This is a genomic window from Leucobacter insecticola, from assembly GCF_011382965.1.
GTDB classification, from domain to species: Bacteria; Actinomycetota; Actinomycetes; order Actinomycetales; family Microbacteriaceae; genus Leucobacter; species Leucobacter insecticola.
In genome coordinates this window covers 288,356-401,709 of the sequence record NZ_CP049934.1, presented here as the reverse complement: position 1 = coordinate 401,709, position 113,354 = coordinate 288,356, and the positions used below count along the sequence as shown (strand labels likewise).

Genomic DNA, 113,354 nt, shown 5'->3' with positions numbered 1-113,354 from the left:
TCGCCACGCTGCCCTTTGAGCTGGTGGCGGATCGTCGCGGCCTCCTCACCGGCACCTGGCGTCTTGCTCCCGGTGGCGATGCGCCACAAGGCCTCATTGAGCACGTTCAAGCTTGGGTGCTGCGCCATCTTGTGCTCGCGATCGTGCTGCTGGTTGTCACCGTGACGCTGGTGTTTGTGGTGCTGTTGCTCCTGGGGCCGCCCGTTCCGCATTCCGCGTGAGCGACGGGCGGGCTCGATCGGCCCGCCCGTATGTTCTTTTAGGCGGTGACGCGTTCCCGCCGTGTCGCGGCTCGATTGCGTAGGTGCTGAACGACGCTGACTGTTACAAACACGAAGAGAATCGCGTAGAGCACGATAGGCACTGGCGTCGACACGAGCGCGGCAGGGTCACCTTCGGAGATAGCAAGGGTACGCCTCAGCTGGGTTTCGGCGAGCGGGCCGAGAATGGCTGCGATGAGCACGGGGGCGACTGGAATCGCGTACCGCCGCATCACAAAGCCGAGCACGCCGATGCCAAGCGCGATCCACATGTCGACAACACGTGACGCGACCGCGTAGACACCCAGCATCGCGATTAGCGTGATCGAGGCGTACAAATAGTGGCGAGGAATCAGCAGAAGCTTTGCCCAGACCGCCGCAAACGGCAGGTTGATGATGAGCAGGATCACGAGCCCGATGAAGAAGCTCGCCATCAGCGGCCACACGAGGTCCCCACTGCGCTCGAAGAGCAACGGCCCTGGCTGCATGCCGTACTGCTGGAATGCAGCGAGCATCATTGCCGCGGTCGCAGAGGTCGGGATACCAAGCGCGAGGAGCGCGCCCATGGCGGTGCCTGCGGTGGAATTGCCGGCAGCCTCTGGGGCTGCTACACCTTGAATCGCGCCTCGCGTGCCAAAGTCGGGATCGTTGCGTCGCCGGGCAAGCCGCTTTTCTGTGCCGTAGGCCAGGAACGTGGGAACTTCGGAGCCGCCGACGGGAATTGCCCCAAATGGAATACCGAATGCGGTGCCACGAAGAAACGCGGGCAGGGCCTTGCGCCAGTCTTTACGGCGGAGGAACGGGGAACCATCTGAATGCATCGGCACTTCAACACCGCCGCCACGCTTGATGTAAGAGGCGACGTGGAGCACCTCTCCGAGTGCCAAGAGCCCGACCGTGATGATAATGATCGAGATTCCGTCGAAGAGCACGGGCGATCCGAAGGTGAAGCGTTCAGCGCCGCTAATACCGTCAATGCCTACGAGTGCCAGAGCGAAGCCGATCCCGAGCGCCACGATGCCGCGCACGATCGAGTCAGCAACCACCGCGGAGATAGCAACAAACGCAAACGCCGCGAGCGCGAAGTACTCTGCCGGACCAAACACCTTCGCGAGTTCCACGATGTAGGGCGAGAAGAACACAACCAGGGTGCAGGCGATCAGTCCACCGATGAAGGCACCGATAGCGGCGGTGCCGAGTGCCTTCGCCGCTCGTCCGGATTTTGCCATGCGGTGGCCTTCGAATGTGGTCGCAATGGCCGAAGAGTTGCCGGGGGTGTTCAGCAGAATGCCCGCCGTCGAGTCGCCGAAGAGGCCACCGAAGTAGATGCTCGCAAACATGATGAACGCGCCCGTCGGATCCAGGCTGAATGTGACGGGGAGGAGCAAGGCGACAGCCATCGCTGACCCGAGGCCGGGCAGCACGCCAACTGCGGTACCGAGCACGGCACCGATGACAAGAAACAGCAGGTTCGCGGGGGTGAAAACAACCGTGAACCCTTCGAGCAAGCTTGCTAGTTGATCCATGAGAAGACTCCCTCCAAGATGCCCGCAGGCAGGTTTAGGCCAAGACCCGCAGAGAATGCAAGCTGTATGGCACCAGCGATCAGCGCCGCCAACGCCACGTCAAAGAGCCCGCGCTTGCTCCCAAAAGCCCACGCGAGACCCCAAAACAGTGCCGCCGACGACACCAGCCAACCGGCGAACGGCATGACGACGATGAACCCAGCGAGCATGCCGAGGACAACCAATACGGTTGTGGTGTCGCTGCGCTGCTCTGCGCTCGGTTCGGTATTGCCTGGCTGCGCTATGCCGACCGAGGTGGTACCGGGCTGACCGTCGCCCGTCTCTCGCTGCACGGTCATCTCTGGCGAGATTACACGCAACTCACTGGTGGCATCGATCTGCCCAAGATCGTGGAGCATCGCGTCAGAGAGTTCGGTCGCGTCGGCGGCGGAGTGGAGCCGACGAGACGAACGCAGCACCTCTACTGCGAGCGCTATCGCGGTCACCGCCAGGAACGCTGTCACAATCGTCGGAAAGAACTGTGGCCCGGGCCAAGAAGTGCCCTCGGGCACCTCCATCGTTGCCGTGCCGTAGCCGAGTAGGCCAGCCAATGCGAACACTCCCGCAGCGACGATGAGCTCGCTGCGGCCGGTGTACCAGCGAGGGGTGCGCTGCACCCGTATGGCCTCGGTGTTGAGCTGTGTTGACGTGGTCACAGTCCGATCTCCTTTACTACCTCAGCGGTGCGGCGGGTCTCTTCCACAATGAATGCGCCAAAATCGTCGCCCGTCAAATAGCTGTCGACCCAGTTGTTTCGTTTGAGGGTGTCTTGCCAGGAGTCGCTCTCACGCAGTTCAGAGACGATCGCGATGAGTTCGGCGCGAACCTCGTCGGAGATGCCTGCCGGGGCAACGTAGCCGCGCCAGTTTGACATGGCAACGTCGACACCCTGTTCGGTGAATGTCGGGACGGGAATGTCGTCGACGGGTTTTGCGGCTGACAACGCCAAGGCGCGGATGTTGCCTGCCTCGATTTGGTCGCGAAACTCGTTGTACCCAGAGAGGCCCGCTTTTGCAGTGTGGGAGAGCATGGAAGAAACGACCTCGCCGCCGCCAGGGTAGGCAATGTAGTTCATGTCACGCGGCGAGACGCCCGCCTCAGCGGTGAGCATACCGGCCATGATGTGATCGATGGCGCCGAGCGAACCGCCAGCGATCGCAGTTCCACCAGGATTTTCTTTGAGTGCCGCCATAAAATCATCGAGAGTTTTGAACGGCGAATCAGCTGGCACAACAAGAACGTTGTAGTCGTCCGCAAGGCGCGCGATCGGAACCATGTCTTCGAGCGTGACCGCTGAATCGTTGATGATGATCCCGCCAACCATCACACCGCCGGTGACCAACAAAATGTCTTCACGTCCGTCCATACCGGCCACCTGGCTCAGCCCGATGGTGCCCGCCGCACCCGGTATGTTGACCACTTGCACGCTGCCGACGATGCCGGTCGCACGCAGTCCTTGTTGCCCCTCGCGTGCAAAGCCGTCCCAGCCGCCTCCGGGCGCGGCAGGAGCAACGATCGTGAGTTTGGATCGTGGGCCGTCCGAGCCGCCAGCCGCGCTTGAATTGACTGCCGCAGTCAAGAAGACAGCGGCTGAGACGAGGCCGAGACCGGCATAGAAGATCTTCCGGCGCATAGTTTCTCCTTCGCGCAAACGACGTTGTTGATGCACAATCTCCACTAGTGTGGCAGTGGTTGCGGCAGCGACAGACCTGACATTGAATTGAGTTCTTAAATGCTCACGTTCGTGGAGAGTGGGATCGTCGGTGGCGATGCCGTTGGCGCCGTAAACTGCAGAGGAGAAGATCAACCCGGATGTTCTTGCAGAAGTCTGGCGCGTTGATGCGCATCTTGATAGTTATGCTGCCGACGGTGATCGTCTCGCTCTGTGTGGGCGGCACGTTGAGCGTCGCCGTGGCGGTGCAGGAGCGGAGCATTCGTGACCGTGCGGCCGAGCAGGTTTATGATGTCGCCTCGAGCGTCGCTCGTCTGGAGCAAGTTCGGGCGGTCTTGCAAGGCTCAGGGCTTGTGGGGGTGGCGGCGAGCGGAGATGTGAGCGATCCTGGCCGGATCGCGTCCGAGGTGCTTATCGCGGAGTTGCAGGAGGTCGCCGATTTGACCGAACGCGCCGCGGGAGTTGACTACGTGGTGGTGGCCGACATTGAGGGTGTGCGTCTCACCCACCCGGATGAAGCGAGACGCGGCGAACACGTATCGACCGACCATTCTGCTGTCCTGCAGGGTCGCGAGTTCGTTGGTACCGAAGTCGGAACGCTCGGGCCAACGCTTCGTGCAAAGGTGCCTGTGCGCGGTGAAGATGGGGTCGTCGGCGTTGTCTCAGTGGGGGTACTGGAGGCAAAAATCGCCGAGGATCTTAACGAGGCACTCGTGCAGATGGTGCCCTGGGCGGCGGTAGCGCTTGTCGTGGGCACTGTCTTAAGTTCGCTGTTAGGAGCGGCACTCAATCGACGTCTGCGGCGGCTCGAAGCCGTGGCCGCCGAGTCCGAGCAGCAGCAGCGCACGGCTGCCATCTTGCGGGAGCAAACCCACGAGTTTCACACCCGTATGCACGTGGTGCACGGTTTAGTGAGTCAGGGGGAATTCACCCAGGCTCTGGACTACATTGCCCAAGTTGTGCCGCTACACACAGCGTTCCCTGGCGATTCGGGGGCAATCACTGATGCATCAAAGCCCGTGTCGGTTCTGCCTGCCGTGCACCCCCTGCTGCGCGCTGTGGTTGAGAGCCTGACTGCGGAGCTGCGCGCGAGGCGAGTGACGCTCCATGCGGATGTGGGCGCTGGTATTGTGCCTGACGACCAACTTGTCGTGGTTGTATCTAACCTGTGCATCAATGCCAGTGAGTCAGGCGCACGAAGCGTGTGGTTGACACTGGAATCGCGCGATGGCATGGTTCGTGGTGTGGTTGAAGATGATGGGCCGGGTATCCCTCAGAAGCTCGCCCGCAAGGTCTTTTCGCGCGGATACTCATCAAAGCCCGATGTAGGGGGTCTGGGGCGAGGTGTTGGCCTGGACCTGGTGCTGCAAGCGGTCACGTCTCGACGCGGCAGCATCGAGATTGGTGCGAGCCGCGCGTCGGGTGCGCGGTTTTCGTTTGAATGGCCGGAGGAAGCGCTGTGCTGAGTGATTCACCGATCAGGGTTATGGTTGTTGACGATGAGCGGGCGGTGCGCACTCTGCACGGGCGTTACCTGGCTGAGACTCCCGGTTTTGTGGTTGCTGCTTCAGTTGATACAGGGGAGGCCGCAGTGGCTCGGGCAGCTCAGGGAGACATCGACCTGATGCTTCTTGATATGCAATTGCCTGGTATCAGCGGTGTTGAGGTGCTCCAGCAGCTTTATCGGCTCATGCCACACCCGCCAAGTGTGATTGTGCTCAGTTCGGCTCGTGATGCGGTCACGGTGCGGCAGGCCCTGTCTGCGCGTGTGGTGGGTTACCTGGTGAAGCCATTCACGGCGGAGGTCCTGCGCGAACGTCTGCGTGAGTTCCGCAGCAGCTTTGCTCCCATGATCCCGGCGGAACGCCCGCGTCCGCTCGCACAGAGCGAGATCGATCGTATGCTGAACCGGGGTGATGCTCACACCGGTCCCGCCGTGAATGCTGGGTCCGTCGCGCGATCGTGGCAGCTCGAATCCGATGCTGGTGGCCTGCCGAAGGGCCTTGCGCCGCAGACGCTTGCGCGCGTGTTGGACCAGCTGGACTCGGTTACCCCGGTGTCGGTGTTGCAGCTCGCAGAGGCCTGCGAGATATCCCGTCCGACTGCGAGGCGGTATCTCGAATATTTGGTTGATCGTGGGCGGGCTGACGTATCTCACAGGTATGGGCGGCGCGGCCGCCCCGAGGTGCTCTATCGGCTTGCGGCCGGGTAGGGGCTGCTCCTGGGGCCGCCCCTTCTGCATTCCGCGTGAGGCCGTCTCGCCTCGTTGAAGTGGCGATCCCCGGTACCCTCGAACTATGCACATGAACGAGACGCGCGCCTGGAACCGCTTTTACGCGCCCGGCACCCCTGTGGATATCGAGCCCGTTACCGGTTCACTGATGGATCTGCTTGACGAGCGTTGCACGCAGTGGGCGGACCGCGACGCGATCGCGTTCTTTGGCGCGACAACCACCTACCGCGATCTCGGCGACAAGGTAGCGCGCGTTGCGAACGCCCTGAGACGGCTCGGGGTGAAGGGTGGAGATCGCGTCGCGCTCATCATGCCCAACGCCCCGCAGCACGTCATCGCCTTTTACGCGGTGCTCAGGCTCGGCGCTGTCGTTGTTGAGCACAATCCGCTGTACACCCGCGATGAACTCGAAACGCAGTTTCGGGATCACGGCGCTACCGTAGTGATCGCGTGGAGCAAGGTGGTGGACACGATCCAAAGCCTGCCCACTGATCTGCGCATTGACACGATTATCTCCGTCGACGTCACCCGCGCGATGCCGTTCGCGACGCGGCTCGCCCTGAGCCTACCGATCAAGAAAGCGCGCGAGTTACGCGAGAAGCTGACGATACCGACCACGGGCACCATCGCCTTCGACAAGCTCGAGCGTGAGGCGCCGATCCCGAACGCCCACCCGCGCCCCACCAAAGACGACATCGCCTGCTTGCAATACACCTCGGGCACGACGGGCGTCCCCAAGGGTGCGATTATCACTCACGGTAACCTCTGGGCCAACGCCCGCCAGGGCGCGGCGTGGATGCCGGAGTTCACGCGCGGCGAGGGCAGCATCTATGGCCTGCTGCCAATGTTTCACGCCTTCGGGTTGCTGCTCTCAGTGATTTACTCGGTCGAGACGGGATCGCGCGCGGTGCTGTTTCCGACCTTCGATCCCGCGCTCGTCTCGCAGGCCGCAAAGAAGTTTCCGCCGACCTTTGTGCCCGCGGTGCCGCCCATGTTTGACCGGCTCGCTCGTGTCGCGCGCGACGGCCAGCTGGATCTCGATCAGGTTGTGTACGCGATCTCGGGCGCGATGACGCTGACCCCCGCCGTGGTGAAGCGCTGGGAAGACCTCGCCGGGAGCATGCTGAACGAGGGCTACGGGCTCACCGAGACCAGCCCGGTTGCGCTCGCAAATCCGTTCAGCGACGCGCGTAAGATCGGCGCGATTGGGCTGCCTTTCCCGTCGACCGACATTCGTGTCGTCGATCCGGATGAACCGACGCGCGAGGTCGAACTCGGCGAGGTGGGTGAGCTGTTGATCCACGGCCCCCAGGTGTTTAAGGGATATTGGAAACGGCCGGAAGACACCGCGGCGACGCTGCTCGACGGCGGTTGGCTGCGCACGGGTGACCTGGTGGTGCAGGATGAGGACGGATTTGTGACCGTCGTCGACCGCAAGAAGGAACTCATCATCACCGGCGGGTTCAACGTTTCGCCGAGCGAGGTTGAGCGGGTGGTGAACGGTGTGCCCGGTGTTGCCGAGTCGGCGGTGGTGGGGATCCCGCGCGGCGGCGGCGCGGAGGTTGTGACGGTGGCCTTGATCCTGGAACCCGGTGCGAGCTTTGATGAAGAGGCCGCTCGTGAGGCCGCGCGCGAACACCTGGCCGAGTACAAGCGACCGAGCACGTACCTGGTCTGGGAAGAACTGCCGAAGTCGCTGATTGGCAAGGTGCTGCGTCGCCGTGTGCGGGACACGCTGCTCGCGAACCGCCATGCCGTTCGCGCCGAGGTCGAAGACGAGTAAGGTACCCAGGTGAAACCATCAGCGGTGACTTCAAAGCGCGCTCGCCTCGACCAACGAATGATCGTCGATGCACTCCTTGAGCTTGCGCGGGATGAGCCGAAGCTGCGCCCCACCTTCAAACGGCTCGGCGAAGCTTTGGGGGTTGATGCGACAGCGATGTATCGACACTTTCGCAATCGCGACGAGCTGATCCGGGCGGCTCTGGATCGTCTGCAGTCGACCGCCGTGGAGTGTGCGCTCGCCGCAGAAGGATCCTGGCGCGAGCGGCTCGAAGCCTACCTGGAGCGGGCCGCGGAGCTCAGCCTCGAGTTTCCCTCGGTCGCTATTGAGGGCGCGGTGCTTGATCCTGTTGGGCCCGGTGACGTCTCCGCCGACGAGCTGATCCTCGGCCTTCTGAGTGAGGGCGGGCTTGCGGGGGAGGCGCTGATTCGCGGGTACGCTGCGGTGTCTGGTTTTGCGGTGTCGCAGGGGGCTGCTCTCGCACACGAGGTGATGCGCTTGGGGCTGCGGCCCGCGACGGATCGACGCCGTGGATCAGTACTTTTGGCGCTGTGGACCTTTCCCCCTACCCGCTGGTGCGCGAGCACCGGGAGGCGCTGCTTACGATCGACGGCCTCACGGTGTATCGGGCTGGTGTGGCCGCGATCCTCGATTCGCTTGAGCGTTCCGCCGCGGTGCGAGACGGCGGTGAGCGGCGGTGACCGGGCTGGGTGTGGAGAGCGCGGCCGTCGCTTTGTTGCGCGAGCTGATTCGCGAGGCGTGTGTCAATGACGGCACACCCGAGTCGGGTCAGGAGATCCGCAACGTGCGTGTGCTGCAGCGTTTCCTCGCCGAAGCCGTTGCGGCCGGTGCGCTTGAGACACACGTGCTCGAATCGGCTCCCGGGCGGGCTTCACTGGTCGCGCGGGTGAAGGGGACTGATCCAAGCGCGCCCGCGCTCGGATTGCTGGGGCATCTCGACGTGGTGCCGGTCGATCCTGACGGCTGGACGCACAATCCCTTCGGTGGAGAGCTCATTGACGGCGAGGTCTGGGGACGTGGTGCCGTGGACATGCTCTATCTGACGGCGGCGTTTGCGTGTGTGTTGCGAGAGGTTGCGCTCGCGCCCGAGAAGCCCCGCGGCGACCTGGTGTTGTTGGCTGTTGCCGACGAGGAGGCCGGGGGCGAGTATGGCATCCACTGGCTGATGCGTGAGCACGCTGCAATCGCTCGTGTTGACGAGGCGCTGTCGGAATCGGGCGGCATGCGCATGGGGCGACACGTGGCGATTGAGGTCGCGGAGAAGGGATCGGCCGGGCGGCGGCTGACGGTCACCGGACGACCCGGGCACGCCTCGGTCCCCTACGGCGCCGAAAATGCTGCGCTGCGGCTCGGAGAGATTCTGCAGCGCCTCGGTGAAGCGGTGCCGGCGGCAGAGATCGGGGAACTGTGGGACGGCTTCGTTGCGGCCCGCATCGAAGATCCGGATCTTGCCGAGCGTCTGCGCGATCCTGTTCGTCTCGACGCTGCGCTGCCGAAGCTGGGCGGGATCGCGGGGTACGCGCATGCCGTATCGCGGATCACAATCTCACCGACGGTGGTGCGGGCGGGATCGCTGCACAATGTGATCCCGGGCTCGGCGAGTGTTGACCTCGACATTCGAACGCTGCCGGGTGTTGGTGATGACGAGGTGGATCAGCTACTTGCAGCGGTGCTGGGGCCGCTCGCGGAGGGCGCGCGGATCGAGCACTTGCGCGGCTGGGCAGCGACAGCCTCAAGCGCGCAGACGCCGCTGTTCGCCGCGATCGCGAGCGCCGTTGAGACGATTGCGGGAGCGCCGGTGGTGCCGATCATGGCCGCCGGCGGATCCGACGCGCGCGTCTTGCGTGAGCTCGGGATCCCCGCCTACGGCTTCGGTCTGCTCGGGCCGGAGTGGACGTACGAGCGTTACCGTGAGGGGATGCACGGCAACGACGAGCGCATTGACCTCGAGTCGATTGAGCTGACGGTGGCTGCACTGCGCCGGATTGTCGCCGAGCGTGTGGGGTCGTTGGGCTAGGCGCCGCGGTCGTTTGCGGAGAGCAGCGCGGCGATGATCCGCGCGCCGGCCTCGGGCGCGGTGGCGGGCTCCGCCGCAAACATGTGGAGTAGGCCGGTTTGGTTAGCTACCGACATCACGGCGACAGCAGTGTCGGTGTCGCCCTGATCGGGGGCGCAGTCGGGCAGGGTGGGGGTCCCCGCGGGCGCGGCGGTGCGCGGTGGTGTTCCGGATCGCTGCGCTCGGGTGCGGCGGAGGTTCGCGACCTGCTGGGTGAGGGAGGTCAGGCCGTCGCCCAGATAGTCGGCGAATTCATCTCGCAGCTCGGGGTGGCGGATGCCGTACGCAATGAGTTCGAGTGCGAGGAGCATTCGGGTGTTTTGCAGTGACGCGCGGAGCCACTCGGTCAGGGTATGCGTATCGATGTCACCCTCGGGAGTGCCGAGCACGGAGTGGCCGGAGTCGCTGCCGGTGTCTGCGGCGGAATCCGCGCCGCACGGACTGGCCTCCGCTGCGGCGGCGTCGTTTGCCGTCGCATTGGTTGACCGCGCAACCGCGAGAATGAGATCCTGCTTCGACGCGAAGTTGGCATAGATGGCACCCTTCGTGAAACCTGCCGCCTTTGCGATATCCACCATCGAGGCGCGCTCGATACCCTGCGTCGCGAACACCTCGCGCGCAGCGTGGATGATCTCTGCTCGGGTGCGCGCGGCTTTAGAGCTCTGAGCTGATGTTTCGTTCGGCTGCGATTGCGCGCGCTCGGCGGCACGGCTGAGGGTCTCCGACGCTTCCTTTAAGCTGCTGGCTATGCCCGACTTGATCTCAGGGACGAGGTCCGCGGCCTGTTCGCTCATCGCCTTCGCGAGTTGGGAGGTAGCTTTCGCGAGCGCCTTCGCTGCGACAGAGAGCGATTCGGGGTTGCCGGTGTTTTCGCTGCGTTGACCGTCGGTGCTCATGCGCTGAGTCTAGCAAATACCGATCGGTATTTCATGCCATTTGGAATGTGATACCGTTGGGTATATTCACTCGGGAATGAGATCGCGATCGAAAGGGCACACGAAGATGATCAAGAACGACACGCGGGGCGCAGCGCGCGGCGCGTCAGCCGCGGATGCAGCGGGGCACCCCGCCGATCCCGTGCTCAGGATCGAAGACCTGCACAAGCGGTACCGCGGCAGAAACGGTGCGGTCGCCAGCGCCGGCGTTAACCTGAGTGTGAACGCGGGTGAAATCGTCGGCCTGCTCGGTCACAACGGTGCCGGCAAAACCTCGCTTGTGAACCAGATCGTTGGACTGGTGCGCCCCGATTCTGGCCGCGTCACCCTCGCGGGGATTGACGCGATTGCGCACCCGAGCAAGGCGCGGGCGCTGAGCTGCGTGCAGGCTCAGGCGAACGTGCCGATCACCGGGTTGACTCCTCGCAGCGCCATCGCGCAGGTCGGTCAGATCCGCGGGCTGAGCCGCGCAGAGGCCAGCGCCAACACCGACGCCCTCATCGAAGGCCTCGACCTCGGCCCCTGGGCCAACGTTCCCGCGCAGAAGATCTCGGGCGGTATCGCCCGACTCACCGCGTTTGCAATGGCCGTCGTCGCGCCGGGCGCGCTCGTGGTGCTGGACGAGCCGACGAACGACGTTGATCCGGTGCGGCGGCAACTGCTGTGGACGCAGATCCGCGCGATCGCTGACGCGGGATCGGCCGTGCTGCTCGTCACCCACAACGTCCGCGAGGCGGAGCACGTGATCGATCGTGCGGTGATCCTGGACCACGGACACGTCGTGCGCGAGGGGAGTCGTGCCGAGGTGCTCGGCGACCTCAACGGACACCTCGTCGTGGAGGTCGACCTCGCGGGCGAGGATGTTGCCTGGCCCGACGCCGTGACGCCGCTGCGGAACAGCGCGTACCGCAAGGTCGCCGCGCTCCCGCAGGCCAGTGCGGACGCCGTGATTCGCTGGGCAGAAGACCGGGTCAGGGCGGGATCGCTGCTGCGATACGCGATCGCACCGATCTCGCTTGAGGATGTGTACATCGACGTGGTGGGTCCTGCGGCCGACACTGAGCACGCAACGGAGGAGAAGTAACCATGAACGCACTGACACAGACCGGACTGATGCTGCGGTGGCAGCTGCGCCGGAGCCTCGAGTCGATCCCACTGTTGATCGTCGTGCAGGCGTTTCTTGCGGTGACGACCGTGCTCGGCTACAAGTTGCTCATCGGTGACGTCAGCCCCGAAATGGGACTGTACCTCGCAACCGGTGCCCCAACCGTCACCCTCATCATGGTGGGGTTGGTAATGACCCCGCAGCAGGTGGTGCAGGCCAAAACGGAGGGCACCTTCGACTGGATGCGTACGCTGCCCGTTCCCCGCATGGTGTTTCTGATCGCCGACATGGTGATGTGGACGCTCATCGCGCTGCCCGGCATGGTGCTCGGGGTGTTCATCGGTGCGTGGCGGTTTGATGTGGAGCTGACGGTGTCGCCGTGGGTGGTGCCGGCGGCGCTGCTCGTCTCCCTGACCGCGGCCGCCGTCGGTTACGCCATCGCGGTGCTCGTGAAACCAGCGGTCGCGCACCTGATCTCGCAGGCGCTGGTGTTTGTGGTGCTGCTGTTTGCACCCGTCAGTTACCCGGCTGACCGCATGCCCGAGTGGCTGCAGCGCGCCCACGAGTGGCTCCCGATCGCGCCGATGGCGGAACTGTTACGGGCGACGCTCGACACCTCCGCGTTCAGCATGTCCGGCCGGAGTCTTGTTGTGCTCCTGGTGTGGGCCGCTGCCGCGCTGGTCGCCGTGGGCGTTGCGCTGAAGCGGCGGGCGTAGGGTCGCGAACGCGCGACGCTATCCCTCGAAGATGTCGCCCAAGAACTCGAACGGGCTCTTCTTCTTGCGGTAGCTGCCCTGCTGCGAACCGTAGCCGCGGCCGTCGTAGCGGGGCTCATCGTAGCGCGGCTGAGGACGCTGCTGCTGGCGCGGCGGTTCGGGGGTGGATCGCGGCATTCCCTCAGACTCGGCCTGGGCGCGCTCAAGCATTTTGTCGAGTTCGCCACGGTCGAGCCAGACGCCGCGGCACTCCGGGCAGTAGTCGATCTCAATTCCCTGACGTTCACTCATCAACAGGGTGGTTCCATCTGTGGGGCAGTTCATGTTGCTCAGCGTAGGGACGCAGGCTTGGATCCTGCTCCCAGAGCAGCATACTCGCGGCGAATTCGAAGCTGGCGTGATGCGGGATCAGCCCCAGCCAAATACCTCGACCGGGTGAGTGACACGCCACCAGAAGTCTGGTGCCGTGAGCGTTTCCGCGGTGACGACGGGGATGTCATCTCGCCCGGTCGGGCTCTCGATCGGGATCGTGCCCACCCGAGTCCCTGCGGTTGCGGTGACGGGGAGCGTGGTGGCCTGGAGAGTGACGGAGCGCTCTGCGGATTCTCCAGGGAGCAACACGGAACTGGATCCGCGTTCTGCGAGCAGCGGGATCCGGTCCCCCTGCACGGTGGTGACCGTGCCGACAGCCTCGTTCTCCGCGACCACCTCAGTCTCCTGCGGGAGCAACGCGATCGCGCGGAGCGCGTCCCGCCCGGACTGCGCACGATCCTCTTTTGATGCGCGCCCCAGCGTGACCGCGAGCTGAGTGACGTTCCGCCCCAAGACGTCAATCTGTTGCGCGACCGCGAGGTTGTAGCCGGCGGAACTTGATGCCCCGGTCTTCACGCCGATCACGCCTGGGAGGGTGGCGACGAGCGGATTCGTGTTCTCGACGACTCCGATTCCCCACGGCAGCTCCGCGGTAGACATTTGGGTGAATTCCGCGGCGGCCGGGTTGTTGAGTACGAGGCGGGCGATCCGCAGAACGTCTGCCGCGCTCGCCGTATTGGCTTCATCCATGCCGGTCGGCTCCGCCATGGTGAGCGAGTCGAGGTCGTGTCGTACCTTCCAATCCTCGACCGCAGAAAGGTACGACGCGTTGTCGCCAAAAATCGAGTCCGCATAGGCGGCGGCGAAATCGTTGGCGGACGGCAAGAAGATGAGCGTCAGCATCTGACGCTGCGTTACTTCCGTGCCGACCGGGATCGGAAACGCGACGCCATCCATCGCGAGATACTCTTCCTGTTGCCTGGCGTCCTCCGCGGTCCAGACATGCGTGAACCCGTCGCTACCGGCCTCGAGTGGACGCTGCTCAAGGCCCACCAACACGGTCACCATTTTTGACAGACTCGCAAGCGGTTGCGGTTCGGGATCGTTTGTCCAGACCTCCTCACCTTCGAGCCACCCGATCGCGGTCGGTAGGTCCTGTGCGTCGACGGTCGCCTGGGCGGCCGCGGGGTCTAGCGTCTGTGTCGCTGCTGCTGCGTCGATGCTAATGATCGCTTCGGGCAGCGGTGTCAGCGCCACGGCGGCGGTGTAGCCCCCGAGGAGAAGCGCCACGATCCCGGACGCGGCGAGGGCAGTGGTGGCAACTTTTCGCCCGGTGTTCCGCGCAGCCGCGATCTTGCGTGCCGATGACCCGGAGTTGTCGGGCCGGGACGTGGGAGCGCTGGCCGGTTGAGTCACCCGCACAGTTTACCGGCTCCTCGCGGGCCTGATCCTGGCCGGCCAATGGACCGCCCATTCGCCGGGAGACCGCTCCGTTGCGTTGCATCGCGTGTGAATCATGGGTCCTTCCGCGAAAAGGCGGTCCATTGACGAAGGAGCGGTGAACAACGGGAGACGGTCGGCGCTAGCTAGCGCTGCGCGAGGCGTTGCGTCAGCCGATGCGCGTGCTCAAGCAGCAGGCGACCAAGCTCGGGGCGCCGGCCCGGCGAGAAGCGGGTCTCCACGCCGGTCAGGCTGAGCGCCCACGCGGGGTTCCCGGCCGGATCGAAGACGGCCGCGCCCATGCCCCAACTGCCCTCGACAATGAGTCCGGGGTTCTCCGCGTATCCCGTGCGTCGCGTCGCAGCAATACGCTCCTGCAGCGCGGTCGGGCTGTGGGCGTCGCCGTACTGCTGCGCGAGAGATGCCGTTGACAGGTACCGCCGGATCGTGTCATCGGGAAGAAACGACAGGATCGCGATCCCGGCGGATGCCACGCCCAGCGGGAACCGTTTGCCCTCGGTCAGCACAAACGAGCGGATGGGAAAGCTGCCATCTTGGCGCAGGAGGCAGATCGTTTCACCGCCGCGTCGCGCGGAGAGGAAGGCGCTTTCACCCGTCGCCTCCGCGAGCGCCAGGACGTGCTCGCGGGCGAGCTCCGTGATGTCGTATCGCTCCGCCGCGACCGTGCCCATGAGATACAGTTCCGGGCCGAGGAGCCAGCGACCGGACGCTGGATCGCGGTCGACAAAGCCGTGTTCGCCGAGGGCGCTCAGAAGTCGGTGGGTTGTGGGCCGCGAGAGCCCGGTTGATCGTGCGATGTCGCTGGTGCTCGCACCCCCCGGCATTGTGGTGCTGAGTGAGCGCAGAACAGCAGCGACCCGGCCCACCACCTGCGTACCCGGAGTGCTGGCTCCAGCGGGATCAATGCTCGACGCGACATTGTTCATATTGTGGACGCTATCACGTGAATTGCCCACTCGTCGAGCATTCTATTCGGTGCGATTGATCGCGAGACACCTGACAGCATACGATCAGCTCAGGACCGGCGTTGGTCGCAGTGTGGACGCAGGAGGACGAGCATGGCATCGAAATACTGGGGCAGTGCCGCGGAGGCGCTCGCGGACGTGGTGCACGACGGCATGACTATTGCGGTCGGCGGGTTTGGGTTGTGCGGGATCCCGCGTAACCTCATCGCTGCACTCCGGGACACCGGTGTGCGGGATCTGACCATCGTGTCCAACAACATGGGCGTCGACGGGAAAGGCCTCGGCCTGCTGCTCGAAAACCGGCAGGTATCGAAGGTGCTCGCGTCATACGTTGGCGAAAACCGACTCTTCGCCGAGCAGTATTTGAGCGGCGAACTGCACGTCGAGTTTGTGCCCCAGGGCACGCTCGCCGAACGGATGCGCGCGGGAGGGGCCGGGATCCCAGCCTTTTACACCCCCACCGGTGTCGGCACCCCGATCGCGGCGGGAAAACCCGAGGCCGAATTCGACAGTCAACGCGCGATCCTCGAGCGCGGCATCGTTGCTGATCTCGCGCTGGTGCGTGCGCACACCGCCGACGCGGCCGGCAACCTCAGATACCGACTGACGGCCCAAAACTTTAACCCGCTCGTCGCCAGTTGCGGGCGCGTCACCCTCGCTGAGACCGAGCATTTGAGCGAGACGTTCCTCGATCCGGAGCGGATCGACACCCCGGGCGTATTTGTGCAGCGGCTCGTCGAAGCCACAGACACCACTAAAGATATTGAGCAGCGCACGGTGCGCGAGCCGCAGGAGGCATGACATGTGGACACGTGATGAAATGGCTGCGATCGCCGCGAGCGAATTGACCGATGGGCAATATGTGAACCTCGGGATCGGAATCCCCACGCTCGTCGCGAACCATCTGCCCGAAGGGGTCAGCGTGATGCTGCAGAGCGAAAACGGGATCCTCGGAATGGGTCCCTTCCCGATGGCCGGTGAAGAGGACGCCGATCTGATCAACGCGGGGAAACAGACGGTGGCGCTCGTGCCCGGAGCATCAATCTTCGATTCGGCCACCTCGTTTGGCATGATCCGTGGCGGTCACGTGCAGACCGCGATTCTTGGCGCGTTGCAGGTGGCGGGAAACGGCGATTTGGCGAACTGGACGATCCCGGGCAAGCTCGTGAAGGGTATGGGCGGGGCCATGGATCTGGTGGCTGGAACTCCCCGCGTCATCGTCATCACGGACCACGTTGCGAAGGACGGCGCGCCGAAGGTGGTGGCGGAGTGTGACCTCCCACTGACGGGGGCCGGAGTGGTTGACCGGATCATTACGGACCGCGCAGTGTTCGATGTGCGAGAGAATGGGCTTGTACTCACACGCATTGCTCCGGGTTTGAGTGTCGACGACATTCGGGTTTGCACCGGAGCCACGTTCACAGTCGAATTGGAAGGCGCTATCTCATGAGTGAATCTGCCGTTATCGCAGGATATGCCCGCACGCCGTTCACGAAGTTCACCGGCCAACTTGCTGCCCAGCCAGCAACAGTGCTCGGCGGGCACGCGGTACGGGCCGCGCTGCAGCGAGCCGGGATCGCACCCGAGCAGGTGGATGCGGTCGTTGCGGGGCAGGTGCTGCAGGGCGGCGCGGGCCAAAACCCGGCGCGACAGACTGCAGTGGCGGCGGGGATCCCGCTGGGCGTTCCCGCGATCACGCTCAATGCGGTGTGTCTGTCGGGCACCGAGGCGGTTGCCCAGGCCGCCCGTTTGATCCGGGCCGGAGAAGCAGAGATCGTTGTGGCTGTGGGGCAGGAGTCAATGTCGCTCGCCCCCCACGTGATCCCGATGCGTGCCGGCACAAAATACGGCACCGCGCAGCTCGTTGACACCGTGGATCACGACGGCTTGACCGATGCGTTCGAGCGCACAGCGATGGGCAAGCTCACGGAAGAGGGCAACACTCCGCTCGGGCTGACCCGAGAAGAGCAGGACGCGTTCGCCGCAGAATCGCACCGACGCGCTGCGGCATCATCGGCGTTCTTTGCTGAGGAGATATCGCCGTTCGTTGTTGCTTCGCGCCGCGGCGAGACGGAGGTGAGCGCCGATGACGGGATTCGCGCGGACACGACCGCCGCGTCACTGGCCGGATTGCGTCCCGCGTTTGCGAAGGACGGCACCATCACCGCGGGCAACGCTTCCCAGATCACCGATGGTGCCGCGGCACTGGTGCTGGTGAGTGAGAGCGCGGCGGCGCGTCTGGGGTTGCGTGCGATCGCGCGGGTTGAAGCGACGGCTCTGGTGGCCGGACCTGACGTGCACCTGCACTCACAGCCGGCGCGCGCGATCGCTGCCGCCCTCGATAAGGTCGCGGGCGGTGCGGGCGTGGCGGATCTTCGGGCCGTCGAGATCAACGAGGCGTTTGCGGCCGTTGGCGTGCAGTCCACCCGGGAGCTGGGCCTCGATCCCGAGATCGTCAACGTGCACGGCGGAGCGATCGCTCTTGGGCACCCCATCGGCGCATCCGGCGCGCGGATCGTCGGAACCCTCGCCAGGCAGCTCGCTGAACTCGGCGCAGGATCCCTCGGCGCCGTGGGCATCTGCGGCGGCGGCGGGCAGGGCAGCGCGGTGGTGCTGCGGGCGCTGTAGGTCCTAGGGGTCGGCTACTGCAGGACCTCAATGAGTTCTGCGATCTCGATGTGGCGACCCGTGAAGAACGGTGCCTCTGCCCGCACGTGGGTGTGAGCAGATATTGCCCGAAGCGCTCGCGTCGTGTCGACAAGTTCGGTGAGGCCATCGGACTCGAGGGCCAAGAGCCACTCGTGATCGCCGAGTGAAAACATCTCTACGGTGTGCGCCGTAACCCCCGGAAACTCTGCGTGAATTCGGCGGTACTCGGCAGCCTCCTGGCTGCGCTCGGCTGGCTCGAGCAGGAACCACTCGCGAGAACGCTCGAAGGGGTACACCGAAAGCCATTGTTTTGCCGGGGTTCCCGAGACGAATCCGGGAGTATGGGTTGGCGCAACCTCGGCTTCTTCATGCGAAGCTGCTTCGCGGTGCATGCCGACGGCACTCCAGACACGCACGAGTGGTCGAAGTAATTCGGTGCGTCGGAGCTCACGCAATGCCCACTGCAGGTCTTCGGCAGCAGTGCCGTGGAGCCACACCATCACATCAGCATCGGAGCGCAACCCACTGACGTCGTAGCAGCCACGGAGAACAACCCGCTCGTTTGCAATGAGCTCTACGACGTCCTCGAATTCCCGCACCACGCCCTCAACGTCGCGCCCATCGAAGACGTGGGGATGACTCGAACTCACGCGAAATACGGCGAAGAGGGTGAAAACCACGGGACTCGTCGCCTCGCTTATGGCAGAAGCTGGGGCAGGAATTGTGGGCACTTCTGAGCGGCTCATGCCTCCATCCTCGCGGTACTCGCTGCGCGACGCAATAGCGGGCAGCTCGGGTGTGCCCCAAACTGAACGTGAAGCGTCAACCCTCCGCAGATGCGGGCGAGACTGTTGTCGCACACGACGCTTTGGGTTCGCCGGGTGGCACCGGGTCAACGTTGGCTGCGGATCGACCAAAGCCTCCAAACCTCATCGCTGCGAAGTCGAGCAGGGCAGCGGCGCGCTTGCTGAGCACCAGGTCCTCGGGCCAGATACCGACCACGTGTGTCACAGTAATAGGGGGATCGAGCGGCCGGATAATGACCGGACGGCCCTCGACACTTGAATGCGAGGCATTGGGGCGTGACATGAGCAGGCCGTATCCCAGGCCGCGCCCGACGAGCGCCTCGACGAGGCTGATCTGGGTGACTCGTGCCTTAATCTGCGGCTCGAGGCTGCGTGCGGTGAACGCGTCAATGACATTGAGGGTGCCTGGAGTGGCCGCGAACTGAATATAGGGATCTCCCGCGAGGTCGGATATGTCCACGGTTTCCGCGCTCGCGAGTGGATGATCCTGGTGCAGATGTGCCTCAAGCTCGGTGGCGTAGATTTCTTGACGGTGGTACCCGAGGGGCAATGACACATCGTAGACCAGGGCGACATCGAGGTGGCCTGCTTGGAGGGCTGCGATCAGTTCTTCGTTGGTGCCGACGGTGATCTCGATCTGAACTTCGGGGTGTTCCCGGGGGAATCCCTCGAGAAGTTCTGGAAGCACGTGCGTAGCGAAGCTCGAATAGCACCCGAGCTTCACGGGTCCTCGAAGCGCTGGGCCCTGACGCGAACCCAGAACGAGTTCCTGGGTATCGACAACGATCTGGCGTGCGTGTTTGGCGAATTGCTGACCCGTCGGCGTCAGGGTGAGACCCCGCGCCTTGCGGCGCACGCACAGTTGCTCGCCAACCGTCCGTTCGAGGGAGGTGATGGCTTGGGACAACGCGGATTCAGAGATGTGAAGGTGCGCTGCGGCAGCACTGAGGGTGGCGAAGTTCGGGAGTGCCGCGAACAGTTCGAGCTGGCGCAGAGTTACGTCGGCCACGGCCACCTCTTCCTCGAGCAAATTCTTAAGTTAGATCGAACTATATCTTCAATTTACTGCGATTTACATGCAGAGTTGGTCCCGCCACACTGGAAAGGCACACTCCCACATTCTTCCTCACGGGGGGAGAAACAACGACGTTAGGGACACGATGAGCACCACCCTTGCCGCTGGCACCGCCAGCTCCCAGCGCCGAATCGCCTTCGCGACGATCATCGGCACCACCATCGAATGGTACGATTTCTTCATTTACGCGACGAGCGCGAGCCTCGTGTTTGCGCAGCTCTTCTTCGAGCCGGCGGGCAAGAGCATTGCACTCCTGCTCTCCTTCGCGACAGTGGGCATATCTTTTCTCTTCCGACCGCTGGGGGCGTTCCTCGCCGGCCACTTCGGGGATGCCCTGGGGCGGCGGGTGATGCTCGTCATCACGCTCATTCTCATGGGCGCGGCGACAACACTCATCGGAATCTTGCCCACCTACTCGCAGATCGGAATCGCGGCGCCGATTCTGCTGTTGCTGCTGCGCATTCTGCAGGGTCTCTCCGCCGGCGGCGAGTGGGGCGGCGCTGCCCTGATGGCCGTCGAGCACGCCCCGGCAGGGCGTCGTGGACGTGCCGGATCCTGGCCCCAGTTGGGGGTTCCGCTTGGCTTTCTGCTCGCCTCAGGCATGACTGCGCTGATGACCGGCGTGATCTCTCCCGGCGACGCTTTTCTGCAGTGGGGCTGGCGCGTGCCGTTCCTCGTGAGTGTGGTTTTGATCGTTGTTGGCTTCTTGATCCGCCGTTCGGTCTCGGAGAGCCCGGTGTTCGCTGAAATTGCGAAACGGGGTAAGCAAACCCGGGCGCCGATTGTGGCCCTATTCAAAAACCACTGGCGCCTCGTCATTCTGGCTGCACTCGTGTTCGTGGGTAACAGCACCCTGGGCTACATGACCACGGGCGGCTTCCTGAATAACTACGCCATCACCGAACAGGGGCTTGACCGCACGGTGGTCCTTGTGGCGGCGGCTGTTGCGGCAGGGGTGTGGTTTTTCTCGACCCTCATCGCGGGGTATCTCGCGGACATCATCGGCAGGAAAAACACGTTCCTTGTCGGCTTCGCTGTCCAGGCGGCGGTGGTGTTCCCCATCTTCTGGCTCGTCGATCATGGCGGAGTACCGGGGCTCTATGCCGCCCTCATCCTGATCTCGATCGGGCTCGGTCTGACGTACGGACCGTTGGCCACCTGGTACGCGGAGCTGTTCCCCGCGTCGATCCGCTTCTCGGGGGTGTCGATTACCTATGCACTGGGGGCAGTGTTCGGCGGGGCCTTTGCGCCGATGATCGCACAGATGCTTCTCGGGGCGACGGGATCAACGGTGGCCATCTCCTCGTATCTGCTGCTCGCGACGCTGCTCGGGGCTATCGGGGCGCTGTGCCTGCGGGATCGCCCGGGTATTCCGCTCGGGCCCGACCACGAGGTCGAGCAGACCGCCGGCGGAAGCGTATTCGCGCCGCGTCATGCCGCCCCTGAACTCGCGGCGACCCGGTAGCAAGCGGCCTGTCCTGTCAATTGAGCGAAAGAAGAACAATGGTAAGTCAGACCACCAGAATTGCGGTCATCGGCGGGGGCATGGGAGGCCTGACCGCGGCGATTGCGTTGACGAGGATCGCGGAAGTTCAAGTGACCGTGTTCGAGCGAGCGAGCAAGCTGGGGGAGGTGGGCGCAGGTGTCACGGTCGCCCCGAACGCTCAGCGGGTGCTCGACACGCTCGGTGTACTCGAACAGGTGAAGCGCGCGGGTGCCGTCCCCGAGGGGCACGGGGTGTATCAGGACGCGATGGGCAGATTGGTGACCGACGCCGCATGGGAGGACTCGGCGAAGCAGTACCGGAACATCGGGATGTATCGGCCGGACCTCATCGACGTGCTGGCGCGCGAGGTGAACCCGGAGACCATCCGCCTTGGGCACAAGCTGGTGTCTGTCAGCGCGCAGGACTCCGGAGTACATGTCGAGTTCGAGAACGGCGTGCGCGATGTATTCGACGCCGTCGTAGGAGCGGACGGCATCCATTCGGTGGTGCGGGGGGCCGTGGGTCAGTTCCCGGATCCCGTCTATTCCGGATATATGGTCTACCGCGGCGTCGTTGACGCGTCCCGTCTGCCCGAGGACTGGCCCAGGATCAGCCAGGTGTGGATGGGCAATAAACGTCACTTCATGTGTTACCCGCTGCAGCAGGGCAAGCTGTTCAACTTTGTCGCCGGTGTGCCGAGCGACCGTCCACTGCAGGGGCCATGGTCTGGACCTGCAGAGGTGGGTGAACTCGCTGCCGAGTTTGCGGGAGACGGTTGGGATCAAAGCCTGCACCGCTTTATGCGAGAAATCGACGAGACGTTTTGGTGGGGGCTGTTTGACCACGAACCTCTCACCAACTGGTCGAAGGGGCCGATTGCGCTTCTCGGTGATGCGGCGCACACGATGCTTCCCCACCAGGGGCAGGGTGTGAACCAGGCAATCGAGGACAGCATGGCTCTCGCGACGTTCTTGCGGGCGGCAGAGAGTGTTGCCGAGATTCCTGAGGCATTCAGGCGTTACACCTCGGTGCGTATGCAGCGTACGGCGATCCTGCAGCACGGTTCACGAAGAGCCGGTGCAATGTTTGATGCACAGTATGAATTTGCGGACCTCAAGAAGCGCGATGCAGACCTGCGAGTCGGACGTGATTTCCGGCGCAGCGCCGTGTTCGACTACGACGCAAAGAAAGTCGCCGAAAGGGCACTGAACCGATTCAGGAGGATCGCGTAATCATGACTTCGATCAGCATTATTGGAAGCGGAAAGATGAGCGCGGCGATTGCCGCGGTCGCAACACGCGCCGGGGCGAGCATCCAGATTCTTCGGCGCAGCACGACGAGTTCGTCGGGGGATCACCCCGATATCACCTACGGTGCAATCGGGGACGACCTCACCGGCGACCTCGTGGTGCTCGCCGTCCCCTATGTCGCGTATCCAAGCATTCTTGCGCACTATCGCGAGCAACTCGGCGAGAAGGTCGTCGTCGATATCAGCAACCCCATCGATTTCACGACCTACGATCAGTTGATGGTGCCGGCAGACTCCTCAACGGCCGCAGAGCTCGTTAAGCAGCTCCCCGAAGGTGCGGCCGTCGTGAAGGCGTTCAACGTCAATCTCGGTGACACGCTCACCGCAGGCACCAACGGCACGACCGTCACCACCGTCCTGTTCGCGGGCGACTACGCTGAGGCGAAAATGGCCGTCGCCGCGCTCGTCGAGGGTGCCGGTATGCGGGCGATCGACGTCGGGCCGCTCACGCGTGCGCGCGAGCTTGAAGCGATGGGTTTTCTGCAGATCGCATTGTCGGCGCTCGGGAAGACGCGTAACGAGTCGGGGTTCACGCTGCTTGATTAGGGGGTGCCCCCGTCTTGCTTGTCAGTCTGCGAGGGTCGTTTCTGGTGAGGATCCCGAGGTGCTGACCGCAGCATTCAGCCCGTGATATCATTGACCAAATAGATTGATATCACTCTGGAGGTGGTTTCGATGGCGCAGCTACTCATTCGCCAGTTGCCTGACGAAGTGAAAGAAGGGTTGCGGGAGCTCGCTCGCGAGAAGGGCCGCTCCATGGAGGCTGAGGCGCGCGCGATTCTCGTGGACCGCATTCGAGCAGAGAATCGTGTGACCGTGGAATACGAGGGGACGTCAAGCGTTCAAAAGCTCCATGAAATCCACGGTGTGAAGCTGCTGAACAAGGGGCCGGGGGCACGCACTGTGACCTTTGAAGAAACTCAAGCCTTGATCGATGAGTTCGTGTGACCCGGTACTTACTCGACACCAATGTGCTCATAGCTCTGTGTGACCCTGAGCAGACGTTCCACGAAGCCGCGAGTCGCTGGTTCTATGAGAGAGGAATCCGCGGCTGGCTCACATGCCCGATCACGGAGAACGGTACCGTCCGGATCCTGAGCTTAGCGAAATACCCCGGGAGCCAGCCGCCTCAAGCGGTGCTCGAAAGTCTCCGTAGTCTCCTCATGGTCGGCAATCACGAGCACATTCCTGATGACGTCTCACTGCTCGATGACAACATTGATCCGAGCCAGATCAGTGGATCAGGCCTAGTCACAGACACTTACCTTGCGCTGCTCGCCCACTATCACGGTGCCGAGCTGGCCACGTTTGATCGGAGGATTTCGACCGCTGCTCTGCGAGTGAATGGAAGGGTTCATCAGATCCCTGTGTAATCGAGGAGGACTCGCTACCTCTCGCTTCGCTCTGTAGGCAGCTGCCGTGTGTGGCACTACGCGTTCCCCAAAGGCGACACGTTAGCAGAGGGCGCGCACACGCACGGATAGGCACGTGGGGCAGCCCTCAAGTTTCTCGTATTCGGCGATCGCAACCTCGGTGACGGCGTAGCCGAGATCCCGCAGCATCTCCGCCGTCTTCGGGGCCGATGCCGAGATCAGCAGCTCCGAGTCACTCAGGCACACGACCGCGGTGCCGTGCGGTTCGGGAACCGGTAGGAACCGGGGAAAGATCCCCGGCTGATCAACGAAGTCGGGGTAACCGATCACGGTGCCGTCGGGCAGCGCGGTGACGGCGGTCTTCAGGTGCAGCACCTTCGTGACGGGAACCGCCACCACGGTGCCGCCCAGCGGGGCCAGGATCCGGCGCAACTGCGCGATGCCCTCCGCGTTGGTGCGTCCGCCGCGGCCAACATAGACGGTGTCACCGACCTTCAACACGTCGCCGCCGTCGAGTGTGCCAGGGGCCTGGATCTCGGCGATCGGGCAGCCGAGCGCTTGCAGGGCGCGGCGGGTGCCGTCGACCTCGGGCTTGCGGCTGTCTGCGCCGGGCCGGCTGATCACGGCGACATTGCGGAACATCACGACGGTGTCCTCGATGAACACGGAGTCGGGGCAGTCGTCTGCGGGATCCACCTCGATGGTCTCCCAACCGTGCGCCTGCAGCGCTGCGACATAGCCACGCCATTCCTCCTGCGCCCGGCCTAGGTCGACGGTGACCTTCTCGATGTGGTCAACGATCCCGTCGTCGAGGAGTGGGCTGGGCTTGCGAACCAGGGCGATTTTCGACATGCGTTTCTCTCTGTAGCGGGCTGCGAATTCCAATCCCAGCGTAGTGGGCATACGGAGTGCATGAGCTGCGAACGAGATGCAGTTGCGGCGCCGGAGCCAAACTCTTTATCGTCCCACGGCGCAGGACACTAGCGAGGATCGAGGGGTTTCGCTAAACTTGAGTCATATTCACTCAAGTTTTAATTTCAACGTGAAGATCAGGAGGAATCACATGCAGGCCAATTGGCAGCCCGCCCAAGAAGAGGGCGAGCAGAGCGCACTCGAACAGTTCGGCGTGAACCTCACCGAGGTGGCGCGATCCGGCAAGCTCGACCCGGTGATTGGGCGTGACTCTGAGATTCGCCGGGTGAGCCAGGTGCTCACGCGCCGTACCAAGAACAACCCGGTGCTGATCGGGGAGCCCGGTGTCGGAAAGACCGCGGTGGTGGAGGGCCTCGCCCAGCGGATCGTCGCCGGTGACGTCGCAGAGTCCCTCAAAGACAAGGAACTCATCTCGCTCGATATCTCCGCGCTGATTGCCGGTGCGAAATACCGGGGTGAGTTCGAGGAACGCATGAAGGCGGTGCTGCAGGAGATCAAGGAGTCCGACGGCAAATTCATCACCTTCATTGATGAGCTGCACACGCTGATGGGCGCGGGCGGCGGGGAATCCTCCGTCGCGGCATCGCAGATGCTGAAGCCGATGCTGGCGCGCGGAGAGCTCCGTCTGATTGGCGCGACCACCCTCGACGAATACCGCGAATACATCGAAAAGGATGCGGCCCTCGAACGCCGGTTCCAGCAGGTGTACGTGGGGGAGCCATCGGTGGAGGACACCATCGCGATCCTGCGCGGACTGAAGGAACGCTACGAAGCGCACCACAAGGTCACGATCGCCGATTCCGCGCTGGTCGCGGCGGCCTCTCTTTCCGATCGCTACATCTCCGCGCGGCAGCTGCCCGACAAAGCCATCGACCTCATCGACGAGGCCGCGTCGCGCTTGCGCATGGAGATCGACTCCGCGCCGATGGAGATCGACGAGCTGCGCCGTTCCGTCGACCGGCTGAAGCTTGAAGAGCTCGCGCTGAAGAAGGAAAAGGACGAGGCTTCGAAGGAGCGCTTGGCCAAGTTGCGGGAGGATCTCGCGCTGCGCCAAACAGAGCTTGATGTGCTCGAGGATCGCTGGGAGCGCGAGCGTGCGTCGCTGAACCGTGTCGGTGAGCTTCGCGAGAAGCTCGACCAGATGCGGATCGACGCCGAGCGTGCTCAGCGCGAGGGCAACCTTGAACGCGCCTCGAAGCTGCTCTACGGCGAGATCCCCGTCATCGAAAAGCAGTTGCAGGAGGCCGAGCGCGCGGAACTCTCCGAGGACATCGACGGCGAGCCGCGCATGGTGAACGACCAGGTCACGGACGAAGAGATCGCTGGCGTCGTTGCCGCGTGGACGGGGATCCCGGTCGGGCGTCTCCTGCAGGGCGAGACCGAGAAATTGATGGCGCTGGAGGGCGAGCTGGGCAAGCGGCTCATCGGTCAGGGCGATGCGACGCGCGCCGTTGCCGATGCCGTGCGGCGCACGCGGGCCGGGATCGCGGATCCCAACCGTCCCACGGGTTCCTTCCTGTTCCTTGGCCCAACGGGCGTTGGCAAGACCGAGCTCGCGAAGGCGCTCGCTGAATTCCTCTTTGACGATGAACACGCGATGGTTCGCATCGACATGTCGGAATACGGTGAGAAGCACTCCGTCTCGCGGCTTGTTGGAGCGCCCCGGGATACGTGGGCTACGAGCAGGGAGGCCAGCTGACGGAGGCCGTGCGGCGGCGCCCATACTCGGTGGTGCTGCTCGACGAGGTCGAGAAGGCGCATCCCGAGGTGTTCGATGTGCTGCTGCAGGTGCTCGATGATGGGCGGCTGACCGACGGCCAGGGTCGCACCGTCGATTTCCGCAACGTGATCCTGATCCTGACTTCGAACCTGGGAAGCCAGTACCTGATCGACCCCGAGATGGCCTGGAATGCCAAGGAAGATGCGGTGCGCGAGACGGTGCGCCGAGCCTTCAAGCCAGAGTTCATCAACCGACTCGACGAGATGGTGATCTTCCGCCCGCTCACCGAGGTGGATCTCGCGCAGATCGTGGAGCTGTCGATCGACCGGCTGCAGATTCGTCTCGCGGATCGTCGCCTCACGGTGGGTGTCACGCCCGCGGCACGCAGCTGGCTCGCCTCCCGCGGCTACGATCCGATCTACGGTGCCCGCCCGCTGCGTCGCCTGATGCAGCGTGAGATCGATGACCGGCTGGCGCGCGCGATTCTCTCTGGTGAAGCACGCGATGGCGACACGGTGCTGGTTGATCTCGCAGAAGACGGTTCAGCCCTCACGCTTTCGACGGTGGGGGAGTAGCATCGCGACCATGAATTCACTCACACGCATCGGTACCTCAGATCTCAGGATCGCCCCGCTCGTTCTCGGCAGCAACGTGTTTGGCTGAACCGCGGATCAGCCCACCTCCTTTGACGTTCTCGACGCTTTCGTGGCGGGTGGGGGCAACTTCCTTGACACCGCGGACGGTTACTCGGCGTGGTCTGCTCCCGGCGGCGATCGAACAGCGCGGGCCCAATCGGTGAGAGAATCGACGGGTGACTGAAACCCGCGATCCCGAACCCACCGTGCCCAGCCACTCAGCAGAACCAGAACCCAGTGCTGAACGCACCACCTTCGGTGTCGGGCCGTGGCCGGGTGGCCGGGATGCGTGGCCCAGCGAGGCACACTTCGATCCCGAACTGCTTGAGCACGGTGATTCGCGCAACGTGATCGACCGCTACCGGTACTGGAGCATGCGGGCGATTGTCGCGGATCTCGACGAGCACCGGCACCCCTTCCACGTCGCTATCGAGAACTGGCAGCACGACATGAACATTGGGTCGATCGTCCGCAGCGCCAACGCGTTTGCCGCCGACACGGTGCACATCGTGGGCCGCCGCCGCTGGAACAAGCGCGGCGCCATGGTGACCGATCGCTACCAGCACGTTGAGCATCGCGAAGACGTGGCGACGCTTGCCGCCTGGGCCCGCGAAGAGGGGATTCCGATCATCGCTATCGACAACGTTCCCGGTTGTGTCCCGATGGAGACCTTCGACTGGCCCGAACGGTGCGTCATGCTCTTCGGCCAGGAGGGACCCGGCCTCACCGCAGAAGCGATTGCGGCCGCGGAGGCCGTCGTGGAGATCACCCAGTACGGATCCACACGCTCCATCAACGCTTCCGCTGCCGCCGCGGTATCGATGTTTAGCTGGGTGCAGCAGCATTCACCGCTCGCGCCGCGCTAGCGGTGTTGGCGACCACCTCACGACAGGCCACTATCTCGACGAGAAGCCAGTTCACGTGCGGCGGTAGGGTGCCTTCTCGTCGAGATAGTGGTTTCTCGTTGAGGAGCGAGGAGTGGGAGCAGCAGCTACCCGATGTCGCGGCGCCAGCGCACCAGCCAGCCCGCGCAGACCGCGACCACGGCGTAGGCGAGGAGTATTGCGAGCCCACCCCACATTCCCAGCCCGCCAGATGCCGTCGGCATGGTGGGGTCGAGGGAAGAGAGATCGTTCATCGCGCTCGAACCGACAAACGCGTCGCTTGCGGCGCCGGGCAGATACTTGGCGACCTCGGCGCTCCACTCCCAGAACTGTGCTGCGGCCCGCAGTACCGGTTCCAGGAACTGCGTGAACACCAGCGCCAGCACGATCGCGAACGCTTGATTGCGAACGAGGATCCCAACGCCAAAACCGATGATTGCCCAGATCGCCATGGCCGCGACGATGCGAGCGAAGAGCAGCCAGGTTTCGGAGCTGTCGAGTAGGGCATCGCCCTCGGTTGCCACGAGTACCGGCGCTCCGGCCGCCACGGCACCGATCAATCCCAAAACTCCGAGCAGCAGACCGACGGCCAGCAGAACCAGCGACTTGCTCACGAGGACAACGCCCCGTCGCGGCTCAAGCGTGAAGGTCAGCCCAAGTGTGCGGTGGCGCAGTTCGCCGGTTACCATCAGGGCACCAAGCAGCAGCGGGATCACATACCCGAACGCGGTCACGGACGAATAAACGAGTCCGGCCGTCTGCTGGGCTGGCAGTTCGATCCCGGTGCTACCGAGCGCCTCACCCATCGAGCTGAAGATAAAGGCGAAGGTCGCGGCCATCATCGCCGAGTATCCGGCGAGTACCAGGGCGAGGATCCACCACAGCTTCGTCGCGCGTACCTTGCGTAGTTCCGAGGACATACTGCGCGTGAGCCGGCTCATGCTGCGCCCCCTTCGTTCGCGGCCGGGGCGTCGGGATCGCTGCCGCCTTCCCGTCTGGTGTGCGGTCGTTCGCTCCCCTCGATGAGCTCGAGGAAGCTCTGCTCCAGTTCGCTCTCTTCGACGCTCAGATGGGACAGCGGGATCGCGGTCTCGAGCGACATTTGGCCGATGGCCTCGGGCGCAAGGCCGACCACGCGCATGAGGTCACCACGGACCCCGTGGACTCGCCCGCCAGAGAGTTCCAGGGCGCGCGCCAGGGCGGCCTGATCGAGGGCGGAAACAAGGACGGTGCGTTCCTTGTTGCCCTGCTGTAGCTCCGATAGTGGGCCAGCGAAGGCGAGCTCTCCGCGGCGGATCACCACGACGTCATCCACGGTCTGCTGTACCTCACTGAGCAGGTGCGACGACAACAGCACGGTTTTGCCCTCGGCTGCAAGATGCTTCAGTAGAGATCTGATCCAGTGGATCCCCTCAGGGTCCAAGCCGTTGATGGGTTCGTCGAGTATTAGGACCTGCGGGTCGCCGAGAAGCGCTGCGGCCAGTGCGAGACGCTGCCGCATGCCGAGCGAATATCCGCCGGTTTTCCGGTCCGCTGCAGCGCTCAATCCCACGAGGTCGAGTTTTTCCGAGACCGCGGTGGCGGGCACACCGATCGCCCTGCGCACAATATCGAGGTGTGCCCGGCCGGTGTGGGCAGCATGGAAATCTGCGGAGAGTGAGGCCCCGACCGTCAGCGCGGGCCGTTCGAGTGACGTGTAAGGGACTCCGCCGATGGTGGCGCTGCCGCTGTCGGGGCGCACGAGCCCGAGCAGCACTGAGAGAGTGGTGGTCTTGCCGGAGCCGTTGGGGCCGAGAAAGCCGGTTACGCGGCCGGGCTCTGCAACAAAGCTGAGACCATTGACCGCCTGCAACCCGCCGAAGCGTTTTGAAAGTTCAGTGACTTCGATTCTGCCTGCGTGTGCGTTATCCATTGCTTGCTTCCTCCTCCCCCATGCTCTTCCAGTGTGCCAGAGGCGCCGGGGGTTCGCATGCCCGTCAGCTTCGAAGATCCATGCGACCAAGCGAAGCGCGTATGCAAAAGACAAGATTGAAGTTATGCAAAATACTAGTTTGTGAGTATGAAAAAAGCTAGTTTACGTGCATGCAAAATCGTAGATTAGTTCGCCCGTGGGCTACAATTCGGGGATGAAGGCTTATCTCCCACGGGTAGCAGATCGTCAGTTGACCGCTCGTCTCGGGCGCATGGGAGCGGTCGTGATCGAGGGACCAAAGGCGTGCGGGAAAACTGCAACCGCATCGCAGCTGGCGCGAACGGTGGTGCGGTTGGACCAAGATCACACAGCCAGGGCGATGCTCGAGCTTGACCAGGGAGCGCTCTTCGCAGGTGAGCCGCCAATTCTGTTTGATGAATGGCAAATCGCGCCGGCCATCTGGAATGCGGTACGCCGGGAGGTTGATGATCGGAGCGAGCGTGGGCAGTTCATCCTGACCGGATCCGCCACCCCTCGCGACGACGTGGCTCGTCATTCTGGATCGGGGCGTATTGGCACCATCCGAATGCGACCTATGAGTCTTTTCGAATCGGGGCACTCGACGGGCAGTGTCTCTCTGCAGGCGCTGCTGAGCGGAGAAGCGCAGCGCGGAGTCTCCGCGGAGATCGCCTATCAAGGGTTACTAGAGCGCATCGTCATTGGCGGCTGGCCTGAACTCATCGATGCAAATGAAAGTGACGCGCGAGAGTGGGTCAGTGACTATTTGAAGCAAATGGTTGAGGTTGATGTTCCCTCTCTGGGGCATCGCAGACAGCCCAGGCGGCTTCAGCGGCTGCTGGCTTCTCTGGCACGGGGCACTGGGCAACCGATCAAGCTCTCCGAACTTGCGAAGGACGTTGGTGGTGGTGAGGCTGCGGCGGTTTCGACCATTGCTGGCTATCTCGACACGCTCGCAAGATTGGGGCTGACCGATGATTCAGAAGCATGGCGACCGCATATGCGTTCCGGCGTGCGTCTACGGAAAGCTCCGGTGCGGTACTTCGTGGATCCGTCAGTCGGCATGGCCGCGCTTGGGTTGGGAACTGAAGCGCTCAGAAAGGATCCCCGTGCCGCAGGGTTCTATTTCGAGTCATTGGTGATTCGGGATCTCCGGGTGTATTCGGAGCCACTGCGTGGAGTCGTCGAATCATGGCGAGATTCAAACGGACATGAGATTGATGCCGTTGTGACATTGCCCGATGGATCCTGGGCGGCATGCGAGGTGAAGCTCAACCCGAGAGACGCAGACGCCGCCGCGGCATCTTTGCTCAGGTTCGCCGAGAAGATTGACACCTCGCGGCACGGGGACCCCGCTGCACTGTGCGTCATCACATCTTCAGGGCACGCGGGGCTTCGCGCCGACGGTGTTCATGTTGTCCCCATTACCGCGTTGGGGCCCTGAAACGCGCCGTGGCCCCGAAACCTGTCCGAGCGAGCATCGCTACAGGGGGCCCTCAACGGAAGCTGCGTCTGCCTCGGCGCCCGCTTCAACGCCAGCCTCAGCGTTCCGCGCCTTGTTTCTGCGCACGAACACGTAGGCGATGACGGCGATCACGAGGCACGGGATCCCGCTCGGCAGTGTCGCACGGAACGCCTCCGTCATCGCCGTGCTCACCATTAGAGCGAGCATCAGGATCGCGCCGAGCACGGATCCGATGCGCGACCCGAGGATCTTGTAACCGAGCGTTTCCCCGCGCTTGGCAAGGGTGCGCCGGAACCCAATGTGCGTCACGAAAATCATGAACCAGGTGAACATCGCCCCGAACATCGAGACGGCAAACATCATGGTGAACGCCTCGTCCGGGAACATGACGTAGATGATGGTCGCGACCGCGATCCCGCCGGTTGACAGCAGCAGCGCGTTGAGCGGCGCACCGTTCCGCCGCACCTTGCCGAACATGCGGGGGCCTCTCCTGCGCGGGACAGCGAGAACATCATCCGGGTCGAGATGTAGAGCTGGCTGTTCATTGCGGAGAGCGCCGCGATGATGACCACGAAGTTGAGGATCGAGTCGGCGAAGGGGATCCCGACCACCTGCATCATCGTCACGAAGGGGCTGCCGCCGGCGAGGATCTCGGAGACGGGAGCGATGGAGACGATAAGCGCGAGCGTCAAGAAGTAGAACACGGCGAGCCGCAGCATCGTCACTCGGAACGCGCGCTTCACGGCCTTCTCGGGTTCTTTCGCCTCGCCCGCGGCCACCGCGATCATTTCGATGCTGAGATAGCTGAAGATCGACACGATGACCGCAAACCACACGCCCGAGAGGCCGTTGGGCATGAAGCCGCCCTCTGCTGTCCAGTTGTGGAAGCCGTACTTTGGCTCCCCGGAGAAGAACACCAGCCAGGCCGCGACGATGATAAACGCAAGGATTGCGAACACCTTGATTGAGGAGAACCAGTATTCGAGCGTGCCAAAACTCTTGACATTGAGTGCGTTGACACCGATCAGGGCCGCCGAAAACAGCACCACCCAAATCCACGGCGGCACCCCCGGGAACCACAACTGCATGTACTCGCCAACAGCGGTAACCTCTGTGCCTACCGCGAGCACAATGCACAGCCAGTACATGTAGCGCGTCAGGAAGCCGTAGATCGGTCCGAGGTAGTGCTCCGCGTACGCCCCGAACGACCCAGAGGTGGGGTGTTTCACGGTCATCTCGGCGAGACCGGCCATCAGCATCAACGCGATCAGACCACCGATGATGTAGCTCAGGATCACGGCGGGGCCGGCGAACCCGATCGCGAACTTGCTGCCGAGAAACAGGCCCGTCCCGATCGCGCCGCCGAGCGCGATCATGCCGAGCTGACCGGAGGTGAGACTGCGCTTGAGCCCAATCTCGCGGGTTTGTATGTCGGTGAAATCACTCATGGCGGTTCCTTACGTGCGTCGTTGCAGTTCGGGTGTGGGATCGTTTCGGTGTTCCTATGTGACCGCGCCGCGCTGCTGAAACTCGGGGGTGCGCCAGAGCTCTTCGTCAAGCACACACCGCAGCGTTTCCACCGTATCCCAGACATCGGCGAAGCCAACGTAGAGGGGGGTGATCCCGAACCGGAGCACCTCGGGCTCGCGGTAGTCGCCGACCACACCGTGTGCGATCAGCGCCTGCATCACCGCGTAGCCCTCGGGGTGGCGGAAGCTGACGTGGCTTCCTCGCGCGGCGTCGTCGCGCGGCGTGATCAGCGTGAGGGGATGGTGGGAGAGGCGTGACTCGACGAGCCGGATGAACAGCGAGGTCAGCGCGAGCGACTTTGCGCGCAGCTCGGCCGGATCCACGCTGAGGGCGATGTCGAGGCCTTCCTCCATGGTGCTGAGCGAGATGATGGGTTGGGTGCCGACAAGGAACCGGCGTGCCCCGTCACCGGCCGCGTAGTTGAGGGCCATGTCGAAGGGCTTCGCGTGCCCCCACCAGCCGGAGAGTGGTTGCGTCGCGGTGCGCAGGTGCTGCTCGGCGACCCAGATGAAGGCGGGGGATCCGGGGCCACCATTGAGGTACTTGTAGGTGCAGCCGACCGCGAAGTCTGCCCCGCTCGCGTCGAGCGTGATCGGCACGGCCCCGGCGGAGTGGCACAGATCCCAGATCACGAGTGCGCCGGCAGTGTGCACCTGGGCCGTCGCCGCGGTCACGTCCCACATTTCGCCGGTGCGGTAGTTGACGTGCGTGAGGAGCGCCACCGCGACGTCGTCGCCGAGCGCCGTCTCAAGCTCCGCCGTGGAGTCGATCAGTCGCAGCTCGTAGCCGCGATCCAGCAGCGAGATGAGCCCCTCGGTGATGTACAGATCGGTGGGGAAGTTTTCGCGCTCAGAAATAATGACCTTGCGCGCGGGATCTGTGGCGCGCTGCAGTTCGATCGCCGAGCTGAGCGCCTTGAAGACGTTGATTGAGGTGGTGTCGGTGGCGACACACTCGCCGCGCTCTCCGCCGAGAAGCTGCGCGATCTTTGCGCCGATGGCGACGGGGCGGTCGAACCAGCCGTGTTTGTTCCAGCTCCCGATGTGATCCTGTGCCCACTCCTGTTCGATGACCAGGCGGGCGCGCTCCGGTGCCGACTTTGGCATCAGGCCGAGCGAGTTGCCATCGAGGTAGATCGTGTCTGCCGGAATGAAGAACTTGTCACGGTAGTGAGCGAGTGGATCGCTGGCGTCTGCGGCGACGCACTCTTCGCGGGTGGTGAGCGTTGCTGAGTGTGCTGCGGTCATGGCTGTGTACTTTCGTCGATGGGGTGGGTGGAGGTGGTGCGGAGGATCGCGCGTACCGGGGCCGCGTCGGCACCGAGGAGCGGGAGGGGCAGCGCGATGAGTTCGGCGATGCCCTGCGGGGCGTGCTGCAGTTCGAGGCCTTCGAGCATGATGACTCCCGCGTCGACGGCCGCGTTGTGGGCGCGCAGTACGGCGTCTTCAGCAGGGTCGAAGGAGGCGAGGTCGATGCCGAGAAGCTTGCCGCCCTGCGCGCCAAACCAGGTGACGAACTCGGGATCGATGCCGGGCATGTTGTCGTCCCAGCCGTCGGCCGCGGCGGTGCTGTGGCGCAGGAGTACGCGTTCGAAGCGGGTCGTTTCGGGGCTGGTGTGTTGCAGCCGCGCGACGATCTCAGCGCACTGCGGGGCCAGGTGCGGGCGGTGATCCCGCCCGACGAGGTCGCTAATGTCGATGACAACGCAGGATCCGACGCAGGCGTTGAGGTCGATCTTGCTAGTGTCTGCTGTGCCCTCGCGCACGTGTAGCGGGGCGTCGATGTGCGCGCCGAGGTGGGTGGTGGTGGTGATCGTGCTCACCGTGACAGAGTCGCCCCGAGTTTGATCCCAACGCAGAGTGCGCCCGAAGGGAGTGTCGCCCGGCCACACTGGCGTTGCCGGATCGATCGCGGGGCTGATATCGATGATCATCCTGCTCTGTTCCTTCCTCAAGCGACGGTGCTACGGATCCTGCGCCCATTTTGGCAAGAGAATCGGACTGATGGGGTGAATCTGAATGAAACTCGAAATCAGCTAGTCTGTATGGACAGGTTTCGAATTGAGTGCTGGAGTGTGTGTCGCGATGAAAGATATTCAGCTGAGCGACGTCGATCGCCGCATCGTTTCCGCTCTGGCCTGCGATGGCCGAATGCCCTACAAAGAGCTTGCCGAGCTTGTGGGCCTGCCGGTGTCGACCTGCCACGGCCGGGTGCGTGCGCTCGAATCGCGCGGGATCATCACCGGGTATCACGCTGAGGTCGATCCGGTGGCGGCGGGCAGCGAGGTGCAAGCCCTGATCCTGATCCGGATCCACTCCCATCACCGTAATCGTGTGTCGGTCGTGAGTGATGAGCTGGTGCGATTGCCGGGCGTGCAGCGAGTGTTTCTGATCGGCGGCGACATTGATCTTGTTGTGCACGTGGCGACCGCGAGCGTTGCTGCGCTGCGGAGTTTTGTGTCCGAGCATTTCGGCTCGGATCCGATTTATGCCCACACCCAAACGCAGCTCGTGTTTGAGGCCCGGGGCGGGCAGTCGCCGCTGTAATTGGCTCGCAACTCCGCTTGTCATTCCCACAACTTGGGATCATTTCACCTCGGAACCGGCGCATACATAGCCGGAACTAAATGGTTCCGACTTTGTTGCGGGCGGGGTCAGTTCCCTTCCCAGGGATTCGCGAGTTGAGTCCGAACCCGCAGGATCTACTCGGCAGCGGGAGTTCTCCATTTGTGAGGTTCACGTATTCGCTCCGAATGAGTCAGGTGCATCGCCTTGAGATCCTGCAATCGGTCGGACAGATCCGTCGGAAACCATGACTGCAGGTCAGTCACATACTTCGCGTTTTGCATATGACCAATCGCATTGCCCACTCGCTGCTTTTCAAGCCGCGTATACGGCTTCTCGATCAGCAAGTCTCTACGACTCAGAAGCGATCCCACAGTGAGAATATCCGCGAGGTGCCGAACCCTGTTGGGGTCCTCAACGATTTCCTGGAAACCTGCCGCTTTCGCAACGACAATCCCGAGGCCAGTGGGGATTCGCACCGGTGCCGACTTCTCTCCCAGGGACACCTCGACATGCTCGGTGCGCGAGAGCAAAAGCTGAGACCCAGGAGCGCCAATCGTTTCGAGCCCGGCCCGACTGAGGCGCTTCTCGGCGCGGTCCCCGAGGTATCTGGGCTGTAAGACATCGATTTGCGCTGCACCACGTAGTCACCTGTGTACACGCCCGTTGCCATCGGGGGGCGTCGCTTCAAATCCGATACTACGAAGTGCCTCGACCAGGTTGCGCGCGGCACCGGAGTCGGCACGGAGGTCGATCACTAGATCCGCGTCGGAACTGGGACGTGACGGGACCTTGCCGCGCAGCATCGTCTGCACAAATACTGCTTGCCCGCCCGCGAGTGCCCAACCCTCGGGATAAGCGATCGCTAGATCAAGCACCCCGTTCCATGCAGCTTCGGCTTCATGATCAAGGGCCGTCAGGTCAAGGAGCTTCATGCGATCTCCAGAAGCAGTTCGCGGACGATCCGGTCAGCCTCACGCAGCTCACGTACACGCCCCCAATCCGCAAGATCCGCTGCGACAGCCGCGCGCCCCATCTGAGGAGCCCTTCCGACGCGCAGACGCACATTCCCGCCGCGCCGCTCCTTCAAAATGTAATCCCGGATCACACTGTCGACTACATTCGGAGCGACGTACCCTTCGACAATGTCGCCAGCGACCATCCCGGATCCCGCAGCACCAACCCCAGAAACCAGAACCCGTGGATCTGCACGGAGATCAACAACATCATCTAGGTGTGCAGCGAACTCTCTCAACTCGGCCCGGGCGGAGACCTTCTCGGCGAGTTCTTGCGCCGGGTGCTCCGCTTTCTTGATCTCTGACAAGTGACGCCTGATGCGAGCGCGCTCCGCGTCCCGGAGACCCTCCTGCTCAGCACTATCGAGCGCAGCCAGAAGATGCCACGCCATAGCTTCAGAAAGTGGCCGCCCTTTTCGTGGACGCCACGCCATCGCAGTGTCGTCGAGGATGAGGCTGCCATCCCCAAGCACTTCCGCGTGGAGCGCTCCGGAGCGCACAAGCTGATACGCTCGCCCCCGGCTAATTCCTTTCGCTTTCGCGAATTCACTCACGCGCTTCATAACACTATGGTACACATCCGTTAATAGAAGTGTTGGTAATCACGGCCTCGGATCAGACACTCACGAGATCATCGGGAGCGGTCGCCGCAGCATGCGCGGTTATCCACGCCCGATTCACACCGGGGCGACGAACCTGCAGGCTGCCTCAGGGAGTTCTCTTTCGACGACTCGGAAGATATGGCTGTTGAATCGTGCGCGCTGATGTTGGGAAAAGTTCGTCGAACTCGTCATTGATAATGCGTTTGCGGCACTCTATGCTGCCAATCCAACATGGGAACGGCTCCCCATTTGGCGTTTGAGTGCTTCGCTACGGAGCATTTGAATACCCGAGAACCCCATATTTGTGCGGGCTCTCCCGTATCTAGTGCCCGCCGCCCGTGTATGCACCGAGCTGCGCGAGCCGCTGCATGTGTGCGGGGAGCGCGAAGCGCGGATCCACCGTCGTGTCATCGCCCGCGACCAACTGCGCGGCCCACTCGCCCAGCTGCGGAATGAACTTGAAGCCGTGACCCGAAAGCCCCGTCACGGTCACGATGCGGCCGCTGGTACTCTGGTCAACCACCGGCAGACGGTCCGGAGTGTACGCACAGTGGTGCACACTTTGCCGCACGGGCTCGGGGTTGATGCCGTCAAAGAGTTCGGCCGCGCGCTGCCCGATCTTGATGAGCTCCTCGCGGGTGTGGGAGGTTGGCACCTCTGCAACGTCGCGGAACACCGGCCATTCCGGGTTCGTGCACGCCTTAAACGCGTAGCCGTCGAAGCTTGGTGCACCAAAGAAGTGGACGGGTCCCTGATCCCGCAAGAAGGCCGGAAAGCGGTCGGGGGCAAACGCGGCAGGATCCCGCGGCATGAACCAGGTCAGCCCCAGCACCTGCAACCGCAGCAGCTCGTTGAGTTCGGGGGAGAGACGGGTGGACCAGGATCCTGACGCCACAACCACCTTGCCGGCGAGCCAGGATCCCTGCGTTGTGCGCACCACGACGCCGCCCGGGTGCTCCTCGACGCCGATCACGGGGGTGTTGAAGAACAGCTTTGCGCCGTTCTTCTCGGCAATGTCGAGTGCGCTCATGATCGCGACCTCGGGGCGCAGCCCGCCGCCGTGCTCGTCAAACAGGCCGATGTCGCCGTCCTGGATCAGGTGCTGCGGGTATTCCTTGCGCAGCTCGCTGTCGCTGAGTACGCGGTGTGGCAGATCGAACTCGCGGACCGTACCGAGGGCGGTGACAAGATCCGGGAAGCCCTCCGGGGCAATGCTGAGTGCGCCCACCTCGTAGTAAATGTCGCGGCCTGATTCGCGCTCGAGCTCGCGCCACAGATCGCGTGAGCGCTGGATCATGCGGACGTAGGTGCCGCCCTCGTGCACCGCGGTGCGGAACACGCGCGACTCGCCGGCGTACGAGCCGTGCGAGTGCACGCGCCCGTACTGCTCGATACCGACGACGCTGACGCCTTCGCGCTTGCTCAGCTGCCACAGTGCCATCGCGCCGACTGCTCCGGCGCCGATCACCAGCACGTCTGTCTTCTGCAGATCCATGTGTGTCTCTCTTCTCAGTTGGTTTTCGGCTTCCGAAACTCCGCCGATTGAGCGAGCCTGCGAGTCGAAATCAAGGGACCGACAGGCGGCGCAGCCTCAGGCGAGCGCCGGGGCGTCCCACAGATTCAGCTTGGTGCCGATCCCGTCGCGCAGCGCGTTGCGGTAGACCTTGGTTGCCCAGGCGATGTCTTCGACCGGCATGCCGCCGACCGAGTAGATGAAGATCTCGTCGTCGTTTGTGCGGCCCGGGGTGATGCCGCGGATGATCTCGCCCACGTCCTCGAACTGCTCGGGAGCCATGCGCCCTTCGCGGACCCGGTCGACGAGGTGGATTCCCCAGATGCCGACGGTCTCGTGCGCGGGCTCGGGGAGTTCTTCAGCCCAGGCCTGGTAGATCTTGCGGGCGTCCGCGACGTGGCGTGAGCGCAGCGTCAGGCTCTCGTCGAGCTTCAAGTGTGCGGAGCAGCAGATGAACGCGCCGGGCTTCACCCATTCGTCCCTGACATGCGGGTAGTTCTCGGAGCCCATCGGGCTCGGCACGGCGATGCTGACGATGTCGGATCCGCGCACCGCGGCCTCCATATCGGTGACCTGCTCGATCGTCTCGATCTGCGGGAACTTCTTCTTCGCCCAGGAGATGAAGGTGTCGATCCCGCCCTGCCCGCGGCCGGAAACCTTGACGGTGGTGATCCCGGGCCGCACCGCCATGAAGGATTCGAGCGAGGTCCGGTTCATGGGGCCGGGGCCCACAATGCCGACGACCTTTGCATCTTCGCGGGCGAGGTAGCGTGCGCCGACGCCGGGGATCGCGCCAGTGCGGTACGCGCTGAGCAGGTTTGCCGACATGATCGCGAGGGGCGCGCCGGTGTCTTTGTCGTTGAGGGTGAACATCAGTATCGAGCGGGGCAGGCCCTGCTTCTTGTTCTCGACGTTTGAGCCGTACCATTTGCAGCCGGCCATCTGGTAGTCGCCGCCGAGGTAGGCGGGCATAGCCATAAACCGGCGATCGGGGCCGTCGACGGGCATGCCCGGGAAGATCTCTTCGTCCGGGAAGAAGATTTGCGCACCGTGTGAGTTGTTCTCGGTGCCGGCCATCCGGTAGTCGCCCTCGGCGAAGAGGCCGAGCATGTCGCTCATCGTGTCAACGCACTCGGCCATATTGGTCACGCCTGCGCGAATCATGTCGGGCTCGCTGAGGTAGAGAAAGTCGATCTTGGTGTCTGACACGGCTGTGTGTCCCTTCGTTGGTGTGGGACACAGCCTAAGGCTATCCATTTGGACAGTCAAGTCATATCCTTCAGCCTGCGCGAAATATTCAGGGGAGAAGAGCGTCACTTTTCCATACTTCGCGCTGACCCTTCAGGGCCAGAGTCGCAGGATCCCCACGCCGCCAGTGCGTTGTGTGCGCAATGCGTTCTTATCCCGACCCATAAGAACCATCTGCGCACACACCTGCCCGGCAACTACCGATCAGCCGCATCCTCAATGAGCGCGCGAAGGCGCTGCAACACGCGGGTGACGTCGCCCGGAAACACCAACTGCTTGAACACGATCGCGTCGAGCGCGAACCAGATCAGCTCGGCGAGGCCCGGATCCTCGACTCCGAGACGGGACAATTGACGCGAGATCGCGCTGAGGTAGGCCTGATAGTGGCGTTCCGCGAACGGTTGTAGTTCGGGCCGCCTCCGCGCCTCAAGCAGCAACTCATACTGGAATGACTGAATGCTGCTCTCGCGCTCGGCGAGCGTCTCGATCCCGGCGGCAAAATCGGCGGCTGTGACGCCGCTCTCGAGCATGTTTGACTCCCTGAGGCTCTCATCGATCGCAAGATCCATCGCCTCAGCAATGAGCTGATCGCGGGTGCCGAAGTGGTGCCGGACCAGCCCGTGAGAGACCCCGGCTTCGGCCGCAACCGCTCGATAGGTGAGTGCGCGTAGCCCGCCATTTGCGACAACAACAACGGTGGCGCGAAGCAGGGCGGTGCGGCCTGAGACATCCTTCATACCTCCGAGCGTAGTGACCCGTGAGCACGCGGCGGCCTCGAACCCACTGCAATGTCCGATTTCCGCGCGCATTCGTGGAGCAAAGCAGTGAAGAATAGGTGCTGTGATCCCAAGCCTCCATCCCTCGACGCTCGACTTCGAGGCATGCTATCGCGCGGCGTCCGGCCGCGATGCACGGTGGGACGGCCGCGTGTACCTTGCGGTGACGAGCACCGGGATCTACTGCAGGCCGTCCTGTCCGGCCCGCAAACCGCGCAGAGAGAACTGTCGCTTCTTTCCGAGCGCCGCCGCTTGCGTCGCTGCCGGGTTTCGCGCCTGCAAACGCTGCCGTCCGGAGGCAGTCCCTGGTACGCGGGATTGGGACATTCGCAACGATCTCGCCGCGAGGGCCGTGCGTCGCATCCGCGATGGTGCGATCGATCTCGGCGGTGTCGCGGGCCTCGCTCGCGAACTCGCGGTGAGTGAACGCCACCTCAGACGCACCCTCATCGAGGAGGTCGGCGCGAGCCCCCTGCAGCTCGCGAGAACGAGGCGAGCCCACGCCGCCCGTGCGCTGATCGAGGAGACCGAGTTGCCGCTCGCCGACATCGCGTTTGCCGCGGGCTTCGGGAGTATCAGGCAGTTCGGTGACACCATGCGCGAGGAATTTGGGGTCGCGCCGTCTGCGCTGCAGCGGCGACCGGATGGGGCCGCGGGTTCAGGATCGCAGGGCTCAGGATCCGCTGAGCTTGATCCTGCCACAGACACTTCGAGCCCTTACGCCCCGGCTTCCGATGAACGGCCGAGGCTCGCGCTACGCCTACGCACCCGGGCACCATTTTCGGGAGCGGGCGTCCGCGCCTTTCTTGCGGCACACGCGATCCCTGGTCGAGATCTCATTGAGGCAGATGGCGCCTCTTCTCACGCCCTGGATGTGCCGGGTGGAACGGCCGTCGTGCGCATCGACTGGAACGAAGTGCCGCCTCCGACTGAGCAACTCGCGAGCGGTGCAAGCGTGGTCGGGATCCCCATCACCCTCACCCTGCCGAGTCTTGCCGACACGATGCCAGCAATCCAACGCATTCGCCGCCTGCTCGATCTCGACGCGGATCCGGCCCAGGTTTCTGACGCTCTGGGTGATGACCCGCGGCTTCAGCCGATCATGCTCCGCAAGCCGGGGCTCAGGCTTCCGGGGGCCCGCAACTCGGTGGAGTTTGCGCTCGGCACAGTGCTCGGCCAGCAAGTTTCTCTAGCTGCGGCGCGGACCATACAGGGGCGTCTCGCCGCTCATTTTGAGACCCCGCCGCCCTCACCAGCTGGGATCGCTCCAGGGTTTCGGGGTGCTCCGGATGCGGTGCTGGTGGCCGCGACCCCCGCCGAGGAGCTGCGGGAGCGTCTAGGGCTTACGCGAGCACGCGCCGCGACCTTGCAGGCGCTCGCCGCGGCGCTTGCTGGATCCGAGGCCGTAGCCAAGCCGCCGCTCGATCTCGGGCCGGGAGCGGATCGGGATCGCGCCCGCGCCGAACTGCTCGCGATCCGCGGTATTGGGCCGTGGACGGTTGAACTCATCGCGATGCGGGCGCTCGGTGATCCCGACGCCTTCCCCGCGGGGGACCTGATTCTGCGGCGTGCGCTCGGCGTGGAGAACGACCGCCAGGCTCACACACTTGCACAATCATGGCGACCCTACCGCGGCTACGCCACACAGTATCTTTGGTCTGACTTCCTTGAATCCCTTGGTGGACTCGGGCGGCCGCAGGAAAGGAAACACCATGAACCGCGAACCACTCAGCTTTACCGTGATCGACGTTGTCGGGCACCCCTTCCACGCGATCTGGACACCGGAAGACGGTGTGATCCGCGCCGGAGGCTTCGCGACTGACGCGGATCCCGAAGCCGCGAGTCTGATGAGCCGCTTGGCCGCACTCAATCCGGATCTCGCTTCGCGGGGACTTGCTGCTTCGGCGACGAAGACGGGCCCGATCCCAGATGCCCTGCGAGCCTACGCGGCCGGGCAGACGGACGCGATTGATGCGCTTCTGGTGGAACAACCCGAGACCCCGTTCCGCGGTGAGGTGTGGCGGGCGCTGCGCCGCGTTCCCGCGGGTGCGCCGGTGACTTACACGGAGCTTGCGGCCCTTGCTGGCCGCCCGTCGGCGGTGCGTGCTGCGGCCTCGGGCTGCGCGAACAACCTCATCGCCCTGGTCGTGCCTTGCCACCGCATTGTGCGTAGCGACGGCGGCCTTGGCGGCTACCTCTTCGGCACCGACATTAAGCGCGCCCTGCTCGCGCTCGAGGCGAAGTAGGGCGGTGGATCCCAGCTCGTAGCCCCTCATCTAGGGTGAGCGGCCCCCGCTTTCGCAGGGGCCTCACGCATTTCAGAGGGGATGACGGGCGCGGCAATTTTTGGGGATGGACGCATCGTGTCCATCAAATTCCGCGCGATTCCCGGTCTCAGACCCGGAACGTAGTGGAGGGGATGACGGGAATCGAACCCGCGCTATCAGCTTGGGAAGCTGATGTTCTACCATTGAACTACATCCCCACTTCGGAATCAGTGAGATTCCGACCTTCCAACCCTAGCAGATTGGCCGAGTGTGCTACTGGCAGATCGCCCCTGCAGCGAGAGCGGCAGCCTGATCTTCCGCGGTCCAGGGCAGCTCGGGCGCAATGCCTGCTCCCGCGGAAATCGCCGCGAGCTCAAACGCGAGAGCTTTCACAAATCCCGCGCCGGCAGACGAGTTGTTGAGTGCGATCACTACCGTGTAGCCCGACTCCGGATCGTGGTAGCTCGCCGTCAAGGTGCCAGTGATAGCGCCCGCATTGCCGTAGAGCGGGCCTTGCTTCTCCGCGCCAAAGGCCCACTGTGGACCGGCGGGATCGGGCTCGGTGGTCGGGTTGCCGTCTGCGTCGCGCTCTGGATTCTGGATCGGGTTTGCATCCGTTACCACGTTTGCGACTTCGCCACCAAAGGTGCCATCAAAGTAGTGGGTGTAGAAATTCTTGAGGTCGGTTACGGTGGTCACGGTGGCGCCAGCCCCGGCCAGCATCGACGAAGAAACCTCAGGCACCTCAACAACCTCTGCCTCGCACACGGGGGCGCCGCCGCTGGAGGGATAAGTTCTTCCGTTCAGCGCTGATCCTGAAATGGTGAGTGTCGCGGGATCCGGGTACTCGCTTGATGTCATGCCCGCCTTGCTGAAGACGTGCTCATCGAGCAGTTCTGCGGCTTCGCTCTTTGTCTTCACGCGAAGAACACGTGAGAGCATCGACGCGTTTGTGTCAGCAAGGTGTACATCTTTGCCCGGCCATGAGAGCGGAGAGTGTACGAGCCCCTGAGCGATGAGTTCTTGTTCAGGCCAGATGCGCGTCGGGTTGTTCACGAAGATATCGTTGAGCTCACCCTTGAAATCGGCAAGCCCTGATCGCATATCGCAGAGCTGCCGGTAGGTAATGTCATCGATCCCAACCTGGCGAGTCAGGTCCTCCGAAATCTTCCGGTCGAGATCCACTGTGCCGGCATCTACCAAATCGAGCAGTAGGGCGCACATCACCGGCTGGGTTGCTTGTGCTCCACGGAAGCGGCTTCCGCCGTTCAATTCTTCGTTGTCGCCGTAGGCGCGCACATACTCGCTGCCGTCACTGCCCCACACTCCCACGATCGCTTCGGTCGACTTGCTCTGCGCCATCGCAGAACTGATCGCCTCGTCGAGGCTTGTGGCAAGTGAAGCGTCGATGGTGTTTGAGTCACCGACGGAGGTGAAACCTCCGGGGCCTGAGCAGGCCGTCAGGCCGAGCGCAGCAACCGCGAGAACACTGATGGTGACGACGCGTGTGCGACGTGCGAGCTGTGGGAACACTAAACCGCCAATCTCTGTGGAGACACAGACCAAGCGGAAGTCTACTGCGACAGACTGGGAGAAAAGGCGCATATGGACCTGCTATGTCTGAAGCGAAGCGAGCCCTACACTGTATTGGTGACGATTTTTACGGAATCTATAGTTGCCGCTGTCATTGGGCATATGAACGTTGACCACCCAGAAGACAATCTGCTGATTGTGCGCGCTTTCGGACGGCCCGACGCGACCGCCAGCACGATGACGGGTGTGAACGAAAATGGTGGAGTCTGGAAGGTCACCGACCCTTCCGGAGAACACGAGCACGTTGTAGCTTGGCCGAGCGGACAGATCTCTGAGCGCCCCGAGATCCGCCGAGAGGTGGTGCTGCTGTACAAAGCAGCTTGTGAAGCCCTCGGGGTTTCTCCCCGCGAAGAGCACGAGCCCGCTTCAGACCACCCGCGCGGTAAACATGGCGCAGTGGAGCCGGAGGACGAGGATAAGGGTGGCAAGCCTTTCTCCACGGTAATCCGCGAGAGTTCCTGGTCGGATCACTCCGACAGCGAGCGCGCCACCTTCATGGAAGACATCATGAAGGGCCGTGGCACGAAACAGGACTACACGGATCTCGTGGCGCAGCACTTCTTCATGTATGAGGCGCTTGAGGCCGCGGCCGACAGTGTCCTCGGTGATCCCGCCTTCGAAGGATTCCACGTGCCCGCCCTGGTGCGCTTGCCCTCTTTGGAGGCAGATCTGCGTTACCTGATGGGTGACGACTGGCGCGATCGGATCACGCCAACCCCCGCGACTGCGGCCTACGTTGCTCGTATTCGCGAAGTGAGCGAAGCGCGCTGGGTGGCCGGGATCGTAGCCCACCACTACACCCGCTACCTCGGTGACCTGTCGGGTGGCCAGATGATCGCGAAGCGCGTGGCCAAACAGCACGAGCTTTCAGGCGAGGGCGTCGCGTTCTATGACTTCGCGGAACTCGGATCGATCCCTGCGTTTAAGGATGATTACCGGGCGGCGCTTGATCGTCTCGGAGCAAGTCTGAGCACGGCCGAACGCGCGGACATGCTCGAGGAAGTTCGCACCGCCTACGGTTTCAATACCGCTGTGTTTGTGGATCTCGGCAAGCGGAAAGCCGCTGCGGTCTAGTTTGCCCCGTTGGGTCCGCCGCTCAGCCGGTACTCACAGCTCAGCCGGTAAGAATCGGCCCTGTTCTACCGGCTGACGTGTGAGTACCGGCTGAGCTGCCGGGATCTCCCAGCTACCCGACCCCGTTTTCGTTCATAAAGCGCACGACATTTGGATCCACGATCACGTCGCGCGGCTGCAAGGGACGCTTGAGGAACAGCCCGTCAAGTGAGCGCACCCGGCTGAGCGCAACATATGTTTGGCCGGCGCTGAAGGCCCGTGGGCCGAGGTCGATGACCGCGGAATCGTAGGTGTGGCCCTGTGATTTATGAATCGTCACGGCCCAGGCGAGGCGCAGTGGGAACTGTTCAAACTCCGCCACGACCTCCTTTTCGAGCTTCTTGGTCTCCGCGTCGTAGCGGTAGCGGAAGCGTTCCCAGGTTGTCGGTTCAACCTCGAACTCCTCCTGGTCAACTTCAACCCACACCGTGCCGTCGACGCGGGAGACGATTCCGATGGTCCCGTTCACCCAGCGCCCGTCGGGGTCGTTGCGCAGGAACATCACCTGCGCGCCGGGCTTGAGCTCCAGGACTTCGTCCGCGGGTAGGTGTTTTCACGAAACTCCCCGTTGATTTCGGCGACCGCGCGCAGCGACGATCCGCGGATCTCGGCGAGGCGTTCGGCGTTGAGACGGTTGACGGTCGCGTTGGTGGTCGCGAGTGTGATGACATCGCGGGGCGCGGGCCTCGATCCCGCCGCATTGAGTTCGTTCGCCTGATCCTCAGCGACGACCCCGTGTCGCACGGCACCGAGGATCTGCTTGAAACGGTCGTCACTTTGGCGATGCACCTCGGTGAGTTCGATCGCTGCGAGCGGGGCGCTCTTCCAGACGTTTGCGTCGAAGAACCACAGTGAGCGGTAGGTGTCGTCGAAGTAGGCGCGTTCGTGTGGGTCGCGCGGCGGCACCGGGGGAAGCTGAAACGGGTCGCCAAACATGATGATTTGGGCACCGCCGAAGGGGTCGTGTTTCTTGCCTCGGGCCAGCCTGAGTGAGCGGTCGATGGCGTCCATGAGATCCGCAGAAACCATTGAGATCTCGTCGATCACGAGCGTGTCGATCGAGGCGAGCATCTTTTTCAGCTCCGCGGGCTGGTCCAGATCCTGATCCGCGATCACCCCGGTGGGTAGCCGCAGCAGCGAGTGGATCGTCTGCCCGCCCACGTTCAAGGCCGCTACGCCCGTGGGTGCACACACGGCGATGATCTTGCTCGTGTTCCAGGCGAGGTGGTTCAGGATCGTCGATTTGCCGGTGCCCGCGCGGCCGGTAACGAAAATGTGTTCGCGGGTGTGTTCGATGCGCTCGTAGACTGCGAGCTGCTCGGCGGAAAGTTCTGGACGGGCCACCTGACTAGGCTACTCTGCCGTGGCTCAGGCCGCGGTCTCGCCCGGTCACGAGCCTGCGTTTCTAGCACGCGGGTGCCCACGGGGGGACCAGTCCTCGGCGCCTCGTTTCAAGACTCTCGTCCAGATGGTTCCCGCTGTGCCCAGGCCCATCAGGGTGTCCCCGTCCGAGAGAAATAACGGCAACGTCGTCGACGGCGCAGAGCTGTTTCAATCGGAAGGGGCCATCCTCGGAAAGTGGCAGGGGCGCTACCCCATCGTGTTGACGATGAGGCCGATGTGGGTGAAGAAGTTGAGGGCTCCGAAGAGGAAGAATCCGAGACCGGAGAGCCCCCAGGCGACGCCCGTGACCCACTGCGTTGCGGTGAATGAGGTGCCGTGCGTCACATCGCGGAGCGCGAACGGGAACAGCAGTGCACCCAACCCCACCAGCGCGAAGAGCCCCGACATGAAAACGGCTTCGACCATCGGGTACTCAGCAAAGGCACCAGAGATGGGTTCCTCCGGCGGTGCCGCAAAGAGCTGGAAAATGATGCCCGCACAGGCAATAGCCACCAGGCACAGGCCGAGGCCGAAGACGAGCAGCGATGTGGGACGACTCACGCGGGCAAGATACGCGGCCGGATCGCCACTCTCGGTGACGGTGTTGCCACGTTTCCACAGGTAAAACGCAGCGACCAGGAGGAGGACACCAAACCCGAGACTGGGCTCACCAAAGATGATGTTGTCGAAGGGAAAGTACTTTGCGAACGGCCAGGTCAGGGTCATGTGTAGGCCGGTCGTGAACAGAATGATCCCGGGCGCCGCGAAGGCGAGTGACCAGGATTCAATGTGGATGTCTTTCTGTGTCATGAGCGCGCGCGCGAAGTAGACGAGCGTGATGAGCCCCGCGCCCGCCGCGAGGGACATGATGGTGTTATAGGTCGTCATTTGGGTCCAGTCGATCACGAGACCCCCGGTTTCAAATGGGCGCATGATTCAGTTCCTTTCCGGTTGTGCACCGTATATGTCGTCACCAGATCGCGACTATGCTCTCGTATAGTACCCCAAACTATACGGACGCATAGTAGGGGCGGCGTTGCATAGAGTGGTTGCATGGAACACAGCACGCCGCAGAAGTCTGAGCACCGGGATGAATCATCTGCTCGATCCCGGATGGTCCGTGCTGCGGCGCGACTCTTGATCGATAACGGCCCGTCAGCGATCACCCATCGACGTGTTGCAGAGGCCGCAGGAGTGCCTGTCGGATCAGCGAACTATTTCTTCCCGACGCGCAAGGGCTTGTACGCTTTCGCTGTTGAGGCAGCGGAGTCCCTGCGGCTCGAGGCGGCGCAGGGACTCGTGGCAGCGGTCCCGCCTGCGACCCGCACGCCCGCAGAGACGGCGCATCTCCTCATCCAGACCTGGTACGCGCCACATGTCGGCCGCGACGTGGTGCGTGCGCGCCTCGAACCGATGATCGATGCGCTGCACGAGCCTGAACTTCGTGACATCATGAGCAGATCGCGCCCGAAGCTGCTGCAAGTGCTCCGAGAACTCCTGGAGAAAAGCGGTTTTGGTGGAGTCACAGATGTGGATCTTGTCGCCCTCGTGCTCGACGGCTCGCTGCTGTACGAGCACGATCTGGACGAGACCACCGTTCTCGAGTCTGCCGAGGACTCTCTCAGCAGACTTCTCAGGCTTGTTGCCGGGGAGCCGCCGCGAGCGAGAGAGTGAGCCCGATGAAGAATTCATCCATGACCATCGGCGATCTGGTCGCCATTGACACGCTGCGTACGGACTACCTTGCGGGGGGTGCGGGCAGAGATCGTCGAGTGCTCTGGGCGCACAGTTGTGAGCTTGTGGAGCCGTGGCTCTGGGTTGGCCGTGACGAGCTCCTGATGACCGTCGGATTTTGCGTGCCGAAGGACGCCGCCGCGCAGGTCCAGTTTGTGCGAGAGCTTCACGCTGCCGGGGTCGCGGGCGCTACGATCGGTGGGCGAGATGACGCTTTAGTGCTCAGCCCCGACATGTGTGCGGAAGCGGATCGGCTCGGATTCCCGATTTTACGCACCGATCCGTCGGTGCCGTGGTCCGCGATATCGCAGCACGTTGCCGCAGCGGCGATGAGCAGCCAGACCTCCCACGTGCTGACGCTCGCGCGAGTGTATGAAATCGCTGCTGCGGCACGGTCTCCGCGGGGGGTGGTCGCAGAGTTGGCGAAAGTGCTGGGAGTGCAGCTCGCGATTATCGACCGCGAGACCGGGGTGCCACTGTTGGGAGGCTTTGCGTCTGCTGCGGAAGCGGGCGTTGGTGAACTGAGGATCCGGGCCCACCGATTTTCCGAGCGGCACCCCGCTGAGCTCGAGATCGGCGAGGCCGTTGGAGACGGTCTGAACTCGATGGTGTTGGTGCACCTGAAGCGTGTCGTCGAGGTTGAAGTCGACCGCATGCTGCTTGAGGCCGAGTCGCGGGCGATGGAGCGAGAGATGGCACTGAACCACTTGCTTGGCTCGGGCGATGGGCGCGGTGCCGAGTCTCTTCTGGGCGTCGACGCTGTTCGCCAGGGCTATCGTGTGCTCGCGTTGCAGGAAGCTGCGGTTGTCGGGGTCGCAAGGCTCACAGCGGTTCGTGGCAATAACGTGCTGCTGGGTCGCAGCAGCGAACACGGAGTCATGCTGGTGCCGGCGGCTGAGCTTGAAGACGTGCAGGATCTGTTGCGCGAGATGCGGGTCCGAGCGGGGGCTTCGCGAGCGAGCGAGGGCTGGGGCGACGCACGGGGTGCGGTGGCCGAGGCAGTGAGCGCGCTGGTTGATGCGCAGCAGGCGGGAGCGGACTGGGCAGAATTCTCGGCGGCGCAGGTATCGCTGCTGGCCCGGTCTGCGCGCGAAGCGCGGGAAATCGTCGAGGCGGTGCTGGGATCCCTCGCCGAACATACTCTCCGAGCGGCGACGCTGCGGACGACCCTGTTCTGTTACCTCCGAAACGACAGAAGCTGGGCCCGGAGCGCGGCCGAGCTTGGGGTGCACCGGCAGACGTTGGCTTATCGCCTGCGGCAGGCCGAATCAATGACGGGGCGAAGCGCCTCACGGAGCGAAGATATTTCTGCCCTGTGGATCGCGCTGCAGGCTTGGGAGTGGCTTGGTCAGGATCCTGATACCGCCAAGTGAGCCGGCTTGCGGAGCCAAGCGGTGCTGTAGGGTCACATGCTCGTTCGGTTTGCGACGTCAGGCTAAATATGGGCGTACTTTTGTGCTCCAGTACCATCTCGGTGCGCAGGCGACGGGCGTACTCTCAGATCTATGGCGCGGCTGAAGGCGGCGGCGCGGAATTCAATGCTGAGGAGACGAACAGTGGCTACTGGACCCCGGACAAGTGACAACTTCCTCAACGGCGAGGTGTCGTTTTGGGTGCATGCGGAGGGGCGCCCGACACAGCGTCCGGGGCTGCCCGGGAGCCTCGATGCCGACGTCGCGATTGTTGGTGCTGGTCTGACTGGCCTGTGGACCGCGTACTACCTTCAGGAAGCTCGGCCCGACCTCAACATCGTCATTATTGAGCGGGAATTCGCCGGGTTCGGCGCCTCGGGGCGCAATGGTGGCTGGATGAGCGCCAAGTCGCCCGGACAGTTTCGCCGCTACGCCCGGGCTGGTGGGCGGGACGCGGCGGTCGCCATGGAGCGTGAGATGATCGACGCCGTGCGGGAGGGCGTCTCGGTCGCGCAGGCAGAGGGATTCGGTGAGCATGTCGTGCAGGACGGCCTGATCCACGTTGCGACGAACAATGCGCAGTGGCACCGGCTGCAGGCTACGATTGCGGCGCTCGCCGACCACGGCTGGGCACCCGAAGATTACGAGGTTCTTTCGCCCGCGGCGCTTGATGCGCGCGTGCGAGTGGCGGATGTGCGGGGCGCGTACTGGAGCCCCCACTGTGCCCGAATCAATCCGGCTCAGTTTACGTTTGGGCTTGCTGCGGCGGTCGAGCGCCGCGGTGTCACGATATATGAGGGCACCACCGCCACCGCGATCTTGCCGCATCGAGTCGAGACGAACCGTGGCACGGTGCGTGCGAAGTACGTGGTCCAGGCGGTCGAGGGGTACACCCTCTCCCTTGAGGGGCAATCGCGCCGGTTCCTCCCGATGAACAGCAGCATGGTGGTGACCGAGCAGCTGAGTGATGCTCAGATGGCTGATATTTCCTGGCACGGTGCTGAGCTGATGGGTGACGTTGCGCACAACTTCGCCTACCTTCAGCGCACCGCGGACAATCGCATTGCGCTTGGAGGGCGGGGCGTGCCGTATAACTACGCCTCCAGTTTTGACCGCAGCGGGCGGACCGCCGACGCCGCGGTCGAACAGCTGGGTAACCGTCTGGTCGAGCTGTTTCCTGCGCTCGCCGGGGTGCGGCTTGAGCACAGTTGGTCAGGGGTGCTGGGGGTGCCGCGCGACTGGTGCGCCGGTGTGAACTATGACGCGGCGACAGGTATTGCTGACGCTGGGGGTATGTTGGGCACGGGGTGACCGGCACAAATCTCGCGGGACGTACGATTCGGGATCTGATCCTGGGCGAGCGCACGGACATTACTCGTCTGCCGTGGGTGGGACATCGCTCCCGCAACTGGGAATTCGAACCGCTGCGCTGGACCGCCGCGACGGCCCTCTATGCCGTGTATCGATTCGCCGATCGAGAAGAATACCGCACCGGCGCTGCGGCCACCCACGCCTCGGCGAAACTCGCGAACCTCATTAGCGGCCGCTAACAGTGTGTCCCAGAAACATGTATCCATTGCGGTGTAGCCGGTAGTGGCGCTCACTGCGCGAAGCGGGTTTCTGAGAGTTGAGTGGAAGTGACTCAAGTTTGTGTCCGAAAACTTGACGTGCGGCGGCGGCTGAGTAAACTTGAGTCCATCAAGCTCAAGCTTTGCCTGGGATACCCGCGTGGGTCCGAAGTGTGGCTCGAGCCGACAGGATTGTGCGCCGCGCACGCGGAGCACTTACGCAGCAAACTAAAGGAGAACACATGTCCCGTGCAGTAGGAATTGACCTCGGAACCACCAACTCCGCGGTCGCCGTGCTTGAGGGTGGCGAGCCCACCGTCATTGCAAACGCAGAAGGGTTCCGCACCACCCCGTCGATCGTCGCGTTCACCAAAGACGGCGAGGTGCTCGTCGGCGAGACCGCGAAGCGCCAGGCCGTCACTAACGTTGACCGCACCATCGCCTCCGTCAAGCGCCATGTCGGCACCGAGTGGAAGACCGACGACATCGATGGCAAGCGCTACACCGCGCAGGAGATCAGCGCGCGCACGCTCATGAAGCTGAAGCGTGATGCCGAAACCTTCCTCGGTGACAAGGTCACCGACGCCGTCATCACCGTGCCCGCGTATTTCAACGACGCCGAGCGCCAGGCAACTAAGGAGGCCGGTGAGATCGCGGGCCTCAACGTGCTCCGCATCATCAACGAGCCTACTGCCGCGGCACTTGCTTACGGCCTCGACAAGGGCAAAGAAGACGAGCTCATCCTCGTCTTCGACCTGGGTGGTGGCACCTTCGACGTGTCCCTGCTTGAGGTGGGCAAGGATGATGACTTCTCGACGATCCAGGTGCGCGCCACGTCCGGTGATAACCGCCTCGGCGGAGACGACTGGGATCAGCGCATCGTCGATTGGCTGATCACCCAGTTCAAGAACTCGACGGGTGTCGATGTCGCCAACGACAAGATTGCCCTGCAGCGCCTCAAGGAAGCCGCGGAGCAGGCGAAGAAGGAGCTCTCGAACTCGATGAGCACCCAGATTCAGCTGCCCTACCTGTCGCTCACCGAGAACGGCCCGGCGAACCTTGACGAGACGCTCTCCCGCGCCAAGTTCGAGGAGCTCACCAAGGATCTGCTCGAGCGCACTCGCAAGCCCTTCGATGATGTCATCAAGGAAGCCGGTGTGAAGGTCTCCGATATCGCCCACGTGGTGCTCGTCGGTGGCTCGACGCGTATGCCCGCCGTCTCCGAACTCGTGAAGAAGCTCACCGGCGGCAAGGAGCCCAACAAGTCCGTCAACCCTGACGAGGTTGTCGCCGTGGGTGCCGCGCTGCAGGCCGGCGTGCTGAAGGGCGAGCGCAAGGACGTGCTGCTCATCGACGTCACTCCGCTGTCGCTCGGTATCGAAACCAAGGGTGGCATCATGACGAAGCTGATCGAGCGCAACACCGCGATCCCGACCAAGCGCTCCGAGACCTTCACCACGGCCGAGGACAACCAGCCCTCGGTGGCGATCCAGGTGTTCCAGGGTGAGCGCGAATTCACGCGTGACAACAAGAACCTCGGTACCTTCGAGCTGACCGGTATTGCGCCGGCGCCGCGCGGGATCCCGCAGGTTGAGGTTACCTTCGATATCGACGCGAACGGCATCGTTCAGGTCTCCGCGAAGGACAAGGGCACCGGCAAAGAGCAGACCATTACCATCTCCGGTGGTTCGACGCTCTCGAAGGACGACATCGAGCGCATGGTGCGCGAGGCCGAAGAGCACGCTGCTGAAGACAAGAAGCGTCGCGAGGCCGCCGAGACTCGCAACAACGCGGAGCAGCTTGCCTACTCCATCGAGAAGCTCATCAGCGAGAATGAAGACAAGCTGCCCGAGGACGTCAAGACTGAGGTACAGGGTGACCTCGACGCACTGAAGCAGGCGCTTGCGGGCGATGATGACGACGCGGTGAAGACCGCCGCCGACAAGCTGGGCGAGAGCCAGGGCAAGCTCGGCGAAGCCATCTACGCTGCCGCGCAGGCCGAGGCACCAGCCGAGGGTGCGGAGGGCGAGAACCCGAGTGAAGACGACGATGTCGTGGACGCAGAGGTTGTAGAAGACGACGAGGATCGGAAGTAGACGTGTCGAACGAGGAACAGCGCACACCGGGGAGAACCCGAACGGTGACGAGGTTCCTGCTGCGGAGCCGGGGGCGGAAGCTCTCGGCTCCGAGCCGCAGGAGGGACTCACTGTGGACGACATTTTGGGTGCCGAGCAAAACGAAGACGCCATCGCTGCGGACGCTGCGGAGGCAGAATCCGGCGAGCCCGACGACCCGAAGGACTTCTACCTCGAAGATCTGCGTCGGGTGACGGCCGAGTATGCGAACTATCGCAAACGCACGGAATCCAACGCCGAGCTGGAAAAGCAGCGGACCACCGCTGCCGTGGTCGGCTCGCTCCTCACCGTGCTCGATGACCTGGACCGTGCTGAAAAGCACGGTGATCTCGAGGAGGGTTCGGCGTTTGCAACGATCGCTCAAAAGCTGCGCGGGACCGTAGAGCGTTTCGGGCTGGAAAGCTACGGGGAGGTGGGCGAGCCTTTCGATCCCCAGCTGCACGAGGCGATCGCGCAGGTCCCGGTTCCTGGAACCGAGCAGGAGACTGTATTAGATGTGATCGAGCGGGGGTACCGCCTCGGAGACGTAGAGTTGCGCCCCGCCAAAGTAGCGGTGGCGGTGGGGGCAGATGGCTAGTCAAGATTGGCTCGATAAGGACTTCTACCAGATTCTCGGCGTCTCGAAAGACGCCGACGAGGCTGAGCTGAAGAAGGTCTATCGAAAGCTGGCGCGCACCTATCACCCCGACTCGAACCCCGGGGACGCGAAAGCGGAGGCGCGGTTCAAGGAGATCAGCGAAGCGTATTCGGTGCTTTCCGACAGGGAGCAGCGGTCTGAGTACGACCAGATTCGTGCGATGGGCGCTGGAGGTGCGCGCTTCACTGCCGGCGGCGGTGGCGGGCAAGGCTTCGAAGACATCTTTGGCGGCATGTTCGGTGGCGCCGGCGGCCGCGGTCAGCAGTACAGCTATCGGCAGGGTGGCGGCCAGAGCTTTGAGGACATCTTTGGCATGTTCGGCGGTGCCGGTGCTCCCCGCGGCCCGCAGAAGGGCCGGGACATTCAGGCCTCTACCACGCTCGATTTCGAGACCGCAGTCACCGGAAAGACCGTGACACTGCAGGCTCAAAGCCGTTCCGTAAAGGTGAAGATCCCTGCCGGCGTTTCCGATGGTCAGAAGATCAAGGTGCGCGGCAAAGGCGATCCGAGCCCGAATGGTGGCCCGGCCGGAGACATCCTGCTGACGGTGAGCGTGCGCAAGCACCCGGTGTTTGAGCGGGATGGTCAGCATCTTCGTGTGAAGCTGCCCGTCACGTTTTCGGAGGCGACGCTCGGCGCAACGGTCGAGGTGCCGACGCTCGGCGGAGAGCCGGTGCGCCTGAAGGTGCCGCCGGGAACCCCGAGCGGCCGGATCCTGCGGGTCAAGGGACGCGGAGTGAAAACTTCTAAGGGCACGGGCGACTTACTCGCCGAGGTGCAGGTGGTTGTTCCTTCGCACCTTTCGGAAGAGGCTCGAGCCGCGCTTGAGGCCTTCCGCGAAGTTGAGCCGAAGGAGAATCCGCGTGAGGACCTTCTTGCGCGGGCACGCGGGTAACGAGCAGGGGAGGATGGCATCATGGCGACACAGGCAATGGACCGATACACGCCCGTATTTGCGATTGCGGCGGCCGCTGAACTCGCCGAGATGCACCCGCAGACGCTGCGGCAGTACGACCGCATAGGTCTCGTATCGCCGCAGCGTACCCGCGGCAACACTCGCCGTTACTCTCTGCACGATGTGGCGCAGCTCCGCGAGGTGGCCCGGCTTTCCGCCGAGGGGCTGAGTCTTGAGGGTATTCGGCGCGTGCTGCAGCTCGAGGATCAGGTGCGCGAACTTCAGGGCCGCGTGCGTGATCTCGAACGTGCGCTGTCGCAGGAGATGCTGAATCGCTCGGATCGCCGAGTATTCGCTGCGGGCTCGAGCGGTGGGGAGGTCGTGTCTGTGCGCCGCGGCACCCGTTTGCGACGCAACGCCGAGGTCGTGGTATGGAAGAAACCGTAGACCCGCTTGCGACACTCTTTGAGGGTTTATCCCGGGATCCCGATCTCGACGCTCCGGAACTCCAGGCCTACGATGCCGCCGATACACTGATCCTGCGCACGGCGGCCCCAGCACTTGGGGGCTTGGACCCGGCGAGTTGGTGGTGATCGGCGATCGTCACGGCGCACTCACACTGGGAGCCGCGGCCGTCGCCGGTGTTTCCGGGATCCGCACGCACCAGGATCCACTTCTCGGTGAGCGAGCTCTCGCGCGGAATTCCGAGCGTCTTGGGCTCCAGGATCGCTACGCCTCGCATGCCCTGGACGAGGATCTGCTGCGCGGCGCAAAGGTGGTGTTGTTGCAGCTACCGCGCGGCCTCGATGCGCTCGATGAGATCGCGGCGGCGATCGCCCGCTGGGCGGATCCCAGCGTCACGGTGTTCGCCGGCGGGCGAGTAAAACACATGACCCTCGCCATGAACGAGGTGCTTGCCCGGTCCTTTACCGAAGTGAGTGCAGGGCTTGGCTGGCGCAAAGCTCGGGTGCTGACGGCCGCCGGCCCCCGAGCGGTTGGCCCAAGCAGCTATCCTCGCTGGGGCGAGGATCCTGACCTTTCGTTCAGCCTCGCGGCGCACGGTGCCACCTTCGGCGGGCCGACGCTCGACCACGGCAGCCGGCTTCTGCTCGCAGGCCTCGGCGACGCGATGATGGGTGCTGAGCGGATTGTCGATCTGGGGTGCGGCAATGGGGTGCTCGCCGTTGCAGCGGCGCTCGCTTCCCCGCGCGCGCAGGTGATTGCGACGGATCAGTCGGCGGCCGCCGTCGCCGCGACGCTCGCGACGGCTGAAGCGGCAGGTGTCACAGGGCGCGTTGCCGTGCATCGTGCTGACGGTGCGGAGGCGATCCTGGATGGCTGGGCCGACTTGATCCTATTGAATCCGCCGTTCCATAGCGGCTCCACGGTGCACACCGGGGTCGCGCACCGCTTGATCCGCTCCTGCTCACGCGCGCTCGCGCCGGGCGGTGAGCTTCGCCTTGTGCTCAACTCGCACCTGGGCTATCGGCCGCTGGTAGAGCGCGTGATTGGTCCCGTGCAGCAGGTCGCGCGGGATCGCACCTTTACGGTGCTGTCGGCGATTCGGCGGTAGCCCTCGAGCGCGTACCGTCGGTCACGCGCGTGCTTGGTGAGACCCGTCCCGTCCCTTGATCAGATCACGCACAGTGAACTTGTGTTCACGGGCACCGTAGTCGTCAGGCGAGATGCCGGACAGGAACTGTCCAGGTTCTACCTCGAGGGCGGCCGCGATCCGGATGATGGTTTCGACCGCGGGGCTCGAGACGCCCCGTTCAATCCTGCCGATGCTGGTCGCGCCGATCTCCGCGAGTTCACCGAGGTCTTCGAGGGAAATTCCGAGCTGAAGCCTCACATCGCGAATACGCCGACCGATTTCGATGGCGGCAGCAGAGTGGGTTTTAGGCACCCAACAAGACTGGTAGAACGAAGCTTGAAACTCCAGATCGCAAGCTACCTGATCACAAACGCTCAAGTCACAAACGCCCTGATTCTGCAACGTGCGTGGCCAGCAGCTTGTGCCGGCGCTAGTGTTGAACCACCATGTCTCAAGAGAACTCCGGGTTGTTCCTGAAGTTGGCCCCAAGCATTTACGGGCCAACAATTCTCTTCACACTTGGTGAATTCGCAATCATGCCGCTGATCCCCGTGATCGCCGTCAACATGGGAGCCACGCTCGGGCTGTCTGGGTTCATCGCCTCCGCCGTGGTCGTCGGCCAGCTCGCCGGAAACCTACCCGCGAGCTGGGTGGTGTCGCGCGCCGGCGAACGCATCGCCATGCTCATTGCCTCTGGGGTAGCCCTGCTCGCGGCTCTCGGCATCGCGTACGCACCAAACCCGGCGATGCTCGGTGTCGCTGTCTTTGTTGCTGGCTTTTCCGCCGCAACTTTTGGGCTCGCGCGGCACTCGTTCATGACCACTCGGGTGCCCGTCAGATTCAGAGCGCGGGCGCTCTCGCTGATCGGTGGCTCGCACCGTATGGGTCGCTTTGGTGGCCCGTTTCTGGCTGCAGGGGTGATGGCTTTCACGGGAGAACCCGGCACTGCGGTCTGGGCGTTCGTCGCGTGCCTGGTGTTCACGGCGATCCTTGTCGGATTTGCGCCCGATCCTGAACGGCTCATTACGCCTCCGGTAACGGTGACGGACACCGGAACGATCACGGTGGCGCGCGGCGGGATCCTTGCAGCGATCAGGGAGGGGCGCGCCCCGCTGCTGCGTGTTGGTGGGTGCGCAGCGATCCTCTCGGGATTGCGTTCAGTGAAAGACGTGTTGCTGCCGCTCTGGGGAGTTTCGATCGGCATGGATGCGACCGGGATCGCGCTCGTCGTGGGATTATCTGGTGCAATTGACTTCGCGCTGTTCTACACGAGTGGACAGGTGATGGATCGCTACGGCAGGCTGTGGGCGGCGCTGCCAGCAACAGCCGCAATGGCGCTCAGCTTCCTCGTGCTTTCCCTGACCCATGACGTGCCGGGAGCCGCCGGTTGGTTGATTGCGGCAGCGACTGTGATCGGTCTCGGCAACGGGCTATCGAGCGGGATCGTGCTGACGCTCGGGGCGGACCTCGCACCCGTGGGCAACCCGGCACCGTTTCTCGCGGCCTGGCGCACACTTGTGGACTTCGGCGGGGCGGCGGCTCCCGTCGCAGCGTCGGCGATCGCCGTCGCATCGCTTCCGTTGGCGAGCGCTTCCGCTGGAGTGCTCGCGGTGATCGGAGTGGCGGGCTTCGCGCGTTGGGTACCGCGCTATATTCCGCGGCTGCGACGCGACTCGCAGTAATCCTGCTAAATAATGATCGAGTCCCCGCATTTTCGGTGGCGTTCGGGAATTTCCCCGCTGATGCTGCATACACTTAAGGGCAGGTTTAGCACGCCCTGACAGCGTCCTCCTCACCGGGGGATGCCCTCCCCGACCGAAGGACTCCCGCACACCGTGAGCACCACCGATCGCACCGCACCGCTTCGTATTCTGATTGGTTGCGACACCTTTTTGCCCGATGTGAATGGCGCCGCCCGATTTGCCGAGCGCCTTGCCGCGGGCCTCGTGCAGCGAGGCGAAACCGTACACGTTGTCGCACCTTCGATCCGGCATAATCTGACCGGCACATTTGTGGAGAATATTGAGGGCGAGCAGCTCACCGTGCATCGCTGGGCAAGTTGGCGCTGGTACCCGCACGATTGGCTGCGTTTCGTTCTACCGTGGCGAGCACGCGGTTACGCCCGCAAGCTCCTCGACGCGGTGCGTCCCGACGTCATCCATATTCAGTCGCACATTGTGATCGGCCGGGCGCTCGCAATTGAAGGATCAAAGCGCGGGATCCGGATCGTCGCGACTAACCACGTCATGCCCGAAAATGTGCTTGACTTTACGTTGCTCCCTGAGCGGGCAAAACAAGCATTTGTGCGCTGGGGCTGGCGGGACGCGGATCGGGTACTGAAGCTCGCTTCCGCCGTCACCACACCGACACAGCGCGCCGCCGACTTCCTTGAACGCAACACTCACCGCCGCAATGTGCGCCCAGTGAGCTGTGGGTTGCGCGCCTCGAACTACACAGCGGACCTCACCGATCGCAGTGAAAACAAGCTGGTGTTCGTCGGCCGTGTCACCCTCGAGAAAGAGATCGACGTGATCCTGCGCGCGCTGACGCGACTCGATCCTGAGCTCAATGCGACGTTCAAGATTGTGGGCGACGGAGATCAACGCAAGCAGCTGGAAAAGCTTGCGAATGAGCTCGGAGTCAGCTCGCGTGTGACCTTCACGGGTCGTGTGAGTGATGAAGAACTACGGGCCTCTCTGACCGAGGCGAGCATTTTTGTGATTGCCTCGGTCGCAGAGCTGCAGTCGATCGCGACGATGGAAGCCATGGCATCAGGGCTTCCCGTCGTTGCCGCCGACGCGATGGCGCTTCCCCACCTCGTGCACGACGGAGAGAACGGCTTCCTGTTCCAACCGGGCAATGATCGCGAGCTTGCGGAGCGTATTGAGAAGATCTTGCGGATGCCGCGCGACGAGTACTTGCGGATGCAGCACGCATCGCTCGACACCGTGAAAGTCCACGACATTGACCGCACCCTCGACACTTTTGAGGCGCTGTACCGCGATGAGCCCATCCCCGGCTAAGTATGCACATACTGATCTGCACCGACCAGCACCCCGATTCGCTCGGCGGTGTGCAGGTGTCGCTGCGCCTGCAGAGAAAGTTTCTCGAGGCGGCCGGGCATCGGGTGACGATTGCGGCACCCAGGCTGCATCGTGAAGGCCACGTGACTGATGCTCGCGATTTGGACGCGTATATCGAGTTGCCGTCTTGGCCCATCACGACGGATCGCGAGTACGGAGTCAGCTGGCCGGGGGCACGCACGGACCGCGCGCTTGCTCGCGCGCTAAGGAAGCTGCCGAGAGTTGATCTCGTGCACGTTCAGGGAGACTTCTGGGGGCGCTCATCGGCATTCGCGCCGCGCGGGGTCTCAAGGTGCCCATTGTTCATACGATGCACAACCATGTTGACGAGGGCACGCGCGCGGTTACGCCGGTCGCACCGTTTGTGTTTGGAGGCCTGCGCGTGTGGCGGGCTCTGGCGCTTGGGCGGTATCGGGGTTCCCGAGTGTCGCACTCTGCCCGCGGTTCTTGGCGCTACCTCGCAGAGCTGGCCGCGGAGGCAAAGATCGTTACGGCGCCGTCCGCCCACTTTGCTGAAGCGCTGCGCACCCACGGGGTTGCGACAGACATTGTGGTGACTCCGAACGGGGTCGATGACGAGGCGATTGCTGGGGTGCTTGCACAGCAGCGAAGCCCCCGCACTCGGCCCAAGCTCGTCTGGCTCGGGCGGATGAGCCAGGAGAAGCGGATCCTCGAATTCATCGAGGCAATAGCTCAGTCCGGGATCGACGCCGACGTCTCTCTGCATGGCGCTGGACTGTTACTGCCTCGAGTGACCAAGCGCATTGCAGAGCTGGGGTTGGACGACCGGGTGAGCATCCCGGGGCCTGTGTCCTATCCCGAGGCGCTGGCGGCGATCCACGATGCGGATGCGCTCGTGCAGACTTCCATTGGTTTCGAAACGCAGGGGCTTACCCCGGTTGAGGCCGCGGCTCTCGGAACCCCGACAATCTTCTCTGACCCCGAGATTGCCGATGACGTGTCCGTGAGTCCGGAGTGGAGGGTAGCAGGTCCTAGCGTCGCTGATCTTGCTGTGGCGCTGCAGCGTGCGGTAGCAGAGCTTTCTGAGGGGTTCGGTACGGAAGCACTTCGAGTGGATGCTGCGGAATCGCAACGGTTTCTGCAGTCTACGCAGAGTGGTTCGATGCTTGCGCTCTACGAGCGGGCCCTTACCGCCGATTGAGCGAGGCTTGCCGAGTCGAAATCAAGCAGGCTATCGAACACCGTAGTGCTTAGAAACGCCAGACGACGGCCTGGAAGCCTGCCGGAGGAGCCGGGGTCCAGCTGTCGTTCTTGCTGACAAGCCCTGATCCGCCGGGATTATTCGACTCGACGATGGAAAAGGTGCCGTCCGTATGCACTGCGGTAATGAGCACTGTGTGTACTCCGGTCACCCAAGAGGTCGGGGAGCTGATGTTTTCGTACTGGATGATGTCGCCGGGGGCGGCCGCGGCGAGGGTCATGCGAGTGGCGGTGTTGTAGTTTGAGACAGGGTCTCCGCCACCTACCCAGTTTCCGCCGCCCGCGCGGATCCAGCGCTGCGCTGACATGATGCACTCGCCGGGCTGGCTCCACCCGGTCGGGCGGCTCGTACCGACTTCGCTCTCTGCGAGCGCAATCGTGGCTGTGACATCAAAGTGGTGAGGGACGTCGGAACGCGGATCCAGCTCGAGCAGGGAATCGATTGCCTCGCCTGCGATTGGGTCAGGGGTCGTGTCGAGCGATTGTGAAAGATTCACGGTGGGCTGCACTGCGGCGACCGGTGAGAAGTCTTCGATTGGAGGGGTGGCGACCGCTGGGGCTGCGCCTAAGGCGAAGGTCACGGAAGTGATCAGTGTAACCACAAACGCCTTGACAGGTACTCTCACGCGTAAAACTCCGAGGGTTGTCCAACATAAAGACGCGGGGCCTGGCCCACGCGCCTCATCTAGTATGCGTTACCGTTCCGTTACTTTACAAGTCCAACGAAGAAATTCTGTGGACTCTGCTGCAAGTTTTCAGGAAAGCAACGGCGCGCAACTGGGGACTTGAGACAGAAATGGTGAAGCCCCCGGAGTAATCTCGGGGCTTCACTTCTGGCGGAAGTAACAGGATTCGAACCTGCGAGGGCTTGCACCCTACACGCTTTCCAAGCGTGCTCCTTAGGCCACTCGGACATACTTCCGTGAACCATCCTACACGGAACGATCCTGAGCTTGCACCTTGCCTCATCCGGCAGCGAGACTGCCTTCCACCGCCGAGACTGCCGTTCCTAACCGCAGTCTCGCTGATGAACGGCAGGTTCGGCGGAGAGCAGCCCCCGCAACTGCCTGATTGCGCGCCGCAGGGTGGCCTCGTCCTTCACAAAGGTGAATCTCACCCAGGAGGCGAGGGCATCGGCCGTGGCGGATCCCTCCCTGCAAAACGCGGAGACCGGCACGCAGGCTACGCCCACCCGCGCGGGAAGCATCCGTGCGAACGCGGCCCCGTCGGGGACCGCCTCGTTCAGAAACGGTGTCGCATCGGCGCACACAAAGTAGGTGCCGCCAGGCACTACCACCTCGAGCCCGCTCTCGCGGAGTCCGGCGACGAGGAGATCCCGCCGCTTGCTCAGCGATTCGCGAAGCGCCACGATGTCTTGCTCACCCTCGGTGAGCGCCCGGGCAATTGCGGGCTGGAACGGGGCGCCACCGGAGTAGGTGAGGTACTGCTTGACTGCCAGTACCGCCTCGATCAGGGCCTCCGGCCCACAGACCCAACCGATTTTCCAGCCGGTAAGAGAAAAGGTCTTGCCCGCCGAAGAGATGCTGAGCGTGCGCTCCGCCATGCCGGGCATGGTTGTAAACGGTCGGTGCACCTGTCCGTCAAACGTGAGGTGCTCGTATACTTCGTCGGTGATTACAATCGCGTCTGCGCTCACGGCGGCTTCGGCGATGTGCTGGAGTTCCTCATCCGTCAGCACGGTCCCGGTCGGGTTGTGCGGGGTGTTGAGGAGTATCAATCGGGTGCGATCGGTCACCGCGGCACGGAGCGCATTGACATTCAACCTGAACCCGGACTCGCCTGGCTCGAGCGGCACCGTCACGTGCGTCGCGCCGGCCATCGCGATCCCGGCCGCGTATGAATCGTAAAACGGCTCGATTGTGAGCACTTCGTCGCCCGGACCCGAAAGCGCGAGAACCGCCGCGGCAATGGCCTCGGTGGCTCCCGCGGTCACCAGCACTTCACGCTCGGGTCGCGAGATATGCCGTAGTGTCGCCTCTGGTGCTCAGCGATTGCGGCGCGCAGCTGCGGGATCCCGCGTCCCGGCGGGTACTGATTTGCGCCGTCGCGGATGGCCTGAACTGCCGCCTCGCGGATCCACTCCGGGCCGTCGGCATCGGGAAACCCCTGCCCAAGATTCGCCGCACCAGTACTCGTTGCCAGCGCCGTCATCTCGGCAAAGATCGTCGGCCGGACTGTTCCATCGGAGGAGGCGAGACCTGCCGCCTCCGCTACGTTGCGCCATCGGGAGTTCACGTCTCAAGTGTATGGCGCCGAAGGCTGTTGGAGCGCGGAGCCTGCCCGCGGAAGTTTTTCAGTTTATGGTTCTACGCTCGGGACCTATGGGAAACCCACACGCCGAGGATGCGACCCGGGCCAGACTGATGAGCCGTCTGCTCGGTCGGTGGATGGGGCGCTGGCGGAGTGCGATCCGCCAATACCCTTGGCTGAATATCGTGTATAAGATCCTGGTTACCCTGCTCGGGATCGTGATCATTGTCGTTGGGCTGATTTTGGTGCCACTTCCCGGTCCCGGATGGCTGATTGTGTTCGTCGGCCTCACGCTACTCGGCAGCGAGTATCACTGGGCACGGCGGGTGCTCGGGTGGTTGCGGGCAGCACTCGCTCGATTTTGGGAACGCTGGAGCACTTGGCGAGCACAGCGCCGAGAGCGGCGCCTCGTCGAGCCCGGGTAAGCGCGCACCTCTTCGCGCCGAGTCGCCACGCCCCAAACGCCCCAAACGCACGAAAGGCCCGAGCCGAAGCCCGGGCCTTTCGTGATCTCAGAAGCGCTGTTACTTGACCATCGGAATGTTGAAGATGAACGGCGGCTTCTCACCGCGGCGGAAGGCCTCGGGGCCTTCGCTGCCGCAATGATGTGGAAGACAAAGAACACGAACACTCCAATCCACAGTACGAGACCGATGAGCCACCCGATGTAGGGGATCCATCCCAAGACGTATATGACTATCCAGATTCCAACCCGCATCAGCGAGAAGTTCAGGTTGTCGGCGTGGTAAGCGCGAACGTGGGGGTTGCCCTTGTCCTTTTCAATGAGGAAGAAGATGAGTGCCGGGATCCAGGTGAAGAACACCGACAGCCAGTAGTTCAGCGTGATGTTGCTTGCCGGATCTGAGACCGGTTGAGGTGCGTAGCCGGGTGGCGGCGCTTGATATCCACCTGGGGCGGTGCTTGGTATCCACCGGGAGCTGGTGCCTGGTACTGCGGCGCCTGGGGTGGTGCCTGTGGTGCCTGTGGTGCCGGCGGTGCCGGCGGTGCCGGCGGTGCCTGGTACTGAGGAGCTGGAGGAGCCGGGGCATCTGAGGCGGGGCAGGTGGTGCGGGCGGAACTACTGGAGGCAGCGGGGAATCGTTCGTGGGCTGTCCCCCAGTCTCCTGGCCGTCAGCACCCTCGGGGGCAACGTAGTCATCTTGGTCTCCTTTATGGAAATATTGCGTACTACTGACGTTACCGCAGGGCGGGGCGCTGTAGAAGCGCTTCACACGGCGGGGTGAGAAGCGTTACACAAGATCTAGAAAATATCCGGGCTCGGACTCGCGGTGTGGAGGATCGAGACGTCTGCGTGGCGGTCGAAACGGTAGCCGGTGCCACGCACGGTACGCACGATGTCTTGATACTGCGCAAGCTTTACCCGTAGGCGACGTACGTGCACATCGATCGTTCGTTCGTTCGGGATCTCTTCGCCCTCGGCGCCCGTCCACAGCGCGGTGATGAGTTCGTCACGGCTAATGGTGCGTCCCTCGCGGAGCACGAGAAACTGCAGCAGCTCAAACTCGCGGAAGGTGAGGGCGGCGGGGACGTTGTCGAGCAGGACGCGCTTGCGTGAGAGATCCAGGATCACGCCGCTCGGAGCTCGATCCTGCTCGTCGACGCTGCCCTGTTTCTGCCGTGCGTGTGCTGCGGGCTCTCCGAGTGCGAGCCGCACAACGTCGACGTCGCGGCCACCAGTGCCTTCGGGCGCGAGTGCGACTGCGGCATAGGTTTCTGCGGCGGGGGCGAGCTGTGCGACGAGCTGCTTGATCTGCGTGACGATAGCGCCGAGCTTGGGATCCCCTCGCTGAGCTTGTTGTCGGCGAGGCCGACGTAGAGTGCGAAGCCGCGAACCTCGGTGCCTTCTGGGACGTTGCGTTCCGGGGCTGCGGGGGCAGCAATGTTCGCGGTGAGATCGGGGCGTGCGGTGCGAAGCGTGTTGGGGGTAGCGGTAATGGTGCTCATGATGATGTCCTTGTGCTGGGCTCGCGATCGGAGTGGAGATCCGACATCGTGCGAGAGTGCGGCGCCGCTATGGCTGAACCGCGTACATAGAGTTGACCTGCGAAGACTCGCGAGAGGTCGAGGGGAGTGCGGAGTGAAACTCACGCGAAGCGTAGCGTCTTTCAGAGAGCGCTACGCGGGCAATAGTCCCGTTACATGCACATTCGACAGCGCATACCACCCTGACCGGCCATCATCATGCCGGTATTCCCTTTGTTCACCTCGAAGGCGGACAGGGGATGAATGGATGTATGCATAGATCACATCTAAGCAAATCAGTACGCCGGGTGTCAAGTATCCCGGGCAAATGAGTTGCCGACTGGCGTCTGTTAGCCGGCGGTGCCGTACAGGCGATCGCCCGCGTCGCCGAGGCCCGGCACGATGTACGCGTGCTCATTGAGTCCCTCGTCGAGCGCGCCAAGCACCAGCGTGACCTTGCGGTCGCCGGCAGCTGCGCGCAGCGCCTCGACACCCTCGGGGGTACCCAACACGCAGATCGCCGTAACATCGTCGGCGCCACGGTCGAACAGGAACTGGATGGCCGCCGCGAGCGATCCACCCGTCGCGAGCATTGGATCGAGCACGAAGCACTGGCGACCCGAAAGGTCTTCGGGTAGGCGTTCCGCGTATGTCGTCGGTTCGAGCGTCTCTTCGTCGCGCACCATCCCGAGGAACCCGACTTCGGCGGTGGGAACAAGCTTCACCATGCCCTCGAGCATGCCGAGCCCCGCGCGCAGGATCGGCACAATCAGGGGGAGAGGATGGCTGAGGCAGACGCCAGTGGTCGGAGCCACGGGCGTGACAATCTCTCGCGGTTCGACCCGCACCTCGCGTGTCGCCTCGTAGGCGAGGAGCGTCATCAACTCTTCGATCAGCGCCCGGAACGTCGGCTGCGGTGTGTGGACGTCGCGGAGCACCGTCAGCTTGTGGGTGATGAGGGGATGATCCGCAACGAAGACTCGCATACGCCTATTCTATTGTCGTGATGACTATCCCCCGTCCACGGCGGAACGTGCCGCAATGGAATTGGCGTTAACGGAAGCTCGACGTGCGGCAGACAGCGGCGAGATCCCAGTTGGCGCGGTGCTTTTGGGGCCCGACGGCGAGGTGATTGCGGCCGGCCACAACACGCGAGAGGCTGCGCTGGATCCCACTGGTCACGCTGAGATTCTGGCACTGCGGGCCGCTGCGATAGCGCGCCAGGATCGGATCCTGAGCGACTGCACCCTGGTGGTCACCCTTGAACCGTGCGTGATGTGCGCGGGGGCGATCCTTGCGGCGCGGGTGGGCCGGGTGGTGTTCGGCGCCTGGGATGAGAAAGCGGGCGCCGCCGGGAGCGTCTACGATCTGCTGCGCGACGGCAGACTTCCCCATCCGGTGCCGGAGGTCGTTGCCGGGGTGCGCGCGGGCGAGTGCGCGGCGCTGCTGGAACGGTTCTTCGCGGAGCGCAGGTAGGGCCCCTCCGCCGATTGAGCGAGTCGCCAGCCGAGTCGAAATCACAAGGTTTCGACACTTCGACAAACTCAGCACGCCGCTCGCTAGCGCTCGCTCAGCCGGCGGTGTATAGCGCGTACTCTATCGGCGGGGACACTAGTCGCTGGAGAGCATCACGATCGAGCTCGTGGTGGGTACGGTCGCGTTCGGATCCAGGTAGACATCCGGTTCCAGGTAGATGGTCTTCGCAGCGGGTACCGCTTCCCGGATCCGACGCTCAGCGAGATTGATGATCACCGAGACTTCGTGCATGGTGCAGCTCGCCTGAAGGCTGACCTTCGCCCCGACCATGAACTCGTCCGGGCTCAGATAGAGCGTCTTCATGTGGATGATGCGGTCGATATCTTTGGACGCGAGGATCGCTGCCTCGATGTTCGCGACGTCTTCCTCGCTGGCGCCCTCTCCGACGAGGAGGCTCTTCACCTTCATGCCCACGACCAGCGCGACGAGCACGAGGAGCACGCCAATCGCGACGGTCGAGATGCCGTCGAACAGGCCGTTGCCGGTGACTACCGTCAGGCCGACCCCGATGAAGGCGATCACTAGCCCCAGCAGCGCCGCGATGTCTTCCATCAGCACCACGGGCAGCTCGGGTGCTTTCGAGCGCTGAATAAACTGGCGCCAGCTCAGCGACCCCTTGAGGGGCTTACTCTCACGAACCGCGGTTCGCAGCGAGAAGCTTTCGAGGACGATCGCGACGCCCAATACGAGCAGCGGCAGCCACCACACCTCGAGCGGGTGAGGGTGCCGAATCTTTCCGATGCCCTCGTACACCGAGAACACGCCGCCGACGGAGAACAGCACCACGGCAACGATAAAGGCGTAGACGTAGCGCACGCGCCCGTGCCCAAAGGGGTGGTCCTTGTCGGCGGCCTTGCGTGCGCGGCGGCCTCCGAGGAGCAGCAGCAGTTGATTGCCGGAATCAGCAAGGGAGTGCACGCCCTCGGCGAGCATGGAGGACGAACCGGAAAACGCCCAGGCGATGAACTTGGTGACCGCGATCCCCATGTTGGCGAGAAATGCCGCGATGATCGCCTTGTTGCCGCCGGACGCGCTCATGATCAACTGCCTCCCGAGAGTGCGGGTCATCGTGACCCGTGATACGCCACAGTCTAGTGTCCTGTGTCGCAAGTTGCTTTGCAGATCCCGGTGCTCCGGTGGATGCGGCGCGAGGCGGAGGAGTGAGGCGATGCCGTTGCATCGTCGAGTGACGACAACGACGTGATGCGCCGCGGGAGTGCCGGGATATGTGAAGCGAATTTGCGACACGGGGCACCAGAGGAGGGGAATCCCCGACGTCTGCACACCCACTCGTGTGTGCGCAGTTGGTTCTTCTGCGCGCCCATAACGACAGTCTGTGCACACGCGAGGGAAGGACTGAGGGAGGGAAGGAGAGAGGGAGCGACGATCGTAGACTGGGGGAATGAGTCAGAGCACAGCGCACACCGCGGCAGCACCGCAAACCTCCCTTCCCCGCACCGCGATCATTGGTGTTGGGTCGATGGGGGGTGCGATTCTTGCGGGGCTTCGGGATCCCGCGGTGCGGATCGAGCGTCCGATTGCGGTCACCACACACTCCGCAGCGAGCGCGGCTGCGTTTGAGGGGGCCGGGGACCTGGTGGTCTTTGCCGCGGAGGCGACCGCGGATGCGAACCAGCGGGCGGTGCAGGGTGCCGGCCTCGTGATTCTCGGGGTCAAGCCGTGGGCGATCATCGATGTCGCGCGGGAGATCGCCGATGCGCTCGAGCCCGGCGCAATCGTGGTGAGCGTCGCCGCGGGCGTGCCGACCCGGAAGATCGAAGAGGTCCTGCCCGAGAGCGTTTCGGTGGTCCGCGCGATGCCAAACACGCCCTCGCTGATCGGCCGCGGGGTCACCGGTATCGCGGGCGGCGTATCCGCGAGCGCCGACGCGATTGCGACCGTGCGCAGGCTTTTTGAGACCGTGGGATCGGTGCTCGTGGTGACGGAAGAACAGATCAACGCTGTCGGGGCGGTGTCGGGATCCGGCCCCGCCTACCTCTACCTCTTTGCGGAGGAGATGACGGCCGCCGCGATCCGCCTCGGCTTTGATCGCGAGCAAGCCAGCCTGCTCGCGCAGGGGACTATCGCGGGCGCCGCCGAACTCATGGCGCGAAGCGACGAGGATCCGACCCAGCTCCGACGCAACGTGACCAGCCCGAAGGGTACGACCGAGCAGGCGTTGAACGTGCTGCAGGCCGCCGGCTGGGCCGAGCTTTTCGACCGGGCGCTCGCCGCAAACGTGCGTCGCTCAGAAGAGCTCGCCGCGGAATAGTCCGCGCAGGTGTCCGTGCGCTAACCGATCGTCGCGAAGCGTTCCACATCGGCGGCGGTGCCCGACACGATGATGAGATCGTGCGGGGAGATCACCGTTTCCTGGGTTGCGTGCGAGAAGGGTTGGCCAGGAGCTTTGACCCCCACCACGGTTACCCGGTAGCGTGTGCGCACGCCGCTGTCGGCGAGTGAGCGGCCCCGGATCGATCGCGGCGGATACATTTTCACGATGACGTAGTTGTCGTCGAACTGGATGAAGTCGAGCATGCTGCCGCTGAGGAGGTGCGCGACACGTTCGCCGGCTTCGCGTTCAGGGTAGATGACGTGGTTGACGCCGATCCGCTCGAGGATCTTGCCGTGCGACGCGGAAATGGCTTTCGCCCAAATCTGCGGGATCCCCAGATCGACGAGGTTTGCGGCAATGAGCACGCTCGACTCTATGGACGCTCCGGTGGCCACGACGGCGATCTGAAACTCGTCGGCCCCGATTTGGCGCAGCGCCTCCATCGACCTCGCGTCGGCCTGGACCGCGTGCGTCACCCGATCCGCCCACTTCTGCACGAGCGCGGGATCCGTGTCCACCACCAAGACCTCGCGATCCTGGCGGTCGAGTTGACCGGCGGTGGAGGCACCGAACCGGCCAAGGCCGATCACAATGACCGGAGCATCACTTCGAATATCAACCAACGATCGGCCTTTCTTCAGGGAGGCGGAACATGCGAGAGCGGCTGGTCGCGGCAACCGCGGCGGCGAGGGTCACCGTGCCGACACGGCCCGCCCACATTGTGGCAGCGAGAACATATTTGCCAGCGTCGGGGAGCGACTCGGAAAGCCCAGTAGACAACCCACACGTTCCGAACGCGGAGATGACCTCAAACAGCACCGTATCCAAAGGCTTGCCCGTCATATGCATCAGCGCTACCGCCGACACCAGCACAATTGTGACCCCCCAAATGAACACCGAGACTGCAACGCGCAAGACTTCATTGGGGATCCGCCGGTCGAAGGCCTGCATATCCTGGTAGCCTCGAGCCTCGGCATAGGCCGCGAGGAAGAGCACTGCGAGTGTCGTGACCTTGATGCCGCCAGCGGTGGATGCTGATCCGCCGCCCACAAACATCAACATGTCGATCACCAAGAGTGTGGAGCCGTTCATCTCTGCGGGGTCGACGATGCCGAGGCCGCCCGAACGCGTCATGATTGACATGTACCCCGAGTTGAAGAGCGTCTGGCCCAGATCCTGCGATCCGAGGGTGCGCGCGTTGTTCCACTCGAGCGCGGAAATGGCAAGCCAACCAAAAACAACCAGGATCAGTGTGGTCCCGAGAGTGAGTTTGGTGTGCAGCCCCAACCTCTTGTGCGTTCGCCAGCCGCGACCAATGACGTAGCGGTATAACGCAAAAATAACGGGGAAGCCGATTGCCCCGAGAAAGACTCCGATCGCGATGACGCTCAGAAAGAAGTAGTTGTCGACGAGCGGCTCAAGCCCGCCCTGCAAAGGCACAAAACCGGTGTTCGTGAATGCAGAGGCGGCCAAGTAAAAGCTATTCCACAGTGCGTGCCAGAAACCATACCCTGCTCCCAACAGCGTCGGGAGGATCAGTGCAGTGAGCAATAGCTCGATCACGATCAGGCTCGTTGCGACAGCCGCGAGAAGCCCGCCGATCTCGCCGAGTCCCACCGCCTGGCTCTCGGATACGCCCTTCCCCATGCGCATGGGATTGGTGTCGCTCGCAGCAAGTAGACGCTGGCGGAGGCCCAGGCGTCGCGTCACAGTGAGGCCAAGGATGCTTGCGAGCGTCAGCACACCGATGCCGCCGATCTGGATGCCGCCGAGGATCAGGATCTCGCCGATGAAGGACCAGTGCGTCGACATGTCAAGCGTCGACAGGCCCGTCACGCAGATCGCCGAGACCGCCGTGAAGAGGGCGTCGGCGAGCGGGGTGATCTCACCGGTGCGGCTCGAAAACGGCATCGAAAGCAGTGCCGTCCAGAGCATGATGAGCGCGGTGAAGACGAGCAGCGCAAACCGCGGCGGCGAAGACTGGATCAGTGAGTTGATCCAGGTCTTCTGTGCGAGCGGGGCGGAGGCCCGACGGCTCGCTGCGAGTGCCCTCACGGCTCCTTCTTTCTGCTCAGGCTCGGTGCGCGGGAAAGTTCCCGATTCTACTGACCCTGTCATGCTACACACGAAACGGGGCAAAGCCAGCGGGGTGTGGGATCCCACCCGGGCGACGGCTTGTGGGGAATCCGCCCCAAAGTGCACCGCATTCCTCTTTGCCCGCTACCCTTGGAGCTATGCCAGATATTTTCGGGGTTATCGCTGACGCGACCAGGCGTGACATCTTGCAGTTGCTCCTTGAGCGGCACCTGCGCGATGAAGAGATCAGCGTGTCCGAGATTGTCGGGAATCTGGAGATCAGCCAGCCGACCGTGTCGAAGCATCTGAAGGTGTTGCGTGAAGCCGAATTGGTGACCGTGCGCGAGGACGGGCAACACCGCTTCTACTCGCTCGATCCTGAGCCGCTTGAGATGATCGAGGATTTTGTGATTCCGTTCCTCTCCGCGGGCTTCGACACCGAAGTGACGGTCGAGTACCTCTCGGAAGATGGTGAGCGGGTGGCCGGGCCCGATTCTGCAGACCCGTTTGGCGATGAGGGTGAAGTTCTCTCTGAAGAAGCCGCGGCCGCTGCGGAGAAGATTGGTCGCGCCGCTGCGCTCGCCGAACACCGGGTGAAAGAACTCGTCGCGCGCTTCAAGCTGCGCGGCTGAGCGAACTTGCTGCGATGTCGGTTCGCGCTCGGGGCCTCACTTCGGTAAGATATGTATCTTGTGGGCCACGCTCCGGCGGCCCTGGAGACGTTGTGAGGTAACCGTGGGTTCAGTCATTAAGAAGCGCCGTAAGCGTATGTCAAAGAAGAAGCACCGTAAGCTGCTTCGGAAGACGCGCCACCAGCGCCGCAACAAGAAGTAGTCACCCGCCCCGTGTGGAGTGATGACTGCCGCTCGTCCGGTCCGTAGTGAATCGGCCGAGCGGCAGTTTTTGTGCGCTCTGCAATAGGCTGGGGAGCATGGCGACCGTGCAACTCACTCTGATGACAAAGCCTGGGTGTCACCTCTGCGATGATGCGCGCGAGGTGGTTGAGAGTGTGCAGCGTGCGCTCAGCGATGTCGCGATTGAGGTGCGGGAGCTCAACATCCTTGAGGATCCTGCGCTTGCGCGGCTGTATTCCGAGGAGATCCCGGTGGTGCAGATCAACGGCCGCCGCCACGCGATCTGGCGCGTTGACCCGATGAAGCTTGAGGCCGCGATCCTTCGCGCTTCGAAGAACAAATAGTTGAGGAGACGAGCGTGACCGTTCGCCACATTGTGACCTGGAAACTCAGCGGCGAGAGCGTCGCCGATCGTGATGCGCAAGCAGCCGAAATCGCGGCGGTGCTTGAACCGCTGGTGGGGCGCGTACCCGGCCTGCAGTCGCTGAAATTGCACCGCAACACCCTCAACCACGAGGACAACTGGGATCTGACGCTCGTGAGCCTCCACGACGACGCCGGGGCGCTTGCGGCGTATGCGGTGCATCCCGAACACCTTGCCGCCGTTGATGTGGTGAAGCAGCGGACCGTGTCGCGCGCCTGCGTCGATCTGACGGAGTAGTTCGCGGTAGTGCGCCCATGCGTCCCTCTTGCCGAGACCGCAAATCGAGTTGCCTTTGTCGCACGGTTTGGTCATTCTGGAAGCATGACAGAGCACGCGCGTAGTCACTCCCCTCACGATGATTCGTCGGCCTCGAACACAGACCCGGCCGAGTTTTGGGAGCAGCGTTACGCGGGCGAAGAGCGCGTGTGGTCGGGGCGTGTGAATCGCACCCTTTCCGATATCGTCTCCGGCTGGCGGCCCGGGCGGGCGCTTGATCTCGGCTGCGGCGAAGGCGGCGACGTGTTGTGGCTCGCTGAAAACGGCTGGCGGGCGCAGGGAATTGATTTGTCACCGACCGCCGTGGCGCGGGCGCGCGCCGAGGCCGAAGCGCGTGGGCTCGGGGTGGATCGAGCGGCATTCGCCGCGCATGATCTCGCGGCGTGGGCGGGCGAGGATCCTGCACCCGACGACCGCTACGACCTCATTGCCGCGAGCTTTCTGCAATCACCCGTTGAGCTGCCCCGTGAGCGAGTCCTGCGCGCCGCGGCCGATCGTGTCGCGGCGGGTGGGCACCTGGTAGTGGTCTCGCATGCTGAGGGGCCGCCGTGGGCCGCGGGGCTCCGCGCCCAGCACCAACACAGCCACGCCGACTTTCCGAGCCCCGACAGCGAACTCGCAGCGCTCGCCCTTGACCCGAAGCGCTGGCAGGTTGAGGTCGCGGAGGTGCGGGAGCGCGAGGCGACAGGCCCGGACGGCACTGTCGCGATGCTGCGCGATACCGTGGTGGTGGCGCGGCGGCTCGCGGAGTAGGCGTGGCGCGCGTCAGTTGATCGTGGTAGTGCGTCACTGGGGCATGCTTGTGAGGACCTCGTGAAGAAGGTGCGCGCACTGCTCAACCAAACGGCGGTACTCCGGTGAGCTCGGATCGAGCGTGCGGGCCTGGGTTACATCAAAACTGGGGTGGATGTCGAGCGCTTGGGAGACCTCCGCTAGCGCCGTGCTTCGCATCTGCGGCGAATCAACCCAGACCAGCGGCACGACATGTCGTTGGGAGACGCTGGTCGCTCCTTCCGAAAAACTGAGCAGATCTTGCTGGTGAGGGACACTCTTGAAGAAGCGGGGGTGATTGCGGGCATAAACACCGTGGGCACGGTCTGGATTCCGTGGCCGACGGCTCTGCCCTCGGAACGGGTGGATGAGACGTGAACCTTGCCGCCGAAGAGAAGGCCGTAGCTCGCGGCAACATCTTGCACAAAGGCCTCGATCTTTCCGTGCAGTGCGGTATTGTCCTCAGGTAGGAAAGCTGGCATCAGGACTGCTTCGGTGTCCGTGAGCTCATCCCAGATGAGACCTGACATGACGCTGCTTGGTGGGTCGGGCTGGGGTGCCTCGGTGAAGAATGCAACATTACCGAGCGCGGAATAGGGGAGTGCCCAGATGTTGTCATCGAGACGCACCACCTCTTCGCCTCGGTAAAAGACAAACCCACGATGCATCTTGCGCTGCTTGGCGTATGCGCGGATGCCCTTGAGGTCTGCAGGGTAGATCTGTGTGGCAGCCTTCACCTCGATGGCGATCTCGCGATCGCGCTCATCGATGATGACCAGATCGACCTCGGGATTCGAGCTGCTCGCCTGACGCCAGTAGTACGCCTCGATCTGACGGTTGGCCCATTGAGCATTCGCCAGAACTTCGCACACAACATGGCTCTCGAGGAGTTGTCCGAAGTATTCACGCTGCGTCAGAATGTGCACGCCAGCTCGCTCAAGCGCGTCGACCGCGAAAGACGTATCAACCGGATGTATCTTTGCGCGTGCGAAGCTCTGCTTTTGTGGTGGCAGAGCAAGATTGGGAAGCCACTGCAATAGGAAGAGCCTGCCGAAGGTGTGCAGATGTCGTTCGATGGTTCGTTTGTCGATCTCGATCTCTCGCCCGATCCCGGCAGCGTTGAGAATTCCGCCTGGGCCCCTGAGTAGGCGGTTCAGCGTCGCGCGCGCTTTGCTGGGGTTGAGATCATACTCGGGGAGAACGGTGTCTGAGAGTACCGCTGCGATGTCTGACGCAATCTGGACTCGCAGCGCGTCGATCGTGTTGGCGTGATCTGCGACAACGTATTTGGGGAAGCCGCCCCTGCGCAGCAGTGTCAGCAACTCTTCGTCTTGCAGTTCACCCTGGCGTCGAAGCTGCGGCGTGCCGTCAAAGAGCGAGTCGACGAGGGAACCGGGCTGTTCCCGACGTTCCCAGAGAGTGAGGGGATGCAGGGTTCTTCGGACTGCGCGGCGGGCGAGCGGGTCGGCACCACCGAGGCCGGTGCGTCCGATGGAAGCGGAGCCTGTAAGCACGATGTTGCCGGAGACACCGTGTTCATCCGTATATTCTTTGACCTCAAGCGGGAGTTCCGCGATCATCTGGGCTTCATCAATGATGAGCGGTAGGGGAAGACGTCTCAGCCAGCCGCGGAGATCAGCTGTGGCGAGAGCCCGCGTCGGTTGGTCCGCAAGGGTGACGTAGTGAAAGCCGTGAGTACGTGCGAGTTGCTGCTTGACCAGAGTTGTCTTGCCGACAGCACGAGCACCTTCAAGGATGAGTACTTGGCTGCCTGCGTGGGAGAGGAGCCAATCGCCGAGCGGGCGGTGCACGGGGTTGTATGTCTCGACCATGACATCACACTATATGAAATGCACTAATATTAGTACACTTGCTGTACAAATATTAGTGCATTTCATTGCGAACTAGCCGCGGCGAAGACTAGGGTGCAGCCACCATCTGTGCGGCTGCTGGCTGATAGGCCCGGTAGCCGCGCTGGATCTCGATCTGGTCCGCGAGATACTTCGCATCGTGCCAGACCCCCCAGATGAAGGTCGATCCGCGACGCGATTGCCACGGCAATCCCAGGAAGTAGACGCCCGGTTCCGGCGATACCCCGCGCTGATGCAAGGGACGCCCGTTCGTGTCGAGCGCCTCCACTTTGAGCCAGCTGTAATCAACGTGAAATCCCGTCGCCCACACGATCGAGGTGATGCCGGCGGCCCGTAGATCGAGTTCGTGGATCGGGTCGGTCACGCAGGCGGGATAGGCGCCCAGCACGTGCGCCTCGGGCTCCTCGGGAGATCGAGACCCTCGCGGGCGATGTAGGCGTCCGCCTCGGTGAGGAGCGACAGGTAGTTCTCATCGCCCAGGCGGATATTCTCCGCGAGGTCGCTCCCAAACGCCATGACGCCATCGGCGAAGCCGTTCGCCCGACCCACGAGCGTGATCCCGCTCGCCGCGAGATCTCGGAAATCGACGGTGTGGCCGCCATTTGCGCCGCTGACGGCGATGGTGACGTGTTCGGCGCCTTCGGGCGGGGCCGCAGCGTCCCACTTGCCGAGCACCCCGAGCCACCATACGAAGCTGCGGCCGCGGTAACGCTGCGGTGGGCGATCGTGTGGCCCGACAGCGAGCGTGACCTCGCGGCCCGCTTGTCGCAGCTCAGCGGCGATCTGCACCCCTGACGATCCAGCGCCGACAACCAGCACGCCGCCCTCCGGGAGTTGCTGCGGGTTGCGATAGTCGCGTGAATGAATCTGAGTCAGTGCAGGGTCAGCCGGCACAATCGGGGGGATCGCCGGGAGCTGAAACGCTCCGGTTGCGGCCACGACGTAGCGGGCGTGGATCGGGCCGGCGGACGTTTCGACGCGGTAGCCGGGTTCCCCGATGCGCTTGCGCACTTCGGTCACCTCCACGCCACAGCGGATCGGTGCGTTGATCTGCGCCGCATAGCGCTCAAAGTACTCGGCGACCTGATCCTTTGGTGCGAAGGCGTCAGGGGCGCACTCGAATTCCAGGCCGGGGAAGCGGTCGTGCCAGGCTGGCCCGTTCGCGACCAGTGAATCCCAGCGTTCGGAGCGCCACCGCTCGGCGATCCGATGACGCTCAAGGACGATGTGGGGAATTCCGCGAGCGCTGAGGTGTTCGCTCATCGCGACCCCCGCCTGCCCGCCGCCAACGACGAGGACTTCGGTGGCCTCGGTTTCGTGACTCGACATATGTAGTTTCTCCGCTCGAATCTGTGATGGATGGGATCGATGATTGATCCCCAGCCAACAACAGCGGAGCCGTGCTTGGCCAATATGCGTTCGAGACGCAATCAATCAGAAAAATAGATACAAGAGAGATTAGTGATCTGATTTAGAGGTCGGTGGGTATGCCCGAGGGCAGCCGACTCAGGCGCGAGTCCCCGCAGCCTACGCGTCGTGCGATTCCGCAAGAAGATCCTGAACCGCCTCGGTGACCGCCCGCGCACGGGTGGAGCGATACACCTGCGAGAGCGAAGACACTTCGACCTTGAGAGTTGGCACCGCATCCGTGATTTCGATCGTTACTGTGCGGGAACCCGCATACGTTTCGTTGATTCGGGGGCGCTGGTTCAGGATCGAGTATCCCAGCCCCGTTGCCACCATCGAACGCACCGTCTCGTAGCTTGAACTTCGATATCGCGGGCTCGCTTCGATACCCGCGTGGCGCAGGATCCCGAGGAAGTAGTCGCTGCTGCTCGGGAGGTCGAGCAGCACAAACGGGTCGCTCGCGAGCTCGTGCAGCTCCACACGATCTCGTTTGGCGAGGCGGTGCTCGGCGTGCACGATCACGTGCGGGCGGAACTCACCAACGACCGTGTTGTCGATTCCGGTGTCGGCGGTGAGATCGTAGGTGAGTGCGAGTTCCGCCCTGCCGCCGCGCAACGCGGCCAGGCATTCATCGTGGTCGCCCTCAATGACGGAGACATCAAGCCCTGGATGTTGCGCGCGGAGGCCGCCAAGGAGTCGGGGGAGTAGGAACGGCGCGAGCGTGCTGAAGCACGCGATGGTGATCTGGCCGTGCAGCTCACTCTGGTCGGTACGGATCGAGTCGATAGTGCGGTTGAGTGCGCCAAAGAGCTGCTGTGCGTCCCTCAAGAGCGTCGCACCTGCGGGGGTCAGGATCAGCCCCTTGGAATGCTGGCGGATAAACAGCGTGGCGCCGAGTGACCGTTCGAGCTGCGTGATGGCCGTTGAAATGGCCGATTGTGCGACGTGCAACTCCTGGCTTGCCGCGGTCATGTTGAGGGTCTTTGCGCACTCGGTGAAGTAGGTGAGTTGAGCGAGAGTGAGGGGGAAACGCTGAACCAAGGTGTACCTCCAGGGTCGACGGCGGTGTCGTGAACGGGGGCTCAACGCCTCCGTGTTCATCTACTTTAGCGATGATCTGTGTAACTTTTACATATTTTGCATATGACCGTTTTGTCTCGACAATGGACGGTACGGGCGGCTCGTGCCGACATCACTCAACGAGGAGACACTTGTGACTGGACCGACGCACCTGCGACTGAGGACCTTCAACACCAAGGAGACGTACCCGGAGCAGAACCTCGACAACGATCTCTGCCAGGCCGTCGTTGCCAACGGGGTCGTGTACCTCCGCGGCCAGATTGGGCAGGACCTCGATACTCGTGAGTCCGTTGGCATTGGCGATGTGGTGGCCCAGACCGAGCGGGCGATGCAGAACATTCAGATGCTGCTGGAAGAAGCGGGAAGCCGCCTCGAAGATATCGTCAAGGTCACCGTGTACATCATTGATCCCCGCTACCGCGAGGACGTGTATCGCACAATGGGCAAGTATCTTCGCGGGGTCTTCCCGGTCTCAACCGGGATCGTCGTGCAGGCGTTGGCCCGCCCTGAATGGTTAGTGGAGATTGATGCCACGGCCGTCATCAGCGTGGGTGAGGCGTCATGACGCTGTCACTGGTGTTGCGAGATCCCCAGACCGGAGAGTTTGGATCCGCGATCGCATCGTCGTCTCCCGCCGTCGCTGCCCGCTGCCTGAACCTCGCCGACGGGGTGGGCGGCGCCAACTCGCAGAATGTGACCGACCCCAGGATCGGCCCGCAGCTCCTGGAACGGTTGCGCGAAGGGAACACGGCGCAGCAGGCGATCGATGTGGTCGTTGCCGCCGCAGATCCTGAGACAATCGGCTACCGGCAGCTGTTAGTTCTCGATCGTGCGGGGCGCGCCGCGGCCCACGCGGGCGAGCACGCGCTCGGTGTGTACGGTGCGGTGACGCGACAGGACGCTGTTGCCGGTGGCAACATGCTCGCGAATCTGGCAGTGCTCGACGCCCTGGTGGATACGGCTTTGTCCGCGAGCGGCTGCATCGAAGAGCGACTCCTTGCGGCGCTGCGCGCCGCCGTCGATGCCGGCGGTGAAGAGGGGCCGGTGCACTCCGCCGGGATGGCGGTCGTCGCACACGCTGGCTGGAGGATCACCGACCTGCGGGTGGACTGGACCGACGCGGATCCCGTTGCGGCTCTCGAAGACTTGCTGGGGCTGTGGCTGCCGCAGCGCGACGCGTACGTCGACCGTGGGCTGAACCCCAGCGCTGCACCTTCGTACGGGGTACCGGGCGATGAGTGACCCGTTGAAGCTGAGCGCGCAGAAGCGGGTCGCAGAGATCGCGCCCGAACTGATCGTGCTGTCGAATCAGCTCCACGCCGATCCGGAGATCGGGTGGCAAGAGTTTCGGTCCTCAGCCGCCGTTGCCGCCGTACTCGCGGCGAACGGTTTTGCGGTGGAGCAGCCGTATCTCGGAGTCGAGACCGCGTTTCGGGCGGTGCGTATGCCCACCGGGCCAGTGAGTTTTACGGCCGGTTTTCTGGCCGAGTATGACGCGCTCCCGGGCCTCGGGCACGCCTGCGGTCACAACTTGATCTCCGCGATGTCGGTGGGTGCTGCGCTCGCGGTCGCGGCTGTGGCGGATGACTGCGGAATCGCCGTTGAGGTGATTGGTACACCGGCAGAAGAGGGAGGCGGCGGAAAGATCGTTCTCCTTGACCGCGGCGCATTTCGAAACTTGGATCTTGTCCTCATGGCACACCCGGCCCCGGTCGATGTTGCCGAGGCGCGCCCGTTTGCGGTGACGCACTGGCACGTGCAGTACGACGGCAGGGCGGCGCACGCGGCCGCCTATCCCGAGCGTGGGGTCAACGCGAACGATGCGTTTCTCGTTGCGCAGCTTGCGATTGCGCTGCTGCGGCAACAACTCCCCGCGGGTGTTCGTGTGCACGGCGTGCAGACGCGGGGTGGAGAGGCTCCGAACGCGATCCCAGAGCGCACTGAGGGCCGCTGGTATGTGCGAGCTGAGACCACCGAGCAACTGCTTGAACTCGAAGCGCGGGTGCTGAAGTGTTTCGAAGCCGGGGCTCTCGCGACGGGGGCAGCGTTGACCGTGACGCCGGAGAGCGAGCGGTACGCGGAGATGCGCGCCGACGAGGCGGCGTTGGAGCATTACCGCCGCAATGCGACGCAGCTCGGCCGCAACTTTGACGTTGACCCGATCGCGGCGACGATGAACCGCGCCTCGACGGACATGGGGAATGTGTCGCAGCTCGTGAATGCGATCCATCCCTACATCGGCGTCGGTGGTGAGGCCAGCAATCATCAACCCGCGTTTGCGGCAGCGTGCGTGGGCGAGACCGCCGAGCGAACGCTGTGCGATGGAGCGATCGCGCTCGCCTGGACCGCGATCGACGTAGCTCGGGATCGTTTCGGAGTGACAAACGAAAGAGGAAGACATGACTTACACTCACACTGAGTGGCGGGCGGCCGCGGCCGGACTGCAGTTCGATGGCCGCCCGGTCATTGGGGGTGCGAGAGTTGCGGCTCGATCAGGCAACACCATCGAGAAGGTGAACCCCGCGACCGGTAAGGTCATCTCGTACATACACGACTGCGATGAAGCAGACGTAGACGCCGCCGTAACCGCTGCACGGGCAACGTACGCGTCGGGCGAGTGGTCCCGTGCAGGAGTCGCATTTCGGCGCGAACGACTGTTAGAACTCGCGCGTCTCATCGAAGTCCACTCTGACCAATTCGCGCTCTATGACACTCTCGATATGGGTAAGCCCGTTCGCGAGTCTTCAACCATCGACGCCTCAGGATCCGCAGCGCTATACCGCTTCTATGGAGAGGCGATCGAAAAACAGGAGGACTTGATCCCAGTCACGCCCCAGGGTCAACCGCCCTCGTTACCAGGGAACCATTCGGTGTGATCGGTGTGATTGTCGCTTGGAACTACCCTCTCGAGATTGCAACATGGAAGCTTGCTCCCGCGCTCGCCGCAGGGAACACCGTGGTAGTGAAGCCCCCGGTGGAGGCTTCTCACTCGACGTTATTGCTTGCTGAGCTCGCGATTGAGGCGGGTATTCCGGCGGGGACACTGAACGTTGTGACGGGACGTGGATCGGTAGTGGGCAAGGCACTTGCCTTGCACGAGGATGTCGACATGCTCGCGTTCACCGGTTCGACCGAGGTTGCCAAGCAGCTGCAGCAGTATGCGGGGCAGTCAAACATGAAGCGGCTCGCGCTTGAAGCGGGCGGCAAGAGTTCGAACCTGATCTTTGCGGACTGTGACGATCTGAAGCTTGCGGCGGAGAAGGCTGCCTTCGGTAGCTTCTACAACCAGGGTGAGGTGTGCTCGGCTAACTCGCGCATCTTTGTTGAGCGTCCCGTGTACGAAGAGTTCTTGGAGCTGTACGCGGCAGCGGCGCAGGCGTATGCGCCGGGCGACCCGCTCGATCCGGCAGCCGGTATCGGATCGCTCGTCTCTGAGGCCCACGCAGACACCGTGTGGGCAACGATCGAGAACGCGCGCCGTGATGGCCGCATTGTTGCGGGCGGTACTCGCCCAGACATCGGCGGATCCCGAGCCTTCATCGAACCGACCATCGTGGCGGACGTACCCGCCGACCACGAGGTGCACACCCGCGAGATTTTTGGTCCCGTCGCCGTGGTCACCCCCTTCGACACTGAGGAGGAGGCAATCGAGCGGGCGAATGAGACCCCCTTCGGTCTTGCAGCCTCGCTGTGGACGGGAAGCCTCGCGCGCGCCCACCGCGTGTCTGAACGCCTCGTCGCGGGAACCGTCTCGGTGAACACGGTTGATGCGCTGGGCTTTACCACCCCGTTTGGTGGCTTCAAGCAATCCGGGTTCGGCAGGGATCTGTCGGTGCACGCCCTCGAGAACTACACCGACTACAAGACAACCTGGATGCAGTGGGGCTAGATCCCGCGCGGTCTTTGTGTTGGAACCATCTCCGAGGCCAGTCCGCCGTAAGAATTGCGATCTGATTTATCGAACGACAACAAGCAAAACGCCTATTTCCGTTATGGAAAACTGAAGGACAAACTAATGCAATGTGGGCTCAACGGGCCCCGCTTGCAACGTCTCAGAGAGGAGCCGAACATGAACGGCTTGAATCAAAAAGCAGCTTTCGTCACTGGCGGGGATCCGGTATCGGCCGACAGGTGTCGCTGCGCCTTGCGCGTGAGGGCAGCAAAGTTGGAGTGGTCGACCTGCGCGAGGAGGCGGCTCAGGCCGTTGTGGATGAAATTCATGCGGCTGGCGGAGAAGCCGTTGCGATCCTGGCTGATGTGACGTCCGCCTCACAGGTTGAGGCTGGAGTCGAGAAGCTCGTGGCCACTTTCGGGCGGTGCACCATCTGGTCAACTGCGCGGGCGTTGCACTGGGCGAGGGCGGCGTCGTCGAGTGCAGTGAATCGGCCTGGGATAAGACCATGGCGATCAATGTGAAGAGCATCTTCCTCACCGGCAAGTACACCATTCCCAAAATGATCGAGGCCGGCGGCGGAGCCGTTGTCAACATCGCTTCTGTCTTCGGCATGGTTGCGAACCCGGATGAGTGTGGCTACGCCGCTTCGAAGGGCGCGGTAATCAACCTCACCCGTCAGATGTCGATCCAGCACGCAAAAGACAGCGTACGGGTCAACGCGGTCCTCCCCTCTGACTGCGACACCCCACTTATCGCTGGGCTGCTCGGCGTGGAAGGCGAAGAGCTGGAGACCGCAAAGCGTGATCTGGCTGAGCCGATCCCAATGGGTCGCCTCGCAAAGCCCGAGGAGATCGCCGCCGGAATAGCGTTCCTTCTTTCAGAAGACGCAGGTTTTATTACGGGAGTTTCGCTGCCTATTGACGGCGGATTCCTGACCCGATAGTTCCCATTTCATTCGACGCATCGAAAGTTTCAAAAATGACTGCAACGACGCAATCGCAAGTTCCGATAATTGAGGACAAAACTATTCAACCGATCCCACTCAACGAACGCCATGGAAAAGCGCGGGATCTGTTTACCATCTGGTTCGGGTCAAACATCATGGTGCTCACCATGGTTACAGGTGCCCTGGCTACTACGGTGTTTGGGCTTGACTTCTGGAGTGCTGTTCTGGGGGTGGCAATAGGCAACCTCGCCGGCGCCGTGTTCATGGCACTGCACTCTGCCCAGGGACCAAAGCTAGGCGTGCCACAAATGGTGCAGACCCGCGGTCAATTTGGATCCTACGGGGCGTTGCTAGTCGTCATTGTGACCGTGCTCATGTACGTGGGTTCTTCGCGGCAAACATTGTTCTGGGTGGTCAGGCGCTCGCCACGATCATTCCAGGCCTTCCCGTCAATGCGGGGATCGTCATTATTGGCCTTGTCAGCGTCGTTGCGACCATCTACGGATACCGCCTCATTCACGCTTACACCAGAATTCTCAGTATCGTGTCGGGGATCGCGCTTGTCGCCGGGTTCATCCTGGTGATTACCTGGTCGAGTGGCGACGGTGGTGCCTCGGTGGCAACCGGAACCTTCAACTGGGGTGGATTCATGGCCACGGTATCGGTTGGCGCGCTTTGGCAGATCGCCTATGCGCCTTATGTCTCCGATTACTCGCGCTACATGCCAGCGGATACCGGCCCGAAACGTGCGTTCTGGGCCTCCTACTGGGGATGCGTGTTGGGTGCGAGCTTCCCCATGATCTTTGGAGCGCTTGTCGGCTCCAAGCTTGTTGAAGCGGGTATGAACTCAGACAACGTGGTCGAGGGATGGGTGTGCTGCTGCAACCCATGACCGTCGTCATCATTGGCATCTTCTCGCTGGGAGTCGCTGCAACCAACTCGATGAATCTCTACTGCGGTGTGCTGTCAACTCTGACAGTGGTGCAGACCTTTAAGCCCAGCTGGACTCCCCGGGCAAAGGCGAGGGCATTCACTGCCGTTATCCTGTTCCTCGTGGCACTCGGGCTCGCGATCATTGGCGCAGAGAACTTCCTGGTTTACTACTCGAACTTCTTGGCATTGCTGCTGTATGTTCTTGTGCCCTGGACAGCAATTAACCTCGTTGACTACTACCTGCTGAAGCATGGCGACTATCGTGTCGAGGACTTCTTCCGGCAAGACGGTGGAATCTACGGTCGATTCAACTGGGCGGCGATTAGCTGTTACCTGCTTGGCGCGGCAATCCAGATTCCTTTCATGGTCACTGAGCTGTATACCGGTCCAATTGGTGAAATGGTCGGGGGAGTAGATCTCTCGTGGATTGTCGGCCTCGCAGTGATTTGTCCCGTTTACTTCTTCGCGGGCCGGGCGCAGCAGCGTCGGAAGGCGCTGACCTCAGTTCACGGGTAATGCGGGATGATCAGCGGTGTCGAGGCTTCCAAAGCAGCGTTTCTTTCCGCTCTGCAACGAGCTCGCGAGGATGAATGCAACAGCTTCGCTTCAGTTTCAGTAGAGGAAGTGCGGTGCCCAGAGAGTTCCGGCATTTTTGCCGGAACTCCTTTCGCAGCGAAGGACAATCTCGACACCGCTGAGCTGCCAACAACGGCGAACACTCCAGGGTTGATGGGAACCCGTCGAGGCGCAGACAACCCCGTGGTCGCAAAACTCAAAGCGAGCGGCGCGATGCTAATTGGGAAGACAAATACGCATGAGTTGGCGCTCGGGATTACGACTGATTCTGCACTCTTCCCAGCAACCAGAAACCCCTGGAGTCCTGTGCGGTCCGCGGGAGGGTCTTCAGGGGATCCGCCGCGGCAGTCGCTGCTGGCATTGTGCCATTTGCTTTGGGGACTGACACCGGAGGTTCTATATCAATCCCAGCGGCATGGTGCGGCGTCTTTGGGTTCAGGCCCTCCACCGGAGCTTGGCCGAGCGGAGGGTTGGTGCCGCTGTCCCACACTCGTGACACGGTTGGAGTTATTGGCAACTCTCTCGAAACCGTCCAAGCTGTGCACGCTATTGTGCGGATGTCTACCGGGGCCATGAGTGAACCCCTGTCGGGCGAGAAGATCCGAATCGGAATACCGAGAGCGGACTCCCCACACATCGATGCACTCGACCCCAAGGTAGCGGAGGTGTGGCAGCAGTGCCTTGCAGTGCTTGAGAATTGCACTGTCATCGAGTTGGTGAATGTGCGAATCGACGAGCTGCATCGGCTAGAGAGCACATGCGGCGCAGTCATCGAAATGCATGAGATATACCACGATTTAGGATCCTATCTTCAACAGCTCCCTGATCCAGTGCGGTATGAATGGCTACTCGAGCAGGTTGTTCGTGAGGAGGTTCGATACTTTCTCGAAGAGTCCTTGCGGTTCAGAGGAAGGGAGGGTGAATATCGGGGCGCATTGCGTTCGCGGCGAATTTTGCAGGAGTGTTATCGAGACTTATTCACGAGGCGTCGCCTCAGCGGGATTTTGTTCCCGACAACCCCAATGGTGGCGCCCTTGCTTGAGGCAGCGAAAGGTTCCGCGAACTCTGATCCTTTCGAAGTTTTCGCTCGAGGGACGAGGAACCTGAATCCAGGTTCAGTTGCTGGTCAACCGGTCGTGACAATCCCGATGGGCAGGACGACTACCGGGCTGCCAGTCGGAGTCTCACTTGAAGGGGCTTGGGGCGCCGACGAGAGCCTTATAAGGGTTGCCCGAATGATGTCAACTGAGCTCTCCCGTTGAACTCATGACTTGAGGTGTATGTATGGCCAATCCTTAGACTCTTAGCCACGGGCACATGGAGAGTGGAAGAGACCAGAAGTTCAAAGACAAAGGTAACGGCGGTATCGAGAACTCCGCCGGGTATCGAGCGGCGGAGCCTTCGTGCCTGCCTGCCTCTTGCCGGTCACGGGGAGCGATCTAGGATCGTGCCCAAATCCCTAGGGAGATGCTTCCCGCTAACTGGGGAAACCCTTGGTGTCTTGGCGAGTTCTTCCGTATTCAAGGCTGGTCCAGGGCGACCCGCGCGGCCGGTTCACCTGATGGAGCGCTCTCCTCGGGTCACATGCGTGAGCACGGTCGCGCGATCGTTGCGGAGATCTCGAATGGTTGCTGCGTTCATGGCCAGGCAGGCTTGCCGGTGACGCATGTTTGGAAGAGGGCCGATAATTCACGCGTCCAATGATTTGAGCACGCCCTTCGAACTTTTGGGTAACAGCGATCACTTGTCAATTGGTCGGGGAAGTCTCGCCGCGAACGCGAAACTTGGATCGATTCTGGCAAGACGCTGTCGGCATTCTGGGTCTGACCCAGCGGGCGAACTGGTTTTGAATAGCCCATTTGGGGCGTACTAATCAGCCCATTTGCGGGAATCTCGTCGATCGGCTCGGGGTCTCAAACTCGCTTCGTCCGCGTCTGAATCCGTTGCTGGTGGCGCGCGTGTTGCCGCTCCTTCGTGTGTTTGTCGGCGGCTCGAATACCTGCTGGCGGAAGCATATTGGGTCAATCTCGACAGACTAGACAGAAATGACGAGCGTGTGAGGTATGGCGACATGGCAGGTGCAAAGCGGAAACAGCGTTTCAGTGAGGTGCTGCGCGCCGCGCAGGCAGGCACGCCGTAGTTCGTCACTAAACACGGTCAGGCAGTGGCTGTGATCATTGACATCGAAGACTATCGCCACGGCTTTGATTCGCCCCCGCCATTCACCGAGTTCCTTCTTGCGGGCCTCGACACGAAGGGGCTTGAATTGCCCGAGCGCCAGTTGGACCCGCATCGCGCCGAAGACGTATTTCTGGAAGCCTCTTGAACGCGTATCTCCTCGACACGAACGTGGTGTCTGAGCTCATGAAAGCGCGCCCAAACCCGAGGGCCCTTGAATGGCTGAGTCTCGCCCCCGACAGCTGTCTGAGCGTACTGACGCTGGGCGAGTTGGAGCGGGGCGTGTATCTGCTGGGGCGCAGGTACCCAGACCGAGCCGCGCGAATCTCAGACCGGCTGACCCAGTTGCGAGAGCACTACACTGACCGGATCCTGGCCGTGGATGCTGCGGCAGCGTCGCGTTGGGCGACACTGCCGGCGACCCGCACGCTTCCTGTTGTTGATGGCCTATTGGCGGCAACTGCCCTCGCACACGGTCTCACGATCGCGACCCGAAACGTCCGCGACTTTGCAGGCACCGGCGTGGAAATCTGCAATCCTTTTGGAGCGAAAAAGTAGCGTCCGTCACGCTCTTGTTAGTACACTCGAACTAACAAGGCATCGACGAAAAGGGGGCTCAGTGATTCTTGCGCTGATCGTGGGGTGCGAAATAGCCTTCTGGTTTGTGATTGTTGCGGGCCTCGGTGCACGCTACCTGCTTCGTCGTCCCCGTCTCGGCGCGGGCCTGCTCATTTCTGCTCCGGTGGTCGACCTTGTGCTTCTCGCGCTCGTCACCATTGACCTGCTCGGCGGGGGCACGGCCTCATGGGAACACGGAGTTGCTGCGATCTACATCGGGTTCTCCGTCGCCTTCGGGCACCAGGTCATCACATGGGCCGACATCCAGTTCGCACACCGGTTCGACGGCGTTCCAAAGCCGGCGCCCCTTGTCGGCACAGCATACGCGGTGAAGTGCTGGCAAGATGTTCTCCGCACCCTCATCATGGCGGCGATCGCTGGTGGCGTGAGCGTGCTCCTGATCTGGGTCGTGGGTGACCCCGCGCGCACCGAGGAGCTCGAAGTAAACTTCCGTATCCTCGGGATCATCCTGGTTGCAGACCTTGTCTGGGCAGTCAGTTACACCATCTGGCCGAAGAAAGCCGCGCCTTCGGCACCCGCCTCCGAGGTGCCTCTCAGTCTCTGACGCGAGTCGTCGTCCCCGTCGCGGCGCGGTACCCTGGGCTTGTGCCTCGACTCATCGACCATGACGCGCGCAGCGCGGAGATTTCGGCTGCCGCGATGCGGGTGCTTGAGCGTGATGGACTTGCTGGGCTGAGTGTACGAGTTGTCTCGAAGGAAGCGGGGATCGCCGTCGCATCGCTTCGGCGGGCGTTCGCCACGCAGCACGAGCTTCGTGAACACTGCCTGTCCCTGATTGGTGAGCGTGCGGCTGAGCGCGTCCGGGTATGCAAGGCCCAGTTCCAGGGTCGAGAGCTCGCTGAGCGGGTGCTCGCGGAGGTCCTCCCGGTCGACGAGGAGCGGCGTACCGAGCTGGTGGCACAGATGCAGCTGAGTGTTCTCGCGCTCACTGACGACCGGCTCAAGGCTGCTGCGAACGGCCTCAGCGATGGCGTGCGCGCGGTGTGCGCGATCGCGATCACCGCGCTCGCCGATGCGGGAATGCTGGGGGAGGGGCGGGATCACGCGCTGGAGGTAGTCCGTCTGAACGCGCTTCTGGACGGTATCGCGATGCGCGGTGTCTTGCGCGGTGAGTTTGAGGGAGCCTCGGAGATACTCAAACCGCTGGAGCACCACCTTGACGAGCTATCGCAGCCGACCAGCATCACAAGTGGTGTGAGCGCGGGCACCGTCCCCCGTGGCGATCACCCCGCCGGGTGAGAAGAATGACCACGACACGTCAGCCGGTACAGACACGTCAGCCGGTTGAATCTCAATGGATCCAACCGGCTGAGGCGTGAGCACCGGCTGACATGCCGGAGATGACAGGGTTTACGGCAGCAGGCGAGTCGGCCCGCGGAAGAGGTAGGTCACCTCGCGGATCGACGACTGCTTCAGCATCAGCATCAGCACACGGTTGAGGCCCATGCCAAACCCGCCGTGCGTCGGCACGCCGTAGCGGAAGAAGTCGAGGTAGAAACCGAGCTCTGCCGGGTCCATCCCCTTCTCGCGTGCCTGCGCCTCAAGCACGTCGATGCGGTGTTCGCGCTGCGCGCCTGTCGAAATCTCGGTGCCGTTGTAGATCAGGTCGTAGCTCTTGGTGAGCTGCGGGTTGTCCGCATCGCGCATGTGGTAGAACGGGCGGATCGAGGCATCGTAGTCGGTAAGGAACACGAAGTCGTGCCCGTACTTCTTCTTGACGTGCGCGGCAATGCGGCGCTCGCCCTCGGGGTCCATGTCGGCGTCGGCGCGCGGCACCTCGTAGCCCTCCGCCTTCACGATCTCTTTCGCTTCAGCGAGGGGGATCCGGGGAAGGGGCGCTCGGGGACCTCGATCTCAACACCGAAGAGCTTCTGGATCGCTTCGCCGTGCTTCTCCTTGACCGCGGTCAAGCCCGCGACCATCAGCTCTTCGTGCAGCTCCATGACGTCTTCGTGCGAGTCGATCCAGCTCATCTCGGCGTCAATCGAGGTGAACTCGGTCGCGTGCCGCGAAGTGAAGGAGGGATCCGCGCGGAACGCCGGGCCAACCTCGAAGATGCCGCCAAAGCCTGCGGCCTGAGCCATCTGCTTGAAGAACTGCGGGCTCTGCGCAAGGAACGCCTTGCCCTCAAAGTATTCCACCTCAAACAGTTCGGCGCGCGATTCTGAAGCGCTCGCCATCAGCTTCGGGGTCTGAATCTCGATGAAGTCGCGCTCGATCCACACCTGGCGCAGTGCGTTCAGGAACGTGGTCTGCACCCGGAACACGAGGTTCTGTTCGGGGCGACGCAGGTCGAGGAAGCGCCAGTCCATCCGCACGTCAATATTGGAGTCGGTGGCGACGGGGTTGTCGGGCAGCGATGCCGCGACCACCTCGATGGTTTCGATCTGCACCTCGACTCCGCCAAGCTTCACGCGCTCGTTGTGCTGCAACTCGCCCGTCACCGTCACAAACGTGCCCTGGGTGAGCTCGGAGATTGTGGTGGTGCGCGGCACGAGAATGTCTGACCTCGGGTTTTCGGGGTCGGGTTCGCGCAGCACGCCGCCGTTCACCAGCTGCACGGCTCCGGTCTCGTCGCGCAACACGACAAATTGCACGTGACGCTGGTCACGTACCTTCTCCACCCATCCGGATACTCGTACGATGCCGTCGTCGTGGGCGGCCAGGTCCTTGATTAACACGCGTTCAGTCACTCGGACAGTCTAGCCGTCGCTGCGGATATGGTGGGCCGACTTGACGTCGGTGTTTATGCGTAGATGCTGCACAGGACGCTTGTATTCACTACGCAAATTTCAGTGTGTACCTCTGGGATTTGCTGGTTTCGGTACCCAACTATCGCTGATGAGGTGTAGGCCTTGTCTCTGCCGATATACCTTTAATTTACATAGGAAAGCCACATAAGAAATCAATATATTGAAGGAGGACGAGTATGACCAACACTTCGTGTCAACGTTTTGCGGCACTCGGTGTCGCATCGTTACTTGTGACCGCCTGTGTCAGCGTCGGCGGCTCGCCGGCCTTTGCTGACGGCCCGATCGGTGATGATTCCCTGAACGCTTCGGAGAGTTTGCCCCTGGAAGAGGTCTTTCCCACCGAAGAGGATCAGTTCGGGGTTGCGGACGCACCCGCAGCAGTATCTGCGAACCATCCGCTCAGCGCCCCCACGGGAAACGCTGCAGAGGCGCCTGAACAACGCGCCGTGCGCGCAGCCTTTTCCGTCGAAAGTGGCTACTACTACGACCCGTACATGGGCGAGACACTCGAAATTGTGGGCATGGGTGACCCTGGTGAACTCGTAACGCTTATCGACATGGATGGCAACATGCTGGGTGAAACGATAGTGGAACCGGACGGGAATTGGTACGTGTACGTTCTCGTGACTGGCCCCCACCTCGGCGGTGCCCTCCATGTCGTTCACGGCAGTACCCCGGACATCATCGACATTTACGTCGACATTTTGGGTCTCGTTATCACCGTGAACCCGCCGGCGCCGACGTTGAGCACTCCCGAGGACGGGCAAGAAGCGACCGTCATTCTTCCCGATGTTGAAGGAGTCGACTACACCGTGGAGCGGGTCGGCGATACCTTCGTGGTGACCGCTACGCCACAGCCCGGGTATGAACTTGAGGGTGACACCGAGTGGATCCTTGAGATTCCCGAGATTGTCCAGCCCCCGATTCAGGTGACGCCGATTGCGCCTAAGCTCTCCGATCCTGCGCCGGGAGAACGCGCAACGGTGATTCTTCCCGATATGCCAGGAATCAAGTACATCGTTGTTCCCCACCCGGATGACCCGGAGAACATGGTCAGCGTCTTTGTTGACAGCGTTGAGAAGGGTTACGTGCTCGCTCCGGGCTCGGATACCTACTGGGAGTTCAAGATCCCCGCTATCGTGAATCCCGGACCGGGGAGTGATCCCAATGCAGGAAACGGCACCGATTCCTCTCAAGCGGGCTCGTCGCAGAACTCGGCAACCTCGCCAGCGAAGCCTGGCGGGCGCGCGAATGGCGCTTCTTCGGTTGACACCCTTGCGTTGACCGGCGACCAGAAGGCTGCAATGCTCACGACCAGCGGTCGCGCCGCGCTGGTTCTCGGCGCGGGCATTGTGCTGCTGCGCGGGCGCACTCGGCGCGCGTAGCCGAACACAACTTAAGCGTGACCTTTTCTGGCGCGGGAGCGAGGCAACCATTTGCAACGCTCCCGCGCCAGCATGCTGATCCTGCGCCAACCTGGCATCCGCATCGGCCTGGCACCCGGGTGCCGGTCAAGATCACAGCCGTGAACTCAGCACGTTTTCCGCTGAGGAGGAACACATTATGGCTCACGCATCATTTACACGCTTCGCCGTGCTCGGCACTGCAACGTTGCTCACCGCGAGCGTGATCACGGTGACTCCCGCCGAAGCTCTTACAGCCCGCGCCGGGTGAACGAGCAACCGTCATTCTCCCGGAAGTTGAAGGCACTACCTATATTGCTGTGCCCAATCCGCAGGATCCAGAGAAGATGGTCAGTGTTTTCGCTTACGAAATCAAAGAGGGATACGCACTCGCTCCCGGCTCCGTGACCTACTGGGAACTTACTCTCCCGCCGATTGTCCAGCCGGAGACCGGCGCGAAGCCGGACGTCGGGCAGGGTACCGGGGGTTTAGGACAGCCTGGCTCGAAACCGTCACCTGCTTCTGGGGCATCCAACGCACAGAAGGCGGTGAAGCATCGAACTCTCAGTGTCTGCGCCGGCACCGATCGTAGAATGGTCGCGTGACCGACAAACTGCTGCATTTGGTGCGCCACGGCGAAGTGCATAACCCTGATCGTGTGCTGTACGGGCGCATTCCAGGATTCCGCCTGTCTGAGCTTGGGCACCGCATGGCTGAGTCCGCTGCTCTTGAGCTCGCCGGGAGCGACCGGGTGGTCGCGAAACTGATGGCCTCCCCCTTGAGCGGGCCCAGCAGTCGGCCCGTCCCATCGCGAGCGCGATGGGACTCGAGATCGTCACAGAAGAGCGCATCATCGAACCCATGAACGCGTTCGAGGGAATGGTGAACTCCGGTCCAGATGCCGCGTTCAAAAAACCCCGCTACTGGCACCGGTTTTGGAACCCGTTTCGGCCCAGCTGGGGCGAACCCTACCGCCAGGTCGCCGCGCGAGTCCGCAGCGCAATGGACGACGCCTGGGACGCCACTCGTGGCGGCGACATCGTGATGGTCTCCCACCAATCACCAATCTGGATGGCACACCTCGACGTTGCAGGCAAGCCGCTCTTCCATAACCCGGCGAGCCGCCGCTGCGAACTCTCCAGCATCACCAGCTTTGAGCGGCGAGGGGAACGGTGGTTCGAAGTCGACTATCGCACTCCCGCGCAGTCACTTCTTGGCGACTCACTTGATGTGGGCGCGGTATGAGGCGGCGGGCTCGTGCGGCCCTCGCCGCAAGCGTGATTGCTGCGTTTACGTTAACGGGCTGCGGCGGTGGCGACGGCAGTGCTGACCTTGCGAAACAGTGGGAAGAGTCGAGCGAGAAGGGCTACATCGCGGGCGACGGATCCACGATCAGTATTCCCGCATCGGAGCGCACAAGCGCGGTTGAATTTTCGGGAGAAACGGATCTCGGCTCCGTTTACGGTTCCGCCGACACCCTCGGAAGCGTGACGGTTGTGAACTTCTGGTACGCCGGGTGTGCGCCCTGCCGTGCGGAGGCTCCCGACCTCGAGGAGGCCTACCAAAAGTTTGCGCCCGAGGGCGTCAAATTCTTGGGGGTCAACACCCGTGATCAAGTTGCTCAGGCCCAGCAGTTTGCCGAACAGTTTGGTATCGAGTATCCCTCGATTATTGACAACGCCGGAGGCAGGGCCGTGCAGCGCGCATTTGCCGGGCAGGTGCCGCTCAATGCCGTACCGACGACCCTGGTGCTCGACACGGAGGGCCGGGTCGCCCACCGTGTGCTCGGGCAACTCGCTGATGTTTCGCAGCTGCGCACCCTGATTGAGGAGACGCTTGCGGAAAGCGGAGCGGGATCAGCGCAGAGCGGTTCGTAGCAGCCAGTGAATCTGCAGGAGATCGTTGCTGACGGGCAGTTGCTCGTTGCCTCACTGATTGCGCTCGCCGCAGGACTGGTGTCGTTCCTGTCGCCGTGTGTGTTGCCGCTCGTGCCCGGGTATCTGGCGTATGTCGGTGCAAGCGCCGAGTCGGCTCCCGGGGAGAAACCCGCCAGGCGACGCCTGATCTTTGGTTCATTGCTGTTTGTCGCGGGATTCACCGCGGTGCTCGTCACCGTGATGGCCGCTGCAGGCACCGTCGGAATCTGGCTCATGGACTGGGAGAACGTGATCACCCGCGTACTGGGTGGGGTCGTCATGCTGATGGGTCTTGTGTTTATCGGGCTCTTTGGCAAGATGCAGTTCACCAAAAAGCTGAGCGCAAAGCCGCGTGTGGGACTGCTCGGCGCCCCCCTGCTCGGCATCGTGTTTGCCATCGGCTGGACCCCGTGTCTCGGCCCAACCCTCGCGACCATCATGTCGTTGAGCCTGCAGCAGGGGTCGGTGCCGCGCGCGATCGTGCTCGCCCTGTGGTACTGTCTGGGCCTCGGGATCCCGTTTCTGCTCGCCGCGTTCGGATTCGGATGGATGACGAATACCATGACATTCTTTAAGCGGCATATTCGTGTTGTGAACCTGATCGGCGGCGGGTTGCTGATCCTGATCGGTCTTCTCATGGTGACCGGGGTATGGAGCCAAATGATGCTCGGATTGCAGGCGGTGATTGACGGCTATGTCACGCCCCTCTGACTTTGATGACGGCTCGGGCGGGGGCGGTCGGATCGACAGCCCTGAGCTCGGTTTTCGCGGTTGGCTGCGCTGGTTCTGGCGGCAGCTCACGAGTATGCGGGTTGCCCTGATCCTGCTGCTGCTACTCGCGGTCGCGGCGATCCCCGGATCGCTGGTGCCGCAGCGCGGAGCGGATCCCAACGGTGTGCTGCAATACGAGCGGGATCACCCACAACTCTTCCCAATTCTTGATGCTTTCCCGATCCAGGCCTTCGACGTCTACGGTTCGGTGTGGTTCTCGGCGATCTACTTGCTGCTGTTCATTTCGCTGATCGGGTGTGTGCTGCCCCGGATCACCCATCACTGGCGGGCCTGGCGCGGAAAGCCGCCAAAGACGCCCGCGCGCTTGCAGCGGATGGCCGGCTTCTCGGAAATCCGGGTGTCAAACCCTGAGGCGACCGCGGAGGAGCGCGACGCATTCGCGGAGCGGGCGATCGCCGAGGCGGCGTCGATCCTGAAGAAGCAGCGCTACAGGGTTGAGGTTCAACGCGCCGTGCGTCGTGGCCTCTCCGAAGTCTCCGTCTCGGCCGAGCGCGGCTACCTGCGCGAAACCGGTAACCTGCTGTTTCACACCGCGCTCGTCGGCGTGCTCGTGAGCGTTGCGCTCGGCGGTGTGGCGACATTCAGCGGCCAAAAGGTGCTGGTTGAGGGCGAGACGATGGTGAATCAGCTCATCGATTACGACACGGTCAACAAGGGCCGCTCGTTTGATACGGACAGTCTCGAGCCCTTTGGCTTGCGGCTGGACTCCCTCGACGTCACCTATGTGACGCCGGACGATGGGAATGTCTCAGCGATCGGCCAGGTCAGGGAATACGTCGCAAACATGACGATGATTGAGACCGACGGCACCGAGTCGTCGCAGAAGATCCGCGTGAATCACCCGCTCCGCGTGCATGGCTCCCCGATCTATCTCATCGCCAACGGCTACGCTCCGACGTTGACGATCCGCAATGCAGACGGCGAGATCGTGTATGGCGAGTCGATGCCCTTCATTCCGCAGGACACCAACATGACCTCTCTGGGCGTGGTGAAGGTGCCGTACGGCTTGAAGAGCAGCGATGGCGAGTTGACGCAGCTTGGCCTGCGCGGCTTCTTCTACCCGACCAAGGCGGATCTTGACTCTGGGGCCTTCACCTCCATCTATCCGGACCTTGAGAATCCGGTGCTGACGCTCGACGTGTTTGTCGGTGATTTGGGTCTCGACGATGGTGTGCCGCAGTCCGTTTATGCTCTCGATACGAGCAAGATGGAGCAGCTCACCGGGCGCGCGGTTGATACGCCGTCCCTGGAGTTGACGCCGGGAAGTACTGTGGACCTGCCGAACGGTATGGGAACGATCAGCTTCGATGCCGCACCGCGCTATGCGTCCTTCGACGTGATGCGCAATCCGGCACAGGAGTGGGTGCTGGTGTTTGCGTTGCTGTCCTTGGGCGGGCTGATGTGGTCGCTGTTTGTGCCGCGCCGCCGCATGTGGGTGAAGGCATTGCCTGATGAAGAGGGTGTTGTGCTGCAGTACGCGGCACTTGCCCGCGGCGATGATCCCGCGCTCGAGCGTGCGGTTGCTGAGCTGCGGGATCGTCACCGCGAACGGCTGTAGTTCGTTCCTCCGCGGGGCGCGCGGAAAGCCCGTGCCAGCGTTTGATTGCGTTTTCGAGATGTGCATGTTCGCACATCTCTCTTCCGCAAATACGCCAGCACGGGCTTTCCGCCCGCCCCGCTCACATCACGGCCCCCAAACCGCCGGTTATCCCCACCGGTCATCCGTCCCATAAACTCGCGCGGCGATCTGTACCGCTGGATGTCGGCCGCCGGCTATCCAGCCGGAGCTTCCTTGCTTTCAGAGGAGGCTTCCTCAGTCCCGAACCATGCGCACCGCGAGTTTGCCGGTGGTTTCGCCGCGTTCGAGGGAGGCGAGCATCTCCGGCAACTCTTCGGGAGTGCCGACGCGAGTGAGGTCCACCCGCACATCGCCCCGCGCGGCAGCCGCGAGTGACCACTGCAGCGACGGCGCGCACTGCTCAGGGTACGCAGAGAGCCAGGCGCCAACGTTGAAGCCGGTTGTCGTCTTGTTTTCCAGCCAGTGCGCGAGCGAACTGAGCGGCACATCGGGCGCTTGCGAGGCATTGCCGACGCGCACGAGACGACCGCCGCTGCGCAGAGCTCGAAACCCAATCTCGGTAGCGACGCCCCCAACAGGATCAACGACAAGATCGTATGCTCCTGCCGGAATGTTATCAATCTCGTCGCGCAGATAGATCCTGCGGTAGCCAAGATCCTGAGCCAGCGCCCGCTTCGCCTCCGTGCCGACAACCGCGTCGAGTTCGGTGATCCCGAGCGCGAGCGCGACCCGCGCGAACTGTGAACCGAGCCCGCCAACTCCAGCCTGCACCAGCATGCTATCTGACGGGCTGAACCTGGCCGACCTCGTGAGGGCAAGATGCGCGGTAACGGTATTGATCGCAACGACCGCCGCCATTTCCATGCCGAGTCCTTCTGGCACCGCCGCGACGTGGGCCGCGGGAACGCAGACAACCTCCGCGAAGCCACCGGCTCCCAACAGAATTGCTGCCACGGGATCCCCAACCGCGAATTCCGTCACCCCTTCGCCGAGTTCGCGAACGGTGCCCGAAGCCTCCAACCCCGGCACGAATTCCGGGCCGGAGGGCATGACCCCGGAGGTCCAGAAGGCGTCAATCAACCCGAGGCCCGCGAAGTCGACGTCGATGCTGAGCTGCCCAGGACCCGGTCTGGGTGTTGCAAGCTCAACCTTGCGAAGGGTGCCGGATCCTGAACCGTGTGTAACGGTGTGTGCGAACATGTATCTCCTTGAATGCTGCGAGTGGAACTCCGACTGTAGAAGCTGGAGTGCGCTCCAGCGCAACTTCGCAGCGTGCGGCAACTATGCTCGGGCAGATGGACACGAAACGGGCGTGGGAATCGCGGAACTCTCCGGCCTAACCGGGCTGAGCGTTGACACCTTGCGATGGTACGAACGCGAGGGAGTCTTGCCGAGGGTCGGACGAACTGCCACGGGGCGGCGCCTCTACAATTCGCGAGAGCAAGGCATCGTGATGCTGCTGACCTCGCTGCGCGATTCAGGCATGCCCACAGCGATGATGAAGGAGTTTGTGGCGCTTCTCGAAGAGGGAGCCGCGAGTCACGGGCGGCGGATCACCCTCATGCAGCAGACGCAAGCACTGCTTGACGAACGACGCGCCAGGCTCGACCAGGCCGCGCTCGCGCTTGAGCGCAAGATCGATCACTATGAGCAACTGATCGATGCTGGGCTTGACTGTGATGGTGCGCCTGTGCCCGATTCGGCGCGCGGCCGCCAACTCGCGCGGGGGTGATCCGCGGGGGTGATCCGCCCGGCCTTATGCGCAGAGACGGATCCGGCGAGCCCGATTCCCCGCGCTGCGCTTCACGGGCCACGTACGATTCTGCTGCGGGCGGTATCGCGGCTCACGAAGCGCTTTTGGACCCGGACGGGCTAGCATATAGGGGTGACTCGACCCGACACGGAAACCAAGCGCGCCTCAGAAGTTTCGGCGATGTTTGATGAGGTTTCGCCTCGCTATGACCTCATCAACGATGTGCTGACAGTCGGGAATGACCGCCTCTGGCGCATTGCCACGACGAAGGCCATAGCTCCGCGGAAAGGCATGCGGATCCTCGATCTTGCCGCCGGCACCGGAACCTCCTCCGCCGCTCTTGCCGCACACGGAGCTGAGATTGTTGCGGCCGACTTTTCGGAGGGCATGCTCGCTGAGGGGCGCAGGCGGCACGCAGACAACCCACTCATCGAATTCGTGTGGGCCGACGCGACGGCTCTGCCGTTTGAAGACGACAGCTTCGACGCCGCCACCATTTCTTATGGCCTCCGCAACGTCAACGACCCAAAGAAAGCGCTCGCCGAGATGCGCCGGGTCGTGAAACCGGGCGGGCGTGTGGTGATTGCCGAGTTCTCAACGCCGTCCTCGTCAGCGGTTCGGGCGCCCTACAGCTTCTACTCACGCCACGTATTGCCTCGGATCGCGGGAGCAATCAATAAGAGTGCGGCTGAGGCGTATCGATACCTGAACGAATCGATTGAGGCCTGGCCTGCTCAGGAGGAACTTTCCGCGTGGCTGCGAGAGGCTGGGTTTGAGCGTGTTGCCTACCGGAATCTGACCTTTGGGGTTGTCGCCCTGCACCGCGGCTTTGTGCCTCGTGAGGATCCTAAGCCCCCGCTGGCCGACAAGAAGCAGGCGGCCAAGAAACCGGCGGCCAAGAAACCGGCGGCCAAGAAACCAGCCGCCAAAAAGACGGCTCCACAACCTCAAACCAAACGCGCTCCCAAGAAGGCCGACGCGAGTTCGAGCGATGGAGAGCAGAAGTGAACCGACACGCCGCTGAGGACACCTCCACGCAGGCGCTCCCGATGAACCTCTTCCGAGGGGTGCAGGATCGCCGCCACGCCAAGGCGCTGCAGGCTGAACTCGACCTCGTAGAGGCAGGCCTGCTCGAAAACCTCACTTTCGCCTCTCCCGTCGCCGATGTTCCCGCACGTTACCTGCTTGAGGCGGGTGGCAAACGTATCCGCCCCACGCTGACGCTGCTCGCCAGTGAGCTCGGCGAAGGGCCAAACGAGTTGGTGCGCCGTGCCGCCCAGTCTGTCGAGATCACCCACCTCGCGTCTCTCTACCACGACGATGTCATGGACGATGCGACCCTGCGCCGCGGGGTCCCCGCTGCGCAGACCGTGTGGTCAAATTCGATCGCGATCCTCGCCGGGGATCTGCTGTTTGCCCGAGCCTCCACGCTCGTCTCCGGCATGGGCGAGGAAGCGATTCTGCTGCAGGCCCAGACCTTCGAGCGGTTGTGCCTCGGTCAACTGCACGAGACAGTGGGGCCCCAGGAAGGCGAAGCGCCGATCCCGCACTACCTACAGGTGCTCGCAGACAAAACAGGTGCGCTGATCGCGTGTGCCGCCCGCATGGGCGTGATGTTTGGTGGGGCGCCGACTGAATATGCCGATCCGGTTATGGAATACGGCGAGCGGATCGGAGTCGCGTTCCAGCTGATTGATGACGTGATTGATCTTTCGCCCAAGTCGCAACAGACGGGCAAGCTTGCGGGCACGGATCTGCGGGCCGGTGTCGCGACGCTGCCAATGTTGCTGTTGCGCGAGCGTGCTGCGGCCGGGAACGTCGCTGATGCCGAACTACTTGAACGCATCGATGCGGGCGTGCTTGCAATCGAAAACGGAGCCGAGCCCGCAGTGCTTGACGCGGAAGTCAAGGCTCTGCAGCTGCACGATGTTACACGTGAAACAGAGATGACTGCTCGCCGATGGGCCGAGGAAGCGGTCGCGCAGCTTGACATTCTCCCGAAATCATCGGTGAAGCGGGCCCTGGAGCGCATGGCAGAGTCGATCGTCAATCGCGAGGGGTGAGTCTAAAAGACCAACTTCTTGGCATTTTGGCTCGTCCCGAACCCGTTTTGGGCTCGGCCAAGACCGCCCCTGAAAAGTATTAGTCGAAGTTCCCGGACGGGATGCGAAAGGAAGCACAGCGAATGACCAAGAAGCGAGTGGCAATCGTCGGAGCAGGGCCGGCAGGAATTTACGCTGCTGATCTGCTCCTGAAGGCCGAACGGGACTTCGACGTTGAGATTGACCTCTTCGAGCAACTGCCGGCGCCCTACGGCCTTGTTCGTTACGGTGTTTCGCCCGACCATCCGCGCATCAAGGGCATCATTACTGCTCTGCGTGACGTGCTCGATCGCGCAGATTCCGAAGCCGGCACGATCCGCTATTTCGGCAACGTCCGCTACGGCCAAGACATCACGCTGCAGGATCTCAAGGACCACTACAGCGCGGTCATCTTCGCAACCGGGGCGATCCGTGACGCGGCGCTCAAAATCCCGGGAATTGAGGCGGAAGGATCCTACGGGGCCGCAGACTTTGTGAGCTGGTTCGATGGTCATCCGGACGTCCCCCGCACCTGGCCTCTTGAAGCAGCCGAGGTCGGCGTTATCGGTAACGGCAACGTAGCGCTCGATATCTCTCGCATGCTCATCAAGCATGCGGACGATCTGCTGCCGACCGAGATCCCAGACAATGTTTACCAAGGCCTGAAGCAGAATCCGATTCAGGACCTCCACCTCTTCGGTCGCCGCGGCCCGAAGTACGTCAAGTTCACGCCCCTCGAACTTCGCGAACTGGGTGAAGTGCGCGACGTTGACATGGTGGTCGATGAACGCGATTTTGACGTCGACGATGCCTACGCCGATGAGACGCTGCTGAAGAACAAGCAGGTGCTCGTGATGACCCGCGTCATGGACAAGTGGCGCCAGGAGCAGCGGGAGCGTGAGGAGAACGGCACGCACGCGTCGCGACGCCTGCACATGCACTTCTGGTCGAAGCCGGTTGAGGTTGTTGTTGAGGATGGTCGTGTCGCGGGGCTCAAGATCGAGCGCACCGCCCCCGACGGCAACGGCGGTGTAATCGACACCGGCGAGTTCGAGGTGATCCCGATGCAGGCGCTGTACCGCGCGATCGGATACTTCGGATCTCCCCTCGACGAGATTCCCTTTGACGAAACGGCGGGCGTGATCCCGAATGCGCAGGGCCGAGTGCAGGATCTTGAGGGGCGCCAGATCCCGGGCGTCTACGTGACGGGGTGGATCAAGCGCGGCCCCATTGGGCTCATCGGCCACACCAAGTCTGACGCGATGGAGACCCTCGAGTGCCTGCTTGAGGACCGCGACTCGTGGTGGCAACCGGTTTCGACCGAGGCTGACGCGATCCCCGCGCTTCTGCGCGAGCGCAACGTGCCCTACACTACCATCGAGGGTTGGCACCGGCTCGACGAGCACGAACTGAGCCTGGGAGAGGCCGAGGGCCGCACCCGTATTAAGGTGGTGCCGCGCGAGGACATGACCCGCATCTCTCGCGGGGAGTAGCGCGGGACCTGCGAACGCCAGCTCGGGAGCCACGAGGATCCTGCGACTCCTTCAGATCGCAGGATGATGACGGGTGCTGACGCGCAGCTTGACGGGTGCTGACGCTCCTTGGTGTGTGCGCAGCTTGTTCCTATCGGGCGGAATAAGAACGATTTGCGCACACAACGAACTGGCGGCGGGAGGATCATCGGGTGATCTTCCTGGCAGGGCATAGAAAATGTGGTGACGTGTATTACCTCATGGGAGAGACCCGCACTACCCCAGTTCCGTCACCAGAGCCGTGAGTATTTCGCTCGTGCCGCCCTCGATCCGCACCGCCGCTCGCGCGTCTGCCGCGGTCGGCCCGCGGTTGATGACGGCGACCGGGATCCCGCGACGTTCAGCGCGATGCATCAGGCGCACACCGGTGTTCACGGCGAGCGAGGTACCCGCAAGCAGCAGTGCCCCGGCTCCGTTGAGCAGCGACTCAGCCGCAGCAAACACCCCGGGCGGCACGGTCTCGCCGAAGTAGACGACATCGGGGCGCAGGATCCCGCCGCACACCGGGCACGGTGGAACGATCACGTCGGAAACGTCACCGACCCGTGCATCACCGTCGGGCGCGATCTCGGCCTCCGAACTGCGTTCAACGACTCCGGGATTTAGCGTGTCGAACCAACCGAGCACTTCGTTCCTGGTCCAGCGGTTGCCACAGTCGGTGCAGCGGATCACGCTTCCGTTGCCGTGCAGTTCGACAACGGTGCGGGATCCGGCGCGTCGGTGCAGACCGTCGACGTTTTGGGTCATCACGCCGTCAATGCGGCCCGCAGCTTCGAGGCGCGCGAGCGCTGCGTGTCCGGCGTTGGGTTTGATTCCGGAGATGTGCGCCGATCCCACGCGGGCGCCCGCCCAGAAACGCTGCCGATAACCGGAATCGTCCATGAAATCGCGGATGCTCATGGGGGTGCGGGGCACGGTGCCTTTGCCGCGGTAATCGGGGATGCCGGAGTCGGTACTCAGACCCGCCCCGGTCAGCACCGCGACAGGTGCATCAGCGAAGAGCTCGACGAGTGCGGCGATGGGGTCTGAGTCGGTCATGCCGGGGTGCTCCGATCTGGGTAAACGGGTGCCGATCCTGAACCCGACGAAAGCTTGCGGGCAGTAGCTGCCCGCAACTGAAGCCAGGTAGTGAGCAGCGTATCCGGGTCATCCAACAGGATCCCGTACTTCTCCTCAGCGCGGCGAAGCCGGTATCTCACTGTGTTTTCGTGAATGCAGAGGGTTCGTGCGGTGCGCGCGATATTGCCGAAGGCTCCACACCAGGCAAGCAGGGTCTCTGCCACCAGAGGGTCTTTCGCTTTGAGTAGTTCGGCCTCCGGGGAGCGCAGCTCGGGGCTGCTGGCGAACACTTCCGCGGCGCTTTCGAACACGAGCAGCGGCCGCATCGAGTCTGGGGTCAGTGCCCTGAAGCGAATATCGTGAGGATGCCTGACGGCGGTGTCGAAGAGCCGGTCGGCGAGGTGACGAAGGGGTGCGACTTCACCGGAGCGGCGAGCCACCCCGGGGACCGCGACGCTTACCCCGGCCCAATGAGGCGATCCAGGATCGGAAGGAGCGGGGAGGCAAGACCAGCAGCAGGCCGGGTGGGGTCGTCAGCGACGAGTGCGTAGACCCGACTGTTTCTGACGACCGCAATCGCTTCGGGGCGATGAATTGCCAGGTGTCGCTGCACGGCAGAGCAGAGTTGTTCTGGTGCGACGGCGGGATCATGGCGGCCGTGAGCGAACGCGAGAAGCGCTGCACCCCGCTCTTCTGAGATCCCGAGCTCGGCAAGCTCCGAGCCGATCACCTCGCGCCCTTCTAGCAGGGTGCGCAGCCGGTTCTCGCGGGGGATCTGGGTTGCCCTGCGCACCCGAATGTCGTCGAGCATGTGAGAAGCTGCAACAGTGGCGGCGGCCCTAATGCGACGGGACTGTTCCTCGGTGAGTGGAGCTTCGCCTGAAGCGTCGATGGCCCAGATCGTGCCAAGGGGGAGTGCGCCGGCCCGAATTGCGCAGGCGATCCGGGGTACTTCGCCATCGAGGCGCGGGTATTTGAGGGGTTCTTCGGAACGAAGTACCGTGCGATATTGGTCGTCGTTGAAGGGTGAGTCGGGTACCCGCCTTGTCAGAATCCCCTGGGTACGAAGGGCATCGATGAGTTGTCCGGGAACCGAAGAGTAGGCAATGATCCTGCGGCCTAGATCCTCGATCGCAACGGACCCGCCAAAGTACTCGGCGAGTTCGTTCGCCAGCGCGAAAAGTGGCTCAATGCCGCGGTTGAGGTGAGTGTCTTCGCTGTGGTGTTGTTCCCCAAGTAAGTGGGCCACGTAGGCATCGAAGAGTCGCCAGCTTAACCGCTCACTCACCTGGATGATAGCCAGTCCACTCGATTCGGAGATCGCGGTATAGCTTGCGGTATCGCTCTCGCGGCACTTCACCGCAAGGCCCGAATATCCCAGCTGCGCGGCACGCTCCGCCAAACTAGACAGGCGGGCGAATGGCATTTCAGTGGTGGAGGGCACGAGTAATAGCGTCTCGGGATCCCCACGCAGATCTTCAAGCGCTTCGAAAAAGTCGGTGCCCCCAATGGCGCGGGTCGTGTCTCCAGACCCCAAGAGGGTGGCGGTGTCTGGCCCGAGAGCCAAGAGAAGTTCACCCAGTGTGATGGTCTCCCTCTGTTCATTTGGAGAAATCGGTGAACTCATAATCAAAATCTATCTGCTATCTACAAGTATCTCGAACTGCAGGGGCATAGGGTTGTGAGTCCACGACCCGAACGGAGTAAAGAATGTCGATCAACGCCCCGGCTCATCAGCCCTCGCCCGAGGGTACAAGGCTCGGAGAACTCTGGAGCATTCTGCCCGAGCAGTCCGGTTGTGATGAGGCGGGAGTATTGACGGTTGGCGGAGTTTCCGTTGCTGAGCTCGCCGAGAAATATGGCACCCCGTTGCATGTGATTGACGAAACGGGTTTGCGTCGCCAGGCGCGCAGCTTCGCGGAGGGGCTCAAAGAGCGCTGGCCAAACTCCGAGGTGCTGTACGCCTCGAAGTCCTTGCCTATCGTTGAGATGTATCGTGTCGCGCAGCAGGAGGGCCTCGCGATTGATGTCGCGGGCGGTGGCGAACTCCGTATGGCGCTCGCGGCCGGCGTGGATCCGAGACTCTTACATTTCCACGGCAACGCGAAGACCGATGCAGAGCTCGCGCACGCACTCGAAGTGGGCATCGGCGTCATTATTGTCGACAACGAGGACGAACTTGATCGGCTTGAACAGCTTTTGACCCGGCCGCAGCGCCTGCTGCTCCGGGTCATCCCGGGCGTTGACGCGGTGACGCACGCCTCCCAGGCGACCGGCGGGGATCGGTCAAAGTTTGGCTTGCCGATGGATCAGGCCCTGCGTGCTATCGACCGTATGCAGGCTCACCCCCTCATGGATTTCGAGGGCGTACATCTTCACATCGGATCCCAGATCCTTGGCACCTCGCAGTTCGCGGAGGCCGTCGAGAAGCTTGCAACCGCCGGACGCTTCAAGACCTACGATGTGGGCGGCGGCCTCGGCGTCAAATACACCTACGACGACGATGCCCCGACCGTCGAGGCGTATCTCGACGCCATCGTTGCTGCGGCGAAGGAGCACCTGCCGGCCGATGCGAAGCTGATGATTGAGCCGGGCCGCTCGGTCGTTGCGCGTGCGGGAATCACCCTGTACCGGGTGGTGTCGGTGAAACACACCGGAGACGTGTTTGTTGCTGTTGACGGGGGGATGGCAGACATGCTCGACGTCGCGCTTACCGACCAGCGCTTTGAGGCAGTGCTCGCGAACCGCCTGGCTGAGCCGTGGGAAGAGACCGTTCAGCTTGTGGGGCGGCAGTGCGAATCTGGCGATCTGCTTGTCGACGGTGCGCCGATGCCTGCGGCCCGGCCGGGTGACCTCGTTGCCATTGCCACCACCGGAGCCTATTCTTACACGCTCGCTAACAACTACAACGGTGCGCTGAAGCCCGCGATCGTATTCGTTGCTGACGGCGAAGCGCGCCTGGTGGTGCGCCGCGAGAGCTACGAGGATCTGCTCGCATTGCATGCGCCGGCTATTGGCTGAGACCTTGGGCTGTGTTCACGACAAGCCATTCATTTGGTGCGAAGTCATCGGCGTACGCTATCTTCCGCGCGCAGAGACTATGGTTTCTCTTCAGATATGACCGTCGCTGGTTACGAGTCCGTCAAACCGGTGAACCTGGATCCGACGCCGTAGGTGAACGATCGCTCTGTGCCAGCAGCGGGCGCCGGGAAATCAAGAATTTCATGCGCATCACAGATGAGCGACGTGAATTCGGGCCACCATTTTTTGGGACGCTCATGTTCGGTGTAGTCGCAGAGCGCACACGTGAGCGTCGTCCACACCGCCCGCTTGCCGGTGCGGTTCGCGCGGGACTGCGTCAGCCACGGCGGCGGGTTTCTGTCGAGCTCATCGAGATCCGCCTGGCTGATCTGCGCGGGAATGCCGTGCTTGCGGGCCATTTCGAGCGTGATGTCGAGGCGAAGCGCGGCGTCAAAGCGTGAGGGCATTCCTCCAGGGTACGCGGGTTCCCGAGTTGAAGGCGTTGCCCGATCCCGAATCGCATCCGCAGTAGAATCGGAGGCATGACCAGCGCGCGCGAACAGCTCATCGAACTTATCAAGTCGGATGCCGTCTTCCACGGCGACTTCACGCTCACAAGTGGCAAGAAGGCGAGCTACTACGTCGACATGCGTAAGCTCAGCCTCGATCACCGTGCGGCACCGCTGATCGGTCAGGTGATGCTCGACCTCATCGAAGACATTGACGGCGTGGTCGCCGTGGGCGGGCTGACGATGGGCGCGGATCCGATCGCGTCCGCGATCCTGCACCAGGGCATTGCGCGAGGCAAGACGTATGACGCGTTTGTGGTGCGCAAGGAGCCGAAGGATCACGGTCGCGGACGCCAGGTTGAGGGCCCGGATCTGAACGGGAAGCGCGTGATCGTCGTGGAAGACACGTCGACCACCGGCGGATCGCCCCTCAAGGCGATCGAGGCGCTGAAGAAGGTTGGTGCTGAGATCGCGGGCGTGGCTGTGGTGGTGGATCGCCAGGCCCCCGCGAAGGCGCGCATTGAGGGCGAAGGCTACGAGTACCGCTTCGCGATTGGTCTCGAAGACCTCGGGCTCGAACCGCAGTAGGGAAACCCGCCCCAGGGTTCGGGTGTCACGAATGTGTACCAAACGGCGTTGAAGTACATATTCGTGACACCCGAAGTCGATGCTGGGGAATTAACGCACCGAAAGCGAGGACAATGAAGTCATGAGCTCCGATCCACAACCCCGCGGCGCCATCTCCACCTCGCACCACCTCGCAACCGAGGCTGGAGCGGCCGCGCTAGAGGCTGGCGGCAACGCGATCGACGCGGCGCTCGCGGCAGCGGCGACGCTCTGCGTGGTGTATCCGAACAACGTCGCACTCGGCGGGGATCTCGTCGCGCTCGTGCGCAGTCCCGACGGGCAGATCCGGTTTCTCAACGCCACGGGGACTGCGCCCTCAGGCCAGTCGCTCGCCGCGCTGCGAGACCAATACGGCGACAAGCTTCCGTTGCGCGGCATCGACACGGTGACGGTGCCCGGCGGCGTTCGCGGTTGGGAAGCTCTCCATGAGTACGGTGCGACCCGTTCGTGGTCGGCGCACCTCGAAACCGCGACCCGACTCGCCGCTGATGGGTTCCCTAACTCTCGTTCGGTTGCCGTCGCGCTTGTCGAGGATCGTGCCTCTCTCGAGCAGGATCCCGGAGCCCGTGAGGTGTTTTACCCCGGCGGGTCCCCGATCGGAGAAGGGGAGCAGCTTCGTCAACCCGCGCTCGCCGCGTCGCTGCGGAGTCTCGCGGTCGGTGGTGCTGATGAGTTCTACGAGGGACAGCTTGCACACGACTGGATCGCCGGTTTGGCGGAGCGCGGATCCCGAATCACCGCCGTAGACACGGCAGCGTATCGCGTGGTCTGGGCGGATCCTCTCGAGGGGTCTTTTGGGGGGTTGCGCGTGCTCACGGGCCCTCCCAACACTTCCGGGTTCATGCTGTTGCGCGCGCTCAATGCCGTGGCCGGGGGCATCGAGGATCCTCTGGGGCAGGAGCCGGGAAGCTTGCGGCAGCATTTCACGCGGCAAATTCCGTGCGCGCTGCGGAGCTCGCGGATCCCGCATTCGGCGGCCTTTCGGGCGAGGAGCTCGTGCATATGGAGGCTCCCGACCGTTGGATCCACGGTGACCCGAAAGCGAGCGGCGACACCGTCGGCCTCAGCGCGATCAGCGCGGACGGATGGGCAGTGTCGCTCATCAACTCGGTGTACTGGGGATTCGGATCGCGCATCCTTGAACCACGAACGGGCATCATCTTTCAGAATCGCGGCACATCGTTCTCGCTCGATCCCGAATCACCGAACGCCTTCGCGCCGGGTAAGCGGCCGCGCCATACGCTGATGCCTGTGCTGATTCTGGAGGGCGATGAGGTCGCCTGGGTGCCTGCCACGATGGGCGGATCCGCGCAGCCGCAGATTCACGCTCAGTTGTTGTTGCGATCGCTGGCCGGTGAGAGTCCGCACGAGGCCACGCATGCACCGCGTTGGATCGTGAATGAGGCGGTTGGGGACGGGGCTGTTACCGTGACCGCAGAGTCTGATGTGCCGCGGAATGTGAAAGAGTCGCTCGAGGCGGCGGGTTTCGTGGTTGAGGTTGTGCCGCCATACACTGAGGATCTGGGCCACTCCAACCTGATTCGCGCCACCAGTTCCGGCTATTCGGCGTCGAGCGACCCCCGCTCGGACGGGTCGGCCGTCGTTGTAGACAAAACGTAATTCGCCAGCACGTCCCCGAGCCTTGCCCCTACCAGAGAATCGCTTCACACACTATGAAAACCCAACGCCCCCGCTTCCTGCCCCTGCTCCTCCTCGGTGTTGCCGCGGGCGTACTATCCGGACTGTTCGGAGTGGGCGGCGGAACGATTATTGTGCCTGGGCTGGTGCTGTGGCTCGGGATGCAGCAGAAGCTTGCCGCGGGAACTTCGGTGGCGGCGATTCTGCCGACTGCTACTGTCGGCGCGATCAGCTATGCGGTGCAGGGACACGTTGACTGGGTTGCTGCAGCCTGTCTCGCGGTCGGGATCGTGGTGGGGGCGCAGCTGGGCAGCTATCTGCTGGCGCGCGTCTCGAAGGCGGCTCTGCAGTGGGGGTTCATGGGGTTTCTGCTGGTGGTGATCGTGAGTCTGTGGGTCGTGGTGCCGCAGCGTGGCGATGAGATCGCGATGAGTCCTCTGGTCGCGGTATTGCTGGTGCTGACCGGACTGGTTACCGGTGTTATCTCTGGGCTGATCGGCGTGGGCGGCGGGATCGTGGTCGTGCCGGTGTTGATGTTCTTTTTTGGTGCGAATGATCTGGCCGCGAAGGGCAGCTCGCTGGTCATGATGATTCCCGGGTCGATTTCGGGCACGCTCGGCAACATCCGTCGCAGTAATGTCGATCTGCGGTCAGCCGCGATCATCGGCATCAGCGCGAGCGTGTGTGTTCCTTTTAGCTCGGTGCTTGCGGCCCTGATCGACCCGTTCGTGAGCAATGTGTTGTTCTCGCTCTACCTCGCTTTTGTGCTGACGCAGATGTTGTGGCGAGCGCTGAAGAGTCGCCGCGGCTAGTTCACGGGCATGTGCCGCTCGGCTCACCGTGGCATGAGTCTCCCTCCGCGTTTGCGAGCGGTAACGACCGTGTCGGTATGGATGTGCAGGGTTTTCTGCGACCACATCGAGTGTGACAAAAGCGCGTAGAGATGGGCTTGCGAAGTGGCCGCGATGTTCACGAACAGCTGATATTCACCGGTGATCGCAGACGCATGACGGACCTCTGGGCGGCGCTGCAGATGGTGTCCGAGCTCCTCGAGGTGTTCGGGTGGCGCTTTCACCCACAGTACGGCTTCCTCGGCGAAACCGAGCAGCGCCGGTTCTACAAGGGTGCAGATTGAGAGCTGTCCGGATTTCAGGAGCCACCGGATTCTGCGAATCACCGATGTTGTGCTCATTCGGGTGCGCCGTGCGAGTTCTTCGGTTCCGATCCGGCCGTCTTTTCGCAACGCTTCAATAAGAGGGCCATCAGCCGGGCTGGGATACTCGCTATGAACAGCGTCGTTGCGATGCGCTTCCGCGGGGTTCGTGAGGGCAAGCTCTTCTGCGGGCGTGAGTGCTCCACAACGCCAGTCTCGAAGCCGCTTGAACGGCTTCAATACGGAGTAAGCCGTGAATCGGTTGAGCCCGGGGGTTGCGGGCAGTTGGACCGTGAGCAAGTCATCGAGGTCGTTGGAGTGACTGACCTCGGCGAGAACCGAGCTGGTTCCCGAGGTTGCGTAGACGAAGGCGGCATCGCCGCGACGTGCGAGAGCCTCCCCCACAAGTCGGCTTGTGCCTAAGCCGCTCTCACATGCCACGAGCAGTTGTTGTGCGGGCGTGGGCACTGCGGTCACAATGACGTGGCCGGATTTCAGCAGTCCGCTGCCGTGCCTGGTGACAGTTCTCTCGGGCTCGCCCAAGACCTCCGCGATCCTCCTCCAACTTGCGCGACCATCAACTTGGAGTGCTCCAATGATACGACGTTGGAGCGTGTTCAGTTCCGTTGCCGACACTGGATTTCCCTTCCCCGGCACGGAGATGAATGTACGGTGCGCTTGAGTCTAGTGTGGCCCACTGACATTCTCCGAAAAAGAAGAGGCGGCGCACACACCCTGCTCCGCCTACGCATGCTCCCTTCTGCGACGGGAACACGCAAGGAACATCATCGGACGGCGTTTGCGAAAACGGAAGGGTCCTGGGCACAAGCCGCTCATTTTGGGCGGTTTCGCCGTGTATTTGGCGAAATCGCCACGACCCTTGTCTGCGTCGAAATCTTGCTTGAAGATCGCAGTGAACACAATTCACAACGATGGGTCACTGCAAAGGAGCAGGAATTGATTCTCTCGCCGCTCACGCTCACTGATCCCAAATCGTCTGACATTTGGGAGATTGCGAACACGCCACTCTTGTGGGCCTGTGCGCTGGGAGTCTTCGCCGTCATCATCCTTCAAACCGTCTTGTACGTACGTGCGGCACGCGGGGCAGCACCGGGTATTGAGATGCCGATGAGTGAAGTGAGAAGCTCGTTTCGGGCCGGTGCGGTGGCTTCGATTGGCCCGTCACTTGCGGTAGTGATCGTCGCCATTTCGCTGCTTGCGCTGTTTGGAACGCCGGCCGTTTTGCTGCGCATCGGTCTTGTCGGCTCGGCCGGCGCAGAGACGGCCTCGGCAGGCATCGCGTCCACGACGATGGGAGCGGAACTGGGCGGATCCGGGTACACCCAACAGGTCTTTGCTGTGGCGTTCACTGCGATGAGCCTCTCAGGCGCGATGTGGATGCTCAGTGCGTTGATCCTGATTCCGATCCTGAAACGTGGCAAGAAGACGCTCGCTACGAGAAACCCCGCAATCATGGCGCTGCTTCCGACTGCTGCGCTACTAGGGGCGTTCTCGATGCTCACCATCGCTGAGCTTCCGAAGTCAGCCGTACATGTGGTCGCCGTGGTGATCTCGGCGGGAGTGATGGGTATCTGTCTCTTCATTGCCAAGAGATTTGATCTTCGGTGGCTCAGGGAGTGGTCGTTGGGTATCGCGATTCTGGTCACCCTCACATCCGTATATTTCATTCACACCGGTTCGTGATCAAGAAGAGGAGCGTAGTTGTGGAACATACAACAGCGGCGGCTCAGGCCGACGTTTCAATGTCATTGTTCGAGAAGCGCACGAGCACGTACGGTGCTTGGACGCTGTCTGCGGGCCTCGTGCTTTCTTTGCTCGGGCCGATTTCGCTCCTCTTTTTTGCGGGTCTCGATATTACGCCCGTAATGGTGGGCGTCGCGTTTGCTGCGGTCGCGGCGACGTTTGGGACGTTATGGGTCGTTGAACCACTGACATACTTTCCGATCTTGGGACCCGCGGCGATGTACCAGGCAAACATGATCGGCAATGTCTCAAACAAGCTCCTTCCCGCAGTCATCGTCGCGCAGTCAAGCATTGGTGCCAAACCGGGAAGTCGCCGCGGGGATATATCCGCAGTCATGGCGATCAGTGGGGCAGCGATGGTGCACCTCGCAAGCCTCTTGATATTCGTAGGAGTGCTCGGTACGTGGCTGGTGGGGCTGCTCCCCGTCGGTCTCATTGAGGTTGCACGGCTTTATGTTTTGCCGTCATTGATCGGAGCGGTAGTGGTGCAGGCCATTGTTTCGATGAAACAACCCCGTACGACCGTCGTCGCAGTATCGATTGCGCTGATCATTCAGTTCGGAGTGATCCCGTTGTTCCCGCAGCTCGCCTTCTACGCGACGGCGCTCGCGGTTCTCTCCACGATTGTCATCTCGTGGGCGGTCCGTGGCCGAAAAGTGGTGCAGACCGCCGCGAGCGACCCGGGACCCGAAACCGAAGTGGTGGATCGCCCAGACCGGCCAGATCATGCCGAAGAGAAAGGATCATAATGCTCAACACCCGTCTTTCCGAAACGGAACAGGAAATGCTTCACACCACCTATCGTCATCTCCACCGGCACCCCGAGCTCTCCATGCAGGAACATCGGACGGCCGGATTTATTGAGGCGCGGCTTACAGAACTTGGAATCGAACACTTTCGCTGTGGCGGCACTGGCGTCGTCGGAATTCAGCGCAATGGAGAAACGCCGGTAGTGGGATTTCGGGCCGATACGGATGGGCTTCCGATACAGGAGGATACGGGTGCAGAGTACGCCTCAGAAGAGACGGGCCTGCTCCCAGACGGCACCCGAGTGCCCGTCATGCACGGCTGCGGGCACGATGTACACGTCTCGGTTGCCCTGGCGGCAGTGGGATTGCTCGCATCCCAGACTGACCAGTGGAGTGGCACAATCGTTTGGGTGTTTCAGCCCGGGGAAGAGACCGGACAGGGTGCCATCGCGATGGTAGAAGATGGGCTCTGGGACGCAGCTCCTCACCCGGACGTGATGCTCGGGCAGCATGTAGGGCCATTGATGCCAGCAGGAAGCGCGGGGCTCGTTTCTGGATCCGCGATGGCGGCTTCCGACTCCTTGAAGATCACAGTGATGGGGAAGCAGAGTCACGGCTCGCAGCCGCAAAATGCGGTTGACCCCATCGTACAGGCGGCGCACATGGTGACTCGACTCCAGACGATCGTTTCGCGGGAGCTTGACCCCCAAACACCTGCAGTTGTCACCTGCGGTACTTTCCACGCCGGACTCAAAGACAACATCATTCCAGATCGCGCGGAGTTCACGCTGAATATTCGTACGATGACCGAGGATACCCGTGTCGAGGTGATCGAGGCCGTCGCGCGCATTGTCGAGGCGGAGGCGGTGGCTTCGGGCGCGGAGCCACCTCGAATTGAGGAGTTGCACAGCTTACCCAGGCTCCATAACGACCCAGTTCAGACGGAAGTCGTAACTGTGGTCCTGAAGCAGGAACTCGGCCAGGATGCCGTCGTAGAGATTCTTCCGCTCATGGGATCGGAAGATTTCGGCCGCCTGGGGGATTCCATCGGCGTTCCTGGGGTGTACTGGTTTATCGGAGGTTTCGATGAGTCTCGAATGCCAGCGCCGACCAATCATTCTCCGCATTTTCTCCCGGATATTGAGCCCACGCTTACGACCGGTGTGCGCGCGGCGGTGTCAACGCTAGGCCACTATCTGAAGGCTGGGTGATGTCGGGGATGCGCCGAGTGTGCTCCGTCGGCGCATCCCCACTTCGCTACAGCAACTCCGCGACGGATCCCAGCACCTCGTCTGGCCTGAACGGGAAGCGCTCGATCTCAGTCTGATCCGCGATGCCGGTCATGACGAGCACGGTGTGCAGCCCCGCCTCCATGCCGGCGATGATGTCAGTATCCATACGGTCGCCGATCATTCCGGTGTTGTGCGAGTGCGCGCCAATCTTGTTGAGCGCCGAGCGGAACATCATGGGGTTGGGTTTTCCCACCACGTAGGGTTTCTTGCCGGTGGCGTTCGTAATGAGTGCGTTAATTGATCCGGTGGCGGGAAGCGGCCCCTCCGGGCTCGGGCCGGTAGCGTCGGGGTTGGTGGAGATGAATCTCGCGCCGCCAATAATGAGCCGGATCGCCTTCGTGATGGCATCGAAGGAGTAGTGCCGGGTTTCTCCGACCACCACGAAGTCCGGATCCGTCTCGGTCATCACATAGCCGGCATCGTGCAGCGCCGTCAGGATCCCAGCCTCG

The 113,354-nt window shown here is 62.8% G+C and carries 112 protein-coding genes, 2 tRNA genes and 12 pseudogenes (2 of these 126 running past the window's edge); 76 read left to right on the top strand and 50 right to left on the bottom strand.

The window, feature by feature from the left end; translation table 11 throughout:
- Nucleotides 1-221 carry the final stretch of a DUF3817 domain-containing protein gene (locus tag G7067_RS01845; RefSeq protein WP_166321523.1) on the top strand. The gene continues 235 nt to the left of window position 1, outside the view, so only the last 221 of its 456 coding nucleotides appear in the window; the start codon falls outside the window, past its left edge; it ends in the stop codon at nt 219-221.
- A 38-nt stretch (nt 222-259) separates the two neighbouring features.
- Here the strand turns inward: G7067_RS01845 and G7067_RS01840 are convergent, their stop codons facing one another.
- Genes G7067_RS01840 through G7067_RS01830 form a run of 3 tightly spaced genes read right to left on the bottom strand, consistent with a single transcriptional unit; the run spans nt 260 to nt 3,458 of the window.
- Nucleotides 260-1,786 (bottom strand): tripartite tricarboxylate transporter permease, encoded by a 1,527-nt coding sequence (locus G7067_RS01840; RefSeq protein WP_166321522.1) that lies wholly within the window; start codon nt 1,784-1,786, stop codon nt 260-262.
- Nucleotides 1,774-2,481 (bottom strand): tripartite tricarboxylate transporter TctB family protein, encoded by a 708-nt coding sequence (locus G7067_RS01835; RefSeq protein WP_166321521.1) that lies wholly within the window; start codon nt 2,479-2,481, stop codon nt 1,774-1,776. Before G7067_RS01835 ends, G7067_RS01840 begins: the two co-directional genes overlap by 13 nt.
- Nucleotides 2,478-3,458 carry a Bug family tripartite tricarboxylate transporter substrate binding protein gene (locus tag G7067_RS01830; protein WP_166321520.1) on the bottom strand — a complete coding sequence of 327 codons (981 nt, stop codon included), beginning with the start codon at nt 3,456-3,458 and terminating at the stop codon, nt 2,478-2,480. The genes G7067_RS01835 and G7067_RS01830 overlap by 4 nt, the downstream gene beginning before the upstream one ends.
- 206 nt (nt 3,459-3,664) lie before the next feature.
- Between G7067_RS01830 and G7067_RS01825 the strand changes: the two genes are divergently transcribed.
- From G7067_RS01825 to G7067_RS01805, 5 genes are all read left to right on the top strand, one after another.
- Nucleotides 3,665-4,963 carry a sensor histidine kinase gene (locus tag G7067_RS01825; protein ID WP_244301191.1) on the top strand — a complete coding sequence of 433 codons (1,299 nt, stop codon included), beginning with the start codon at nt 3,665-3,667 and terminating at the stop codon, nt 4,961-4,963.
- Nucleotides 4,957-5,709, top strand: a complete 753-nt coding sequence (locus tag G7067_RS01820) for a response regulator (protein ID WP_244301190.1) — start codon at nt 4,957-4,959, stop codon at nt 5,707-5,709. Before G7067_RS01825 ends, G7067_RS01820 begins: the two co-directional genes overlap by 7 nt.
- An 85-nt stretch (nt 5,710-5,794) precedes the next feature.
- Nucleotides 5,795-7,513, top strand: coding sequence for a long-chain-fatty-acid--CoA ligase (locus G7067_RS01815; protein WP_166321518.1), 1,719 nt, complete (start codon nt 5,795-5,797; stop codon nt 7,511-7,513).
- 24 nt (nt 7,514-7,537) lie between these two features.
- Complete coding sequence (locus tag G7067_RS01810) at nt 7,538-8,284, top strand: TetR/AcrR family transcriptional regulator (RefSeq protein ID WP_244301189.1); 747 nt, start codon at nt 7,538-7,540, stop codon at nt 8,282-8,284.
- Nucleotides 8,211-9,551 carry a M20/M25/M40 family metallo-hydrolase gene (locus G7067_RS01805; RefSeq protein WP_166321517.1) on the top strand — a complete coding sequence of 447 codons (1,341 nt, stop codon included), beginning with the start codon at nt 8,211-8,213 and terminating at the stop codon, nt 9,549-9,551. Before G7067_RS01810 ends, G7067_RS01805 begins: the two co-directional genes overlap by 74 nt.
- Here G7067_RS01805 and G7067_RS01800 read toward each other — a convergent pair.
- Nucleotides 9,548-10,486 carry a TetR/AcrR family transcriptional regulator gene (locus tag G7067_RS01800; RefSeq protein WP_166321516.1) on the bottom strand — a complete coding sequence of 313 codons (939 nt, stop codon included), beginning with the start codon at nt 10,484-10,486 and terminating at the stop codon, nt 9,548-9,550. The genes G7067_RS01805 and G7067_RS01800 overlap by 4 nt on opposite strands.
- A 106-nt stretch (nt 10,487-10,592) precedes the next feature.
- Here G7067_RS01800 and G7067_RS01795 point away from each other — a divergent pair, with 106 nt between their 5' ends.
- Both G7067_RS01795 and G7067_RS01790 read left to right on the top strand, forming a co-directional pair.
- Entirely contained in the window at nt 10,593-11,609 is a 1,017-nt protein-coding gene (locus G7067_RS01795; RefSeq protein WP_166321515.1) for an ABC transporter ATP-binding protein, read from the top strand.
- A gap of 2 nt (nt 11,610-11,611) precedes the next feature.
- Complete coding sequence (locus G7067_RS01790; RefSeq protein WP_166321514.1) at nt 11,612-12,346, top strand: ABC transporter permease; 735 nt, start codon at nt 11,612-11,614, stop codon at nt 12,344-12,346.
- 18 nt (nt 12,347-12,364) lie between these two features.
- Here the strand turns inward: G7067_RS01790 and G7067_RS01785 are convergent, their stop codons facing one another.
- From G7067_RS01785 to G7067_RS01775, 3 genes are all read right to left on the bottom strand, one after another.
- The gene (locus G7067_RS01785; RefSeq protein WP_166321513.1) at nt 12,365-12,670 is read right to left on the bottom strand and encodes a TFIIB-type zinc ribbon-containing protein; all 306 of its coding nucleotides are present in this window, start codon (nt 12,668-12,670) and stop codon (nt 12,365-12,367) included.
- Between the two features lie 84 nt (nt 12,671-12,754).
- Entirely contained in the window at nt 12,755-14,074 is a 1,320-nt protein-coding gene (locus G7067_RS01780; RefSeq protein WP_166321512.1) for a D-alanyl-D-alanine carboxypeptidase family protein, read from the bottom strand.
- Between the two features lie 170 nt (nt 14,075-14,244).
- Nucleotides 14,245-15,045, bottom strand: coding sequence for an IclR family transcriptional regulator (locus G7067_RS01775; RefSeq protein WP_166321511.1), 801 nt, complete (start codon nt 15,043-15,045; stop codon nt 14,245-14,247).
- A gap of 132 nt (nt 15,046-15,177) precedes the next feature.
- On the opposite strand from G7067_RS01775, the gene G7067_RS01770 reads away from it, so the two are divergent.
- The 3 genes from G7067_RS01770 to G7067_RS01760 are packed head-to-tail and all read left to right on the top strand — an operon-like array spanning nt 15,178 to nt 17,712.
- Nucleotides 15,178-15,885 (top strand): CoA transferase subunit A, encoded by a 708-nt coding sequence (locus tag G7067_RS01770; RefSeq protein ID WP_166321509.1) that lies wholly within the window; start codon nt 15,178-15,180, stop codon nt 15,883-15,885.
- Nucleotide 15,886: 1 nt separating this feature from the next.
- Nucleotides 15,887-16,534 carry a 3-oxoacid CoA-transferase subunit B gene (locus tag G7067_RS01765; protein WP_166321507.1) on the top strand — a complete coding sequence of 216 codons (648 nt, stop codon included), beginning with the start codon at nt 15,887-15,889 and terminating at the stop codon, nt 16,532-16,534.
- On the top strand, nt 16,531-17,712 hold the full coding sequence (locus tag G7067_RS01760) for an acetyl-CoA C-acyltransferase (protein ID WP_166321505.1): 1,182 nt from the start codon (nt 16,531-16,533) through the stop codon (nt 17,710-17,712). Before G7067_RS01765 ends, G7067_RS01760 begins: the two co-directional genes overlap by 4 nt.
- A gap of 14 nt (nt 17,713-17,726) precedes the next feature.
- Here G7067_RS01760 and hemQ read toward each other — a convergent pair whose 3' ends face one another.
- Together hemQ and G7067_RS01750 are read right to left on the bottom strand one after the other, a co-directional pair.
- Nucleotides 17,727-18,479, bottom strand: coding sequence for a hydrogen peroxide-dependent heme synthase (hemQ, locus tag G7067_RS01755; protein WP_166321503.1), 753 nt, complete (start codon nt 18,477-18,479; stop codon nt 17,727-17,729).
- A 76-nt stretch (nt 18,480-18,555) separates the two neighbouring features.
- Nucleotides 18,556-19,548, bottom strand: coding sequence for a LysR substrate-binding domain-containing protein (locus tag G7067_RS01750; RefSeq protein WP_166321501.1), 993 nt, complete (start codon nt 19,546-19,548; stop codon nt 18,556-18,558).
- A 151-nt stretch (nt 19,549-19,699) separates the two neighbouring features.
- Here G7067_RS01750 and G7067_RS01745 point away from each other — a divergent pair, with 151 nt between their 5' ends.
- From G7067_RS01745 to G7067_RS01725, 5 genes are all read left to right on the top strand, one after another.
- Nucleotides 19,700-21,079: an MFS transporter gene (locus tag G7067_RS01745; protein WP_166321499.1), complete on the top strand. Its 1,380-nt coding sequence runs from the start codon at nt 19,700-19,702 to the stop codon at nt 21,077-21,079.
- A gap of 38 nt (nt 21,080-21,117) precedes the next feature.
- A complete protein-coding gene (locus tag G7067_RS01740) occupies nt 21,118-22,332 on the top strand; it encodes an FAD-dependent monooxygenase (protein ID WP_166321497.1) in 1,215 nt (404 codons plus the stop codon).
- Nucleotides 22,333-22,334: 2 nt separating this feature from the next.
- The gene (locus tag G7067_RS01735) at nt 22,335-22,955 is read left to right on the top strand and encodes an NADPH-dependent F420 reductase (protein ID WP_166321495.1); all 621 of its coding nucleotides are present in this window, start codon (nt 22,335-22,337) and stop codon (nt 22,953-22,955) included.
- 129 nt (nt 22,956-23,084) lie between these two features.
- A complete protein-coding gene (locus G7067_RS01730; RefSeq protein ID WP_166321492.1) occupies nt 23,085-23,357 on the top strand; it encodes a FitA-like ribbon-helix-helix domain-containing protein in 273 nt (90 codons plus the stop codon).
- Nucleotides 23,354-23,782, top strand: a complete 429-nt coding sequence (locus tag G7067_RS01725; protein WP_166321490.1) for a TA system VapC family ribonuclease toxin — start codon at nt 23,354-23,356, stop codon at nt 23,780-23,782. The genes G7067_RS01730 and G7067_RS01725 overlap by 4 nt, the downstream gene beginning before the upstream one ends.
- Before the next feature lie 81 nt (nt 23,783-23,863).
- Here the strand turns inward: G7067_RS01725 and ddaH are convergent, their stop codons facing one another.
- Entirely contained in the window at nt 23,864-24,634 is a 771-nt protein-coding gene (gene ddaH, locus G7067_RS01720) for a dimethylargininase (protein ID WP_166321488.1), read from the bottom strand.
- Nucleotides 24,635-24,845: 211 nt separating this feature from the next.
- Here ddaH and G7067_RS14585 point away from each other — a divergent pair.
- Nucleotides 24,846-27,010 (top strand): annotated as a pseudogene (locus G7067_RS14585) (ATP-dependent Clp protease ATP-binding subunit).
- Nucleotides 27,011-27,246: 236 nt separating this feature from the next.
- Entirely contained in the window at nt 27,247-27,936 is a 690-nt protein-coding gene (locus tag G7067_RS01705; protein WP_425280689.1) for a TrmH family RNA methyltransferase, read from the top strand.
- 125 nt (nt 27,937-28,061) lie between these two features.
- Here the strand turns inward: G7067_RS01705 and G7067_RS01700 are convergent, their stop codons facing one another.
- Nucleotides 28,062-28,895 carry an ABC transporter permease gene (locus G7067_RS01700; RefSeq protein ID WP_166321486.1) on the bottom strand — a complete coding sequence of 278 codons (834 nt, stop codon included), beginning with the start codon at nt 28,893-28,895 and terminating at the stop codon, nt 28,062-28,064.
- The gene (locus G7067_RS01695; RefSeq protein WP_166321484.1) at nt 28,892-29,866 is read right to left on the bottom strand and encodes an ATP-binding cassette domain-containing protein; all 975 of its coding nucleotides are present in this window, start codon (nt 29,864-29,866) and stop codon (nt 28,892-28,894) included. Before G7067_RS01695 ends, G7067_RS01700 begins: the two co-directional genes overlap by 4 nt.
- A gap of 214 nt (nt 29,867-30,080) precedes the next feature.
- Between G7067_RS01695 and G7067_RS01690 the strand changes: the two genes are divergently transcribed.
- Entirely contained in the window at nt 30,081-31,328 is a 1,248-nt protein-coding gene (locus G7067_RS01690) for an ATP-binding protein (RefSeq protein WP_166321482.1), read from the top strand.
- 39 nt (nt 31,329-31,367) lie between these two features.
- Here G7067_RS01690 and G7067_RS01685 read toward each other — a convergent pair.
- From G7067_RS01685 to G7067_RS01675, 3 genes and pseudogenes are all read right to left on the bottom strand, one after another.
- A pseudogene (locus tag G7067_RS01685) lies at nt 31,368-32,725 on the bottom strand (amino acid permease).
- A gap of 126 nt (nt 32,726-32,851) precedes the next feature.
- Nucleotides 32,852-34,126, bottom strand: a complete 1,275-nt coding sequence (kynU, locus tag G7067_RS01680; protein WP_166321480.1) for a kynureninase — start codon at nt 34,124-34,126, stop codon at nt 32,852-32,854.
- Nucleotides 34,123-34,812 (bottom strand): cyclase family protein, encoded by a 690-nt coding sequence (locus tag G7067_RS01675; protein WP_166321478.1) that lies wholly within the window; start codon nt 34,810-34,812, stop codon nt 34,123-34,125. Before G7067_RS01675 ends, kynU begins: the two co-directional genes overlap by 4 nt.
- Nucleotides 34,813-34,963: 151 nt before the next feature.
- Here G7067_RS01675 and G7067_RS01670 point away from each other — a divergent pair, with 151 nt between their 5' ends.
- Entirely contained in the window at nt 34,964-35,425 is a 462-nt protein-coding gene (locus G7067_RS01670; RefSeq protein WP_166321475.1) for an Lrp/AsnC family transcriptional regulator, read from the top strand.
- A gap of 155 nt (nt 35,426-35,580) precedes the next feature.
- Here the strand turns inward: G7067_RS01670 and G7067_RS01665 are convergent, their stop codons facing one another.
- From G7067_RS01665 to G7067_RS01640, 6 genes are all read right to left on the bottom strand, one after another.
- The gene (locus G7067_RS01665; protein WP_166321473.1) at nt 35,581-35,949 is read right to left on the bottom strand and encodes a hypothetical protein; all 369 of its coding nucleotides are present in this window, start codon (nt 35,947-35,949) and stop codon (nt 35,581-35,583) included.
- Between the two features lie 141 nt (nt 35,950-36,090).
- Nucleotides 36,091-36,378, bottom strand: a complete 288-nt coding sequence (locus G7067_RS01660) for a hypothetical protein (protein WP_166321471.1) — start codon at nt 36,376-36,378, stop codon at nt 36,091-36,093.
- A complete protein-coding gene (locus tag G7067_RS01655; RefSeq protein ID WP_166321469.1) occupies nt 36,375-37,022 on the bottom strand; it encodes a hypothetical protein in 648 nt (215 codons plus the stop codon). Before G7067_RS01655 ends, G7067_RS01660 begins: the two co-directional genes overlap by 4 nt.
- Before the next feature lie 361 nt (nt 37,023-37,383).
- Entirely contained in the window at nt 37,384-38,556 is a 1,173-nt protein-coding gene (gene solA / locus G7067_RS01650) for an N-methyl-L-tryptophan oxidase (protein ID WP_166321467.1), read from the bottom strand.
- Between the two features lie 96 nt (nt 38,557-38,652).
- Complete coding sequence (locus tag G7067_RS01645) at nt 38,653-39,783, bottom strand: ornithine cyclodeaminase family protein (protein WP_341872855.1); 1,131 nt, start codon at nt 39,781-39,783, stop codon at nt 38,653-38,655.
- A 236-nt stretch (nt 39,784-40,019) separates the two neighbouring features.
- Nucleotides 40,020-40,559, bottom strand: coding sequence for a TetR/AcrR family transcriptional regulator (locus G7067_RS01640; RefSeq protein ID WP_166321465.1), 540 nt, complete (start codon nt 40,557-40,559; stop codon nt 40,020-40,022).
- Between the two features lie 103 nt (nt 40,560-40,662).
- Between G7067_RS01640 and G7067_RS01635 the strand changes: the two genes are divergently transcribed.
- Nucleotides 40,663-42,420 carry a DNA-3-methyladenine glycosylase 2 family protein gene (locus G7067_RS01635; RefSeq protein WP_244301187.1) on the top strand — a complete coding sequence of 586 codons (1,758 nt, stop codon included), beginning with the start codon at nt 40,663-40,665 and terminating at the stop codon, nt 42,418-42,420.
- Nucleotides 42,311-42,844, top strand: a complete 534-nt coding sequence (locus G7067_RS01630) for a methylated-DNA--[protein]-cysteine S-methyltransferase (RefSeq protein WP_166321464.1) — start codon at nt 42,311-42,313, stop codon at nt 42,842-42,844. Before G7067_RS01635 ends, G7067_RS01630 begins: the two co-directional genes overlap by 110 nt.
- Nucleotides 42,845-43,009: 165 nt before the next feature.
- On the opposite strand, the gene G7067_RS01625 is transcribed toward G7067_RS01630, so the two are convergent.
- Nucleotides 43,010-43,083: transfer RNA gene (locus tag G7067_RS01625), tRNA-Gly, on the bottom strand.
- A gap of 55 nt (nt 43,084-43,138) precedes the next feature.
- Entirely contained in the window at nt 43,139-44,398 is a 1,260-nt protein-coding gene (locus G7067_RS01620) for a serine hydrolase domain-containing protein (protein WP_166321462.1), read from the bottom strand.
- A gap of 117 nt (nt 44,399-44,515) precedes the next feature.
- Here G7067_RS01620 and G7067_RS13965 point away from each other — a divergent pair, with 117 nt between their 5' ends.
- Nucleotides 44,516-45,532: a biliverdin-producing heme oxygenase gene (locus G7067_RS13965; protein WP_341872854.1), complete on the top strand. Its 1,017-nt coding sequence runs from the start codon at nt 44,516-44,518 to the stop codon at nt 45,530-45,532.
- Nucleotides 45,533-45,644: 112 nt separating this feature from the next.
- Here G7067_RS13965 and G7067_RS01610 read toward each other — a convergent pair.
- Nucleotides 45,645-46,915, bottom strand: a pseudogene (locus G7067_RS01610) (ATP-dependent DNA helicase).
- Nucleotides 46,916-47,161: 246 nt separating this feature from the next.
- Nucleotides 47,162-47,887 carry a DUF981 domain-containing protein gene (locus tag G7067_RS01605; protein WP_244301186.1) on the bottom strand — a complete coding sequence of 242 codons (726 nt, stop codon included), beginning with the start codon at nt 47,885-47,887 and terminating at the stop codon, nt 47,162-47,164.
- Between the two features lie 120 nt (nt 47,888-48,007).
- Between G7067_RS01605 and G7067_RS01600 the strand changes: the two genes are divergently transcribed.
- The 10 genes from G7067_RS01600 to G7067_RS01565 all read left to right on the top strand — a co-directional run bounded on the left by G7067_RS01600 (nt 48,008) and on the right by G7067_RS01565 (nt 56,908).
- Entirely contained in the window at nt 48,008-48,628 is a 621-nt protein-coding gene (locus G7067_RS01600; protein WP_166321460.1) for a TetR/AcrR family transcriptional regulator, read from the top strand.
- A gap of 20 nt (nt 48,629-48,648) precedes the next feature.
- Nucleotides 48,649-50,061 carry a PucR family transcriptional regulator gene (locus G7067_RS01595; RefSeq protein WP_166321458.1) on the top strand — a complete coding sequence of 471 codons (1,413 nt, stop codon included), beginning with the start codon at nt 48,649-48,651 and terminating at the stop codon, nt 50,059-50,061.
- Between the two features lie 183 nt (nt 50,062-50,244).
- The gene (locus G7067_RS01590) at nt 50,245-51,411 is read left to right on the top strand and encodes an NAD(P)/FAD-dependent oxidoreductase (RefSeq protein ID WP_341872853.1); all 1,167 of its coding nucleotides are present in this window, start codon (nt 50,245-50,247) and stop codon (nt 51,409-51,411) included.
- Entirely contained in the window at nt 51,408-51,650 is a 243-nt protein-coding gene (locus G7067_RS14785; protein WP_341872852.1) for a hypothetical protein, read from the top strand. Before G7067_RS01590 ends, G7067_RS14785 begins: the two co-directional genes overlap by 4 nt.
- 260 nt (nt 51,651-51,910) lie before the next feature.
- The gene (gene dnaK, locus G7067_RS01585) at nt 51,911-53,764 is read left to right on the top strand and encodes a molecular chaperone DnaK (RefSeq protein WP_166321456.1); all 1,854 of its coding nucleotides are present in this window, start codon (nt 51,911-51,913) and stop codon (nt 53,762-53,764) included.
- A gap of 112 nt (nt 53,765-53,876) precedes the next feature.
- A complete protein-coding gene (locus G7067_RS01580; protein ID WP_244301185.1) occupies nt 53,877-54,380 on the top strand; it encodes a nucleotide exchange factor GrpE in 504 nt (167 codons plus the stop codon).
- On the top strand, nt 54,373-55,335 hold the full coding sequence (locus G7067_RS01575; protein WP_166321454.1) for a DnaJ C-terminal domain-containing protein: 963 nt from the start codon (nt 54,373-54,375) through the stop codon (nt 55,333-55,335). The genes G7067_RS01580 and G7067_RS01575 overlap by 8 nt, the downstream gene beginning before the upstream one ends.
- Before the next feature lie 21 nt (nt 55,336-55,356).
- The gene (locus tag G7067_RS01570) at nt 55,357-55,782 is read left to right on the top strand and encodes a heat shock protein transcriptional repressor HspR (RefSeq protein WP_244301184.1); all 426 of its coding nucleotides are present in this window, start codon (nt 55,357-55,359) and stop codon (nt 55,780-55,782) included.
- Nucleotides 55,767-55,928 carry a hypothetical protein gene (locus G7067_RS14780; protein ID WP_341872851.1) on the top strand — a complete coding sequence of 54 codons (162 nt, stop codon included), beginning with the start codon at nt 55,767-55,769 and terminating at the stop codon, nt 55,926-55,928. The genes G7067_RS01570 and G7067_RS14780 overlap by 16 nt, the downstream gene beginning before the upstream one ends.
- Nucleotides 55,925-56,908 carry a class I SAM-dependent methyltransferase gene (locus G7067_RS01565; RefSeq protein WP_341872850.1) on the top strand — a complete coding sequence of 328 codons (984 nt, stop codon included), beginning with the start codon at nt 55,925-55,927 and terminating at the stop codon, nt 56,906-56,908. The genes G7067_RS14780 and G7067_RS01565 overlap by 4 nt, the downstream gene beginning before the upstream one ends.
- A 21-nt stretch (nt 56,909-56,929) precedes the next feature.
- Here G7067_RS01565 and G7067_RS01560 read toward each other — a convergent pair whose 3' ends face one another.
- Nucleotides 56,930-57,241 (bottom strand): helix-turn-helix domain-containing protein, encoded by a 312-nt coding sequence (locus tag G7067_RS01560; RefSeq protein ID WP_166321452.1) that lies wholly within the window; start codon nt 57,239-57,241, stop codon nt 56,930-56,932.
- 134 nt (nt 57,242-57,375) lie between these two features.
- On the opposite strand from G7067_RS01560, the gene G7067_RS01555 reads away from it, so the two are divergent.
- Together G7067_RS01555 and G7067_RS01550 are read left to right on the top strand one after the other, a co-directional pair.
- Nucleotides 57,376-58,611, top strand: a complete 1,236-nt coding sequence (locus tag G7067_RS01555) for an MFS transporter (RefSeq protein WP_166321450.1) — start codon at nt 57,376-57,378, stop codon at nt 58,609-58,611.
- 120 nt (nt 58,612-58,731) lie between these two features.
- Nucleotides 58,732-59,952 carry a glycosyltransferase gene (locus G7067_RS01550; protein ID WP_166321448.1) on the top strand — a complete coding sequence of 407 codons (1,221 nt, stop codon included), beginning with the start codon at nt 58,732-58,734 and terminating at the stop codon, nt 59,950-59,952.
- Here the strand turns inward: G7067_RS01550 and G7067_RS13960 are convergent.
- Entirely contained in the window at nt 59,949-60,095 is a 147-nt protein-coding gene (locus G7067_RS13960; RefSeq protein ID WP_244301183.1) for a hypothetical protein, read from the bottom strand. The genes G7067_RS01550 and G7067_RS13960 overlap by 4 nt on opposite strands.
- Here G7067_RS13960 and G7067_RS15100 point away from each other — a divergent pair.
- Both G7067_RS15100 and G7067_RS01545 read left to right on the top strand, forming a co-directional pair.
- Nucleotides 60,057-60,311, top strand: a pseudogene (locus tag G7067_RS15100) (glycosyltransferase); the annotation flags it as partial. The gene G7067_RS13960 and the pseudogene G7067_RS15100 overlap by 39 nt on opposite strands.
- Before the next feature lie 11 nt (nt 60,312-60,322).
- Complete coding sequence (locus G7067_RS01545) at nt 60,323-61,174, top strand: glycosyltransferase (RefSeq protein ID WP_244301182.1); 852 nt, start codon at nt 60,323-60,325, stop codon at nt 61,172-61,174.
- A 49-nt stretch (nt 61,175-61,223) separates the two neighbouring features.
- Here the strand turns inward: G7067_RS01545 and G7067_RS01540 are convergent, their stop codons facing one another.
- The 3 genes and pseudogenes from G7067_RS01540 to G7067_RS01530 all read right to left on the bottom strand — a co-directional run bounded on the left by G7067_RS01540 (nt 61,224) and on the right by G7067_RS01530 (nt 63,489).
- On the bottom strand, nt 61,224-61,814 hold the full coding sequence (locus tag G7067_RS01540) for a lipase (RefSeq protein WP_244301181.1): 591 nt from the start codon (nt 61,812-61,814) through the stop codon (nt 61,224-61,226).
- Between the two features lie 253 nt (nt 61,815-62,067).
- Nucleotides 62,068-62,155: transfer RNA gene (locus tag G7067_RS01535), tRNA-Ser, on the bottom strand.
- Nucleotides 62,156-62,242: 87 nt separating this feature from the next.
- A pseudogene (locus G7067_RS01530) lies at nt 62,243-63,489 on the bottom strand (pyridoxal phosphate-dependent aminotransferase).
- Nucleotides 63,490-63,575: 86 nt separating this feature from the next.
- Here G7067_RS01530 and G7067_RS01525 point away from each other — a divergent pair.
- Nucleotides 63,576-63,929 (top strand): TIGR02611 family protein, encoded by a 354-nt coding sequence (locus tag G7067_RS01525; protein ID WP_244301180.1) that lies wholly within the window; start codon nt 63,576-63,578, stop codon nt 63,927-63,929.
- On the opposite strand, the gene G7067_RS15095 is transcribed toward G7067_RS01525, so the two are convergent.
- The 3 genes and pseudogenes from G7067_RS15095 to upp all read right to left on the bottom strand — a co-directional run bounded on the left by G7067_RS15095 (nt 63,815) and on the right by upp (nt 66,473).
- Nucleotides 63,815-64,327, bottom strand: a complete 513-nt coding sequence (locus tag G7067_RS15095; RefSeq protein ID WP_166321444.1) for a magnetosome magnetite crystal formation protein family — start codon at nt 64,325-64,327, stop codon at nt 63,815-63,817. The genes G7067_RS01525 and G7067_RS15095 overlap by 115 nt on opposite strands.
- 438 nt (nt 64,328-64,765) lie before the next feature.
- Nucleotides 64,766-65,469, bottom strand: a pseudogene (locus G7067_RS01515) (winged helix-turn-helix domain-containing protein).
- A gap of 368 nt (nt 65,470-65,837) precedes the next feature.
- Nucleotides 65,838-66,473 (bottom strand): uracil phosphoribosyltransferase, encoded by a 636-nt coding sequence (gene upp, locus G7067_RS01510; protein ID WP_166321442.1) that lies wholly within the window; start codon nt 66,471-66,473, stop codon nt 65,838-65,840.
- 55 nt (nt 66,474-66,528) lie between these two features.
- Between upp and tadA the strand changes: the two genes are divergently transcribed.
- Entirely contained in the window at nt 66,529-66,963 is a 435-nt protein-coding gene (gene tadA / locus G7067_RS01505; protein ID WP_166321440.1) for a tRNA adenosine(34) deaminase TadA, read from the top strand.
- A gap of 135 nt (nt 66,964-67,098) precedes the next feature.
- Here tadA and G7067_RS01500 read toward each other — a convergent pair whose 3' ends face one another.
- The gene (locus G7067_RS01500) at nt 67,099-68,061 is read right to left on the bottom strand and encodes a cation diffusion facilitator family transporter (RefSeq protein WP_166321438.1); all 963 of its coding nucleotides are present in this window, start codon (nt 68,059-68,061) and stop codon (nt 67,099-67,101) included.
- A 364-nt stretch (nt 68,062-68,425) separates the two neighbouring features.
- Between G7067_RS01500 and proC the strand changes: the two genes are divergently transcribed.
- Complete coding sequence (gene proC, locus G7067_RS01495) at nt 68,426-69,295, top strand: pyrroline-5-carboxylate reductase (protein ID WP_166321436.1); 870 nt, start codon at nt 68,426-68,428, stop codon at nt 69,293-69,295.
- A 20-nt stretch (nt 69,296-69,315) separates the two neighbouring features.
- On the opposite strand, the gene G7067_RS01490 is transcribed toward proC, so the two are convergent.
- Together G7067_RS01490 and G7067_RS01485 are read right to left on the bottom strand one after the other, a co-directional pair.
- A complete protein-coding gene (locus G7067_RS01490; protein ID WP_166321434.1) occupies nt 69,316-69,981 on the bottom strand; it encodes a potassium channel family protein in 666 nt (221 codons plus the stop codon).
- On the bottom strand, nt 69,974-71,347 hold the full coding sequence (locus tag G7067_RS01485) for a TrkH family potassium uptake protein (protein WP_166325585.1): 1,374 nt from the start codon (nt 71,345-71,347) through the stop codon (nt 69,974-69,976). Before G7067_RS01485 ends, G7067_RS01490 begins: the two co-directional genes overlap by 8 nt.
- A gap of 245 nt (nt 71,348-71,592) precedes the next feature.
- Here G7067_RS01485 and G7067_RS01480 point away from each other — a divergent pair, with 245 nt between their 5' ends.
- From G7067_RS01480 to G7067_RS01460, 5 genes are all read left to right on the top strand, one after another.
- Entirely contained in the window at nt 71,593-72,066 is a 474-nt protein-coding gene (locus G7067_RS01480) for an ArsR/SmtB family transcription factor (RefSeq protein WP_166321432.1), read from the top strand.
- A gap of 103 nt (nt 72,067-72,169) precedes the next feature.
- On the top strand, nt 72,170-72,268 hold the full coding sequence (locus tag G7067_RS01475; RefSeq protein WP_005504750.1) for a 30S ribosomal protein bS22: 99 nt from the start codon (nt 72,170-72,172) through the stop codon (nt 72,266-72,268).
- 97 nt (nt 72,269-72,365) lie between these two features.
- Nucleotides 72,366-72,632, top strand: a complete 267-nt coding sequence (locus G7067_RS01470; protein ID WP_166321430.1) for a glutaredoxin family protein — start codon at nt 72,366-72,368, stop codon at nt 72,630-72,632.
- A gap of 14 nt (nt 72,633-72,646) precedes the next feature.
- A complete protein-coding gene (locus G7067_RS01465; protein ID WP_166321428.1) occupies nt 72,647-72,949 on the top strand; it encodes a Dabb family protein in 303 nt (100 codons plus the stop codon).
- An 84-nt stretch (nt 72,950-73,033) separates the two neighbouring features.
- Nucleotides 73,034-73,741, top strand: coding sequence for a class I SAM-dependent methyltransferase (locus tag G7067_RS01460; RefSeq protein ID WP_166321426.1), 708 nt, complete (start codon nt 73,034-73,036; stop codon nt 73,739-73,741).
- 179 nt (nt 73,742-73,920) lie between these two features.
- Here G7067_RS01460 and G7067_RS01455 read toward each other — a convergent pair whose 3' ends face one another.
- The 4 genes from G7067_RS01455 to G7067_RS01445 form a co-directional block, all read right to left on the bottom strand.
- Nucleotides 73,921-75,591 carry an ATP-binding protein gene (locus tag G7067_RS01455; protein WP_166321424.1) on the bottom strand — a complete coding sequence of 557 codons (1,671 nt, stop codon included), beginning with the start codon at nt 75,589-75,591 and terminating at the stop codon, nt 73,921-73,923.
- Between the two features lie 88 nt (nt 75,592-75,679).
- On the bottom strand, nt 75,680-75,994 hold the full coding sequence (locus G7067_RS15090; protein WP_244301179.1) for a hypothetical protein: 315 nt from the start codon (nt 75,992-75,994) through the stop codon (nt 75,680-75,682).
- Nucleotides 75,991-76,959: a flavin-containing monooxygenase gene (locus G7067_RS01450; RefSeq protein ID WP_244301178.1), complete on the bottom strand. Its 969-nt coding sequence runs from the start codon at nt 76,957-76,959 to the stop codon at nt 75,991-75,993. Before G7067_RS01450 ends, G7067_RS15090 begins: the two co-directional genes overlap by 4 nt.
- Nucleotides 76,960-77,157: 198 nt before the next feature.
- Nucleotides 77,158-78,078 (bottom strand): LysR family transcriptional regulator, encoded by a 921-nt coding sequence (locus G7067_RS01445; protein WP_166321422.1) that lies wholly within the window; start codon nt 78,076-78,078, stop codon nt 77,158-77,160.
- A 172-nt stretch (nt 78,079-78,250) separates the two neighbouring features.
- Here G7067_RS01445 and G7067_RS01440 point away from each other — a divergent pair, with 172 nt between their 5' ends.
- Genes G7067_RS01440 through G7067_RS01425 form a run of 5 tightly spaced genes read left to right on the top strand, consistent with a single transcriptional unit; the run spans nt 78,251 to nt 82,006 of the window.
- Entirely contained in the window at nt 78,251-78,682 is a 432-nt protein-coding gene (locus G7067_RS01440) for a RidA family protein (RefSeq protein ID WP_166321420.1), read from the top strand.
- Entirely contained in the window at nt 78,679-79,359 is a 681-nt protein-coding gene (locus G7067_RS01435) for a DUF1028 domain-containing protein (protein ID WP_166321418.1), read from the top strand. The genes G7067_RS01440 and G7067_RS01435 overlap by 4 nt, the downstream gene beginning before the upstream one ends.
- Entirely contained in the window at nt 79,352-80,536 is a 1,185-nt protein-coding gene (locus G7067_RS01430; protein WP_166321417.1) for an amidohydrolase, read from the top strand. Before G7067_RS01435 ends, G7067_RS01430 begins: the two co-directional genes overlap by 8 nt.
- Nucleotides 80,517-80,993: an aldehyde dehydrogenase family protein gene (locus G7067_RS14580; protein WP_280115739.1), complete on the top strand. Its 477-nt coding sequence runs from the start codon at nt 80,517-80,519 to the stop codon at nt 80,991-80,993. The genes G7067_RS01430 and G7067_RS14580 overlap by 20 nt, the downstream gene beginning before the upstream one ends.
- Nucleotides 80,990-82,006 carry an aldehyde dehydrogenase family protein gene (locus tag G7067_RS01425; protein WP_280115738.1) on the top strand — a complete coding sequence of 339 codons (1,017 nt, stop codon included), beginning with the start codon at nt 80,990-80,992 and terminating at the stop codon, nt 82,004-82,006. The genes G7067_RS14580 and G7067_RS01425 overlap by 4 nt, the downstream gene beginning before the upstream one ends.
- A gap of 194 nt (nt 82,007-82,200) precedes the next feature.
- On the opposite strand, the gene G7067_RS13950 is transcribed toward G7067_RS01425, so the two are convergent.
- Entirely contained in the window at nt 82,201-82,338 is a 138-nt protein-coding gene (locus G7067_RS13950; RefSeq protein ID WP_244301177.1) for a hypothetical protein, read from the bottom strand.
- On the opposite strand from G7067_RS13950, the pseudogene G7067_RS01415 reads away from it, so the two are divergent.
- The 9 genes and pseudogenes from G7067_RS01415 (at nt 82,288) to G7067_RS01385 (ending at nt 88,523) form a co-directional block, all read left to right on the top strand.
- Nucleotides 82,288-82,955, top strand: a pseudogene (locus tag G7067_RS01415) (SDR family NAD(P)-dependent oxidoreductase). The gene G7067_RS13950 and the pseudogene G7067_RS01415 sit on opposite strands and share 51 nt — an antisense overlap.
- 35 nt (nt 82,956-82,990) lie before the next feature.
- Nucleotides 82,991-83,542: a cytosine permease gene (locus G7067_RS14575; protein WP_280115737.1), complete on the top strand. Its 552-nt coding sequence runs from the start codon at nt 82,991-82,993 to the stop codon at nt 83,540-83,542.
- Nucleotides 83,425-83,850 (top strand): cytosine permease, encoded by a 426-nt coding sequence (locus G7067_RS14570; RefSeq protein WP_280115765.1) that lies wholly within the window; start codon nt 83,425-83,427, stop codon nt 83,848-83,850. Before G7067_RS14575 ends, G7067_RS14570 begins: the two co-directional genes overlap by 118 nt.
- Nucleotides 83,832-84,407: a cytosine permease gene (locus G7067_RS14565; RefSeq protein WP_280115736.1), complete on the top strand. Its 576-nt coding sequence runs from the start codon at nt 83,832-83,834 to the stop codon at nt 84,405-84,407. Before G7067_RS14570 ends, G7067_RS14565 begins: the two co-directional genes overlap by 19 nt.
- A 6-nt stretch (nt 84,408-84,413) precedes the next feature.
- Nucleotides 84,414-85,729 (top strand): annotated as a pseudogene (locus G7067_RS15085) (amidase family protein).
- Between the two features lie 902 nt (nt 85,730-86,631).
- Nucleotides 86,632-86,793, top strand: a complete 162-nt coding sequence (locus G7067_RS01400; RefSeq protein ID WP_166321413.1) for a hypothetical protein — start codon at nt 86,632-86,634, stop codon at nt 86,791-86,793.
- The gene (locus tag G7067_RS01395) at nt 86,790-87,203 is read left to right on the top strand and encodes a type II toxin-antitoxin system VapC family toxin (protein WP_205881174.1); all 414 of its coding nucleotides are present in this window, start codon (nt 86,790-86,792) and stop codon (nt 87,201-87,203) included. The genes G7067_RS01400 and G7067_RS01395 overlap by 4 nt, the downstream gene beginning before the upstream one ends.
- 61 nt (nt 87,204-87,264) lie before the next feature.
- Nucleotides 87,265-87,828, top strand: a complete 564-nt coding sequence (locus G7067_RS01390) for a hypothetical protein (RefSeq protein WP_166321412.1) — start codon at nt 87,265-87,267, stop codon at nt 87,826-87,828.
- Nucleotides 87,829-87,869: 41 nt separating this feature from the next.
- Nucleotides 87,870-88,523: a TetR/AcrR family transcriptional regulator gene (locus G7067_RS01385; RefSeq protein WP_166321411.1), complete on the top strand. Its 654-nt coding sequence runs from the start codon at nt 87,870-87,872 to the stop codon at nt 88,521-88,523.
- A 111-nt stretch (nt 88,524-88,634) separates the two neighbouring features.
- Here the strand turns inward: G7067_RS01385 and aspS are convergent.
- Nucleotides 88,635-89,977 (bottom strand): annotated as a pseudogene (gene aspS / locus G7067_RS01380) (aspartate--tRNA(Asn) ligase).
- Nucleotides 89,978-90,213: 236 nt separating this feature from the next.
- Between aspS and G7067_RS01375 the strand changes: the two are divergent.
- From G7067_RS01375 to resB, 5 genes and pseudogenes are all read left to right on the top strand, one after another.
- A complete protein-coding gene (locus tag G7067_RS01375; RefSeq protein ID WP_166321410.1) occupies nt 90,214-91,422 on the top strand; it encodes a hypothetical protein in 1,209 nt (402 codons plus the stop codon).
- 619 nt (nt 91,423-92,041) lie between these two features.
- Nucleotides 92,042-92,685, top strand: a pseudogene (locus G7067_RS01370) (histidine phosphatase family protein).
- Entirely contained in the window at nt 92,682-93,317 is a 636-nt protein-coding gene (locus G7067_RS01365) for a TlpA family protein disulfide reductase (RefSeq protein WP_166321409.1), read from the top strand. Before G7067_RS01370 ends, G7067_RS01365 begins: the two are co-directional and overlap by 4 nt.
- Nucleotides 93,318-93,323: 6 nt before the next feature.
- A complete protein-coding gene (locus G7067_RS01360; protein WP_166321408.1) occupies nt 93,324-94,067 on the top strand; it encodes a cytochrome c biogenesis CcdA family protein in 744 nt (247 codons plus the stop codon).
- Nucleotides 94,051-95,706, top strand: coding sequence for a cytochrome c biogenesis protein ResB (gene resB, locus G7067_RS01355; RefSeq protein ID WP_166321407.1), 1,656 nt, complete (start codon nt 94,051-94,053; stop codon nt 95,704-95,706). The genes G7067_RS01360 and resB overlap by 17 nt, the downstream gene beginning before the upstream one ends.
- Before the next feature lie 255 nt (nt 95,707-95,961).
- Here the strand turns inward: resB and G7067_RS01350 are convergent, their stop codons facing one another.
- A complete protein-coding gene (locus G7067_RS01350; protein ID WP_166321406.1) occupies nt 95,962-96,927 on the bottom strand; it encodes a quinone oxidoreductase family protein in 966 nt (321 codons plus the stop codon).
- Between the two features lie 112 nt (nt 96,928-97,039).
- Here G7067_RS01350 and G7067_RS01345 point away from each other — a divergent pair, with 112 nt between their 5' ends.
- The 4 genes from G7067_RS01345 (at nt 97,040) to G7067_RS01330 (ending at nt 101,054) form a co-directional block, all read left to right on the top strand.
- Nucleotides 97,040-97,459: a MerR family transcriptional regulator gene (locus G7067_RS01345; protein WP_205881173.1), complete on the top strand. Its 420-nt coding sequence runs from the start codon at nt 97,040-97,042 to the stop codon at nt 97,457-97,459.
- A gap of 153 nt (nt 97,460-97,612) precedes the next feature.
- Entirely contained in the window at nt 97,613-98,488 is an 876-nt protein-coding gene (gene ubiE / locus G7067_RS01340) for a bifunctional demethylmenaquinone methyltransferase/2-methoxy-6-polyprenyl-1,4-benzoquinol methylase UbiE (protein WP_166321404.1), read from the top strand.
- A gap of 41 nt (nt 98,489-98,529) precedes the next feature.
- Nucleotides 98,530-99,543, top strand: a complete 1,014-nt coding sequence (locus G7067_RS01335; protein ID WP_166325579.1) for a polyprenyl synthetase family protein — start codon at nt 98,530-98,532, stop codon at nt 99,541-99,543.
- Between the two features lie 122 nt (nt 99,544-99,665).
- Nucleotides 99,666-101,054, top strand: coding sequence for an FAD-dependent oxidoreductase (locus tag G7067_RS01330; RefSeq protein ID WP_166321403.1), 1,389 nt, complete (start codon nt 99,666-99,668; stop codon nt 101,052-101,054).
- A gap of 255 nt (nt 101,055-101,309) precedes the next feature.
- Here G7067_RS01330 and G7067_RS01325 read toward each other — a convergent pair whose 3' ends face one another.
- Genes G7067_RS01325 through G7067_RS01320 form a run of 3 tightly spaced genes read right to left on the bottom strand, consistent with a single transcriptional unit; the run spans nt 101,310 to nt 103,779 of the window.
- A complete protein-coding gene (locus G7067_RS01325; protein WP_166321402.1) occupies nt 101,310-102,131 on the bottom strand; it encodes a Sir2 family NAD-dependent protein deacetylase in 822 nt (273 codons plus the stop codon).
- The gene (locus tag G7067_RS13945) at nt 102,128-102,592 is read right to left on the bottom strand and encodes a helix-turn-helix domain-containing protein (protein WP_244301176.1); all 465 of its coding nucleotides are present in this window, start codon (nt 102,590-102,592) and stop codon (nt 102,128-102,130) included. Before G7067_RS13945 ends, G7067_RS01325 begins: the two co-directional genes overlap by 4 nt.
- Before the next feature lie 17 nt (nt 102,593-102,609).
- Entirely contained in the window at nt 102,610-103,779 is a 1,170-nt protein-coding gene (locus G7067_RS01320) for a PucR family transcriptional regulator (protein ID WP_244301175.1), read from the bottom strand.
- An 83-nt stretch (nt 103,780-103,862) separates the two neighbouring features.
- On the opposite strand from G7067_RS01320, the gene lysA reads away from it, so the two are divergent.
- Nucleotides 103,863-105,173: a diaminopimelate decarboxylase gene (lysA, locus tag G7067_RS01315; protein WP_166321401.1), complete on the top strand. Its 1,311-nt coding sequence runs from the start codon at nt 103,863-103,865 to the stop codon at nt 105,171-105,173.
- Nucleotides 105,174-105,283: 110 nt separating this feature from the next.
- Here lysA and G7067_RS01310 read toward each other — a convergent pair whose 3' ends face one another.
- The gene (locus tag G7067_RS01310) at nt 105,284-105,640 is read right to left on the bottom strand and encodes a hypothetical protein (RefSeq protein WP_166321400.1); all 357 of its coding nucleotides are present in this window, start codon (nt 105,638-105,640) and stop codon (nt 105,284-105,286) included.
- A 75-nt stretch (nt 105,641-105,715) separates the two neighbouring features.
- Between G7067_RS01310 and pyrE the strand changes: the two genes are divergently transcribed.
- From pyrE to G7067_RS01295, 4 genes and pseudogenes are all read left to right on the top strand, one after another.
- Complete coding sequence (pyrE, locus tag G7067_RS01305; RefSeq protein WP_166321399.1) at nt 105,716-106,270, top strand: orotate phosphoribosyltransferase; 555 nt, start codon at nt 105,716-105,718, stop codon at nt 106,268-106,270.
- A gap of 121 nt (nt 106,271-106,391) precedes the next feature.
- Nucleotides 106,392-107,120: pseudogene (locus tag G7067_RS13940) on the top strand (gamma-glutamyltransferase); the annotation flags it as partial.
- A 128-nt stretch (nt 107,121-107,248) separates the two neighbouring features.
- Entirely contained in the window at nt 107,249-107,929 is a 681-nt protein-coding gene (locus G7067_RS13935) for a gamma-glutamyltransferase (RefSeq protein ID WP_244301174.1), read from the top strand.
- 53 nt (nt 107,930-107,982) lie between these two features.
- Entirely contained in the window at nt 107,983-108,759 is a 777-nt protein-coding gene (locus tag G7067_RS01295) for a sulfite exporter TauE/SafE family protein (RefSeq protein WP_166321398.1), read from the top strand.
- 23 nt (nt 108,760-108,782) lie between these two features.
- Here the strand turns inward: G7067_RS01295 and G7067_RS01290 are convergent, their stop codons facing one another.
- Both G7067_RS01290 and G7067_RS15080 read right to left on the bottom strand, forming a co-directional pair.
- Nucleotides 108,783-109,643, bottom strand: a complete 861-nt coding sequence (locus G7067_RS01290) for an Lrp/AsnC family transcriptional regulator (protein ID WP_244301173.1) — start codon at nt 109,641-109,643, stop codon at nt 108,783-108,785.
- Nucleotides 109,644-109,655: 12 nt separating this feature from the next.
- Nucleotides 109,656-109,736, bottom strand: a pseudogene (locus G7067_RS15080) (hypothetical protein); the annotation flags it as partial.
- Between the two features lie 321 nt (nt 109,737-110,057).
- Between G7067_RS15080 and G7067_RS01285 the strand changes: the two are divergent.
- The 3 genes from G7067_RS01285 to G7067_RS01275 are packed head-to-tail and all read left to right on the top strand — an operon-like array spanning nt 110,058 to nt 112,824.
- The gene (locus tag G7067_RS01285) at nt 110,058-110,804 is read left to right on the top strand and encodes a DUF5058 family protein (RefSeq protein WP_244301172.1); all 747 of its coding nucleotides are present in this window, start codon (nt 110,058-110,060) and stop codon (nt 110,802-110,804) included.
- Nucleotides 110,805-110,824: 20 nt separating this feature from the next.
- Nucleotides 110,825-111,613 (top strand): hypothetical protein, encoded by a 789-nt coding sequence (locus G7067_RS01280; RefSeq protein ID WP_341872849.1) that lies wholly within the window; start codon nt 110,825-110,827, stop codon nt 111,611-111,613.
- Nucleotides 111,613-112,824 carry an amidohydrolase gene (locus G7067_RS01275; RefSeq protein WP_166321395.1) on the top strand — a complete coding sequence of 404 codons (1,212 nt, stop codon included), beginning with the start codon at nt 111,613-111,615 and terminating at the stop codon, nt 112,822-112,824. The genes G7067_RS01280 and G7067_RS01275 overlap by 1 nt, the downstream gene beginning before the upstream one ends.
- Before the next feature lie 46 nt (nt 112,825-112,870).
- Here G7067_RS01275 and G7067_RS01270 read toward each other — a convergent pair whose 3' ends face one another.
- Nucleotides 112,871-113,354: the 3' portion of an HAD-IIA family hydrolase gene (locus tag G7067_RS01270; RefSeq protein ID WP_166321394.1), read on the bottom strand. It continues 305 nt past the right edge of the window; only the last 484 of its 789 coding nucleotides appear in the window; its start codon lies off the right edge, out of view — the gene reads right to left on this strand; it ends in the stop codon at nt 112,871-112,873.

Coding starts and splice junctions, on each gene's coding strand:
- G7067_RS01745 (WP_166321499.1), top strand. CDS start 19,700: ATGAGCACCACCCTTGCCGCTGGCACCGCCAGCTCCCAGCGCCGAATC.
- G7067_RS01450 (WP_244301178.1), bottom strand. CDS start 76,959: ATGTCGAGTCACGAAACCGAGGCCACCGAAGTCCTCGTCGTTGGCGGC.
- G7067_RS01670 (WP_166321475.1), top strand. CDS start 34,964: ATGAAAGATATTCAGCTGAGCGACGTCGATCGCCGCATCGTTTCCGCT.
- G7067_RS01550 (WP_166321448.1), top strand. CDS start 58,732: ATGCCCTCCCCGACCGAAGGACTCCCGCACACCGTGAGCACCACCGAT.
- G7067_RS01660 (WP_166321471.1), bottom strand. CDS start 36,378: ATGAAGCTCCTTGACCTGACGGCCCTTGATCATGAAGCCGAAGCTGCA.
- G7067_RS14580 (WP_280115739.1), top strand. CDS start 80,517: ATGACTTACACTCACACTGAGTGGCGGGCGGCCGCGGCCGGACTGCAG.
- G7067_RS14575 (WP_280115737.1), top strand. CDS start 82,991: ATGACTGCAACGACGCAATCGCAAGTTCCGATAATTGAGGACAAAACT.
- G7067_RS01730 (WP_166321492.1), top strand. CDS start 23,085: ATGGCGCAGCTACTCATTCGCCAGTTGCCTGACGAAGTGAAAGAAGGG.
- G7067_RS01735 (WP_166321495.1), top strand. CDS start 22,335: ATGACTTCGATCAGCATTATTGGAAGCGGAAAGATGAGCGCGGCGATT.
- G7067_RS01695 (WP_166321484.1), bottom strand. CDS start 29,866: ATGGATAACGCACACGCAGGCAGAATCGAAGTCACTGAACTTTCAAAA.
- G7067_RS01375 (WP_166321410.1), top strand. CDS start 90,214: ATGACCAACACTTCGTGTCAACGTTTTGCGGCACTCGGTGTCGCATCG.
- G7067_RS01330 (WP_166321403.1), top strand. CDS start 99,666: ATGACCAAGAAGCGAGTGGCAATCGTCGGAGCAGGGCCGGCAGGAATT.
- G7067_RS01690 (WP_166321482.1), top strand. CDS start 30,081: ATGAAGGCTTATCTCCCACGGGTAGCAGATCGTCAGTTGACCGCTCGT.
- G7067_RS01785 (WP_166321513.1), bottom strand. CDS start 12,670: ATGAACTGCCCCACAGATGGAACCACCCTGTTGATGAGTGAACGTCAG.
- ddaH (WP_166321488.1), bottom strand. CDS start 24,634: ATGTCGAAAATCGCCCTGGTTCGCAAGCCCAGCCCACTCCTCGACGAC.
- G7067_RS01335 (WP_166325579.1), top strand. CDS start 98,530: ATGAACCTCTTCCGAGGGGTGCAGGATCGCCGCCACGCCAAGGCGCTG.
- G7067_RS01295 (WP_166321398.1), top strand. CDS start 107,983: ATGAAAACCCAACGCCCCCGCTTCCTGCCCCTGCTCCTCCTCGGTGTT.
- G7067_RS01630 (WP_166321464.1), top strand. CDS start 42,311: ATGAACCGCGAACCACTCAGCTTTACCGTGATCGACGTTGTCGGGCAC.
- G7067_RS01320 (WP_244301175.1), bottom strand. CDS start 103,779: ATGAGTTCACCGATTTCTCCAAATGAACAGAGGGAGACCATCACACTG.
- G7067_RS01795 (WP_166321515.1), top strand. CDS start 10,593: ATGATCAAGAACGACACGCGGGGCGCAGCGCGCGGCGCGTCAGCCGCG.
- G7067_RS01815 (WP_166321518.1), top strand. CDS start 5,795: ATGCACATGAACGAGACGCGCGCCTGGAACCGCTTTTACGCGCCCGGC.
- G7067_RS01765 (WP_166321507.1), top strand. CDS start 15,887: ATGTGGACACGTGATGAAATGGCTGCGATCGCCGCGAGCGAATTGACC.
- G7067_RS01640 (WP_166321465.1), bottom strand. CDS start 40,559: ATGAAGGATGTCTCAGGCCGCACCGCCCTGCTTCGCGCCACCGTTGTT.
- G7067_RS01310 (WP_166321400.1), bottom strand. CDS start 105,640: ATGCCCTCACGCTTTGACGCCGCGCTTCGCCTCGACATCACGCTCGAA.
- G7067_RS01460 (WP_166321426.1), top strand. CDS start 73,034: ATGACAGAGCACGCGCGTAGTCACTCCCCTCACGATGATTCGTCGGCC.
- G7067_RS01435 (WP_166321418.1), top strand. CDS start 78,679: ATGACGCTGTCACTGGTGTTGCGAGATCCCCAGACCGGAGAGTTTGGA.
- G7067_RS01470 (WP_166321430.1), top strand. CDS start 72,366: ATGGCGACCGTGCAACTCACTCTGATGACAAAGCCTGGGTGTCACCTC.
- G7067_RS01525 (WP_244301180.1), top strand. CDS start 63,576: ATGGGAAACCCACACGCCGAGGATGCGACCCGGGCCAGACTGATGAGC.
- G7067_RS01605 (WP_244301186.1), bottom strand. CDS start 47,887: ATGCGCCCATTTGAAACCGGGGGTCTCGTGATCGACTGGACCCAAATG.
- G7067_RS01770 (WP_166321509.1), top strand. CDS start 15,178: ATGGCATCGAAATACTGGGGCAGTGCCGCGGAGGCGCTCGCGGACGTG.
- G7067_RS01595 (WP_166321458.1), top strand. CDS start 48,649: ATGACCATCGGCGATCTGGTCGCCATTGACACGCTGCGTACGGACTAC.
- upp (WP_166321442.1), bottom strand. CDS start 66,473: ATGCGAGTCTTCGTTGCGGATCATCCCCTCATCACCCACAAGCTGACG.
- lysA (WP_166321401.1), top strand. CDS start 103,863: ATGTCGATCAACGCCCCGGCTCATCAGCCCTCGCCCGAGGGTACAAGG.
- G7067_RS01700 (WP_166321486.1), bottom strand. CDS start 28,895: ATGAGCCGGCTCACGCGCAGTATGTCCTCGGAACTACGCAAGGTACGC.
- G7067_RS01365 (WP_166321409.1), top strand. CDS start 92,682: ATGAGGCGGCGGGCTCGTGCGGCCCTCGCCGCAAGCGTGATTGCTGCG.
- G7067_RS01500 (WP_166321438.1), bottom strand. CDS start 68,061: ATGAGCGCGTCCGGCGGCAACAAGGCGATCATCGCGGCATTTCTCGCC.
- dnaK (WP_166321456.1), top strand. CDS start 51,911: ATGTCCCGTGCAGTAGGAATTGACCTCGGAACCACCAACTCCGCGGTC.
- hemQ (WP_166321503.1), bottom strand. CDS start 18,479: ATGAGCCGCTCAGAAGTGCCCACAATTCCTGCCCCAGCTTCTGCCATA.
- G7067_RS01555 (WP_166321450.1), top strand. CDS start 57,376: ATGTCTCAAGAGAACTCCGGGTTGTTCCTGAAGTTGGCCCCAAGCATT.
- pyrE (WP_166321399.1), top strand. CDS start 105,716: ATGACCAGCGCGCGCGAACAGCTCATCGAACTTATCAAGTCGGATGCC.
- G7067_RS01545 (WP_244301182.1), top strand. CDS start 60,323: ATGCACAACCATGTTGACGAGGGCACGCGCGCGGTTACGCCGGTCGCA.
- kynU (WP_166321480.1), bottom strand. CDS start 34,126: ATGACCGCAGCACACTCAGCAACGCTCACCACCCGCGAAGAGTGCGTC.
- G7067_RS01790 (WP_166321514.1), top strand. CDS start 11,612: ATGAACGCACTGACACAGACCGGACTGATGCTGCGGTGGCAGCTGCGC.
- G7067_RS01600 (WP_166321460.1), top strand. CDS start 48,008: ATGGAACACAGCACGCCGCAGAAGTCTGAGCACCGGGATGAATCATCT.
- G7067_RS01575 (WP_166321454.1), top strand. CDS start 54,373: ATGGCTAGTCAAGATTGGCTCGATAAGGACTTCTACCAGATTCTCGGC.
- solA (WP_166321467.1), bottom strand. CDS start 38,556: ATGGATCTGCAGAAGACAGACGTGCTGGTGATCGGCGCCGGAGCAGTC.
- G7067_RS01675 (WP_166321478.1), bottom strand. CDS start 34,812: ATGATCATCGATATCAGCCCCGCGATCGATCCGGCAACGCCAGTGTGG.
- G7067_RS01430 (WP_166321417.1), top strand. CDS start 79,352: ATGAGTGACCCGTTGAAGCTGAGCGCGCAGAAGCGGGTCGCAGAGATC.
- G7067_RS01825 (WP_244301191.1), top strand. CDS start 3,665: ATGCGCATCTTGATAGTTATGCTGCCGACGGTGATCGTCTCGCTCTGT.
- G7067_RS01760 (WP_166321505.1), top strand. CDS start 16,531: ATGAGTGAATCTGCCGTTATCGCAGGATATGCCCGCACGCCGTTCACG.
- G7067_RS13950 (WP_244301177.1), bottom strand. CDS start 82,338: ATGAATTTCATCCACAACGGCCTGAGCCGCCTCCTCGCGCAGGTCGAC.
- resB (WP_166321407.1), top strand. CDS start 94,051: ATGTCACGCCCCTCTGACTTTGATGACGGCTCGGGCGGGGGCGGTCGG.
- G7067_RS01830 (WP_166321520.1), bottom strand. CDS start 3,458: ATGCGCCGGAAGATCTTCTATGCCGGTCTCGGCCTCGTCTCAGCCGCT.
- G7067_RS01840 (WP_166321522.1), bottom strand. CDS start 1,786: ATGGATCAACTAGCAAGCTTGCTCGAAGGGTTCACGGTTGTTTTCACC.
- tadA (WP_166321440.1), top strand. CDS start 66,529: ATGGAATTGGCGTTAACGGAAGCTCGACGTGCGGCAGACAGCGGCGAG.
- G7067_RS01325 (WP_166321402.1), bottom strand. CDS start 102,131: ATGACCGACTCAGACCCCATCGCCGCACTCGTCGAGCTCTTCGCTGAT.
- G7067_RS01455 (WP_166321424.1), bottom strand. CDS start 75,591: ATGGTCGAGACATACAACCCCGTGCACCGCCCGCTCGGCGATTGGCTC.
- G7067_RS01480 (WP_166321432.1), top strand. CDS start 71,593: ATGCCAGATATTTTCGGGGTTATCGCTGACGCGACCAGGCGTGACATC.
- G7067_RS01570 (WP_244301184.1), top strand. CDS start 55,357: ATGGCGACACAGGCAATGGACCGATACACGCCCGTATTTGCGATTGCG.
- G7067_RS01800 (WP_166321516.1), bottom strand. CDS start 10,486: ATGAGCACCGACGGTCAACGCAGCGAAAACACCGGCAACCCCGAATCG.
- G7067_RS01740 (WP_166321497.1), top strand. CDS start 21,118: ATGGTAAGTCAGACCACCAGAATTGCGGTCATCGGCGGGGGCATGGGA.
- G7067_RS01655 (WP_166321469.1), bottom strand. CDS start 37,022: ATGAAGCGCGTGAGTGAATTCGCGAAAGCGAAAGGAATTAGCCGGGGG.
- G7067_RS01275 (WP_166321395.1), top strand. CDS start 111,613: ATGCTCAACACCCGTCTTTCCGAAACGGAACAGGAAATGCTTCACACC.
- G7067_RS01350 (WP_166321406.1), bottom strand. CDS start 96,927: ATGTTCGCACACACCGTTACACACGGTTCAGGATCCGGCACCCTTCGC.
- proC (WP_166321436.1), top strand. CDS start 68,426: ATGAGTCAGAGCACAGCGCACACCGCGGCAGCACCGCAAACCTCCCTT.
- G7067_RS14780 (WP_341872851.1), top strand. CDS start 55,767: ATGGAAGAAACCGTAGACCCGCTTGCGACACTCTTTGAGGGTTTATCC.
- G7067_RS01775 (WP_166321511.1), bottom strand. CDS start 15,045: ATGAACAATGTCGCGTCGAGCATTGATCCCGCTGGAGCCAGCACTCCG.